The sequence below is a fragment of the Streptomyces yangpuensis genome, assembly GCF_001005295.1.
Lineage (GTDB): Bacteria > Actinomycetota > Actinomycetes > Streptomycetales > Streptomycetaceae > Streptomyces > Streptomyces yangpuensis.
The window spans coordinates 414413-526535 of record NZ_LBMK01000003.1; the positions used below are offsets into that span (position 1 = coordinate 414413).

General features: G+C 71.6%; 104 protein-coding genes, 1 tRNA gene, 9 pseudogenes and 1 riboswitch (1 of these 115 only partly in view). Of the genes and pseudogenes, 63 read left to right on the top strand and 51 right to left on the bottom strand.

The window, feature by feature from the left end:
• The 10 genes from AAT21_RS17190 to AAT21_RS17235 all read right to left on the bottom strand — a co-directional run.
• Positions 1 to 2539 (bottom strand): ABC transporter permease (locus AAT21_RS17190; RefSeq protein WP_046778416.1); only part of this gene is annotated, 2539 nt, incomplete at its 3' end.
• Positions 2540 to 2633: 94 nt separating this feature from the next.
• Entirely contained in the window at positions 2634 to 3410 is a 777-nt protein-coding gene (locus AAT21_RS17195; RefSeq protein WP_046777748.1) for an ABC transporter ATP-binding protein, read from the bottom strand.
• 288 nt (positions 3411 to 3698) lie between these two features.
• Complete coding sequence (locus AAT21_RS17200; protein WP_046777749.1) at positions 3699 to 4373, bottom strand: response regulator; 675 nt, start codon at positions 4371 to 4373, stop codon at positions 3699 to 3701.
• Complete coding sequence (locus tag AAT21_RS17205; protein WP_235438900.1) at positions 4370 to 6109, bottom strand: sensor histidine kinase; 1740 nt, start codon at positions 6107 to 6109, stop codon at positions 4370 to 4372. The genes AAT21_RS17200 and AAT21_RS17205 overlap by 4 nt, the downstream gene beginning before the upstream one ends.
• A 120-nt stretch (positions 6110 to 6229) precedes the next feature.
• Positions 6230 to 6976 (bottom strand): VOC family protein, encoded by a 747-nt coding sequence (locus AAT21_RS17210; RefSeq protein ID WP_046777750.1) that lies wholly within the window; start codon positions 6974 to 6976, stop codon positions 6230 to 6232.
• A 537-nt stretch (positions 6977 to 7513) separates the two neighbouring features.
• A complete protein-coding gene (locus AAT21_RS17215; protein ID WP_046777751.1) occupies positions 7514 to 8074 on the bottom strand; it encodes a DUF7676 family protein in 561 nt (186 codons plus the stop codon).
• Positions 8071 to 8793: a (2Fe-2S)-binding protein gene (locus AAT21_RS17220; protein WP_046777752.1), complete on the bottom strand. Its 723-nt coding sequence runs from the start codon at positions 8791 to 8793 to the stop codon at positions 8071 to 8073. The genes AAT21_RS17215 and AAT21_RS17220 overlap by 4 nt, the downstream gene beginning before the upstream one ends.
• Positions 8787 to 9857: an ABC transporter ATP-binding protein gene (locus AAT21_RS17225; protein ID WP_046777753.1), complete on the bottom strand. Its 1071-nt coding sequence runs from the start codon at positions 9855 to 9857 to the stop codon at positions 8787 to 8789. The genes AAT21_RS17220 and AAT21_RS17225 overlap by 7 nt, the downstream gene beginning before the upstream one ends.
• Entirely contained in the window at positions 9854 to 10963 is a 1110-nt protein-coding gene (locus tag AAT21_RS17230) for a FecCD family ABC transporter permease (protein WP_079025847.1), read from the bottom strand. The genes AAT21_RS17225 and AAT21_RS17230 overlap by 4 nt, the downstream gene beginning before the upstream one ends.
• A gap of 8 nt (positions 10964 to 10971) precedes the next feature.
• Positions 10972 to 12207, bottom strand: coding sequence for an ABC transporter substrate-binding protein (locus tag AAT21_RS17235; RefSeq protein ID WP_235438901.1), 1236 nt, complete (start codon positions 12205 to 12207; stop codon positions 10972 to 10974).
• A gap of 230 nt (positions 12208 to 12437) precedes the next feature.
• A riboswitch (cobalamin riboswitch) is annotated at positions 12438 to 12625 on the bottom strand.
• A gap of 224 nt (positions 12626 to 12849) precedes the next feature.
• Here AAT21_RS17235 and AAT21_RS17240 point away from each other — a divergent pair.
• The 3 genes and pseudogenes from AAT21_RS17240 to AAT21_RS17245 all read left to right on the top strand — a co-directional run bounded on the left by AAT21_RS17240 (position 12850) and on the right by AAT21_RS17245 (position 14290).
• On the top strand, positions 12850 to 13326 hold the full coding sequence (locus AAT21_RS17240) for a cupin domain-containing protein (RefSeq protein WP_046777755.1): 477 nt from the start codon (positions 12850 to 12852) through the stop codon (positions 13324 to 13326).
• A 214-nt stretch (positions 13327 to 13540) separates the two neighbouring features.
• A pseudogene (locus tag AAT21_RS35745) lies at positions 13541 to 13760 on the top strand (NUDIX hydrolase).
• An 86-nt stretch (positions 13761 to 13846) separates the two neighbouring features.
• Positions 13847 to 14290: an NUDIX hydrolase gene (locus tag AAT21_RS17245; RefSeq protein WP_046777756.1), complete on the top strand. Its 444-nt coding sequence runs from the start codon at positions 13847 to 13849 to the stop codon at positions 14288 to 14290.
• Between the two features lie 737 nt (positions 14291 to 15027).
• Here AAT21_RS17245 and AAT21_RS17250 read toward each other — a convergent pair.
• Positions 15028 to 16227 carry a PP2C family protein-serine/threonine phosphatase gene (locus AAT21_RS17250; protein WP_046777757.1) on the bottom strand — a complete coding sequence of 400 codons (1200 nt, stop codon included), beginning with the start codon at positions 16225 to 16227 and terminating at the stop codon, positions 15028 to 15030.
• Between the two features lie 160 nt (positions 16228 to 16387).
• Between AAT21_RS17250 and AAT21_RS17255 the strand changes: the two genes are divergently transcribed.
• The 4 genes and pseudogenes from AAT21_RS17255 (at position 16388) to AAT21_RS37615 (ending at position 19204) form a co-directional block, all read left to right on the top strand.
• Positions 16388 to 17656 (top strand): ATP-binding protein, encoded by a 1269-nt coding sequence (locus tag AAT21_RS17255; RefSeq protein WP_046777758.1) that lies wholly within the window; start codon positions 16388 to 16390, stop codon positions 17654 to 17656.
• Between the two features lie 281 nt (positions 17657 to 17937).
• Positions 17938 to 18144 (top strand): annotated as a pseudogene (locus AAT21_RS17260) (DUF5994 family protein); the annotation flags it as partial.
• A 153-nt stretch (positions 18145 to 18297) separates the two neighbouring features.
• Positions 18298 to 18801 (top strand): DUF5994 family protein, encoded by a 504-nt coding sequence (locus AAT21_RS17265; RefSeq protein ID WP_046777759.1) that lies wholly within the window; start codon positions 18298 to 18300, stop codon positions 18799 to 18801.
• A 73-nt stretch (positions 18802 to 18874) separates the two neighbouring features.
• Positions 18875 to 19204 carry a hypothetical protein gene (locus AAT21_RS37615; protein ID WP_046777760.1) on the top strand — a complete coding sequence of 110 codons (330 nt, stop codon included), beginning with the start codon at positions 18875 to 18877 and terminating at the stop codon, positions 19202 to 19204.
• Positions 19205 to 19448: 244 nt separating this feature from the next.
• Here the strand turns inward: AAT21_RS37615 and AAT21_RS36850 are convergent.
• The 5 genes and pseudogenes from AAT21_RS36850 to AAT21_RS17290 all read right to left on the bottom strand — a co-directional run.
• Positions 19449 to 19634 (bottom strand): annotated as a pseudogene (locus AAT21_RS36850) (serine/threonine-protein phosphatase); the annotation flags it as partial.
• A 41-nt stretch (positions 19635 to 19675) separates the two neighbouring features.
• Complete coding sequence (locus AAT21_RS17275) at positions 19676 to 19957, bottom strand: hypothetical protein (protein WP_046777761.1); 282 nt, start codon at positions 19955 to 19957, stop codon at positions 19676 to 19678.
• A gap of 43 nt (positions 19958 to 20000) precedes the next feature.
• Complete coding sequence (locus AAT21_RS17280; protein ID WP_046777762.1) at positions 20001 to 20267, bottom strand: hypothetical protein; 267 nt, start codon at positions 20265 to 20267, stop codon at positions 20001 to 20003.
• A gap of 103 nt (positions 20268 to 20370) precedes the next feature.
• Positions 20371 to 20580, bottom strand: coding sequence for a hypothetical protein (locus tag AAT21_RS17285; RefSeq protein ID WP_046777763.1), 210 nt, complete (start codon positions 20578 to 20580; stop codon positions 20371 to 20373).
• A complete protein-coding gene (locus tag AAT21_RS17290) occupies positions 20568 to 21185 on the bottom strand; it encodes a DUF5994 family protein (protein ID WP_046777764.1) in 618 nt (205 codons plus the stop codon). Before AAT21_RS17290 ends, AAT21_RS17285 begins: the two co-directional genes overlap by 13 nt.
• 306 nt (positions 21186 to 21491) lie before the next feature.
• On the opposite strand from AAT21_RS17290, the gene AAT21_RS17295 reads away from it, so the two are divergent.
• The 11 genes and pseudogenes from AAT21_RS17295 to AAT21_RS17330 all read left to right on the top strand — a co-directional run bounded on the left by AAT21_RS17295 (position 21492) and on the right by AAT21_RS17330 (position 29322).
• Positions 21492 to 21983: a DUF5994 family protein gene (locus AAT21_RS17295; protein ID WP_046777765.1), complete on the top strand. Its 492-nt coding sequence runs from the start codon at positions 21492 to 21494 to the stop codon at positions 21981 to 21983.
• A pseudogene (locus AAT21_RS17300) lies at positions 21980 to 22335 on the top strand (PRC-barrel domain-containing protein). Before AAT21_RS17295 ends, AAT21_RS17300 begins: the two are co-directional and overlap by 4 nt.
• 28 nt (positions 22336 to 22363) lie before the next feature.
• On the top strand, positions 22364 to 22534 hold the full coding sequence (locus tag AAT21_RS38085; protein ID WP_167350597.1) for a hypothetical protein: 171 nt from the start codon (positions 22364 to 22366) through the stop codon (positions 22532 to 22534).
• 361 nt (positions 22535 to 22895) lie between these two features.
• Positions 22896 to 24212, top strand: a complete 1317-nt coding sequence (gene nhaA / locus AAT21_RS17305) for a Na+/H+ antiporter NhaA (RefSeq protein WP_046777766.1) — start codon at positions 22896 to 22898, stop codon at positions 24210 to 24212.
• Between the two features lie 12 nt (positions 24213 to 24224).
• On the top strand, positions 24225 to 24383 hold the full coding sequence (locus AAT21_RS39870; RefSeq protein ID WP_157879731.1) for a hypothetical protein: 159 nt from the start codon (positions 24225 to 24227) through the stop codon (positions 24381 to 24383).
• A gap of 922 nt (positions 24384 to 25305) precedes the next feature.
• Positions 25306 to 26946 carry a LuxR C-terminal-related transcriptional regulator gene (locus tag AAT21_RS39875; RefSeq protein ID WP_046777767.1) on the top strand — a complete coding sequence of 547 codons (1641 nt, stop codon included), beginning with the start codon at positions 25306 to 25308 and terminating at the stop codon, positions 26944 to 26946.
• Positions 26947 to 26961: 15 nt separating this feature from the next.
• Positions 26962 to 27372 carry a hypothetical protein gene (locus AAT21_RS17315; RefSeq protein WP_157879732.1) on the top strand — a complete coding sequence of 137 codons (411 nt, stop codon included), beginning with the start codon at positions 26962 to 26964 and terminating at the stop codon, positions 27370 to 27372.
• 183 nt (positions 27373 to 27555) lie between these two features.
• Positions 27556 to 27663: pseudogene (locus tag AAT21_RS40015) on the top strand (transposase); the annotation flags it as partial.
• Between the two features lie 48 nt (positions 27664 to 27711).
• A pseudogene (locus AAT21_RS40020) lies at positions 27712 to 28004 on the top strand (hypothetical protein); the annotation flags it as partial.
• A gap of 181 nt (positions 28005 to 28185) precedes the next feature.
• A complete protein-coding gene (locus tag AAT21_RS17325; RefSeq protein ID WP_046777769.1) occupies positions 28186 to 28635 on the top strand; it encodes a helix-turn-helix domain-containing protein in 450 nt (149 codons plus the stop codon).
• Positions 28636 to 28677: 42 nt separating this feature from the next.
• Positions 28678 to 29322, top strand: coding sequence for a PIN domain-containing protein (locus AAT21_RS17330; RefSeq protein WP_063838114.1), 645 nt, complete (start codon positions 28678 to 28680; stop codon positions 29320 to 29322).
• Positions 29323 to 29711: 389 nt separating this feature from the next.
• On the opposite strand, the gene AAT21_RS17335 is transcribed toward AAT21_RS17330, so the two are convergent.
• The gene (locus tag AAT21_RS17335; RefSeq protein WP_046777770.1) at positions 29712 to 30032 is read right to left on the bottom strand and encodes a putative quinol monooxygenase; all 321 of its coding nucleotides are present in this window, start codon (positions 30030 to 30032) and stop codon (positions 29712 to 29714) included.
• A 111-nt stretch (positions 30033 to 30143) separates the two neighbouring features.
• Here AAT21_RS17335 and AAT21_RS17340 point away from each other — a divergent pair, with 111 nt between their 5' ends.
• Entirely contained in the window at positions 30144 to 31124 is a 981-nt protein-coding gene (locus AAT21_RS17340; protein WP_052757843.1) for a GlxA family transcriptional regulator, read from the top strand.
• 1728 nt (positions 31125 to 32852) lie between these two features.
• Here AAT21_RS17340 and AAT21_RS17350 read toward each other — a convergent pair.
• The 7 genes and pseudogenes from AAT21_RS17350 to AAT21_RS17380 form a co-directional block, all read right to left on the bottom strand.
• Positions 32853 to 33248: an Imm50 family immunity protein gene (locus AAT21_RS17350; protein WP_046777773.1), complete on the bottom strand. Its 396-nt coding sequence runs from the start codon at positions 33246 to 33248 to the stop codon at positions 32853 to 32855.
• A 1-nt stretch (position 33249) separates the two neighbouring features.
• Positions 33250 to 33735, bottom strand: a complete 486-nt coding sequence (locus tag AAT21_RS17355) for an Imm50 family immunity protein (RefSeq protein WP_046777774.1) — start codon at positions 33733 to 33735, stop codon at positions 33250 to 33252.
• A complete protein-coding gene (locus tag AAT21_RS40140; RefSeq protein ID WP_063838115.1) occupies positions 33722 to 34063 on the bottom strand; it encodes an HNH/endonuclease VII fold putative polymorphic toxin in 342 nt (113 codons plus the stop codon). The genes AAT21_RS17355 and AAT21_RS40140 overlap by 14 nt, the downstream gene beginning before the upstream one ends.
• 33 nt (positions 34064 to 34096) lie before the next feature.
• Positions 34097 to 34222 (bottom strand): annotated as a pseudogene (locus AAT21_RS40145) (RHS repeat-associated core domain-containing protein); the annotation flags it as partial.
• A gap of 6 nt (positions 34223 to 34228) precedes the next feature.
• The gene (locus tag AAT21_RS17365) at positions 34229 to 38347 is read right to left on the bottom strand and encodes a putative T7SS-secreted protein (protein ID WP_052757844.1); all 4119 of its coding nucleotides are present in this window, start codon (positions 38345 to 38347) and stop codon (positions 34229 to 34231) included.
• A 639-nt stretch (positions 38348 to 38986) separates the two neighbouring features.
• A complete protein-coding gene (locus tag AAT21_RS17375) occupies positions 38987 to 39394 on the bottom strand; it encodes a hypothetical protein (protein WP_046777775.1) in 408 nt (135 codons plus the stop codon).
• Between the two features lie 572 nt (positions 39395 to 39966).
• Positions 39967 to 41541: a carboxylesterase/lipase family protein gene (locus tag AAT21_RS17380; protein WP_157879733.1), complete on the bottom strand. Its 1575-nt coding sequence runs from the start codon at positions 41539 to 41541 to the stop codon at positions 39967 to 39969.
• Between the two features lie 97 nt (positions 41542 to 41638).
• Here AAT21_RS17380 and AAT21_RS17385 point away from each other — a divergent pair, with 97 nt between their 5' ends.
• Positions 41639 to 42211 carry a TetR/AcrR family transcriptional regulator gene (locus tag AAT21_RS17385; protein ID WP_046777776.1) on the top strand — a complete coding sequence of 191 codons (573 nt, stop codon included), beginning with the start codon at positions 41639 to 41641 and terminating at the stop codon, positions 42209 to 42211.
• Between the two features lie 50 nt (positions 42212 to 42261).
• On the opposite strand, the gene AAT21_RS17390 is transcribed toward AAT21_RS17385, so the two are convergent.
• A tRNA-Gly gene (locus AAT21_RS17390) sits at positions 42262 to 42332 on the bottom strand.
• Between the two features lie 179 nt (positions 42333 to 42511).
• Between AAT21_RS17390 and AAT21_RS39880 the strand changes: the two genes are divergently transcribed.
• From AAT21_RS39880 to AAT21_RS17400, 3 genes are all read left to right on the top strand, one after another.
• Positions 42512 to 42724, top strand: coding sequence for a hypothetical protein (locus AAT21_RS39880; protein WP_079025764.1), 213 nt, complete (start codon positions 42512 to 42514; stop codon positions 42722 to 42724).
• 82 nt (positions 42725 to 42806) lie between these two features.
• Positions 42807 to 43394, top strand: coding sequence for a dCTP deaminase (gene dcd / locus AAT21_RS17395; protein WP_030956554.1), 588 nt, complete (start codon positions 42807 to 42809; stop codon positions 43392 to 43394).
• Complete coding sequence (locus AAT21_RS17400; protein ID WP_030647900.1) at positions 43391 to 43891, top strand: phosphoribosyltransferase; 501 nt, start codon at positions 43391 to 43393, stop codon at positions 43889 to 43891. Before dcd ends, AAT21_RS17400 begins: the two co-directional genes overlap by 4 nt.
• Positions 43892 to 43978: 87 nt before the next feature.
• Here the strand turns inward: AAT21_RS17400 and AAT21_RS17405 are convergent.
• The coding region (locus AAT21_RS17405; RefSeq protein ID WP_235438903.1) for a Yip1 family protein at positions 43979 to 44830 on the bottom strand (852 nt) is incomplete at its 5' end.
• 1 nt (position 44831) lies between these two features.
• A pseudogene (locus AAT21_RS39080) lies at positions 44832 to 45008 on the bottom strand (YIP1 family protein); the annotation flags it as partial.
• 138 nt (positions 45009 to 45146) lie between these two features.
• On the opposite strand from AAT21_RS39080, the gene AAT21_RS17410 reads away from it, so the two are divergent.
• Entirely contained in the window at positions 45147 to 45620 is a 474-nt protein-coding gene (locus tag AAT21_RS17410) for a hypothetical protein (protein ID WP_046777777.1), read from the top strand.
• Positions 45621 to 46094: 474 nt separating this feature from the next.
• Here AAT21_RS17410 and AAT21_RS17420 read toward each other — a convergent pair.
• A pseudogene (locus AAT21_RS17420) lies at positions 46095 to 48317 on the bottom strand ((Fe-S)-binding protein); the annotation flags it as partial.
• 110 nt (positions 48318 to 48427) lie between these two features.
• On the bottom strand, positions 48428 to 48964 hold the full coding sequence (locus AAT21_RS17425) for a sugar transferase (RefSeq protein WP_046777778.1): 537 nt from the start codon (positions 48962 to 48964) through the stop codon (positions 48428 to 48430).
• A gap of 206 nt (positions 48965 to 49170) precedes the next feature.
• Here AAT21_RS17425 and dnaK point away from each other — a divergent pair, with 206 nt between their 5' ends.
• The 4 genes from dnaK to AAT21_RS17445 are packed head-to-tail and all read left to right on the top strand — an operon-like array spanning position 49171 to position 53373.
• Positions 49171 to 51018 carry a molecular chaperone DnaK gene (gene dnaK / locus AAT21_RS17430; protein WP_046777779.1) on the top strand — a complete coding sequence of 616 codons (1848 nt, stop codon included), beginning with the start codon at positions 49171 to 49173 and terminating at the stop codon, positions 51016 to 51018.
• A complete protein-coding gene (gene grpE / locus AAT21_RS17435) occupies positions 51018 to 51677 on the top strand; it encodes a nucleotide exchange factor GrpE (RefSeq protein ID WP_030647929.1) in 660 nt (219 codons plus the stop codon). Before dnaK ends, grpE begins: the two co-directional genes overlap by 1 nt.
• A gap of 39 nt (positions 51678 to 51716) precedes the next feature.
• Complete coding sequence (gene dnaJ / locus AAT21_RS17440; RefSeq protein ID WP_046777780.1) at positions 51717 to 52898, top strand: molecular chaperone DnaJ; 1182 nt, start codon at positions 51717 to 51719, stop codon at positions 52896 to 52898.
• A 1-nt stretch (position 52899) separates the two neighbouring features.
• Positions 52900 to 53373, top strand: coding sequence for a heat shock protein transcriptional repressor HspR (locus AAT21_RS17445; protein ID WP_046777781.1), 474 nt, complete (start codon positions 52900 to 52902; stop codon positions 53371 to 53373).
• A gap of 142 nt (positions 53374 to 53515) precedes the next feature.
• Here the strand turns inward: AAT21_RS17445 and AAT21_RS17450 are convergent, their stop codons facing one another.
• On the bottom strand, positions 53516 to 54589 hold the full coding sequence (locus AAT21_RS17450; protein ID WP_046777782.1) for a hypothetical protein: 1074 nt from the start codon (positions 54587 to 54589) through the stop codon (positions 53516 to 53518).
• Positions 54590 to 54673: 84 nt separating this feature from the next.
• Between AAT21_RS17450 and AAT21_RS17455 the strand changes: the two genes are divergently transcribed.
• Positions 54674 to 54949: a hypothetical protein gene (locus AAT21_RS17455; protein WP_030026719.1), complete on the top strand. Its 276-nt coding sequence runs from the start codon at positions 54674 to 54676 to the stop codon at positions 54947 to 54949.
• On the top strand, positions 54946 to 55260 hold the full coding sequence (locus AAT21_RS17460) for a Rieske (2Fe-2S) protein (protein ID WP_030026718.1): 315 nt from the start codon (positions 54946 to 54948) through the stop codon (positions 55258 to 55260). The genes AAT21_RS17455 and AAT21_RS17460 overlap by 4 nt, the downstream gene beginning before the upstream one ends.
• 161 nt (positions 55261 to 55421) lie before the next feature.
• Here AAT21_RS17460 and AAT21_RS17465 read toward each other — a convergent pair whose 3' ends face one another.
• The gene (locus AAT21_RS17465) at positions 55422 to 55835 is read right to left on the bottom strand and encodes a pyridoxamine 5'-phosphate oxidase family protein (protein WP_046777783.1); all 414 of its coding nucleotides are present in this window, start codon (positions 55833 to 55835) and stop codon (positions 55422 to 55424) included.
• 118 nt (positions 55836 to 55953) lie between these two features.
• Between AAT21_RS17465 and clpB the strand changes: the two genes are divergently transcribed.
• Complete coding sequence (clpB, locus tag AAT21_RS17470; RefSeq protein WP_046777784.1) at positions 55954 to 58554, top strand: ATP-dependent chaperone ClpB; 2601 nt, start codon at positions 55954 to 55956, stop codon at positions 58552 to 58554.
• A gap of 157 nt (positions 58555 to 58711) precedes the next feature.
• Positions 58712 to 59251 (top strand): YbjN domain-containing protein, encoded by a 540-nt coding sequence (locus AAT21_RS17475; protein ID WP_030647953.1) that lies wholly within the window; start codon positions 58712 to 58714, stop codon positions 59249 to 59251.
• 16 nt (positions 59252 to 59267) lie between these two features.
• Here the strand turns inward: AAT21_RS17475 and AAT21_RS17480 are convergent, their stop codons facing one another.
• Entirely contained in the window at positions 59268 to 60443 is a 1176-nt protein-coding gene (locus AAT21_RS17480) for a glycosyltransferase family 39 protein (RefSeq protein WP_046777785.1), read from the bottom strand.
• Between the two features lie 185 nt (positions 60444 to 60628).
• Complete coding sequence (locus AAT21_RS17485; protein ID WP_412180323.1) at positions 60629 to 61825, bottom strand: pyridoxal phosphate-dependent aminotransferase; 1197 nt, start codon at positions 61823 to 61825, stop codon at positions 60629 to 60631.
• Positions 61826 to 62519: 694 nt separating this feature from the next.
• On the opposite strand from AAT21_RS17485, the gene AAT21_RS17490 reads away from it, so the two are divergent.
• The 11 genes from AAT21_RS17490 (at position 62520) to AAT21_RS34520 (ending at position 74447) form a co-directional block, all read left to right on the top strand.
• Positions 62520 to 63065 (top strand): DUF2617 family protein, encoded by a 546-nt coding sequence (locus AAT21_RS17490; protein ID WP_046777787.1) that lies wholly within the window; start codon positions 62520 to 62522, stop codon positions 63063 to 63065.
• A 155-nt stretch (positions 63066 to 63220) separates the two neighbouring features.
• Entirely contained in the window at positions 63221 to 64864 is a 1644-nt protein-coding gene (locus AAT21_RS17495) for a polyamine aminopropyltransferase (RefSeq protein ID WP_046777788.1), read from the top strand.
• Positions 64865 to 64896: 32 nt separating this feature from the next.
• Positions 64897 to 65760, top strand: a complete 864-nt coding sequence (locus AAT21_RS17500) for a CoxG family protein (protein WP_046777789.1) — start codon at positions 64897 to 64899, stop codon at positions 65758 to 65760.
• A 51-nt stretch (positions 65761 to 65811) separates the two neighbouring features.
• Positions 65812 to 66594, top strand: a complete 783-nt coding sequence (locus AAT21_RS17505; RefSeq protein ID WP_046777790.1) for an aldose epimerase family protein — start codon at positions 65812 to 65814, stop codon at positions 66592 to 66594.
• A gap of 21 nt (positions 66595 to 66615) precedes the next feature.
• Positions 66616 to 67179 (top strand): orotate phosphoribosyltransferase, encoded by a 564-nt coding sequence (gene pyrE / locus AAT21_RS17510; protein WP_046777791.1) that lies wholly within the window; start codon positions 66616 to 66618, stop codon positions 67177 to 67179.
• A 238-nt stretch (positions 67180 to 67417) separates the two neighbouring features.
• On the top strand, positions 67418 to 68440 hold the full coding sequence (gene fbaA, locus AAT21_RS17515) for a class II fructose-bisphosphate aldolase (RefSeq protein WP_046777792.1): 1023 nt from the start codon (positions 67418 to 67420) through the stop codon (positions 68438 to 68440).
• A gap of 381 nt (positions 68441 to 68821) precedes the next feature.
• Positions 68822 to 69235, top strand: a complete 414-nt coding sequence (locus tag AAT21_RS17520) for a DUF3151 domain-containing protein (RefSeq protein WP_046777793.1) — start codon at positions 68822 to 68824, stop codon at positions 69233 to 69235.
• A gap of 166 nt (positions 69236 to 69401) precedes the next feature.
• Positions 69402 to 70247, top strand: coding sequence for a tryptophan 2,3-dioxygenase family protein (locus AAT21_RS17525; protein WP_046777794.1), 846 nt, complete (start codon positions 69402 to 69404; stop codon positions 70245 to 70247).
• Positions 70240 to 71451 carry a kynureninase gene (gene kynU, locus AAT21_RS17530; RefSeq protein WP_046777795.1) on the top strand — a complete coding sequence of 404 codons (1212 nt, stop codon included), beginning with the start codon at positions 70240 to 70242 and terminating at the stop codon, positions 71449 to 71451. The genes AAT21_RS17525 and kynU overlap by 8 nt, the downstream gene beginning before the upstream one ends.
• 171 nt (positions 71452 to 71622) lie before the next feature.
• The gene (locus AAT21_RS17535) at positions 71623 to 72501 is read left to right on the top strand and encodes an alpha/beta hydrolase family protein (RefSeq protein WP_046777796.1); all 879 of its coding nucleotides are present in this window, start codon (positions 71623 to 71625) and stop codon (positions 72499 to 72501) included.
• A gap of 275 nt (positions 72502 to 72776) precedes the next feature.
• Positions 72777 to 74447, top strand: coding sequence for a PKD domain-containing protein (locus tag AAT21_RS34520; RefSeq protein ID WP_157879734.1), 1671 nt, complete (start codon positions 72777 to 72779; stop codon positions 74445 to 74447).
• Positions 74448 to 74494: 47 nt separating this feature from the next.
• Here the strand turns inward: AAT21_RS34520 and AAT21_RS17545 are convergent, their stop codons facing one another.
• Together AAT21_RS17545 and AAT21_RS17550 are read right to left on the bottom strand one after the other, a co-directional pair.
• Positions 74495 to 75451 (bottom strand): MASE1 domain-containing protein, encoded by a 957-nt coding sequence (locus tag AAT21_RS17545; protein ID WP_046777797.1) that lies wholly within the window; start codon positions 75449 to 75451, stop codon positions 74495 to 74497.
• A gap of 102 nt (positions 75452 to 75553) precedes the next feature.
• Complete coding sequence (locus AAT21_RS17550) at positions 75554 to 76405, bottom strand: PP2C family protein-serine/threonine phosphatase (RefSeq protein ID WP_046777798.1); 852 nt, start codon at positions 76403 to 76405, stop codon at positions 75554 to 75556.
• A gap of 332 nt (positions 76406 to 76737) precedes the next feature.
• Here AAT21_RS17550 and AAT21_RS17555 point away from each other — a divergent pair, with 332 nt between their 5' ends.
• Positions 76738 to 78366: a hypothetical protein gene (locus tag AAT21_RS17555; RefSeq protein ID WP_046777799.1), complete on the top strand. Its 1629-nt coding sequence runs from the start codon at positions 76738 to 76740 to the stop codon at positions 78364 to 78366.
• 98 nt (positions 78367 to 78464) lie between these two features.
• On the opposite strand, the gene AAT21_RS17560 is transcribed toward AAT21_RS17555, so the two are convergent.
• Positions 78465 to 79748: an adenylosuccinate synthase gene (locus AAT21_RS17560; protein ID WP_046777800.1), complete on the bottom strand. Its 1284-nt coding sequence runs from the start codon at positions 79746 to 79748 to the stop codon at positions 78465 to 78467.
• Positions 79749 to 79930: 182 nt separating this feature from the next.
• Here AAT21_RS17560 and AAT21_RS17565 point away from each other — a divergent pair, with 182 nt between their 5' ends.
• Both AAT21_RS17565 and AAT21_RS17570 read left to right on the top strand, forming a co-directional pair.
• Complete coding sequence (locus AAT21_RS17565) at positions 79931 to 80773, top strand: diacylglycerol kinase family protein (protein WP_046778426.1); 843 nt, start codon at positions 79931 to 79933, stop codon at positions 80771 to 80773.
• Positions 80749 to 81351: a hypothetical protein gene (locus tag AAT21_RS17570; RefSeq protein WP_046777801.1), complete on the top strand. Its 603-nt coding sequence runs from the start codon at positions 80749 to 80751 to the stop codon at positions 81349 to 81351. The genes AAT21_RS17565 and AAT21_RS17570 overlap by 25 nt, the downstream gene beginning before the upstream one ends.
• A gap of 34 nt (positions 81352 to 81385) precedes the next feature.
• Here the strand turns inward: AAT21_RS17570 and AAT21_RS17575 are convergent, their stop codons facing one another.
• Positions 81386 to 81901 (bottom strand): GbsR/MarR family transcriptional regulator, encoded by a 516-nt coding sequence (locus AAT21_RS17575; protein WP_046778427.1) that lies wholly within the window; start codon positions 81899 to 81901, stop codon positions 81386 to 81388.
• Between the two features lie 84 nt (positions 81902 to 81985).
• Between AAT21_RS17575 and AAT21_RS17580 the strand changes: the two genes are divergently transcribed.
• Together AAT21_RS17580 and AAT21_RS17585 are read left to right on the top strand one after the other, a co-directional pair.
• Positions 81986 to 82924, top strand: coding sequence for an ABC transporter ATP-binding protein (locus AAT21_RS17580; protein ID WP_046777802.1), 939 nt, complete (start codon positions 81986 to 81988; stop codon positions 82922 to 82924).
• On the top strand, positions 82921 to 84504 hold the full coding sequence (locus AAT21_RS17585; RefSeq protein ID WP_046777803.1) for an ABC transporter permease: 1584 nt from the start codon (positions 82921 to 82923) through the stop codon (positions 84502 to 84504). The genes AAT21_RS17580 and AAT21_RS17585 overlap by 4 nt, the downstream gene beginning before the upstream one ends.
• A gap of 11 nt (positions 84505 to 84515) precedes the next feature.
• Here AAT21_RS17585 and AAT21_RS17590 read toward each other — a convergent pair whose 3' ends face one another.
• The 7 genes from AAT21_RS17590 to AAT21_RS17620 form a co-directional block, all read right to left on the bottom strand.
• A complete protein-coding gene (locus AAT21_RS17590; RefSeq protein WP_046777804.1) occupies positions 84516 to 85724 on the bottom strand; it encodes a cytochrome P450 in 1209 nt (402 codons plus the stop codon).
• Between the two features lie 38 nt (positions 85725 to 85762).
• Positions 85763 to 86422, bottom strand: a complete 660-nt coding sequence (locus AAT21_RS17595; protein WP_046777805.1) for a response regulator — start codon at positions 86420 to 86422, stop codon at positions 85763 to 85765.
• Positions 86419 to 87756, bottom strand: a complete 1338-nt coding sequence (locus AAT21_RS17600) for a sensor histidine kinase (protein ID WP_046777806.1) — start codon at positions 87754 to 87756, stop codon at positions 86419 to 86421. The genes AAT21_RS17595 and AAT21_RS17600 overlap by 4 nt, the downstream gene beginning before the upstream one ends.
• 88 nt (positions 87757 to 87844) lie before the next feature.
• Entirely contained in the window at positions 87845 to 88516 is a 672-nt protein-coding gene (locus AAT21_RS17605; protein WP_046777807.1) for a response regulator, read from the bottom strand.
• Positions 88513 to 89877 (bottom strand): sensor histidine kinase, encoded by a 1365-nt coding sequence (locus AAT21_RS17610; protein WP_046777808.1) that lies wholly within the window; start codon positions 89875 to 89877, stop codon positions 88513 to 88515. The genes AAT21_RS17605 and AAT21_RS17610 overlap by 4 nt, the downstream gene beginning before the upstream one ends.
• Entirely contained in the window at positions 89870 to 91057 is a 1188-nt protein-coding gene (locus tag AAT21_RS17615) for an acyltransferase family protein (protein ID WP_046777809.1), read from the bottom strand. Before AAT21_RS17615 ends, AAT21_RS17610 begins: the two co-directional genes overlap by 8 nt.
• Positions 91050 to 92156 carry an alpha/beta hydrolase gene (locus AAT21_RS17620; protein ID WP_079025766.1) on the bottom strand — a complete coding sequence of 369 codons (1107 nt, stop codon included), beginning with the start codon at positions 92154 to 92156 and terminating at the stop codon, positions 91050 to 91052. The genes AAT21_RS17615 and AAT21_RS17620 overlap by 8 nt, the downstream gene beginning before the upstream one ends.
• A 214-nt stretch (positions 92157 to 92370) precedes the next feature.
• Between AAT21_RS17620 and AAT21_RS17625 the strand changes: the two genes are divergently transcribed.
• The gene (locus AAT21_RS17625) at positions 92371 to 92865 is read left to right on the top strand and encodes an HIT family protein (RefSeq protein WP_046777810.1); all 495 of its coding nucleotides are present in this window, start codon (positions 92371 to 92373) and stop codon (positions 92863 to 92865) included.
• A 101-nt stretch (positions 92866 to 92966) separates the two neighbouring features.
• Here the strand turns inward: AAT21_RS17625 and AAT21_RS17630 are convergent, their stop codons facing one another.
• From AAT21_RS17630 to AAT21_RS17645, 4 genes are all read right to left on the bottom strand, one after another.
• A complete protein-coding gene (locus AAT21_RS17630) occupies positions 92967 to 93356 on the bottom strand; it encodes a nuclear transport factor 2 family protein (RefSeq protein WP_046777811.1) in 390 nt (129 codons plus the stop codon).
• Between the two features lie 81 nt (positions 93357 to 93437).
• Complete coding sequence (locus AAT21_RS17635) at positions 93438 to 95087, bottom strand: serine/threonine-protein kinase (RefSeq protein ID WP_046777812.1); 1650 nt, start codon at positions 95085 to 95087, stop codon at positions 93438 to 93440.
• Between the two features lie 176 nt (positions 95088 to 95263).
• Complete coding sequence (locus tag AAT21_RS17640) at positions 95264 to 95833, bottom strand: MarR family winged helix-turn-helix transcriptional regulator (protein ID WP_079025767.1); 570 nt, start codon at positions 95831 to 95833, stop codon at positions 95264 to 95266.
• Positions 95826 to 96455: a DJ-1/PfpI family protein gene (locus AAT21_RS17645; protein ID WP_046777813.1), complete on the bottom strand. Its 630-nt coding sequence runs from the start codon at positions 96453 to 96455 to the stop codon at positions 95826 to 95828. Before AAT21_RS17645 ends, AAT21_RS17640 begins: the two co-directional genes overlap by 8 nt.
• Before the next feature lie 289 nt (positions 96456 to 96744).
• On the opposite strand from AAT21_RS17645, the gene AAT21_RS17650 reads away from it, so the two are divergent.
• From AAT21_RS17650 to AAT21_RS17660, 3 genes are all read left to right on the top strand, one after another.
• The gene (locus tag AAT21_RS17650) at positions 96745 to 98103 is read left to right on the top strand and encodes an aspartate aminotransferase family protein (protein ID WP_046777814.1); all 1359 of its coding nucleotides are present in this window, start codon (positions 96745 to 96747) and stop codon (positions 98101 to 98103) included.
• 116 nt (positions 98104 to 98219) lie between these two features.
• Positions 98220 to 98885 carry a GntR family transcriptional regulator gene (locus AAT21_RS17655; protein ID WP_046777815.1) on the top strand — a complete coding sequence of 222 codons (666 nt, stop codon included), beginning with the start codon at positions 98220 to 98222 and terminating at the stop codon, positions 98883 to 98885.
• Positions 98886 to 99064: 179 nt separating this feature from the next.
• Positions 99065 to 99715, top strand: a complete 651-nt coding sequence (locus tag AAT21_RS17660) for a hypothetical protein (protein ID WP_046777816.1) — start codon at positions 99065 to 99067, stop codon at positions 99713 to 99715.
• 185 nt (positions 99716 to 99900) lie between these two features.
• Here the strand turns inward: AAT21_RS17660 and AAT21_RS17665 are convergent, their stop codons facing one another.
• Positions 99901 to 100650, bottom strand: coding sequence for an SLATT domain-containing protein (locus AAT21_RS17665; protein WP_200904413.1), 750 nt, complete (start codon positions 100648 to 100650; stop codon positions 99901 to 99903).
• A gap of 289 nt (positions 100651 to 100939) precedes the next feature.
• On the opposite strand from AAT21_RS17665, the gene AAT21_RS17670 reads away from it, so the two are divergent.
• From AAT21_RS17670 to AAT21_RS17700, 7 genes are all read left to right on the top strand, one after another.
• Positions 100940 to 101284: a YbaB/EbfC family nucleoid-associated protein gene (locus tag AAT21_RS17670; RefSeq protein ID WP_075970649.1), complete on the top strand. Its 345-nt coding sequence runs from the start codon at positions 100940 to 100942 to the stop codon at positions 101282 to 101284.
• 58 nt (positions 101285 to 101342) lie between these two features.
• Positions 101343 to 101942 (top strand): recombination mediator RecR, encoded by a 600-nt coding sequence (recR, locus tag AAT21_RS17675; protein ID WP_046777817.1) that lies wholly within the window; start codon positions 101343 to 101345, stop codon positions 101940 to 101942.
• On the top strand, positions 101935 to 102582 hold the full coding sequence (locus AAT21_RS17680; RefSeq protein WP_046777818.1) for a DUF5063 domain-containing protein: 648 nt from the start codon (positions 101935 to 101937) through the stop codon (positions 102580 to 102582). Before recR ends, AAT21_RS17680 begins: the two co-directional genes overlap by 8 nt.
• A gap of 176 nt (positions 102583 to 102758) precedes the next feature.
• Positions 102759 to 104033 carry an aspartate kinase gene (locus AAT21_RS17685; protein WP_046777819.1) on the top strand — a complete coding sequence of 425 codons (1275 nt, stop codon included), beginning with the start codon at positions 102759 to 102761 and terminating at the stop codon, positions 104031 to 104033.
• Positions 104030 to 105106 (top strand): aspartate-semialdehyde dehydrogenase, encoded by a 1077-nt coding sequence (locus tag AAT21_RS17690; RefSeq protein ID WP_046777820.1) that lies wholly within the window; start codon positions 104030 to 104032, stop codon positions 105104 to 105106. Before AAT21_RS17685 ends, AAT21_RS17690 begins: the two co-directional genes overlap by 4 nt.
• A gap of 430 nt (positions 105107 to 105536) precedes the next feature.
• Positions 105537 to 106076: a SigE family RNA polymerase sigma factor gene (locus AAT21_RS17695; protein ID WP_030957861.1), complete on the top strand. Its 540-nt coding sequence runs from the start codon at positions 105537 to 105539 to the stop codon at positions 106074 to 106076.
• Positions 106073 to 107167, top strand: coding sequence for a hypothetical protein (locus AAT21_RS17700; RefSeq protein ID WP_046777821.1), 1095 nt, complete (start codon positions 106073 to 106075; stop codon positions 107165 to 107167). Before AAT21_RS17695 ends, AAT21_RS17700 begins: the two co-directional genes overlap by 4 nt.
• Here AAT21_RS17700 and AAT21_RS17705 read toward each other — a convergent pair.
• A complete protein-coding gene (locus AAT21_RS17705; protein ID WP_046777822.1) occupies positions 107134 to 107976 on the bottom strand; it encodes an SURF1 family protein in 843 nt (280 codons plus the stop codon). The genes AAT21_RS17700 and AAT21_RS17705 overlap by 34 nt on opposite strands.
• 37 nt (positions 107977 to 108013) lie before the next feature.
• Positions 108014 to 109825, bottom strand: a complete 1812-nt coding sequence (locus tag AAT21_RS17710) for a S9 family peptidase (RefSeq protein ID WP_046777823.1) — start codon at positions 109823 to 109825, stop codon at positions 108014 to 108016.
• An 87-nt stretch (positions 109826 to 109912) separates the two neighbouring features.
• On the opposite strand from AAT21_RS17710, the gene AAT21_RS37625 reads away from it, so the two are divergent.
• The 4 genes in view from AAT21_RS37625 to AAT21_RS17725 are tightly spaced (at most 59 nt apart) and all read left to right on the top strand, a layout consistent with a single transcriptional unit that may run on beyond the window.
• On the top strand, positions 109913 to 110080 hold the full coding sequence (locus AAT21_RS37625) for a hypothetical protein (RefSeq protein ID WP_157879735.1): 168 nt from the start codon (positions 109913 to 109915) through the stop codon (positions 110078 to 110080).
• A gap of 25 nt (positions 110081 to 110105) precedes the next feature.
• A complete protein-coding gene (codA, locus tag AAT21_RS17715) occupies positions 110106 to 111425 on the top strand; it encodes a cytosine deaminase (protein ID WP_327152745.1) in 1320 nt (439 codons plus the stop codon).
• Between the two features lie 6 nt (positions 111426 to 111431).
• A complete protein-coding gene (locus tag AAT21_RS17720; protein WP_046777824.1) occupies positions 111432 to 112016 on the top strand; it encodes an HD domain-containing protein in 585 nt (194 codons plus the stop codon).
• 59 nt (positions 112017 to 112075) lie between these two features.
• Positions 112076 to 112123 carry the beginning of a DUF5956 family protein gene (locus tag AAT21_RS17725; RefSeq protein ID WP_046777825.1) on the top strand. The gene runs 447 nt beyond the window's last position, so 48 of the gene's 495 nt are visible here — the first part of the coding sequence; the start codon lies at positions 112076 to 112078; its stop codon lies off the right edge, out of view.

Genomic DNA, 112123 nt, shown 5'->3' on the forward strand with positions numbered 1-112123 from the left:
GGCTCAGCGCCGCCGCCCGGCGGGCGGGGACGACCGCCGCGGCCGCGCCGGTCACCAGCGACAGCAGGCACACCAGCAGCAGGGTCCCCCACGGGAGCACGAGCGCGTACTGCGCCATCGCGCCGTTCGCCAGCGAGCCGACCGCCCAGGCGCTGAACACCCCGCCCGCCAGCCCCAGCAGGGTGCCGAAGGCGGCGACGATCACCGCCTCCAGCCGGATCATCCGCCGGACTCCGGCCCGGTCCATCCCGATGGCGCGCAGCACGCCGATCTCCCGGGTCCGTTCCGAGACCGACATGGCCAGGGTGTTCACGATGCCGAGCGCGCTGATCACCACGCCGGTCGCGAGCAGTCCGTACATCAGGGTCAGCAACTCGCCGACGCTGCCCGCGGCCTCGTGGACGAGGGCCGCCCGGTCCTGGACCTTCAGCAGCGGGTTGTCGCCCACGGCGGCGCGCAGCCGCTTGCGCATGGCGTCGGAGGCACCGCCGTCCTCGGTGCGTACGAGGATCCGCTGGGCGGAGCCGGGCAGGAAGCCGGCGCTGCGCACCTCGCCGAGGTCGCCGAGCGCGTCGCCGGCGACGGGGTTGTCGCGGTACACGCCGACGACCGTGTACGGGCGCGGGTCCCGGCCGCGTCCGATGTGCGCGTCGAGGCGGTCACCGGCGCCGACGCCCTGCTCGCGGGCGAGGGCCGAGGAGACGGCGATCCGGCCCGGCCCCAGCTCCTTCGCGGAACCGTCGGTGAAGTCGAGCCTCATGACCGCGTCCACGGCGGCCGGGTCCACGCCGGCGATCTGCCGGACCCCGCCGCCGGTGAACAGCGACACGTCCGCGATGGCCGCCGCGGTCCGCACCCCGGTGGTGGCGGCGACCCGCTCGACGGCGGCCGGGTCGATGCCCGTGGTGGGGGTGCGGGTGCCGATCACGTAGTCGGCGCCGAGTCCCGCGGCGGCCTGGCGGTCCAGGGCCTGCGCGGTGGAGTTCCCGACGACGGCGAGCCCGGCGACCAGCGCCGTACTGATCATCAGGGCGGAGGCGGTGGCCGCGGTGCGCCGCGGGTCGCGCAGCGCGTTCTCCCGGGCGAGGTGGCCGACGGCCCCGAAGCGGCCGGTCAGCCGTCCCGCCAGCCGGATCACCGGTGCGGCCAGCAGCGGCGCGAGCACGATCAGGGCGACGACGAGGACGCCGCAGGCGAGCATCGCGTCCTGGAGGTTCTGCGCCGAGGCGTCCTTCGCCCCGCTCAGCGACACCAGCAGCCCCGCGCCGAGGAGGAGCAGGCTCAGCCCCGCGGCGGCACGGATCCGCGAGCGCGCGGCGGAGGGCGGCTGCTGGACCGAGCGCATCGCCTCGACCGGCGCGACCTTCGCCGCCCTGCGGGACGGCAGCCACGCGGCGAGCACCGTGACGCCCACGCCGACGCCGAGCGCCGCCACGACGGGCCGCGGGCCGATCACCAACGGCCCCTCGGGCAGGGCGTCCTGCGCGGTGCCGAGCAGCCCGGGCAGCACGGCGGCGACGCCGAGCCCGAGCAGGAAGCCGGCGGCGGAGGCGACGAGACCGAGGAGCGCCGCCTCGGCGAGCACGGAGCCGGCCACCTGGCGGCGGGAGGCGCCGATCGCCCGTAGCAGGGCGATCTCGCGGGTGCGCCGGGTCACGAGCATCGTGAAGGTGTTGACGATGAGGAAGGAGCCGATGAACAGCGAGACCCCGGCGAAGACCAGCGGCAGTTTGGTGTGGCCCCGCGTCACGGTGTCGACGTACAGGGCCTGTTGTGCGGCCTGGGCGGCGCCGGTGGTGGCCTCGGCCCGGCCGGCGGGGAGCACGGCGGCGACCCGGGCGGAGAGTTCCGCCTGGCCGGTGCCGGGCGCGGCGGTCAGGTCGATCCCGGTGTACCGGCCCGGGGCGGCGAACAGCTGCTGGGCGGTGGCCCGGTCGAACAGGGCCAGGGTGCCGCCCGCGGTCACCCGGGTGTCCTCGGTGGCGACGATGCCCACGAGCCGCTTGGTCATGACCGGCCCGTCGGTGGCCAGCCTGACCGGGTCGCCGAGGCGGAGGCGGCCGGCGGCGGCGGTGCCGCTGTCGACGGCGATCTCCTCGCCGCTGCGCGGAGCGCGGCCCTCGGCCAGCGGATACCGCCCGTCCTCGCCGTTCCCGTCCGGTACGTGGGCGGCGCCGAGGTTCGCCCGGGCCCGGCCCGCCCGCAGCGGGGTGCCGTCCGCGGCGGACAGCGTGGCCGAGCCGTCGGCGGCGGGCCGTACGGAGGCGACACCCGGTACGGCGGCCAGCTTGCGTACGAGCGCGTCGTCCAGGACGCCCGCGGGGTCCTCGCCGGGTGGCGCGTCCGGGGAGTGCCTCGGGGTCACGGAGACCGCGATGCCGGCGAAGCTCTTCGACGCGGCGGCGCGGTGGGCGGCGGCGGAGGAGTCGGCGAAGACGAGGGTGCCGGAGACGAACGCGACACCGAGACAGACCGCCAGGACGGTCATGGCCAGACGGGCCTTGTGCGCGAGGACGTTGCGCAGGGCTGTTCGCAGCATGGGGAGCTTTCGGGGTGCGGGGTGCAGGGGTGCAGGGGTGCGGGATGCGCGGTGTGCGGTGTGCGGTGGGTGAGTACGGGCGGGTACGGAGGGGTCAGCGGGTGTGGCGGCCCGCGCCGCGGCTCCCGCTCTCGAACGCGGGCATCCGGTCGAGCACGGCCGCGGAGGACGGCTCGTGCAGTTCGTCGACGACATGGCCGTCGGCGAGGAACAGGACCCGGTCCGCGTACGAGGCGGCCGCCGGGTCATGGGTGACCATCACCACCGACTGCCCCAACTCCCGTACGCAGTCGCTCAGGAAGCCGAGGATCTCGGCGCCGGAGCGGGAGTCGAGGTTCCCGGTCGGCTCGTCGGCGAAGACGATCTCGGGCCGGGAGATCAGCGCCCGCGCCACGGCGACCCGCTGCTGCTGTCCGCCGGAGAGCTCGGCCGGGCGGTGGCCCAGCCGGCCGGCCAGCCCGACGGTGGCGACGACGGCGTCCAGCCAGGCGGCGTCGGGCCGGCGTCCGGCGAGCCGCAGCGGAAGCGTGATGTTCTCCAGCGCGGTCAGGGTGGGCATCAGGTTGAAGGCCTGGAACACGAAACCCACCTTGTTCCGGCGCAGGGCGGTCAGCTGCCTCTCGGTCAGCGACGACAGCTCGGTGCCGCCGATGCGGGCGGAGCCGGAACTGACCGTGTCCAGCCCGGCCAGGCAGTGCATCAGCGTGGATTTGCCGGAGCCGGAAGGGCCCATGACGGCCGTGAACCTGCCGCGGGCGAAGTCGACCGTCACCGCGTCGAGGGCGGTCACCCGGGTCTCCCCCTTTCCGTACACCTTGGTCAGGGCGGTGGCGCGGGCGGCCGGTTCGGGGCAGGGAGAGGGCTGCGACATAGGGGACTCCGCCTCGGGTGCGAGCTGCTTCGGTCCGCGCCCCAAAGGGCGGGCGGACCGGGGACGCATCCATGCTCACGGCCCTGACCTGCGTAAACATCCTGCTGGAGGCTGGAGTCGAGCTCTGTCGGAGGGAGGGGGCCGGGCCCGTCCCCTCTGTCTTCGGGCACAGCCGCGGAGGCGCCGCCTCCGTCTTCGGGCAGAGGGTGGAGGGTGGAGGGCCGAGGCGGAGGGCGGAGGCGGAGGCGGAGGTCCGGGGTCAGGCGGACGTCCTGGGCCGGGCGGCCGTCAGGAGGCCAGGCCCGTGCGGTGGGCGAGGAGGGCCGCCTGCACCCGGCCGGCCGAGCCGGTCTTCTCCAGGATCGCGCCCACGTGTGTCTTCACCGTGCCGATCCCGATGCCGAGCCGGTCGGCGATCTCCTGGTTCGCCAGCCCCTCCCCGAGCATCGCGAGGACCTCCCGCTCCCGTACGGTGAGCCGCGCGATCCGCTCGTCCCCGGGCCCCGGTCCGGAGCCGTCCCGGTCGCCGCGCAGCATCCGGGCGATCACCGAACCGGTCACGCCCGGGGAGAGGACGGAGTCGCCGGCGGCCGCCGCCCGCACCGCGCCGATCAGCTCCTGCGGTCCCTCGTCCTTCAGGAGGAAGCCCGCGGCGCCCTCCCGCAGCGCCCTCAGGACGTTGTCCTCGTCGCCGAACGTCGTCAGCATCACCACACGCGGCGCCGGATCGAGGGCGAGCAGCGGTGCGATCGCGGCCAGGCCGTCGCACACCGGCATCCGGATGTCGACCAGTGCCACGTCGGGCCGGTGGGCGGCCGCGAGCTCGACGGCCTGCCGTCCGTCGGCGGCCTCGGCGACGACGTCGATGTCGCCCGCGTGCCGGAGGATCAGGCGGACACCGTGCCGGATCATCGTCTCGTCGTCGGCGAGCAGGACGCGGAGGGGACGGTCGGGCGCGGTCACGGGATCTCCCAGGGTGTGGCGTCGCGGACCGACGGGACGTCGAACCGGTCGATGGCGATCAGCCGCTGGGCGGCGTCGAAGCAGTAGCGGGCGATGAGCAGGCCGCCGGGGCGCCGCTCGGTGGCGCCGTTGAACGGGTAGACGCAGCCGGCCGTACCGGCCGGGCGCGGCGGTTCGTGGCCGGTGGCCGCGGCCCGCACCGCGCCGTTGTCCTGCACGCCGAGCCCCGCCACCTCCCCGTACGTCATGCCGACGCGCGGCAGCGGGGCCGGGCCGGAGCGGCCGGACGGCTGGGCGGCGTACACGAAGGCGGTCCCGACGACCATGAGCGCGGACAGTGCCGCCAGCCCGAAGCCGAGCGTCAGCACCTCGGCGGTCCGCCGCCCGTCGGGGCCCACGCCGCCGGGGGCCGTTCCGTACGGGTCGGGGCCGGCCGGGGCCGTTTCGTAGGGGTCGGGGCCGGCCGGGCCGCCGCCGCGGGGGGAGCGGCCGGGGGTGAGGTCGCCGGCCGGCTCGGCCGACTCGGCCGGCTCGGCCCGCTCGGTGGGCTCGGTCGGCACGGCAGCGTCCACCCGGAACCCGCCGGACGCCGGCGCGGCCGCCGCCTCGAACGTCCCGCCGAGCAGTTCCACCCGCTCGCGCAGTCCGGTCAGGCCGCGTCCGGTGCCCAGCTCCTCCACCGGCGTCGGCGGCCCGGGCCGCGCCCCGTTGCGCACGGTGACCCGTACCTGTGCGCCGGCGTGCACGACCGTCACGGTGACGTGCGCGTCCGCCGCGTACCGGTGCACATTGGTCAGGGCCTCCCGTACGACGCGGTGCACCGCCCGGCGGACCGGCGCGGGGCGGGCGTCGAGGTCCGGGCCCGTCCAGTCGAGGCGTACCGCGATGCCCCCGTCGCGGGACTGCGCGACCAGGGCCTCGATGTCGGCCCGGGTGCCGGTCGCGTCGGTCAGCGCGTCGGGCCCGGTGTCGCGGGCGAGCGGCCCGAGCACACCGAGCGCCTGGCGCAGCTCGCGCATGGCGTCGCGGGTGGTGCGCCGCACCAGGACGGCTTCCTCGCGCAGTTCCGGGGCAGCCCGTTCCAGGGCCAGTTCCAGCCCGCCGGCGTGCAGCGACACCAGGCTGAGCCGGTGGCCCACCAGATCGTGCATCTCGGCGGCGATGCGGGACCGCTCGTGGGTGCGGGCCTCGCTGTCGGCCAGCCGGCGGGCCCGCTCCGCCGCGTCACCGCGCTCGCGCAGCGCCCGCAGCAGCCGGCCCTGCTGCCCCTGCGCCGTGCCGACCAGACCGGGGACGATCACGGCGGCCGGCGCGAGCACGAGGCCGAGGGCCAGCCCGTACGCCGCCGACCCGGGGCCCAGCCGCGGGCCGGCCACCGTCGCGCAGACCACGAGGAGGCCCCCGGCGGCGGCGAGCAGCCGGGCCCGCCGGCGCGGCTCGGCCGTCCGGCGGGCCACGGAGTAGGCGGCGGCCGCCGTGACGGGACCGACGGCCGGTACGAGTCCGGTCAGCGCGGCGAGCGTCAGGAGCACGGCCCGCGGCCACCGGCGGCGCAGCGCGAACAGCCCGGTGCCCGCGGTGAGGACGACGAGCTGCGGGAGCGGGTACGGCAGGAACCCGAGGTGGCCGACGGCCCCGTACACGCCCAGGCCGACGAGGCCGACGAGGCCGATGACGGCCGGCTCCGCGACCGGGCGGACGCGGGCGGGGCGGGGAGAAGGGCTGGTGGGGACCACGCCGACCAGTATCGATGCCGGATTCCGCGTCGGCATGGACCCTGCGGCTGATCCGTGTCTCTGCTGAAAGACAGAGGGCGGGGACGGGGGACGGCCGCACCCACGTGGAGGGGACGCGGATCAGTAGGGCACGGAGTCGTCCGGCCCGACGATGCCGAAGAGCGCGCCTTCGGGGTCCCGCAGGGTGATTTCGTGGGGGCCGGGCCCGGAGTCCGCCACGGACACGGTGCTGCCGCCCAGCCCGGTCGCGGCCTTCACCGCGGTCTCCAGGTCGGGCACCCGGAAGTGGACCTGCCAGCGCGGCCGCAGTCCCGGGTCGGGGGCCTGCGCGAGCGTACCGCCGTGCAGGCGGGCCACCGTACGGCCCCCATGACGGAGCAGGATGCGGTTGTCCTCTTCCACATAGGCGACCTCGCAGCACCCGGCCTGGGCACAGGCCCATTCCAGGACCTCGCCGTAGAAGATGGCGGCGTCGAAGGCGTTCCTGGTACGCAGTTCGAGCCAGGCCGGCGCGGCCTCGCCGCCCATACCCCAGTCGGGGATGGCGTCGCCCTGCCAGATCCCGAAGACCGCGCCGTCGAGGTCGGAGGCGAGCGCCGCCCGTCCGGTACCGAAGGCGAGGGGGCCGACGGCGACGGTCCCGCTGCGCTCCAGGATGCGTGAGGCGGTGGCGTCGGCGTCGTCGACGGCGAAGTACGGGGTCCAGGCGACGGGGACGGTGACACCGTCGGGCACGGCACCGAGGCCCGCCACCGGGATCCCGTCGCTGAAGCCCACGGCGAAGCCCCCGCCGAGCCGGTCGCCGCCGAAGCGCCAGCCGAGGACCGCGCTGTAGAAGGCCTGGGCGGCACCGACGTCGCGGGCCATGAGACTCACCCAGCAGGGTGCGCCGAATGTTTCGTGACTCGATGTCGACACGCCTGTCATCCCCATCCGCCGGTGCGGCCCGGATGCCCCTCCCACGGTACTCGCGGCAGCTCCCGGGCAACGTCCGCCACATCCTCGTGGCGCCACAGCCCACCCCCACGCCGACACGCTGACGCGGCCGCGCGCCGGCGGAACGCGCCGGACCCGGCAGGCCACGCCGGACCATGCCGGAGACTGTCGGCGAGCCGGTGGCAGCGCACCAGCACGGGTTTTCCGCCGAGCCGGGCCGAGGTTCTCGGCGCGCGAATTCCCCGTCGGTGTGCTGCCGCTCCCCTGACGACAACCGGACCCGCGGGCCCGCCGGTCACGCTCCGTATGTTCGGCGGGGCGATCGGATACCAAGCCCCTGTGCGCCGCGCTCGTCGTCCTGGCCCGTCCCCTCGCCGTCAGCAGTCTGCGGGGCAGGGCGGCGGCACACACAGGGTGGCATCGACGTGGAGAGCAGCATGTTCAGCTCCTCCCATGGCTGCCGCTGCTTCATCCGCTGTGCCGGAAGCCCTTGCCGGTGCGGTCGAGGGGGTCGGGTGAGAGGCCCAGGAAGCGGTCGCGGAGGGCGTCCCAGGCGGCGAGGCGGGTGAAGTCGGGGGTGTCGAGGATGTCCTGGCGGTCGGTGAGGAACGGATTGGGCAGCAGGACGGTCATCATCTGCTCGTCGCGGCCGTTGAACAGGCGGGCTCCCCAGCTGACGGGGGCGCCGTCGGAGCCGACGCTGCGGTAGAGCTCGGCGCGGGAGCAGCGGCGGATGCGGCCGAGTTCGGGGCCGGAGGCGGTGTGCTCGCCGATGCACAGGTGGAAGTGCCAGGCGCCGAAGTCGATGGTGGCGTAGCCGTCGTTCATGGTGATGGCTGTGGGGGCGCAGGGGGCGCCGACCTCCCAGGCGGCGCCTTCGATGAGGGGCCCGAAGTGGATGTGCTGCCAGTGGTCGGTGAAGACGGTGGTGACGAGGTCGAGGAGGGTGGCCTCGTCGACCGGCAGGGGCCAGACGTGCTGGGTGCCGCCGCCGGGGGTCTCGATGACGGTCGGCTCGGTGGTGGTCATGGGGTCTTCTCCTTGGGGTTGAGGACGCAGTCGCCGCAGGTGCCCGCGCCCGGTACGCGGTAGTACAGGCAGCAGCTGCGGCGCCGGAAGGCGAGCGGCCCGTCGGGGGTGGTGGTGCGGCAGGTGCCGGCGCCCGCCAGCGGCGGGCGGTCCAGCAGCCCCCGGACGAGGGGCACTACGGGGTACGGGGCGTGCGGCTCCCTGGAGAGCAGGGCGCGGTGGGCTCCGATCAGCGCGGATGCGGCGTTGCCGCGCAGGGTGTGCGGGGAGACGCCGGACACTCGCCGTACGGCCTCGGCCCAGGGGGCCAGGTTCTGGACGGCGACGGTGTGGTGCAGGGCCGGGAGCGGCTCCTGGTCCACCTCCCGCGGGTCGGGCAGCCACAGGTCGAGGGGGCCGGAGGCGGGCAGGCGCCACCACAGCCGGTCGGGACCCAGGTCGGGTACGCGGCCGGTGAGTGCGGCGCAGGCCAGGGCGATCGACCAGAGCCGGGAGGCGGTGCCCAGGTGCAGGGTGGACGCGGCCACCCGCGGCTGGTCGGTGCCCAGCCGCTCGGCGACGACCCGTAGGCACGCAGCCAGCGCGTCCGAGTCGCCGTACAGCTCCGCCAGCCGCCGGAAACCGCCGCCCACAGGGCGGGCCCCGGTGGCCACCGCGAAGTACGGTCCGATGCCGGAGACCCGCGCCAGGGCGGCGGGGGCGATGACGGCGCTCACCATGTCCGTACCGTTCGTGTCAGCTCGTGGAAGCTGCGGGTGTGGACGACCTGCCCGTCCGGTCCGGTGAGGGTGAGGCAGTCGTTTTCGTCGCAGGTCACCCGTGTGGGCACGTCTTGGGCGCCCGGGTCCGTGACGGCCAGTCCTTCCCGGGCCAGGGCCCGTTCGAGGAGCGGCAGCACATCGGGTGCCGCGTCCACCGCTACGGAAGCCCGCGCGGTGCGGCGCAGTCCGAAGCTCCCGGAGACCGGGTCGAAGGCGAGGTGGTCGGCGTCGAAGGCGGCAGCGACGGCACCGCTGCGGATCAGGTCCTCGGGCGCTCCCGCGTGGACGCGGGAGCCGCGGTCGACGAGCCAGACGGCGTCGGCCACGCGCAGGGCCAGCTCCAGGTCGTGGGTGCTGACCACGACGGTGAGGCCCTTGTCCCGGGCGAGGTCGCGCAGCAGCACGGTGAGGGCCACGCGCGAAGGCACGTCGAGGAAGGCGGTCGGCTCGTCGAGGAGCACCACCTCGGGCTCCTGGGCGAGGGCGCGTGCGGTCAGGACGCGTTGGCGTTCGCCGTCGGAGAGTTCGGCGGCCGGCCGGTCCGCCAGATGTTCCGCGCCCACCGCCTTCAGCGACCACTCGACGGCCGCGTGGTCCGCGGCCGTGAGGCGGCCGGTGAACCCGGTGTGGGGGTGGCGGCCGAGCCCGGCCAGTTCCCGTACGGACAGCAGCCCGGGGTCGACGCGGTCGGTCAGTACGACGGCCAGCCGTCGGGCGAGAGCGGCCGGCGGCTGGTCTGCAAGGTCGGCCCCGCCGATGCGTATCCGGCCGTCGAGCGGCGGCAGGAGCCCGCACAGGGTCCGTAGCAGCGTGGACTTGCCCGCGCCGTTGGGCCCGAGCAGTACGGTCAGTTCACCGGCCCGTGCCTCCAGGCCGAGCCCGGACAGCACGGCCCGGCCGGCTCCCCGTCGGCGCGGTGACCGGGTGCGGTAGCCGACGGCGAGCCCCTGGGTGGCCAGGCCACCGGGGTGGTCCGGTCCGCCGGTCGTGTCCTTGACGGGTTCGGTCATGGTGTCGGTCACGAGGCCACTCCTTGTACGCCGCGACGGCTGCGGATCAGGAACGCGATGACGACGGGGGCGCCGAACAGTGAGGTGATGGCGTTGAGAGGCAGGACGGAGTCCGTGCCGGGCGGCTGGCTCAGCAGCGCGCATGCCAGCGCGAGAAACGCTCCCGCGAGCATCGACGCGGGGATGAGCGCCCGGTGGTCCGAGGTCCCCAGCGCCACCCGGGTCAGGTGCGGGACAGCCAGGCCCAGGAAGGCGACGGGTCCGCAGAACGCGGTCGCGGCGCCGGCGAGCAGCGAGGTGCCGAGCAGCGCCAGATCCCGGCTTCGGCGGACGTTCAGCCCCATGGTGCGGGCGTAGTCCTCGCCGAGCAGCAGGGCGTTGAGGCGTTTGGCCGACAGCAGCGCGGTCAGCAGGCCCGCGCCGATGACGGGCAGCATGACGTGGAGGTCGGGCCAGGTCGTGGCGCTGAAGCTGCCCAGGCCCCACATGACGAACTGCTGGGCGCGCTCGGGCCGGGCGTAGACGAGCATCACTCCGACCACCGCGGTGGCCGCCGAGCCGATCATGACGCCGATGACGAGGAGGGTGACGGCCGACTGCACCCACCGCGAGAGGAGCAGGACGAGGGCCAGTACGGCGGCGGCGCCGAGCGAGGCGGCGAGGACGACGCCCAGGCGCCCCAGGCCGGCCAGGTTTCCGGTGAAGCTTCCGGCGACTCCGCCCGTGCCGACGACCACGGCGGCGACGCCCATGCTGGCGCCCGAACTCACCCCGAGGGAGAACGGATCGGCCAGCGCGTTGCGGAACAGGGTCTGCATCTGCACGCCCGCCACTGCCAGGGCGGCGCCGACGGCGGTGGCGGTCAGCGCGCGGGGCAGCCGGACCTGCTCGACGATCACCGTCCACCGGGGGTCGTCGGCGGTGCCACCGAACAGGATCCGCACCACCTCCGCGACCGGCACCCGGTGGGAGCCGGTCGCGATGGTGAGGACGAACAGCGCCGCGGTGCCGGCCGCGAGGACGAGGACGACGGCCAGGCGCCGCCGTCCCGCCCGTCCCGCCCGTCCCGCCTGCGGGGCATCGGAGGCATCCGGGGCGGCGGCCGGCGCGGTTGTCATGTGCGTCGTCACGCCTTGGGTACCTGCTGGTAGAAGGTGAAGGTGTGGTCCTTCGCCTGGTCCGGGTGCATCAGCGCGAAGAGGTCGGCGAGGACCAGGTCCGGGCGCAGCACACCGCGCTCGAAGTAGTCGTTGCCGCCGCCGGGGCCGAGCGCCTTGGTGTTCGTCCAGACCGCACCGCCGGAGAGGGCCTTCAACTCCCCGTACCGGTTGTCGGCCTTCACCGCGTCGGCGGCGGACTTCCACTTCTGGTCGGCGATCCAGACCGGGGCCTGGCCGCCCTTGGCGTACACGGCCTCGAAGTTCAGCTGCACATTGCCGGTGCCCGCCTCCCCGGCCCAGGGGTACGTGCCGCCGGCGTCCTTGATCAGCTGGGCGGCGTAGCTGCCGCCCGCCGGCATGTACCAGGTGCCCTGGTACATGGTGCCGGGCAGCACCTCGACAGGCTTCCCCTCCTTCACCGCCTGCGCGCCCTTCTCGGCGACCTTCCGGTAGTCGCCCTCGACGGTGTCGAACACCTCGCCGGCGCGCTGTTCCGCACCGGTGAGCGCTGCCATCGCCTTGACCCATTCGGCGCGGCCGAGCGGACTGGCCTCCAGCCACTCGGCGTTGGCGATCACGGCGATGCCCGCCTGGCGCAGCTTCGGGTACTGCGGGTCGTCGGTGCCCTGGGTCATCAGCACGTCCGGCCTGGCACCGATCACCGTCTCGGCGTTGAGGGTCCGGTCCTTCGCGTACTCGGTGACCTTCCCTGCCTTCACCCGCTCGATCACCTGCGCGGAGGAGATGTTCGCGGTGCTCGCCACCCCCGTCAGGACGTCCAGCGTGCCGGTCTCGGTGAGCAGCGGGAGGTGGGTGGTGGAGGCGGAGTACAGGCTCTTCACGGGCACGGTGACGGTGTGCGCGGACGCCAGCTCCCCGTCCAGCTTCGGCTTCGGCGCACCGCACTTGACCAGCACGTACGACTCGGGCTTGCCCTTGGGGAAAGGCTCGTTGACGGTGAGGACCTGGTAGCTCTTCTCGTACCGGAGCGTGAAGTTCTTGGCGTGCCTCACCGTCGACTTGACCGGGAAATAGTCCTTGGCCGGGTCGAAGTCCTTGATGCAGTCCTCCCCGGCGGCCCGGTCCCTGGCGTCTGCGGGTGGGCCGGCGTCGCTGCCGCACGCGGTGAGGGTGAGAGCGACAGCGAGGAATGCCGCCGCGGCGGCCTGACGCCGCCCGGGCGTGACGGATCGTACGGACAAGGTGACTCCTGGTGGCATGCGTGGACAGCGCGCACCGGCACTCCGGGGCGCGTGATGCGGCGTACGGGAAGGGACCCGCTGAGGAAGGAGGTCGTCAGAACCCGAGGGAACGGGCCCGTGCGTCAAGCCGGGCAGGTCGGCCCCGACGGGCCACGGGCAGCGCAGAGCTGCCGCCATACGTACGCAGGCACACGAGTGCCACCGCCTCTCCTGGGGAAATCCGCCCCGTACATCGAGGTGCGACGGCGTGAGTCTCCTGACTCGGGATCAACGCTTCTCCGGCCTTCCCACCCCAGGATGGGGCGGTGGCCATGGCGGAGTTACTCCCCCTACACAGTGGCGGTACCGTGCCGGAATCTCACCGGCTTCCTCGTTCCGCCGTCGCTTGACGGACGGAAGCATCGCAGAACCGGCCACGGCCGCGCCAGACCCACAACTGTGCGACCAGCCACAGGAGGTGTCGCCCAGAGGTGCCCCGCGGCGACGGGATGCGGCGTCCATCCGCGTGCCGGCGTCACTCGTGTGCGGTAGCGGCTCGTGTACTGGTGGCCGGAAGGGCCCGGGGCTCTGAGAATGTTGGCGCGGGCGGGCGCAGGACCGCCACCGCGTACCGCCACCGCCTTCGTCGACCGGGAGAGACGGATGACCATCAAGGACATCGGGCCGGAACCTCAGAGCTTCGACCTGGAGAAGGCGACGCTCGAGAACACGAACTACCGCGCGGTCGCCTGGTCCGGGAAGTACCTTCAGCTGACCCTCATGTCGATCCCGGTGGGTGAGGACATCGGCTTGGAGGCGCACCCGGAGACCGACCAGTTCCTACGGCTCGACGCGGGCCGGGGCCGCGTCCAGATGGGCCGTACGAAGGATCGACTCGACTTCGACCGGGAGGTCGAGGACGGCTGGGCCGTCTTCGTACCGGCCGGCACGTGGCACAACGTCACCAACATCGGTGACGAGACCCTGCAGCTCTACGCCGTGTACGCGCCGGTCCACCACGCGGCGGGCAGGATTCATGCGACAGCCGCCGAAGCGGAGCACGACGAGGACTCGGGCGACGACGAGCCGGCAACCTGGTCGGTCCAGCCCGCCCAGCAGCCGCCGGACGAGCACGCCTGACCGGCGAACCTCCGGCTCATGGCATGCGAGCCCTGACAGGTCAGGACAACGCACCAGCCCCAGGTCGCTGACCTGGGGCTTTGCTCTGGAGCGGATGACGGGAACCGAACCCGCGCTACAAGCTTGGCAAGCACCCGGCACTTGATCTCATGCCTGGCCCCTGACCTGCGAAAACGTTCTCTGAGGCGAAGCTGGTCGCTGGCTCTGCGGCACCGTGCCGACCGCCGTTCACCTCTGGCAGTTCCCGGCCGACGAGGCCGAGCCCGGCGAAAGCCAGGAGGATGCAGCCGTGCGCGAGACCCAGGAAGAAACGGGCCTGAGCATCAAGTCGGTGCAGCTGCTGGGCGAGCGGATCCACCCAGATCCCGCAGTACGTCCCGTACGGTCTGTTCGAGCCGGTACAAGAGCACCTTGACGCGGCTCTGAACCGATGACGTCGGTCGTCGAGGCGAGCCGTGTTCTCTCCATCGCTGAACGGGGTGTACCCGGCTCAGCGACCAGCGCCAGGAGGCAGAGCGAAGTGATCGAACGAGTCCGCGCCGTCCTTGTCACCGCCGACGACACGATGCTGGTCATCCGGCGCACCAAGCCCGGCGTCCCCGAGTACTGGGTGCTCCCGGGCGGCGGCGTCGAGCCGAGCGACGCATCCCGCGAGGCCGCCCTCCACCGGGAGATCCACGAGGAGATCGCCGGGAAGGCCGACATCGTCCGCCTCCTCCACACCATGGAGTCCGACGACGAACGCCAGCTCTTCTACCTCGCCCGCATCGCGACCTGGTCCTTCGAGGACCGCACCGGCCCTGAGTTCAGCGCCCAAGGCCGAGGCGAGTACGCGCTGGAGGAGGTCCCGCTGACCGTCGAGGGCCTCGACGGCATCGACCTCAAGCTCAAGCCCGAGGAGATCGCCCACGTGCTGCGAGGGGCCTTGGAGGCCGGAGCTCTCGGAGACGGGGCCGCGGTGTAGTCGCCCCCTGCGCGAGCATGCCACCGGGGCCGGCCCGAAGAGTGCCGGCCCCGGGTGGTGTCGCCTGTCAGGGGTGCCGACCAGTGGGTGCGACGCTCACCAAGGTCTGGACAACCAACAAGCCCCAGGCCTGTGACCTGGGGCTTTGCTTGGAGCGGATGACGGGAATCGAACCCGCGCTCTAAGCTTGGGAATCTACGGCACGCAGGGCGCTCATATGGCTTCTGACCCGCTGTTTCCTGCCCCGGTGGCCTCCACCCGGACCGCCTCGGAGTACCGGTTCTGACCGCTGTTCCCCGTCCCGTAGGGCACGGCTGGGGCACGCCCTCACGAGGGGCCCGGATCGGCGGTCGACGCCCCGTGCAGCTCGGCACGCATGGGGCACGTGCTCGGCGTGGAACAAGGATGCGAAGGACAGGGGGACGCCTGAGCCGTGGCAGCGGGGTTGCGAGAGACGGCAACCGAGGCCATCCGCGCCGTCCTCGCCCAAGTCGCCCCGCAGCTGCTCGCCGACTTCGATCGCGATCGCGCGGCCAGCACCGGCCGCGCGCGCCGAGGTGTCCGCCGTTCCCCTCCGAACCTTCACGGAGGCATGGGCAGTCGAGGTGGCCGTTGCGCGGCACCTGGAGTCCGCCGCCCGGCTCCGCGCGCCTGAGGCCCGCGCCGGAGAGGTCACCGGCCTCGGCATCGACCCGGCCGAGCTCGGCGATCCCAGGACCTTGTGGCACGGCCTTCCGTCATCCGCGCCACTCGAGCAGGACGAGCGTCGCGTCGTCCGAGGTGGTTTCGCCGCGTGCCCTCTTGAGGGTGTGGGACAGGTCCCGGGCCACCGTGCGGATCCCGTGGTCGGCCTGTTCCAGCTGGTTCACCCAGTCGATCAGCCGCTCCTCGCCGAACTGTTCCTGCCCGCTTTTGTGTTCTTCGATCAGGCCGTCGGTGAAGCAGAGGACGCGGTCGCCCGGCTCCAGCGCCACCGTGCTGACCTGCGGCTGGTCCCCTCCGAAGCCGACGGGGAGGGTCGTGGGGCTGTCCAGACGGCGTACGACGCGGTGCGCGCGGATCAGCATCGGCGCGGGATGTCCCGCGTTGACCCACTGGAGGCGCCCCGTGTCCGTGTCCAGGCGCATCATCTGGGCGGTCACGAAGTGGTCCGGGTCGAACTGCTCGGCGACGGCCCGGTCCATGAAGAGGTAGATCTCGGACAGCTCGATGCTGATCCGGCGGGCGTGCCGGTATGCGCCGATGGCGACGGTGGCCATGGTGGCCGCGTCCAGGCCGTGCCCCATGGCGTCGATCATGGCGAGGTGGAGGGTGTCTCCGTTCAGGGCGTAGTCGAAGCTGTCGCCGGCCACGTCGTAGGCGGGTTCCAGGACTCCGGCGACCGCGACGTGCGGCATCACCATCGACAGCGGGGGCAGCAGGGACCACTGGATCTCCGCGGCGACGCTCATCGGTTCCGCGCGGCGGGTGCGGAAGAAGAGGTCGGTGTAGCCGTTCTTGGTCTGCAGCAGGTCGGCTGCCAGGCCCGCGATCCTGCGCAGGAGGCGGCGGGCGTCGTCGTCGATCGCGTCCAGGGTGACCGTGAGGACCCCCACCTGGTCGCCGCCGTCCAGCAGGGGCAGGTGGACCCGTACGCCGTCGGGTCTCGGGACTTCGACGGGGCGTGACTCCAGGAAGCACCGGCCGGCTTCGGACCGGTCGATGGGCTGCGCATCACCGGCGGCCACGCCGTCATCGTGCAGGGGGACCAGCTGTTGCTGTCCGTAGTCCTGGAGCAGGATCTGCGGTTCGCGGCCCCCCATCCGGGCCACCGTCTCGGCGACGAGCGGGCCGACCATGTGCGGGGGAAGCTCGTGCGCCCCGTCCAGGAGCAGCCCGAGCAGTTCCTCCCCGAAGCTCTCCGAGCGAGCCGGGTCCGCGCGGCCTCTGACGGTCATCCTGTTGCCTCCAACCGGGCGGCGGGCCGGCGTCCGGGCTGCACGGGCGGCGTGGCTTCCAGGATGCTCCCCGGCGACCGGGCACGCCACGCGGCCTCCGTGCGCGCCCCGGCTCGCATCGGCTGATGATGGGGGTACGGCCGAACACGCGGAGCTGAGCATGACGGGTTGGCGTGTCAGGGACTACACCCCGGACGATCTCGAAGCGGTGCTCCGGGTCGACGCGGAGAGCGGCACGACGGAAGAGCCGGCGCTCTTTCCGCTCTCGGACGCCGTGGCGGCCCTCCAGGCCCTCCACCCGGCGGTGGTGGCCACCGCGGACGACGTGGTGGTCGGCGCCGCAGTGAGCAGGGTGGACGGTGACCGGTCGTGGATCCTGCGCATCTGCATGGCGCCCGCCTGGCGGCACCAGGGGCTGGGCAGCGACCTGATCACGGCCCTGGAGCACCGGCTGTTCGCCGGTGGCGTCCGGACCGTGCACGCCGTCCTGCCCGACGGTGAGACCGGCGCCACCGCCCTGCACAACTGCGGCTTCGACGCCCGTCCGGGTCTGGTCTTCTTCGAGAAGCGCGGGCGGGTGACCCCGCAGGCGGTCAGCATGCTCGCGTCGCTGGGAGCGGAGCTGCCACCCGGGGGACTGTGGCAGAAGGTCGCGGGCATGCAGAGGGAGAAGGAGCTCATCGAGCGGCGCCTGGTCCTGCCACTGGCCCATCCCGAAATGGCCGCCCGGCACGGAGTGGAGCTGCCGCGGGCCGTGATGCTCTTCGGGCCGCCCGGGACGGGGAAGAGCACGTTCGCGCACGCCATCGCCAGCCGCCTGCAATGGCCTTTCCTCGAACTGTTCCCCGCCCGCCTGGCCGCCGAGTACGGACTGGCCAGCGGCCTGAACCGGCGCTTCGACGAGATCGCCGCGCTCGACCACGTCCTGGTCTTCATCGACGAGGTCGAGGAGATCGCGGGGACCCGGAGCGGCGCGGACGCGACCGCGGTCGGTGTTGTCAACGAACTGCTCAAGGCGATCGTCCGGTTCCGGGGCCAGGACGGACGGCTGCTCGTCTGCGCCACGAACGACGTGACCACCCTCGACTCCGCGTTCCTGCGGCACGGCCGGTTCGACTACGTCCTGCCGATCGGCCCGCCTGACGACCGCGCGAGGACCGCGCTGTGGGAGAGCTACCTGACCAGAGCGGGCGCGCAGGCCGACAGCACGGAGCTGGCGACCGCCAGCGAGGGGTTCACCCCCGCCGACATCGCCCATGTGGCGCGCACCGTCTCCCAGATCCAGTTCGAGCACACCTTCGACACCGGGACCCGGGCCCACCCCACCACCGAGGACTACCTGCGCACGATCGGCGAAACCAGGCCCACGGTCAGCGCCGCCATGGCCCAGGAGTTCGCCCACCAGACAGAGGAGTTCGCCCGCATCTAGGACGTCGCTTCCTCTTGGGCCTCCAGGTGCCGGATCCCTTCATGGGTGAGCGTGGCCATGACCGCGTCCTTTCGCGTGCGGGGCGGGGCGTGAGGTGGGTTCCGGGGGCGGTCGGGGCTTCTCAGATCTCGTCGGAGTGTGCTCCGGTGCCGGCGGGGTCCTCCTGGAGGCCGGCCAGGAGCGGGCGGGGGCGGTGGGGCTTGCCGTGTCCACGGTGAGGTGGAGGCGGGTGTCGCCGTCGAGGTGACGGTGTAGGAGATCAGGATCAGCTTGTCGGGGTCCTGTTCGGTGAACCAGCCCACGTGCAGCGTGAGACCACGCTCGCCGGCCAGCTGGACGGGGCCTGGTGGCCCCACTCCCGCGACCTCGAAGCCGAGCTCCCACCGCTCGCCGCCGCTCTGGAGGACCCCTGGGGGCGCGTCACCCACGTCACCGTGAACCCCACCCGCTGGTTCCTCGTACCGCACACGGTTGCCGTGAACGGGCGCCTGTGGCCGCCGTGACCAGGCATTTTCCGGCGGGCGGTGGAGCGGGCGGCGGAGTACCGTGAAAGTGCGGCCCGCGCACGCCGCCCGACCGGCACCGGCACGGTGCCGACCTGCGGTGCAGTACGGTCGCACCCCGTAGACGGGCGGACCCACATGGCTGACTCCGACACCCCCCACACGCCCCCACTGCTCCTGCCGAGTGCGATCCACCAGGCGATCCAGCCGGGAACCGCCCTGCTGCGGCTGGAGACCACGCAGTCGCGCGAGGGGCTCCTGGACGGCGCGTGGTGGCCGCGCACCCGTGACATCGAAACCGAGCTGCCTGCGCTGATCAGCGCGTTGGCCGGGCATCTCGGGCCGATCAGCCGCGTGGGCGTGGACGCCTCCGCCTGGAACGGAGTCCCCACCCGTCTGGTCATCGACGACCAGGTCGTTCACCTCGACTCCGACCCGGTCGGCGACGACACCGTCCTCGTCACGCGCGGCCACAACGACCACTTCGCCCTGTTGGTGGTTCCCCCGGACACCACCGCCGACGCCGCCCGCGAAGCGATGGCCCGTGCCGTCCGCGCCGACAACATCGCCCAGGCCTCTCAGATCCTCATCGCCACCACACCCGGACCGGCAGACGCTGCCGCCGCCGACCCGGATGCCTGACCCCTCAGCGGCCGAGGTACCGCTCGACGGCTGCGGCGACGGCTTCCGGGGACCCTCCGGTGCGTAGTGCCCCGTGTCCGGAAGCACCTCCAGCTGGGCGTTCGGGTACCACTGCATCCAGCTGGCCTGCATGGCCCCCGGCCCCAGCGCGGGGTCGTTCGCACCGGCGAGGACGAGGACCGGCGCCGGGCTGTCCTTCACCCGCTCGTGGAAGTCGACGCGCGCCCAGGAGTCCAGGCACGCGCGGAAGGCCGTTGCCGAGGAACGCCCCACCGAGCGGGTCACCATCATGTCCAGCCAGGCGTCGTCGCGCAGCCCGCCGGTGGTGTTGTCGATGATCGCCCTGCGGTTGCCGGGGTTCTTCGCGGCCCCGGCGAACAGCTCCCGCATTTCCCCTTCGTGACGCGTACGGCCGGCGGTCACCGGCGATCTGTCCCCGTGGGATCACGCTCACACGCACGGCGACGGTTCGCATCGGATGACGGGAATCGAACCCGCGCTACAAGCATGGGAATCACCCGGCACTTGGGCCGAAAGTGGCTTTCCTGCGGAAACGTTGGCCTGGCGCCGCTTCTTCGCCGCCTCCTCGGCTCCCTTGTTGTCCGCTGCTGACCGCCCCTACTGGCACGTTGTGGCACGGCGGCAGATCAGCCGCGCCACTCGACCAGGACGAGAGTGGCGTCGTCCGACGTGGCTTCGCCGCGTGCTCGCCTGAGCGTGTGGGCGAGGTCCCGTGCCACCGCGCGCACGCCTCGGTCCCTCTTCTCCAGCTGGTTCACCCAGTTGATGAGCTGGTCCTCGCCGAACTGCTCCTGCCCGCTCTCGTGCTCCTCGGGTCCCTTTCGAGCCCGCCGGATCCGGAGGCGAACCCGGTTCAGTCGCCCTCTTCCTCCTGCTCCTCCTCCGCTTCCATGAGGCGGATGCCCTGGTGGGTGAGCGAGACCATCCCAGGTGTGTTTCCCGGCTCCCAGTCGACGGTGACCAGTCCCTCGCCCGCGAGGTAGGAGCAGGCGGCGGCGAGGTCCTGTTCCGGGATGCGCAGGTCGTGGTTGAGCACGGCTCCGGTGACGCCGAGCAGGCGGTTGCCTTCGGCGGCCGTGTAGAGGGCATGGAGGATCTGTCGGCGGTACCGCTGCCGCTCGTGGAGTGTCGCCATGGCCGCGTGGTCCTGTCATCGTGCGGTGGTCGTTCGTGGCCGGTCAGGGTTCCTCGGTGTGGGTGCCGGTGCCGGTGGGCTGTCTGCTGGTGGCGAGCCAGGTGCGGGCGGGGCCGGCGGCGGTCTCGGTGTCGACGGTGAGGTGGAGCCGTGTGCCGCCGCCCGGCCCGGGGTAGCTGCGCTGCTCCGCGCCGCCGAAGCACCGGCGGATCACTTCGGCAACCGCGCGGGCGGCCTCGGGGGCGGCGGCGATGATACGGATCTCGGCGTGTCCCCCCTGCGGCAGGGGCTCGTTCTCGGTGGGGTGCAAGACGGCGTGCTCCGTTCGGGGCAAAGTCAAGAGGCCGGCGGGTGCGTCGTCCCTGAGGTCGGGTGCCCCGCCCACGGCCTCCGGACGGAGGAGTGGTCTGAGGTCAGGGCCAGGTGCCCGTAGGCCGGCGATCGGCGATTCGCTCGGGCGGCCCGGGGTGGCTGTGGCCGGGGGGACGGCTGACGGAGGGGTAGGGGTCGCCGAAGTGGTGGGCCACTATGCGTGCGTCGTGCTGGGCGTTGAGCCGGTGGATCAGGCCTGTGCCGAGCGCGATCAGGAGTGCGGCTGCCACGAGCGTGATCACGGTCTCCATGTCGTCACCCGCATGTACCCCGGCAGGGGGATCATCCGCGCGCCGACGACGGGGTGCGCCGCTGGGTGCGCCGTTGGGTACGGCTGGGGCGGCGGGCCGGCCCCACCCTCGCTTTCCCAGGTGTCTTCGCTGCTCCGTGCCTCCCGCATACGGCGGCTGGTCGCGGCCTCGCCGGACATCAGCGAGCCCGCCGTGAGGATGCTGCCGGGGAGTGCGGCGGCGGTCATCAACCGGGCCGCGGAGGCGGGTTCGGTCTCGGGCGGAATCACGAGCAGGTCACAGCGGCCGGTCGTGTAGGACAGCAGGATGACCTTGTCCGGGTCCTGCTCGGTGAACCAGCCCACGTGCAGGACATGGCCGGTGACGGCGACCTTGTGCGGGACGACGGGCCAGTGGCCGGGGTTCACCAGCACACGGGTAATGCGTCCCCAGCGTCCTTCGAGGGCGTCGGCCAGCGCCGGCAGCTCGGCTGCCAGGTCGCGTGATCGGGGCCACCAGGCGCCGTCGAGCCGACCGGCAAGGGTGGTCTTCGGAGTGAGCGACAAGCGGGCCCGAAGTCCTGGGGAGAGGGCGCGGTTCGCTGTCCTGTCGAGGGTGGTGGTCATGGCGAACCTGCCCCCGGGCTGCCCGTCGGCAGCCCGGATTTCGTGTTCCCCGGAAATGACACCTGCGTGGAAGCTGGTGCTCGAAGTACTTCCGGTACTTCCAGGGTACGTCTGATGAGTCCGTTCTCGGTCTGATGCGGGGAGGTGCTTCCGGTCCGTACGGACGAGTGTGCGGCGACGGGCGGACACGCGGGAGCCGGGGTTACGGTGAAATGACGGCACAGTCGCCCCGAGGGGCGACCTGTCGCCCCTCGGCCGCGGCCGTGACGGGCCGCGGCACCTCACTCGTAGACGAGGGGATCCACCATGGCCGACTCCGACATCCCGCCCCCGTTGCTCCTGCCGGACGAGATCCACCAGGCGGTACGGCCCGGTACGGCGCTGCTCCGGCTGGAGACGACGCACTCCCGGCAGGGCGTCCTCGACGGAGCATGGTGGCCGCGCACCCGCGACGTGGAGCAGGAGCTCCCCGCGCTGGTGTCCGTGCTCGCCGAACACCTCGGACCCATCACCCGGGTCGGCCTGGACGCCACCGCCTGGGACGAGATTCCGACCCGGCTGATCATCGACGACCGGGTCGTCCACCTCGACTCCTTCCCCGTCGGTGACGACACCGTCCTGATCACCCGCGGCGACAAGGACCACTTCGCACTGATGGTGGTTCCGCCGGACACGGAGCCCGATGCCGCCCGCACGGCCATGGCCCGCGCGGTCCACGCCGACAACATCACGCAGGCCACCGAGCTCCTCGTCGCCCCGCTTCCCCCACCGGCGACCGAACAGGGAGGAGAGACATGAGCCAGACGGCGGACATCCGCGAGTGGCGCAACCAGGTCGTGATGGACCCCGACGGCCACAAGATCGGCGAACTGGAATCCGTCTACGTCGACACCAGCACCGACGAACCGGCCATGGCGACGGTCCGCGTCGGCCTGCCCACCCGGCACCGCCTGGTGTTCGTCCCCCTGAAAGGGGCGATGGTGGGGCCGGGGTACGTGCGGGCCGCCCACGCAGGAAAATGGTGAAACAGAGCCCCTCCATCGGCACGGACGATGTCCTGCCCTTCGAGGACGAGGAAGCCGTCTTCCGCCACTACGGCCTCGCTTACGAACCCGGTGCGAACGGCGAACGGCAACTCGCCCGACGCTGAGCCCCCGACCGCCGGGGAGGCGGCCCCCATGACACTCATCCTCGCCTTGATCATCGTCGCGATCATCCGGGGCCTCATCGGCGGCGTCGCCGGCGGACTCCTCTTCCTGCTCTTCATCGGCATCGCGGTACTCGTGGCAGACCTCCTCTACACGGCCCTGCGCACCCACCGCTCCGCCCGCCACCGCCTGCTCCGGTGATGTGGGACCCTGCCGAGCCCGTATCGACCCTGCACCGGCTCCGCCACAGCGCCCCCGGCCCACGACGCCGAGGACGGGCCCCTCCACCGCCATGCTGCCGGCGCGCTCCCGGCACGCTTCCGTCCGTTCCGTGGAGCGGTACGCGCGTCCAGGCGCCGACGCGGTGGCCCGGCACATCGCCGAGCGCGACCCTGCCGCCCGCCGCCGAGGCTGAACAGCATCCCCGAGGGTGCTCGTCCCGCCCTGGCAGGTAGGGACCGATAGTGTGTAAAGAACACGTCAAGAGATGCGGGGTGTACCGGGAAGCCTGGTCAGCGAACAAGGGCGCGTGTGCCATTTACCGATGCCCCGGAGGACCCGTATGCCTGCTGCCCCGCGTGAGCGTTCCGTCTTCCTCGCTCTGCTGCCGTGGCCGGAGCGTGTACGGGTGGCGCGGGCCCTGCGCACCGAGACGGTCGGCGGGCTGGTGCTGCTGGCGGCGGCCGTGGTGGCGCTCGCGTGGGCGAACACCCCCATCAGCGGAACGTACGAGCAGATACGCGACGCCCACTTCGGCGTACCCGCGCTCGGCCTGGACCTCTCGGTGGAGCACTGGACCGCCGACGGTCTGCTGGCCATCTTCTTCCTCGTCGCCGGGATCGAGCTGAAACGCGAGCTGGTGGTGGGCGAGCTGCGCACCCCGGCCACCGCGGCCCTGCCGGTGGTCGCCGCACTGTGCGGCATGGCCGTCCCTGCCGCCATCTACCTGGCCACCACCGGGCTCGGCGGGGGAAGAGCGCAGGGCTGGGCGGTGCCGATGGCCACGGACATCGCCTTCGCGCTCGCAGTCCTCGCGGTGCTCTCCACCCACCTGCCCTCCGCCCTGAGGGCCTTCCTGCTGACCCTGGCCGTGGTCGACGACCTGGGCGCGATCCTGGTCATCGCCGTCTTCTTCACCGCCGACCTCAACCCGGCCGCGCTCGGCGGTGCGGTGGGCGGGCTGGTCCTCTTCTACCTGCTCCAGCGCTACCGGGTCCGCGGCTGGTGGTGGTACGTGCCCCTCGGACTGGCGATCTGGGCGCTGATGTACAACGGCGGGGTGCACGCCACCGTGGCCGGCGTGGCGATGGGCCTGATCCTGCGCACCACCCGCGACCAGGGCGAGAAGGCATCGCCCGGGGAGCGGACCGAGCACCTCACGCGGCCGGTCTCGGCCGGTGTGGCCGTGCCGCTGTTCGCCCTGTTCGCCGCCGGGGTGGCCATCTCGGCCGCTTCACTGGGCGAGGTGTTCACACGCCCGGAGCCGCTGGGCGTGGTCCTCGGCCTGGTCGTGGGCAAGACCGTGGGAATCTTCGCCGGCACCTACCTGGCGGCCCGGTTCACACGGGCCCGCCTCAACCCGGACCTGGCGTGGGCGGACGTGCTCGCCGTGGCGGTGCTGGCCGGGATCGGCTTCACCGTGGCCCTGCTGATCGGCGAGCTCGCCTTCCCCGACCCGGCCGATGCCGAGCACATCAAGGCCGCCGTCCTGATCGGCTCGCTGATCGCCGCAGCCGTGGCCGCGCTGCTGGTCAAGCGCCGCAACGGGATCTACCGCCGCCTGTGGGAGGCCGAGACTCTCGATGAAGACGCCGATGGCCTTCCGGACATCTACCAGCAGACCGACCGCCGAAACCGCGGCACCGCCGGCGACAGCTAGAGGAGGAAGGTCGTGCGCGCACGGGATCCCGCCGAGCCCTCCCCCTTCGTGACCACCGACGACATCCCCGCCGCACTGCCCGCCCTGACCTACCTGGGTGGCCGCCCAGTTGGCGGCGAATCCCGTCAGCGCGACGCCAGTGATGGACAGGATCCCCGACGATCCATGTGACCGCTCCTGGCCAGATCAGCGAAAACCTTCACAGTGCCGGCCGGAGTCCACGGAGCCGCCAGGGCCGTCGACTCCCACGCCGGCAGCCACCGCGGCCAGGGCACCGAGCGTACGTGGTCCTCGGGGACGTCTAGGACCTAGCAGGTCGGCGAGCACCCGTTGCGCGTCCGCGTCGGGTACCTGTTCCTGCTCCCACTTCCAGACCGTCGTCCGGTTGGTGGCCAGTGGCAGGCCCATCTCCGCACCGCGTTCGCGCATGCGCCGGGCTTGACTCGGCCTTGCCCCAGCTCTTGCCCTCTCGCACGTAGGTCAGCGGGTGCAAGGCCAACGGGTCAGACATCCCACCCTCCCCTCAGGTCGGAGGACGTTGATCACCGCACGGTGGACGAGTTCCCGCTGTCCTGGCACCCGGTGAGCCCCCTCTTGCGGGCGCTCGCCTCCATACCCCTCTCAACGAGCCCTACGCAGCGCAGCTTCGCCCACCGCTGAGAGATCTACAGTCCCTTCACTCCTTGTCCGTGCCGCTGTGACTCGGGCCCTTCGCGGAGGCGCCGCATGAGGTCGCGTATGGCACGTGAATGACACGCGGCCCCGAGAGGTCTAGACAACGACGAAGGCCCGGGTCTCTGACCTGGGCCTTCGCATCTGAGCGGATGACGGGAATCGAACCCGCGCTATAAGCTTGGGAATCACCCTGCACTTGGACATGTGCACTGTGTCTGACCTGCGAGAACGGCTATCGATGACCTCGTGTGGGCCGACTTCGGCGAAGCCGCTGTTGACCGCTGTTCACCGCCTCTACTGGCACGTTGTGGCACGACCCTCGTCAGGGTGACGGGGTGGAGGCCCTGCCACTCGCGTGATCAAGGAGGCGCTGGAGCGCCTTAGTCGTTGTCGTGCGCGGCGAGTCGATAATCCCTCCATGGACGCCAACACCGATCTCGCCCGGGGTCGCGCGTGCTACGCCGGCGAGGCCTGGTCCGAGGCCTTCGAGAGCCTGAGTGCCGCCGACGGAGCCGCAGCCCTGGGCCCTGACGACTTGGAGCTCCTGGCCAGGTCCGCCTACATGCTCGGGCGCGACGAGGAGTACGTGGCCGGGCTGGAGCGCTCACATGCGATGTGGCTGGATGCCGGCGATGTACCCCACGCCGTCCGCTGTGCGTTCTGGATCGGCCACAGCATGCTGTTCCGGGGCCACCACGTCCGGGCGAGCGGCTGGTTCTCCGTCGGTGAGCGCCTCCTGAAGGCCGAGGGGCTGGACTGCGTCGAACGCGGGTACCTGCTCATCCCCTTGTGGCTGAGCCAGATGGGCGGTGGCGACTGGCAGTCGGGCCACGCGACGGCAGCCGAGGCCGCGGAGATCGGCGAGCGGTTCGGCGACGCGGACCTGGTGTGGCTGGCACGCGACGAGCAGGGCCGGGCCCTTGTGAACCTGGGCCGCGTGCACGAGGGCCTGCGCCTGGTGGACGAGACGCTCGTGATCGTCGAGTCCGGTGCACTTTCGCCGATCGTCAGCGGCATCGTCTACTGCAACACCATCGTCTTCTGCCGCGATCTGTACGCCCTGGGTCACGAGCGTGAGTGGACGGACGCTTTGACCCGGTGGTGCGACCGTCAGCCGCAGATGGTCGCGCACAAGGGTCTGTGCCTGGTGCATCGGGCCGAAGTGCTGCAGTACGGCGGCGCCTGGCCCGCCGCACTCGATGAGGCCCGCCGAGCATCCGAACGCTTCACCCAGGGTGTGCTGAACCAGATCGCCTGCGGACAGGCGTTCTACCGGCAAGGCGAGATCCACCGACTGCGGGGCCGTCCGGCCGAGGCAGAGAACGCCTACACGGAAGCCAATCGCTGTGGCTTCGAGCCTCAGCCCGGGTTCGCGCTGCTGCGGCTGGCGCAGGGCAACGACGAGGCAGCGGCGGCGACGATCCGTCGTGCCGTGGCCGAGCGCACCCGGGAGCTGGAGCGAGCGGCCCTCCTTGCCGCGTACGTCGAGATCATGCTTGCCGCGGGCGACGTCGACGACGCGGCTACGGCTGCCGGTCAGCTTTCGGCCATCGCGGAGCACCAGGACAGCGACGTGCTTCGCGCGACGGCGGCGTACAGTCTCGGCTCCGTGGCGTTGGCCAAGGGCGGCGCCACCGCCGGTCTCACCGCTGGGCGGCGGTCCTGGCACGGGTGGCAGGATCTCGAAGTGCCATACGAAGCCGCCCGGGCGCGTGTCCTCGTCGCCCTCGCCTGCCGCTCGCTCGGTGACGAGGACACGGCTGCCCTGGAGCTCCATGCAGCTCGCGAGGTGTTCGCGGAGCTTGAGGCCGGGCCCGACCTCGCTCGCGTCGATTCCCTCGCTCCTGGCGGGCCGGGCATGGAAACCTACGGTCTTTCGGAACGCGAGCTGGAGGTGCTCCGCCAGGTGGTCGGCGGCGCGAGTAACCGGCAGATCGCCGCCGCCCTGCTGATCAGTGAGCACACCGTCGCCCGGCACCTGCAGAACATCTTCGGCAAACTGGGTGTCTCCTCGCGGACGGCAGCGAGCACCTTCGCGCTGGAGCACGGCCTCGCCTGAGCTGCCTGGTCAGGAATGACCATCGCGGTCCACGACGCATTGGTGAATGTGCGCGATGCGGCCTTCTCCTCTGCGCGCCTAGCGTCGAATCGTCCGAACGACACGGCACCGAACGAGGAGGACGCCATGTACGTCGTGGCCCAGCACAAGATCGTGAACCCGGAGACCGCGTTTTCCCGCGGCCAGGCCCTGATGGAGGGCACCGGCGCGCCCGATGGCACCCGGGTGCTGCAGTTCTACCCGCACGTCGATGGATCCGTCGTGACGTGCCTCTGGGAGACGAAGTCCGTCGGGGATGTCCAGCGCTTCGTCGACAGCACTCTCGGGGATTCGAGCGTCAACGACTGCTACGAGGTCGACTCGGAAAACGCATTCGCCGACCGCCCCCTCGGCCTCAAGCAATCGCCGGCACCTGTCACCTACTAGGGCCTGTTCTGAGTTGAGATCACGGGATCGGTCATTCCCGCTTCAGGAGGGTGCTGGCTGCGGTAGACCGGTCGCATGACTCGTGGTGATCTGACTGATGCCGAGTGGGAGTTGATCGAGCCGCACCTGCCACTGGGGGCGTTCGGGCCGATCCCTGACCTGCGCAGCTAATTCAACGCGGTGATGTGGAGGTTCCGGACCGGCAGCCCCTGGCGGGATGTGCCGGAGAGCTACGGCTCCTGGTCGACGATCTACGACCGGTTTCGGGTGTGGGCGCGTGACGAGGTCTTCCAGACCCTCATGGACGCGATGATCGCCGAGGCGGCGGCCCGCGACGACGTCGACCTCAGCCTGGTCAGTGTGGACTCCACCGTCGCCCGCGCGCATCACCATGCAGCAGGAATGGTGGTCGACCCTGAGCTCCTCGAAGACCTGGAGAAGGCCGTGGCGGAGGAAAAGGGGCTGCGGCAAAGGGGCAAAACGACCCCGTAGGCGAGGGGCCCGAGGACAGGGATGACCCCGAGCGGGAACAGCGCCGCGCCGTGCGCCGGCGCCGCAGGGCCCGACTGCGGGCCGCCGAACTGGGCCGCTCCCGGGGCGGGCTGACCAGCAAGGTCCACCTCTCCGTCGAGCGCGGCGCCGTTTGCCACCCGCTCCGAGGCCTCGCCGGACCGGCGGTCGCAAGGCCGGGGGGCGGGGCGGATCCTCCTGTGCGGGCATGGCGAGGCGCGTCTGCCCAACGGTTGCCTCTGTCGGAGCACCTGGTTACAGTTATTTCAGATGCATTCTCGCCGGCAGTGATTGGAGGCGGCCATGGCTCGTTCCAGCGTTCTTGCCCGTGCTGGGAAGGTCGAACCGAACCCCTCGCACCAGGGCGCGCTCGCTGCTGCCGCTCGGATGACACCGGACTCGGTTGAGCTCTTGGTGCGCACCCCGGACGGCGGCGAACTGACACTGCCGAGGGAGCTGGTCAGCGTCCTTCTGGCCTCGGCCGGTGAGCTGGCGCGCGGGCATGCGGTGACGGTCCTGGCGTCCGAGGTGCAGTTGTCGCCTGCTGAGGCGGCAGAGCTTCTGGGTCTGTCTCGGCCGTTTGTCACCCGTTTGCTGGACGCCGGCGACATCCCCTCCATGAACCTGCCGGGCAGCAGCCACCGTGTGGTCCGCCTTGCGGACGTGCTGGCGTTCCAGCAGCAGCGTGAGCGCCGCAGGGAGGGGCGGCGTCAGATCGCTGACGCCTTGGAGGGCTCCGACCTGCCGTACTGACGAGGGTGCCACCGGCAGTTGTGAAGGAGGAAGAGGAGGAGCGTGGCGGCGCGGGTCTTTGTGGACACCAACGTCTTGTTTCCGTTTTCGGTGATGGACGTGATGCTGGCCCTCACGGAGGACTCCGTCCACGAAATCGTGTGGTCCGAACGACTGCTCGCGGAGTGGGAGCGGGTCATCGTCCGGGAGGGAGGGCGCTCGGCGGAGTCGGCTGCTGCAGTTACCCGGGCCGTTCGACGCTTCTTCGCCGACTGTGAGATCCCGGCGGCGGCCTATGAGCACCTCGTGGATGAAATGCCGGGCGATGGCCCCGACGATCGGCACCATGCGGCGGCAGCGGTGGCCGTACGGGCGGACGCGCTGATCACGTGGAACCTCGCCGACTTCCCTGCCGGTGACTTGGCTGAGCGCGGAGTGCGGGTGATCGACCCGGATTCGTATCTGTGCGGGCTGTACGGCGAGTTGCCGCACGAGGTGGCGGAGACGGTGGTCAGGCTCGCCGGAGGGAAGCGCAATCCGCCCGTCACGATCGCTGATGCCGTCGCCCGACTCGCGAAAGTCGGCCTGCCGCGCTTCGCGGACCTCCTGACGCATCACCTCTCACTAGGTGATGCGGGCGCAGATGGTGCGCAGGTGGTGCGCGACGCCGAGAAAGGTCTAGACAATGACGAAGGCCCAGGTCGCTGACCTGGGCCTTCGCAGCTGAGCGAAGGACGGGAATCGAACCCGCGGAATGGCCTCGCGCCAAGCACATCTGCCGCCCGCCGTGGCGCCCCAGGCCGAACAAGGGGGAGTCCGGCCCAGGGCGCTCGGTGTGCCGGGAGTGCCGGCCGTGCCGGCCCCGGCGGATCAGCGGAACGCAAAGGAACTGGTCGCGTTATCGATGGCCGTGATACGGGTCTCCGTGTCCTCGTAGTCTCGGTGCTCGAGGAATCCGGCTGTGGGTCCTTCGGCGGTGACGGCGGGCCGGGTGGGCTGAGCGGATGCGGTGAGCTGCGCTGCCGATCCCGCACCATCCGTGCCGCTCACGGACTCGGGCAGCGGAGAGGATCAGCAACCGACTTCGCCGTGACCGCTCAGAACTTGGCGGCCAGGACGTCGATGGGGAGGATCTCGGGAGCCGCGGCGAGCAGCGTGGGGGCGCTCTCCATGAGCGCGGCCGCGATCTTGCCCTGGAGGTGGGCGGTGCGGTCCGCGTCGTTGCCGAAGGCGTCGAAGATGCCGAACGTGGTCGGGCCGAGCTTCAGCGCGAACCAGACCGTGGTGCCGGTCTCCGCCTCGGCCAGGGTGAGTGCGCCGGTGAGGAGTCCCTCGACGTCGGCGGCATGCTCCGGCTTGGCCTCGATCCGGGCGAGCAGGCCGACGCGGGTGGTCTCGGGGACAAAGGCGCTGGTCATGGGGGTTCTCCTTCTGCGGTGCCGTACCGCGCTGTGCGGTACGACCACGGTAGGAGCGGGCCCCTTCCCGCCCTCAGTGGCGGATCCGCCGGATGCTTTACCGTTTCCGCCATGCGGATATCGGTGCTGGTCATGGACGGTCTCTTCGACTCAGGTCTGGCCACGGTCCTCGACGTGATCCAGATGGCCAACGAGCTACGGGGGGAACTCCCTCATCCGCCTCCGCGCTGGGAGCTGACCCGGGTCGGCACAGCCGGTGCCGTGCGTACTGCTTCCGGGCACGTGATCGAGGCGGTCGCCGCCCGGGACGCCCCGCGGCCGGACCTCCTCGTGGTTCCCGGCGCCGGCCCCAAGCAGCCCGAGCTGCTGCTGGACTGGGTGGCGTCCGCGGAACGCGGGCCGGAGCGAGAGGCCCTGCGGCAGGCCCGGGCGGACGGCATCCCCCTGGCCGCGGCCTGCACCAGCACGTTCCTTCTCGCCGAGGCCGGAATCCTGGACGGGCTGCGCGCCACCACCAGCTGGTGGCTGGCGCCGGCCTTCCGGCAGGCCTACCCCGAAGTGGCCCTGGACGAGAGCAACATGCTGGCCCACGCCGAGGGCGTGACCACCGCCGGCGCCGCCATGGCCCACCTCGACCTTGCACTCGCCCTGGTACGTCAGGCAAGCCCTGTCCTTGCGGAACTCACCGCCCGCTACCTGGTGGTCGACGACCGCCCCACCCAGGCCGGTTACGCGATCCCCAGCCACCTCGCCCGCACCGATCCCACCGTCAGCGCCTTCGAACGCTGGGTGCGGCAGCACATCGACCAGCCCCTGCGCATGGCCGACGCCGCCCGTGCCGTCGGAGCGAGCGAACGCACCCTGCAACGGGCCGTGGACAAGGTGCTGGGGGTGTCACCCCTGCGATTCGCCCAGACCATACGCCTCGAACAGGCCGCCCACCTGCTGCGCACCACGGACCTCCCCACGGACACCGTCGCCCGCCGGGTCGGCTACGAGAACGCCTCCACCCTCACCACCCTGCTCCGCCAGCGTCTCGGCACCACCCCGGGCCGTCTGCGCGGCGGAACCCCCCTCGGTGGCAGGGACTAGACAATGACAGGGCTCGCCCTGGCACCCGACGTTGACCGCTGTTCGCCGCCTGCCTGGCACGCGTCTGGCACGGCCGACCTTCTGATCCGTAGCTCTAGCCGGATTGGTCAGCAACGGTCATACCGGCTGCTACGAGGGCTTGGAAGGGTGCTGCCGGACTGGGATGATCGCTGTGGTTGCGGTACTGCGCTGCTGTACTCCCACCGTGTCGGACCGCTGCCACTCGCGACTGTTGGTGTCAGAAGCTGATGCCAGCTGGCCGCCCTTCAGTCTTTGTCTGGCGCGCTGGCGGCGCACCTGTTCATGTCGTCGCAGTAGCGTGGCCAGTTGCTGCTCAGATTCCTGACGCACGCGGAGGAGCCGGAGACTCTCTTCGTCTACTGCTGTCGCAGTGTGCTCATGCTGGGCTACCCTCGCGCAGCTGGTGCTTCCACGTTTGCTTCTCCCTGCGCCGACTCGGCCAGTGGGCACGCCGAGCGGGCGCGAGCACCGTGAGGAGACCACTCCACAGAGCCCTGATCCCCAGCCACAGCAGCTGAGGGATGCACAGAATGAATACCCCGAGAGCAATGAGGAAGAGCGCTACAAACTCTCGGATGGGGGCGGTCAAGATCCCCACTATGAAATCAAGCACAGGCGGATGCTTAAGCCCATTACGTCTGAACATGTCCGCGCGATCGGCTGCGCAGTCCTGGGCGGCTTCCTCCCTGGTTTGGGGTCGAGCATGGACCAAGTCCGACGGGCTACCGGAAGACGACTGAACGACATGCTCATCGGTCACGACGAGACCGGTACCGACGCGGAGCGACCACACCGACCGCCGCCACATCGCGGCAGCAGCTTGCTCCCGGCCCGCCCATTCCCGGTGGTGCGTTCGCTCGCTCATGTCATCCGTGACGGCGGGGGTACGGCGCCCGGCCCAACTCAAGCCCTGTAGTCGGCCGCGCCGGCCAGTCGTCGGAGAAAATCGCGTTGATCTGCCAACACTCTGATCACGAGCGGCAGAAGGAGGTGGCCGGCGGGCTGGACGGGATGGTGCGCGCCGCGCGGCAGAAGGCTGCCGAACGGGCCTCGCAGGGGTCAAGTGGTGCGCAAGTGGTGCGGGACTCCTGACCCGGTCGCCTCGTCCGAAAGGAAAGACCTTGCGTCGAGGGCGACACCAAGTCCAGCGGCTGGTGTGTGGGTGAGTGGGCGACCTGCCGGCCATCCTCTCCGTCGAGGTCGAGCGGCACCTTGAGTGGCTCGCGGAGTAGGGGTGCCGGTGGCACGCGAAGGCGCTGTGGGCAGGATATTCCTGCGAGTTGGGGCGCGCGCATGGCACGCGAGCTCGGATAGGTCTAGACAACAAACAAGCCCCAGGTCTGTGACCTGGGGCTTTGTCGTGGAGCGGATGACGGGAATCGAACCCGCGCTATAAACTTGGGAATCTATGGCGCATGAGCGCCCTGCATGGCGTCTGACCTGCGGGTTCCTGTCTGTCCGACTCTTGGTGCGACTGCCCCTGGGCACCGGTTCTGACCGCTGTTCACCGCCCCGAAGGGCATGGCTGGGGCACGCAAGGCTGGTGACCTTGTGAGCTGGGCACACGCGGGGGGTGTGCCGTCGCCCGCGACGACATCTGGTGTCCCGTTCCGCGAATGGCCCCGGCCAACCGCTCCTGGTGCCCGCGCAGGGCACTGTCCAGGGCTGCGTGTTCGCTCGAAGCCATGGTGGTGTCCAGGATGCCGGTCAGAGCGAGCCCTGGAGGTACACGCGGCTGTGGACGACGGCGGAGGCGGCGGCCGAGAAGGCGATGGAGCGGTTGTCGCTCGTCACCGATACCTGCTGCCGCCCGGTGTCACTCACGATGACACGTACCGTGCGGTCGCGGCGGTCCGGATGCTCCGCCGCGATGCCTGTGATGCGCAGCTCGTCCACGTTGGCGAACACGACGAAGAAGCGGAGGGTGTTGTACCGCTTCTCCGCCCACTCCGGCCTGGGGTGGTCCGGTAGCTGCGGGGTCTCGAAGCCGAAAGTGACTGCGGCGTCCCGCTCGTCCACGTGGACGTAGTTCAGCGGGCAGGAGGAGAGGTCCGGCGGGGTCTCGTAGAGCGCCGCCAGCTCGGGCCAGAGAGGAAGGTCCATCTCAGAGGTGCTCATAGAAGGTGTTCACATGTGTCTCGGGGACGGTTGGGAAGAGCTTGCGTTCCAGGATGGTCGTGAATTGGTGCGGGCCGGCGTCCTCGCCGCCCGGGCCCAGGGTGAAGACGCTCAGCCGCCCTGCCAGTACGTCCGAGTTGGACGTGTACGACAGAGCGAGACCCGGCGCCGTCACCCGTACGTCCAGACGGTACTGGGGCATGGGCGTGAGCGTGACGTCAGCGGTCACCGGCGGCCGCCAGCCCGTCATCTCGAAGTCCTGCACGTGCGAGAACGCGAGGTGGCACTGCAGGGTGTCGCCCGGTCCCCGGTCCCAGCGGTCCGGGAACCTCGGAAGGTCCATGCGCAGCGTTACCTCCGAGCCCCAGGCATCGAGGTGCACCGACCGCAGCCGTACCCCCGACAGCTCGGGAACCTCGTCGTAGTACGGCGCGAAGACATTCCGGTTGGGGACGAGATCAGTCCAGGTCATAGTAGTAATGCTCCTCTGCACCGTCGATCTGTCCATTCCGGGTGTTGTGCCACGGCCGGACGTGGACGTGCGGCGGCTGGTAGCCAGGCTCGCCCGGCTTCTGATGGCCGAACCAGTGGTCCTGGAAGACCACCATGTCGCCGTTGGGCAGCTCGTACCACTCCTCGAGGTAGTAGATCGGGCCGTTCGGGCCCATCAACTGACCGCCGCCCTGGTACTCCGGCTTGGTCGCTTTCGTGTACGGATAGCTGTTGGTGGGCTCCAGGCCCTCCGGCACACCGGCGTCGCGGAGCGCGTCCGCCTTCGCCGTGGCCAGGTCCCTCCCCACCTTCGGCGGACAGTCGGGTGCCAGCCCCAGCGGGTCCGACCAGGTCAGCGGGTTGGGGACGTAGGTGGCCGGATTGGGCGCAGGGCCGAGGCCGAGCGGGTCGACCGAGAGGTACCGGGCCGTCTCTGGGTCGTAGTGGCGGAAGCGGTTGTAGTGCAGCCCTGATTAGGGATCGAAGTACTGGCCGGGGAAGCGCAGCGGGGTGTACGCGTCGGCGTTCTTGTTCCACTCGGTCGTGCCCCACACCGTGGAACGGGCCCGCCAGGCGATCCCGCCGTCTTCACCGATCAGCTCCTGCGGAGTGCCCACCAGGTCGGTGACGATCGAGAAGAAGCGGCTCTCGATCAGCTGCTGGTCCGCCCCGACGAGCCGTTCGGCCTGTGCGAGCGGCTCGAAGCCCTCGTGCTCCCAGGTCAGCGTGACTGCGTACGGTGTTCCGGCGGTGACGGTCGTCTGCTCGCAGAGGGTGTTCCCGTCCCAGGTGAAGGTCACCTCCTCCACGACCGTCAGGCCGTCGTCCGCCAGCCGCCGCTTGGCGATCCGGCGGCCCAGCGGGTCGTATGCATATGTCCAGCGCGTTCCGTCCGGGGTGGTGAGGGCCATCAGCCGGTCCTCGGCGTCCCACTCGTAGCGCCAGGTGTCAGGCTTGCGGGAGAGACGGACCCGTTGCCGCAGGACGATCCGGCCGGCCGCGTCGTACTCGTAGCGGATGCTGCCCGCGCGTATCAGCCGGGCGCCCTCATAAACACGTGCTCCCGTGGCGGCCGGACCACCCGGACCCGAGGCGGGCCACGAGGCCTCCGTCTGGTTTCCCGCCTGGTCGTAGGTGTAGCGCTCGGTCCAGCCTGCGGCACTCACGGAGGTGACGCGGCCGCCCGCGTCCAGGGAGAAGAGGCGGTCCCCGGCGAGCCGGTCTTCGATGGCGAGCACATAACCGTCGGCCCGGTAGGCGTACCCGCGTCGCTGCAGCGTGTGGCCCTCGGCACCCTGCACGTGCTGCTCCCGGACCCGGCCGAGCTCGTCGCGGGCCAGGTCCAGAACGGCCGCGGAGCCTAGGCTGCGGCCGGTCTCGCGGCCCGTGGCGTCCCGTTCGAAGGTGATGCGGCGGCCATCGAGGGTCAGCTCTGCTTCCCGGCCCGCTGCGTCGTACGCCCACGTACTGATCGCTCCCGACGGGGTCGTACGGGAGACCACCCGGCTGAGCGTGTCGTAGCTGCGGGTGAGATCGCGGCCGTTGACCGTCTCCACGCGGATGCGGCCCGCCGCGTCCCGGACGTAGCCGAGTTCTGCGCCAGGGGCGGAGATGGCCGCCAGCCGGTCGGAGTAGTCGTACTCGTACCGGGTGACCACGCCCCCGGAGTCTTTGAGTGTGCGATTGTCCAACGCGTCGTACTCGTACCGGATGAGTTGTCCGGCCGCGTTCTCTCGCGAGAGGACCCGGCCCGCCGCATCGTGCACGTAGCGGATGGTCCTGCCGTCGAAGTCCGTCTCGGCGACGGTCCGGCCGGCCGCGTCGTGCTCGTACGTCCACTCCAGGCCACGGGGGTCGGTGACCGACAGCAACCGCAGCTCGGTGTCGTAGCCGAACACGTGCCGCGCGCCGTCCGGACCGGTCTGGGCAGTCAGCATGTCGAAATGGGAATACTCGTAGGTCGTGAAACCGCCGAGCGGGTCCCTGTAGTGGACGCAGTTTCCCTCTCCGTCGTACGTCCACGCCTGCTCGGCGCCGTCCGGCTCGACCCGGCGGGCCAGCCTGCCCTCGGTCGTCCACTCCAGCCGGGTCGCGTGGCCAAGCGCGTCGGTGATCCGCACGGCCCGCCCGAATCCGTCCCGTTCGTAGCGGGTGACGGCGCCGAGTGGATCGGTGATCTCCACCGGTAGCCCGGCCCGGTCGCAGCGGATCCTCGTGATACCGCCGAGGCAGTCCGTGACCTCGGTCAGGTGCCCGCGGTCGTCGAATGCGAAGTGGGTGGTGGCTCCGACCGGATTGGTGAGCGAGGTTCGGTTGCCCCGTTCATCGTAGGTCTGGCGCCATCCCGTGCGGTCGCCGCGCCGCTGCCGGACCGGGCGGCCGTGCTCGTCGTAGTCGGTGCTCAGCTCCTTGCCGTCCGGGCGGACAACTGTGACCAGTCTCCCCGCGTCGTCGCGCCCGAAGTACGTGGCGCGGCCGATGGGATCGGTGAACGTGACGAGCCGGCCGTTCCGGTCGTGGACGAAGCGGGTCACCCCGCCGAGTTCGTCGACACGGGCCTTGACCCGGTGGCGGTCGTCGACCAGATAGCGGCGGGTGTGGCCAGCGCCGGTGGTCGCGGTGGTGACCCGCAAACCCGTCTCCGTGTCGACTGTGTCGTAGGAGAGGGTCAGGGCCATGTGGCCCTCGGTGCCCCCCTCACGGATGCAGCGGTCCTGGTTGTCGTACGCGTAGTCGTACCGGCGGGCGTTGGTGTCGGTCCAGGAGGTGATGCGGCCGCGCTCGTCGTAGGTGAAGCACAGCGGCAGGCCTGAGGAGTTGACGACCTCGGTCAGGTTCCCGTCGGTGTAGCCGTAGGCGAGGATGCGCGGGCCACCGCTGAGGTGAAGGGCGATGACGCGGCCCCCCTCGACATCGAAGCGCAGGTGGTATCCGGCGCTGTGGGAAATGCCCAGAGGTGTGCCGTCGGCCGCGTACTCGAAGAGGATGACGTTGCCGTTGCGGTCCTCCAGCTGGGCGATCGGCGCGATGCCGTCCTCGGTACCTTGGGCGGGTGGGCTGAAGCGCCGTACGTGGCCGCTCACCGGATCGGTCAGCGTCCAGTCGCCGTCCGGCGTGCGGGCCAGAGGCATGCGCGGGCCGGACGATGGCAGCACCGGTTCTCCGGGGGCCGGATGCGGATAGGCCAACACCAGGCCGTCCTCGCTTACCAGGACCACGCCCTCGGCGTCGATCTCCAGGTGCTGGTCGATTGTGGACGCCCAGGTGGGGCCGAACCAGCGCCCGCTCTTGTAACCCGCCTCCGCCCGCCGGGTGAAGGCCATCGGAAGGGTACCGGGCAGCACGATGTCTGTCTGAGGGAGAAACATCCGGCCGGTGGCCAGGTCGACGGGGTCGGTGCCGTCGCACTTCTTGTCGCAGTCCGGGGTGTTGGACTGGTTCGGGCCGTTTTCGTCCAGACCTCGGCGGCCGGGGCCTGGGACGTCGTCGGCGGCCTTGGCGGCCGTCGCCGCCCTCCTTCCGGCGCCCATGCCCTTGGTACCGGCGAGTTCCGGGAGGAACTTGCCGACGCCTTCGGTGGGGTCCCTCATGAAGTCGTCGAGCATCTGCTTGCCCGTGCCTATGGGGTCGTTGACCGCCACGAGCAGGCCGGCGACCGTCGAGTTGAGGTTGGTCCGGTACTCGGCGGGGTGGGTCAGGTTGTACGGGTCGATCGGGGTGACCGCACGGACGAAGTTGACCAGGCCCGCCGTTCCCTTGAGGACGCCCCCGGCCAGGTGGGTCTCCGCGATCTCCAGGTAGTCCATGCCGTCATTGAACTGTTCGGCGTACGAGGGCTTGGGCGGCGCCGCGTCGCGGGCCGCAGAGACCGCCGTGGTGGCCGTTTCCGCGACCTCGTTGCGCTGCTTGCGCGCGGTGTTGAGCTTGTCCTCAGCCGCCTTGAACAGCGGATCGGCGGGGTCGGTGAAGTCGTCGGCCGGCCGCGGGGGCAGTGTGTCCTTCTTCGCCTCGACCGCTGCCTTGTAGTCGGTGATCGACTTGTTGTAGGCGGTGCGGGCGTCCTGCGAGACCTTCTTGGCGTGGTTGTAGTCCGCCAGGGCTTCCTTGGCCTGGCCCTGCGCCCACTCGACGGTCTCCGCGAAGCGGCCCATCGCGTCGGAGGCCTTGCCGAAGGCCTCCGCCGCCTCGAACCAGCGCGGCGGCTCCTTGGCCATCGCCTCCCGGAACGCGTCCGCCGACGCGCCCTTGAGACCGTCGCCCTCCAGCCCCTTCAGACCGTTGCCGACCATGGTGAAGGAGGACTTGAAATCGTTCAGGTGCGAGACCTGGGCGCGGATCTTCGGCACGCTGCCGTAGACCAGCTTGTTCGGGTCCTCGGTCTGTCCGAGCTCCAGCTCCTTGACATCCGCGCCGAGCTGGTTGGCGGCCGAGCGGCTCTTGTCGCGGACCCAGTCGCCCGCCTTGTCGAGACCGACCTCCTCTGCCACGTGGGCGAGCTTGTCGCCGCCCGACTCGATCACATCGCCGAGGTCCTCGGCCAGATCCTCGGCCCCGTCCTCCCACGAGTCCGGTACGAAGTCCCTCCAGCCCATCAGTTACGGCCCCCGCCAGCCTGGTCCAGCAGATCCTTGATCGAGCCGATGTACCCGTTGGAGGTCAGCTTGTCGCCCGTCTCCGACCAGGTCTGCTTGATGTCCGCGTCGCTCTTGTCGAAGGACTCGTCGCTGTAGTCGGGCTTGTAGACGTCCGCCCGCCAGATGTCGTCCCAGCTCTTCTGCTCGATCTCGTCCTCGCTCGCGTGCGGATTGCCGTACGCGNCTTGTAGACGTCCGCCCGCCAGATGTCGTCCCAGCTCTTCTGCTCGATCTCGTCCTCGCTCGCGTGCGGATTGCCGTACGCGGCGTTGGCGACGACCTTGTACGCGCCCTGCAGGTACTGCTCTTCCTCCCACACCGTCCCCGCCGCGATCCCCAGGTTCCCGGCGAGAGCGCTGGCGTTCTGCACGAGACTGCGCACGCCCCACTCCCAGCGCTCGCAGAAGTCCTCGAAGACGGTGGCCAGACCCGGGTGTCCGGCCTCCATCCCCGTCATCGACAGATCGCTGAACCCCGAACCCATGGAGGCACCGGCCGCATCTCCGGACTCACGCAGCTCGGCGATGGCCTTGCGTAGACCGTCCTGGATGTTCTTGACCGCAGCCGCCGAGACCTCAAGGTCCGCATCGCCCGCCATCAGACGGCTTCCGCACGGTCTGGCTCGGCATCCACCGCGCACGCGTCGGGAACGATGCCCACGACCGGCGGGAACAGCATTGAACCGTCCTTGTCCGCCACATCTACGGCCACACCCGTCGGACCTTCAACCGTGGGGATCACCGCGTCGACGAGACGGGCACCCAGGATCGAGAGGTACTCCCACTCACGGGCACCGGCACCGCGCGCTTCCGCGAAACGGGCCAGGGCCGCCTCATCCGTGAACGCGTAGATCCAGCGGACACCGCCCTGCCAGCCCGTCATCAGACCGCCGCCATCACCCTCCGAGAGCGGCACCAGCAGTGCCGTGCGGCGAAATTCGCCCAGCAAACGGCCTGAACGCCCTGATCCACCGCGCACGGCGGATATCTCCTCGGCCAGTCCCATGAAGTGCCCCGTTCCCCGAGGGCGCCCGGTACGGCAGCCCTCAATGCGCCTACGTTACGCAGGCGATCAGCACCCAAGTATCGCTACGCCGTTCCGTACCGCCGACGGCTCGTGCCTCTCCCGGATTGCCTGCCGGACGCTGCTTTTTGGATCACGTTCGGAGCCAGCTGATGGCGGCTGCGAGGGTGACGGTGCCGAGATGGCTCGGCGCTCGGTGGTCGCGAGTGATGATTCGGCGCCCATCTGACGCTCCGATACGGCACTTCTGGCACGCGAATGGCAGGCGGGCCTCGGTAGGTCTAGACAACAAACAAGCCCCAGGCCTGTGACCTGGGGCTTTGTCGTGGAGCGGATGACGGGAATTGAACCCGCGCTATAGGCTTGGGAATCACCCGGGACTCGGGTGCCTGAACCCTTGGTGACTAGCGAAAACGTCCGCTACGGAGCCTAGATCCGGGGCCCGCGGAACCCCCGTCTTGACCGCTGTTTACCGCCCTGACTGGCACGTAGTGGCACGAGTCGTGCGCTGCCCGGCGTCCCAGGCACCTCGGTCGGCGGGACGACGCTTGGCGTCAGCGGAGGTTCTCCCAGAACTCATGGTTGTGGTCCTTGGTGAACTCCGTGCGCTTCCACGGCCCCGTGGCCAGCGACTGCACGTAGCCGCCGCTGCGGAAGCTCGGCCAGTCCGTCTTCCCGGACTCGGCGAAGTCCACCCAAGTGTCCGTCATTCGCTTGCCGAGGCATTCCTGCTTCTCAGTCAGCTTCTCGAACAGGGGCAGCTTGAGGTCGAAGAGGTAGGGCAACTCCGACATGTGCGAGGCGCGGAGCTCGAAGCTGAGCTTCGGGTCGCCGGCCCATGAGGGCGTCTCTCGCTCGCTGAACTCGAACATCCGTGTCGGAGCCCACTGTGACAGCAGCCGGGCGGTGTCCAGCGTCGGAATCGACCAGGTGCGGTCGGTCTGGACCGTTGCCAGGGCCTCGCCGGCGGAGCTGAAGCGGCTCAGCGGGTAGCGGGCCAGTACCGCGTCGGCCTGGGCGCCGAACTCCTTGCGGATTTCGGGCTCGTACGCCTCGGGCGGCATGGGATCGCCCGTCAGCTCCTGGCCGAGGATCCGGCCGCGCTCCTCGTCGTGGTTGACCCCGATGAGGACCGGGACGCGGTTGAACTTGCCCGTGCGCAGCGCCTCGGCCGGGGCCAGTGGCATGAGGTCCGTACCGGCGATCGGGCGGGGCTCGTTCCAGGTCCCGTACGCCTTCATGAGCGTGGCCGCGTCCGTGCCGCGCAGGCAGGATTCCGCATCATCGCAGTCCTTGCCCTCCTTGGGCTTCAGCTCCTTGAGCTTGGTGAGCGTGGCCCTGGCCTCGGCCTCGGCTTCCTCCCGGGTGCGGGAGCCCCCCGTGGCGCAGGGCGCGCTCTGTATGACGGCGCGGTGGAACAGCCCGGCCGACTTCGGTGAGGCGAGGTGGCCGCAGACGCTGTAGCCGCCGCCGGACTCACCCATGATCGTCACGTTGCGGGGATCGCCCCCGAAGGCGCCCGCGTTGGCGCGGACCCAGCGTAGTGCGGCCTGTTGGTCCTCCAGGCCGAGGCCGCCGGAGGTTTTGAGCGCAGGATCGGACAGGAAGCCCATGGCACCGAGCCGATAGTTGACCGACACGACGACGGCGCCCTCGGCGGCCAGCCGCTCGGGGCCGTAAAGGTCGCCGCTGCCGAACATCAGTCTGCCGCCGTGGATCCACACGATCACCGGCCGCTTGCCGGCCTGCTGTGCGGGGGCGGTGACGTTCAAGTACAGGCAGTCCTCGGCCTCGCTGGGGACTCCGATGGGCAGTCCCTTCGGCTGCGCGCAGGGGGATCCCGGCGCAGTCGCCTCACGCACCCCGGTCCAGGCGGCGGCGGGCTGCGGCGAGGCCCAGCGCAGGTCGCCCACCGGCGGGGCGGCATATGGGATGCCCTGGAAGCTGCGCAGGCCGCCGGTGCCGGCGGTGCCACGCACGGCGCCGCCGGTGGTGCCGACGACCGTGCCGACGGTGCTGCCGGCTGCTGCTCGCGCGGGGGTGGCCGGCCCAACGCCCATGCCCAGCCCCATGCCTAGCGTGAGGGCGGTAGCGACGAACCCCTTGAAGATGTACCTGGCGTGCCTCATGGCCCGAACGTTACGCAGGCTTGCACGATCGTGCGATACGTTTGTGTGACTCGATTGCATGAGGCGTTCGTGTCACGCGAGCGCTAGGCTCGTGAGTATGGGAAACCGCGAAGACCTGCTCATCGGCGCCAAAGCCTGCCTGCGGGAAAAGGGATACGACCGCACCTCTGTGCGTGACATCGCCACCACTGCCGGAGTGAGCACGGCCGCCGTCGGCTACCACTACGGCTCACGCGAGGCACTGCTCAACCAGGCCCTGTTCGAGATCCTCAACGAGTGGGGCGACGCGATGGGCCGGGCGCTGGTCCCCGACGTCGAAGGCTCCTCCAGGGCGCACTTCGAGCGCATCTGGGAGAGTTTGATCGAGGACTTCGGCGCGCACCCCGACCTCTGGCTCGCCTCGGTGGAACTGTTCATGCAGGCCCAGCGGCGGCAGGAGCTGCGCGCCGCTCTGGCCGGGGGCATCGCTCAGGGGCGGCGTGGCATGGCGGCCATCCTGGACGGCGTCCGCGAGGAGGAGGTGTCTGACGCCTCCGTCCGCACCCTCGGCGCCGTGCAGTTGGCGCTCGTGTCGGGTGTGATGCTCCAGTGCCTCAGCGACCCCTCCAGTGCCCCCACCGCGGCCGAGGTGCTCGAAGGTGTCCGGGCCCTGGCCGAGCTGGCGCGCTGACCGTGACATACAACGAAGGCCCAGGTCTCTGACCTGGGCCTTCGTTCAAGAGCGGATGACGGGAATCGAACCCGCGCTATAAGCTTGGGAAGCTCATGTTCTACCATTAAACTACATCCGCGTAGCGGGCCAGTTGCCTGGAGCCCTACCGTTGCACACTCTACCCCATGATCGACCCCCGGTGCGTTCGCCGCGGGGTCGTTGTTGTCTGTCGTGTGCACCGAGGCGTGTGGGGGCGGGAGTTGGGGCGTACCGTGGGGTGGCGGAGCGGCGGCTGGAGCGGGTGCCGATCATCCCCTAATGTGGCGATTCGTCTCAGTACGGCTCGTTGGGGAAAGGGACTCGATGGAGCACACCGTCGTCCGTTGTGCCGAAGGGCACGTTTTCAGTACCGCCTCCTTCCCGCTGCAGCACCTCGGTGCGGGCCGGATCGGGCCCGGGCGGCTGCTGCGGTGTCCGCGGTGCGCGCGCCTGCGCCAGGCGGTGCCCGTCGGTGGTGCGGTCAAGCGCTAGACACTCTCAGACGTACGGCCGGGCGCGCGGGCGGTTCCCTCTCGATTGGGGGAGGCCCGCGCGCTCTGCGTATCCTCGGGACGTGCTTCTCTCTGACAAAGACATCCGGGCCGAGATCGACAGCGGACGGGTTCGCATCGACCCGTTCGACGAGGCGATGGTGCAGCCCTCCAGCATCGATGTGCGTCTCGACCGGTACTTCCGGGTGTTCGAGAATCACCGCTACGCCCACATCGATCCCGCGGTCGAGCAGCCGGACCTGACCCGGATGGTCGAGCCGGAGGGGGACGAGGCGTTCATCCTGCACCCCGGTGAGTTCGTCCTGGCGTCGACCTACGAGGTCATCACGCTGCCCGACGACATCGCCTCCCGGCTGGAGGGGAAGTCCAGCCTGGGCCGCCTCGGCCTCGTGACGCACTCGACCGCCGGGTTCATCGACCCCGGGTTCTCGGGTCACGTGACCCTTGAGCTGTCCAACCTGGCCACGCTGCCGATCAAGCTCTGGCCGGGCATGAAGATCGGGCAGCTGTGCATGTTCCGGCTCAGCTCGCCCGCGGAGTTCCCGTACGGCAGCGAACGGTACGGCTCCAGGTACCAGGGGCAGCGCGGGCCGACCGCCTCGCGCTCCTTCCAGAACTTCCACCGCACCCAGGTGAGGCACGAGGCATGAGCGACGCAGTACGCGAGAACCTGACCTACGAGGGCTTCGGCGCCGCCGTCCGCGAGCTGGCGCAGACCATCGCCGACGACGGCTACGAGCCCGACATCATCCTGAGCATCGCCCGCGGCGGCGTGTTCGTCGCCGGCGGTCTGGCCTACGCCCTGGACTGCAAGAACATCCACCTGGTGAACGTGGAGTTCTACACCGGCGTCGGCACCACGCTGGAGATGCCGGTCATGCTGGCGCCCGTGCCCGAGGCGATCGACTTCACCGACAAGAAGGTCCTCATCGCCGACGACGTCGCCGACACCGGCAAGACGCTGAAGCTGGTGCACGACTTCTGCCTGGGCCACGTCGCCGAGGTGCGTTCCGCGGTCATCTACGAGAAGTCCCACTCCCTCGTGAAGTGCGAGTACGTGTGGAAGAAGACCGACGAGTGGATCAACTTCCCCTGGTCGGTCGAGCCGCCGGTCGTCAAGCGCGAGGGCCAGGTCCTCGACGCCTGACCGTCCGTGACCAGATGCGCGAGAGGGGCCCCCGGCCGTGGCCGGGGGCCCCTCTCGTATGCGCGTGCCTGCGCTGGCGAGGCCGCGCTAGATGGTGCCGAGCTTGATGATCGACAGCAGGGCGATCAGCTGGATCGCGGAGGCGCCCAGCGCCTTCGGCCACGGCAGGTCGTGCGACCTGCTGATCAGCGAGGTGAAGAGCGCGCCCGCGGCGACCCAGGTGGCCCAGCCCAGTACCTGCACGATCATGTTGTCGCCGCCGAGGAACACGGCGAAGAGCAGACGCGGGGCGTCCGTGATGGACATGACCAGCATCGACAGGCCCACGGTGGGCTGCCAGCTGCCGTCACCGCCCATCTGACGGGCCAGGGTGTGCGTGACCGCGCCCAGGAGCAGACCGCAGACGACGAAGGCCACACCGGCGGACAGCACGATCGGGACGGCCTTCGACAGGGTCGCGTTGATCGCGTCGTCGCGGGCTTCGTCGAGGCCGAAGACCGCGAGGAGGCCGTAGAGGAAGGTCACGGTCAGCGCCGGACCCCAGACGGGGTAGTCGCGCATCTGGAGGAAGGTCTGGCCGGGCCGCGTCACGATCCCGCGGAGCAGATCCTTCCACGGCAGCCGCGGACCGGACGGCGCCGCGGCGACGGCGCCCGCCTGGTACGTGCCCCCCTGGCTGTACGGGTCCTCGCCGACGGCGAAGACCTGCGTGTGCCCCGGGTTGTCGTTCGAGTAGTGCCCGCCGCCTCCGTGGCCGTACGGGGGCTGCTGCGCGGGCGGGTGCTGCTGCCCGTACGGGTCGAAGTACTCCGGCTCGCCGTGGCCCCCGGCGTTCGGCTGCGGCCACTGCTGCTGCGGTGGGGGGCCGCCGACGGGAGGGTACGGCGGCCCGCCGTACGGCGGCGGTTGCTGCTGACCGTACGACTGCTGCTGCTGCGGNGGGAGGGTACGGCGGCCCGCCGTACGGCGGCGGTTGCTGCTGACCGTACGACTGCTGCTGCTGCGGGGGTTGTTGACCGCGGTTGTCGTCCCGGCCGCGTCCGATCCTGAATCCAGCCACGTGATCGAACGTACCTGGTCCGGAGCGCCCCGGTGGCCGGGCGGGGGTAACAAGCACCCTTTGCGGCTGACCTGTGACATCCCCTAGGGGATCCCCGGGGGGTTGTCCCCACCTCCGGACTGCCCCTGCCGTGTGTCCGGTTTACGTGCTTGCGTTGCGTTCTGCTGCTGTTCGTAGAACAACGGCCTGCACCTCGTGCTCCAGCCGAACGGCACCGTGACGTCGTGGATGGACGGGGCGCCGCAGCGGAAGCCCGAGCCGGTGCCGCAGGCCGATGGGCGCGTCGGGGTGGAGAGCTCGGTGCGGGTCGGGGTGCCGGACGGGCGGATCGCCAAGCTGGTGGACGGCCCGCGCGGCAAGTACGCGGTGATCTCCATGCCGAACGGACACGTCCTCGGCGCCATCGACCTGAAGCGTCCGAGCACGCAGAACGACGGCTGGACGTACGAGCTCGTCCGCGACGGCAAGCGCGTGAGGTTCGTCGTCATCGACGGCAAGGGCGGCGGGAACAGCTGGGTGTACGACGTCGACGGCCGGCTGATCGAGAAGTACACGGTCGAGGCACCGAAGCCGGCGAAGAGTCACGCCCGGGTCGTCGCGAGCGGTGGCGGCGCGGCCTCGGCCGGTGCGGCGGGGCTCGGCTTCGCCGTCGTGCCGGCCCGGGGCTGACCGGGGCCGGCCGGAAACGCCGGAACGGCCGGCCCCCGGGTGGGACCGGCCGTTCAGGTGCGTCGTGCAGGGGCCTGCCTACTTGGCGTCCTCGGCCTTCGCCTGGTCCGCCGCGTCCGTCTTGGCCCCGGCGTCCGCCGCTGCCTCCGGCTCGGCGTCGGCGTCGGCGTCGGCCTTGGGCTCGGTCTCCGGCTGGGCTTCCGCCTCCGTCACGGGCTCGGCCTCAGCCTCGGCCTCCGGGGCGGCCTCAGCCTCTGCCTTCGCCTCGGCCTCCTCAGCTTCCGCCTTGGCCTTGGCTTCCGCCTCGGCCTCCGCCTTGGCCTTCGCCTCAGCCTCCGCCTTGGCCTTGGCTTCCGCCTCCGCCTTGGCCTTCGCCTCTTCGGCCGCCTTCGCCTTGGCCGCGGCTTCCGCCTCCGCCGCGGCGGCTGCCGCAGCGGCCTCCGCCTCGGCCTCGGCCGCCAGGGCGGCCAGTTCCTCCTCCGTCGGGCCCGGGGCCTTGACCGACTCCAGCAGCAGCTGGGCCACGTCCACGACCTGCACGGACTCCTTGGCCTGGCCCTCGTTCTTCTTGCCGTTGACCGAGTCGGTCAGCATGACCAGGCAGAACGGGCAGGCGGTGGAGACGATGTCGGGGTTCAGGGACAGGGCCTCGTCGACGCGCTCGTTGTTGATGCGCTTGCCGATCCGCTCCTCCATCCACATCCGCGCGCCACCGGCGCCACAGCAGAAGCCCCGCTCCTTGTGGCGGTGCATCTCCTGCTGGCGCAGGCCCGGCACGGCCGACATGATCTCGCGCGGCGGCGTGTAGACCTTGTTGTGGCGGCCCAGGTAGCACGGGTCGTGGTACGTGATCAGCCCGTCGACCGGCGTCACCGGCGTCAGCCGGCCCTCGTCGATCAGGTGCTGGAGCAGCTGCGTGTGGTGGATGACCTCGTACTCGCCGCCCAGCTGCGGGTACTCGTTCGCGATGGTGTTGAAGCAGTGCGGGCAGGTCGAGACGATCCGCTTCGCCGACTTCGGCTTCTTCGTCGACGGGTCGTCGTCGTCCTCGCCGAACGCCATGTTCAGCATGGCCACGTTCTCCTGGCCCAGCTGCTGGAACAGCGGCTCGTTGCCCAGGCGGCGCGGCGAGTCACCGGTGCACTTCTCGTCGCCGCCCATGATCGCGAACTTGACGCCCGCGATGTTCAGGAGCTCCGCGAAGGCCTTCGTGGTCTTCTTGGCCCGGTCCTCCAGGGCGCCGGCGCAGCCGACCCAGTAGAGGTAGTCGAACTCCGAGAGGTCCTCCGCGTCCTTGCCGATGATCGGGACCTCGAAGTCGACCTCCTTCGTCCACTCGACGCGCTGCTTCTTCGCCAGGCCCCAGGGGTTGCCCTTCTTCTCCAGGTTCTTGAGCATCGTGCCCGCCTCGGACGGGAAGGCGCTCTCGATCATCACCTGGTAGCGGCGCATGTCGACGATGTGGTCGATGTGCTCGATGTCGACCGGGCACTGCTCCACGCACGCACCGCAGGTCGTGCAGGACCACAGCACGTCCGGGTCGATGACGCCGTTCTCTTCGACCGTGCCGATCAGCGGGCGCTCGGCCTCGGCCAGCGCGGCCGCCGGCACACCGGCGAGCTGCTCCTCGGACGCCTTCTCCTCGCCCTCCATCGTCTTGCCGCCGCCGGCCAGCAGGTACGGGGCCTTGGCGTGCGCGTGGTCGCGCAGCGACATGATGAGGAGCTTCGGGGACAGCGGCTTGCCGGTGTTCCAGGCGGGGCACTGCGACTGGCAGCGGCCGCACTCGGTGCACGTGGAGAAGTCGAGGATGCCCTTCCAGGAGAACTGCTCGACCTGCGAGACGCCGAAGACGTCGTCCTCGCCCGGGTCCTCGAAGTCGATCTCCTTGCCGCCGCTGGTCATCGGCTGGAGCGCGCCCAGCGCGCTCGCGCCGTCGGCGTTGCGCTTGAACCAGATGTTCGGGAAGCCGAGGAAGCGGTGCCAGGCGACACCCATGTTGGTGTTCAGGGAGACCACGATCATCCAGATCAGCGAGGTGCCGATCTTGATCATCGCGGTGAAGTAGATGGCGTTCTGCAGGGCGCTCGCCGAGAGCCCGTCGAAGGCCATCACCAGCGGGTACGAGATGAAGTACGCCGGCTCCCAGCTGTCCACGTGGTGGATCGCGCCCTCAAGGCCGCGCAGGCACAGGATCGCGAGGCCGATGGTGAGGATGATGTACTCGACGAAGTACGCCTGCCAGGCCTTCGAGCCCGCGAAGCGCGACTTGCGGCCGGCCCGCGAGGGCAGGCTGAGCAGGCGGATCGCGATCAGGACCAGGATGCCGAGCACCGTCATCAGGCCGATGAACTCGATGTACAGCTCGAACGGCAGGAAGCCGCCGAGGACCGGCAGCGTCCAGTCGGCCTGGAAGAGCTGGCCGTAGGCCTGCGCCAGGGTCGGCGGGAGCGTCAGGAAGCCGATCGCGACGAACCAGTGCGCGAAGCCGACGATGCCCCAGCGGTTCATGCGGCTGTGGCCGAGGAACTCCCGGACGAGGGTGAACGTTCGGGCCTTCGGGTCGTCCGTGCGGCTGCCGGCCGGCACGGGCTGGCCGATCTTCACGAAGCGGTAGATCTGCGCCACGGCTCGTGCGAGCAGCGCGACGCCGACCACGGTCAGGACCAGCGACACGATGATCGCGGCGAGTTGCATGGGAGGGCTCCTCGGGCGGCACTTACTAAGCGGTAACTTATGAAGTCAAGGCTTGAGGTTACCCATTCCCGACGCCGCAATGTAGCTGAGCGTGCGGTGATCTGTGTCGCTCAGGCGAGCCTTTGTCGGTAGGCCGCCCGCGGGGTCTGAGCAAGGATCGCGAGGTCCATCCCGAGCCAGTGGTTCTCCACATAATGCCGGTCGAGCAGAGCCATCTCCTCCCAGGGGAGGTCGGAGCGCGCGCTCACCTGCCACAACCCGGTCATTCCGGGACGTACGAGGAGCCGGTCGGGGCGGTCCGTACGGGCCTCGGGGCGCGGGCCGACCAGCGACATCTCCCCGCGGACCACATTGAGCAGCTGGGGGAGCCCGTCGACGGCGCAGCGCTCCAGGAGTGCGCCCGTCCGCCCCGCCCCGGCCGTGTCGAAGCGCCAGGTCCGGAAGGGCCGCCCGGCGAGGCCGGCCGCGGGCTCCCGTACGCAGGGGCGGCCGCCCCGGACCGCGCACAGCAGTGCGGTGACGGCCGCGAGCGGGAGGGCGAGTGCGGCGATCAGGGCCATCGCCCCGACGAGGTCGAGCACCCGCTTCGCCGGCGGGGCCGCGGGTACCCGTACCCGGAGCCGGGGGGCGGTGAGTGTGAGCGGCATGCCAGCACGCTGCCGCACGGGCGCCCGGACCCCGGCGTGCCGCGCGGCGCGGGTCCCTCGTCCGGCCGTCCCGCCGCCGGTAAAACCCAAGGTTGCGCGTAAGGGGCAGCTAAAGGTTGAGTCGACTCGACTCAGTTCTGTTGACGCAAGCGCGGCGATGCGGCATGGTTGAGTCCGTTCCACTCAAGTCAGCTGGAGGAATTGAAATGGCACGTGCGGTCGGCATCGACCTGGGCACCACTAACTCCGTCGTCAGCGTTCTGGAAGGCGGCGAGCCCACCGTCATCACCAACGCCGAGGGCGCCAGGACCACGCCGTCCGTCGTCGCCTTCGCCAAGAACGGCGAGGTCCTCGTCGGCGAGGTGGCCAAGCGCCAGGCGGTCACGAACGTGGACCGGACCATCCGCTCCGTCAAGCGCCACATGGGCACTGACTGGAAGATCAACCTGGATGGCAAGGACTTCAACCCGCAGCAGATGAGCGCCTTCATCCTGCAGAAGCTGAAGCGCGACGCCGAGGCCTACCTGGGTGAGAAGGTCACGGACGCGGTCATCACCGTCCCGGCCTACTTCAACGACTCCGAGCGTCAGGCGACGAAGGAGGCCGGCGAGATCGCGGGCCTGAACGTCCTGCGCATCGTCAACGAGCCGACGGCCGCCGCCCTGGCCTACGGTCTCGACAAGGACGACCAGACCATCCTCGTCTTCGACCTCGGTGGCGGCACCTTCGACGTGTCGCTCCTGGAGATCGGCGACGGTGTCGTCGAGGTCAAGGCCACCAACGGTGACAACCACCTCGGTGGTGACGACTGGGACCAGCGCGTCGTCGACTACCTGGTGAAGCAGTTCGCCAACGGCCACGGCGTCGACCTGTCCAAGGACAAGATGGCGCTCCAGCGTCTGCGCGAGGCCGCCGAGAAGGCGAAGATCGAGCTGTCCTCCTCCACGGAGACCTCGATCAACCTGCCGTACATCACGGCGTCCGCCGAGGGCCCGCTGCACCTTGACGAGAAGCTCACGCGCGCCCAGTTCCAGCAGCTGACCGCCGACCTGCTCGACCGCTGCAAGACCCCGTTCCACAACGTCATCAAGGACGCCGGCATCCAGCTGTCCGAGATCGACCACGTGGTCCTGGTCGGCGGCTCCACCCGCATGCCGGCCGTCGCCGAGCTCGTCAAGGAGCTGACCGGCGGTCAGGACGCCAACAAGGGCGTCAACCCGGACGAGGTCGTCGCCATCGGCGCCACCCTCCAGGCCGGTGTCCTCAAGGGTGAGGTCAAGGACGTCCTGCTCCTCGACGTGACCCCGCTGTCCCTCGGTATCGAGACCAAGGGCGGCATCATGACCAAGCTCATCGAGCGCAACACCACGATCCCGACCAAGCGGTCCGAGATCTTCACGACGGCCGAGGACAACCAGCCGTCCGTGCAGATCCAGGTCTACCAGGGCGAGCGCGAGATCGCGGCCTACAACAAGAAGCTCGGCATGTTCGAGCTGACCGGCCTGCCGCCGGCCCCGCGTGGCGTCCCGCAGATCGAGGTCTCCTTCGACATCGACGCGAACGGCATCATGCACGTGACCGCGAAGGACCTCGGCACGGGCAAGGAGCAGAAGATGACCGTCACCGGCGGCTCTTCGCTCGGCAAGGACGAGGTCGACCGCATGCGCCAGGAGGCGGAGCAGTACGCGGACGAGGACCTGCGCCGCAAGGAGGCCGCCGAGTCCCGCAACCAGGGCGAGCAGCTCGTCTACCAGACGGAGAAGTTCGTCAAGGACAACGAGGACAAGGTCCCGGCCGAGGTCAAGACCGAGGTCGAGTCGGCCGTCGCCGAGCTGAAGGAGAAGCTCAAGGGCGAGGACACCGGCGAGATCCGCACCGCGACCGAGAAGCTCGCCGCGGTGAGCCAGAAGCTCGGCCAGGCGATCTACGCCGACGCGCAGGCCGCCCAGGGCGCCGCCGGCGGCGCCGGTGACGCGGGCCAGGCCAAGGCCGACGACGACGTCGTCGACGCCGAGATCGTCGACGACGAGAAGCCGAAGGGTGGCGCTGCCTGATGTCGGAGGAGACCCCGGGCTTCGACGAGAAGCCCGAAGTCCCCGCCGACGCCGCTCAGGACGACGCCGAGCCGAAGGCCGCCGACTCCGCCGACACGGCGGAGGGGGCGGCCCCGGCCGGGGACAGCGCACAGGATGTGGCCCTGCTGGCGCAGCTGGACCAGGCCCGTACCGCGCTCGGAGAGCGCACCGCGGACCTCCAGCGGCTCCAGGCGGAGTACCAGAACTACCGCCGCCGGGTGGAGCGGGACCGGATCACCGTCAAGGAGATCGCGGTCGCGTCCCTCCTGACGGAGCTCCTGCCGACGCTCGACGACATCGGCCGGGCGCGGGAGCACGGCGAGCTGGTCGGCGGCTTCAAGTCGGTGGCCGAATCGCTGGAGACGGTCGCCGCCAAGATGGGCCTTCAGCAGTTCGGCAAGGAGGGCGAGCCCTTCGACCCGACGGTCCACGAGGCCCTGATGCACTCGTACGCGCCGGACGTCACCGAGACGACCTGCGTGGCGATCCTGCAGCCCGGGTACCGGATCGGCGAGCGTACGATCCGTCCCGCACGGGTCGCGGTGGCCGAGCCCCAGCCGGGCGCGGCCCCCAAGTCCGAGTCCGCGGAGGGCGACAAGCCGTCCGGCGAGGACGCGGATGCAGCCGACAAGGGCTGACGCAGGACACGTAGCGGCACGGGAGGAGGGACACCGGGGATGAGCACGAAGGACTTCGTCGAGAAGGACTACTACAAGGTCCTCGGTGTCCCGAAGGACGCCACCGAGGCCGAGATCAAGAAGGCGTACCGCAAGCTCGCGCGCGAGTTCCACCCGGACGCCAACAAGGGCGACGCCGCCGCCGAGGAGCGCTTCAAGGAGATCTCCGAGGCGAACGACATCCTCGGGGACGCCAAGAAGCGCAAGGAGTACGACGAGGCGCGCGCCCTGTTCGGCAACGGCGGCTTCCGCCCCGGGCCGGGCGGCGGAGGCGGATCGTTCAACTTCGACCTGGGCGACCTCTTCGGGGGCACCCAGCAGGGCGGTCAGGCCGGCGGCTTCGGCGGCGGCCTGGGCGACGTCTTCGGCGGCCTCTTCAACCGCGGCGCCGGCCCGGGTGCGGGCACCCGCACCCAGCCGCGCCGCGGCCAGGACATCGAGTCGGAGGTCACCCTCTCCTTCACGGAGGCGGTGGACGGGGCCACGGTCCCGCTCCGGATGTCCTCGCAGGCGCCCTGCAAGGCCTGCTCGGGCACCGGCGACAAGAACGGCACGCCCAGGGTGTGCCCGACCTGCGTCGGCACCGGCCAGGTCTCGCGCGGCAGCGGCGGCGGCTTCTCGCTGACCGACCCCTGCGCGGACTGCAAGGGCCGCGGCCTGATCGCGGAGAACCCCTGCGAGGTCTGCAAGGGCAGCGGCCGGGCCCGCAGCTCCCGCACCATGCAGGTCCGCATCCCTGCGGGCGTCTTTGACGGCCAGCGGATCCGGCTGCGCGGCAAGGGCGCCCCGGGCGAGCGCGGCGGTCCCGCCGGTGACCTCTACGTGGTGGTGCATGTCGGGACGCACCCGGTGTTCGGCCGCAAGGACGACAACCTGACGGTGACCGTCCCGGTGACGTTCGCGGAGGCTGCACTGGGCGCCGACATCAAGGTCCCGACCTTGAACGGACCGTCCGTGACGCTGAAACTTCCCCCGGGCACCCCGAACGGGCGTACGATGCGGGCCCGCGGCAAGGGTGCGGTCCGCAAGGACGGCACCCGCGGGGACCTGCTGGTTACCGTGGAAGTGGCGGTTCCGACCGAGCTGTCCGACAAGGCACGCGAGGCATTGGAGATGTACCGCGAGGCGACGGAGTCGCAGGACCCGCGCTCCGCGCTGTTCGAGTCCGCGAAGGGAGCATGACATGGACGGCCGCCGACGACAGTCATCCCGTCTGGGGAGCGGTGCCTACCCACTCACCGACGAGACCCCGGTCTACGTGATCTCGGTGGCCGCCCAGCTCTCGGGCCTGCACCCGCAGACCCTCCGCCAGTACGACCGCCTCGGCCTGGTCTCCCCGGACCGCACGGCCGGCCGCGGCCGGCGCTATTCGGCCCGGGACATCGAACTGCTCCGCACGGTGCAGACGCTGTCCCAGGACGAGGGCATCAACCTGGCCGGCATCAAGCGGATCATCGAACTGGAGAACCAGGTGGCCGCGCTCCAGCAGCGCGTCGCCGAGCTCTCCGCCGCGGTGGACGGCGCGGCGGCCACCCTGCGGGCCCGCGAGGCCCAGGTGCACGCCTCCTACCGCCGCGACCTGGTCCCGTACCAGCCGCCGCAGCCGGGCAGCGCCCTGGTCGTCTGGCGGCCGAGCCCCAAGCGCCCGATGGACTGACCGGCAGGGTCGTCCCTGCCCCGGATACACACCCTCCGGCCCCGCCCCTCCCAGGGCGGGGCCGGAGGGCTTTGTCCGTGGGCGTCCTGCCGGTCAGGCTGCAGCAGGGCCCGCGAGCCCGGCATGACCGCCAAGACACCCCCTAAAGGCCTTCCGGGCCGTGCCCCGGCTCCCGGCCGGCGGCGCGGTCCTCGCACTCCTGCGCGGCGGAGGGGCGGCCCAGGATCCCGGACTGGGCGATGAGGTAGCCGAGCTGGGCCCGGCTGCCGCTGCCGAGGGTGGTGGCGAGCTTGGCGATGTGGGCGCGGCAGGTGCGTACGTTCATCCCCAGGCGCCGGGCGATGGCCTCGTCCACGTGCCCCTCGATGAGGAGCTGGGCGATGGTGCGCTGCACGCCGGTGACGCCGCCGGGAGTGCTGCGGTACGTCACCTCCTCCGTCAGCGGCACGGCCCGGTGCCACAGCTGCTCGAACACCTTGATGAGGTAGTCGACGAGGCCGGGGTGGCGCAGTTCCAGCGCCACCCGGCGGTCGTCGCTGACCGGGATGAAGGCGACCGTGCGGTCGAAGATGATGAGGCGCTCTATCAGCTCTTCGAGGGTGCGGATCTCGACCTTGCCGGCGGAGATGCGGTCCACGTAGGCGAGGGTGCCCTGGCTGTGCCGTGCGGTGTGCTGGTAGAGGGTCCGTATGCTGACCCCGCGGTCGATCAGTGGCTGGTCGCGCTCCAGGGCCTGTGTGAGAGCCTCGGAGGGCCGCGCTCCGCCCGGCTGGACCGTCAGCACCTCGGTGTGACATTCGGCCGTCGCGAGGTTCAGCGCGGCGTTGATCCTTTCGAAACCCTCCAGCACCGTGATGGCATGGGTGTCGGCCGGACTCTGTGCGCTGATGGCCAGGAAAGGCTCGAAAGTGTCGGTGAGATCTACAGCGCTGCGTCGGCGGTCCTGGATCTCGCGTTCAATCGGATGGAGCCGTTGAGCCAAAGCCACGGACGGGGGAACCGGGCGGAGTTGGTTCGCGTCATCCGGGTCGGGCTGCAGAAGGGCGAGTTCCAGCAGGCAGGGGGCGTTCTGGATCTCTCCCCGGGCGATCCGGCCGGTGCTCAGGGCAGCCGCGTAGAGCCGGGTCCCCTCGGCGCACATGGACGTGACGGGGTGGGGATGTGTCGCCATTGTCGGTTTTTGCGTCAAATCTCCACCCCCCAGGGTCCTGAACATGCAAGAACATGATGCATCGTCCCTGTGGCATTGACGTGCCTGAATGAGCCATCGTCTGACACGCGGGGGAGAGGATTCCATCAAGTGAGGACGAAGCCGACCATGTACAAGAGAATGCTTCGCTCGGTGCTTGCCATAGGTTTCTCCGCCGTTGCGGTTTTTGGGGCAGTCAGCGCCGTCGAAAGTGACGCGGGGAGCGCTAGGGACGGTCAGGGTACGAGCCTGACGAGCACGGAGTTCGACACCGGCTGGACCACGGCGCCCGTGGGCAAGTACGCGGACACCGGCTGGACCGCCGCAGAGCTGGGCGGTAAGGACGACACGGGCTGGACCGAGGCTCCTGCGACGGTGTCCGCATGACCCCCGACGACCGCGGCTTCCGCCGCGAGATGGCGTCGGCGTACCGCTCGGGCTGGCAGTTCATCGACCTCGCCACCGCCATCCCCCACCCCGGCGACTCGTTGATGGTCACCCTGTTCGGCCAGCCGATCGTCATCGTGCGCGAGGAGGACGAGGACGTACGTGCCTACCGGTGCCTGCGCCGCCCGCGCGGCGCGCCGCAGCCCGTCCGCTGCGAGGTGCGCTACGGAATGGTCTTCGTCAATCTCGACCAGCGGGACCACCAGCTCTTCGAGCCCGACATCACCACCGCCACCCCCCGCAGTGCCTGACGCGATTCCCCCGTCGTTCCAGATCGCTCAGGCGCTACCCCCACACAACGGCGCCATCGTGGACCTGACCACGATGGCGCCGTTGTGATGCCTGCGTCCAGTGCGTGATCCGGACAAGATGAAGGATCAACGAGAGCCGGGGACCGGCGGGGGCCGGCGGCTCACGCGCGCCCCATCGCCCGGTCCAGGGTGATCTCCACGACCACGCGGTCGGGATTGGGCGACGGCGTCCGCCCGTACCGCTGCGCGTAGCGCGCCACCGCGTCGGCGACCGACGCCTCGTCCGTACGGATCACCGCACGGCCCTCCAGCGTGGCCCAGCGGCGCCCCTCCATCTGGCAGACCGCCACCCGCGCCCCGCCGTCCTGCGCGGCCTGCGCCGCCAGGACGTTGCGGACCTTCTTGCTGTGCTTGTTGCTGATCACCCGGGCCAGGCCGGCCTCCGGGTCGTACGTCACGCCCACCGGCACCACGTGCGGGGTCCCGTCGGGGCGCGGGGTGGTCAGCGTGCAGACGTGCCGCTCCCGCCAGAAGGCGAGGTACTCGGGCGTCGGGTTGAGTACGTCATGGGACATGGCCCGAAGGGTACGGGCAAGGCGTCCCCTCAACTGCCTTGAGTGGAATAGACTCAACTTTGCATACGCTGACTCTGTCAGACCCAGTTGTGCATCCCTCGGAGAGGAGACGAACGCAGTGGACGCCGAGCTGACCAACAAGAGCCGGGACGCGCTGAACGCGGCCACCAGCAGGGCCGTCAAGGAAGGCCACGCGGATCTGACCCCCGCGCACCTGCTGCTGGCCCTGCTCGCCGGCGAGGACAACGAGAACGTGATCGACCTGCTGATCGCGACGGACGCCGACCAGGCCGCCGTGCGCAGCGGCGCCGAACGCCTCCTCGCCGCACTGCCCAGCGTCACCGGTTCCACGGTGGCGCCCCCGCAGCCCACCCGCGAGCTGCTCGCCGTACTGGCCGAGGCCGACAGCGAGGCCGGCAAGCTCGGCGACGAGTACCTCTCCACCGAACACCTGCTCATCGCCGTCGCCGCCGAGGGCGGCGCGGCCGGTGAGGTCCTTTCCGCCCAGGGCGCGACGGCCAAGAAGCTGCTCGAAGCCTTCCAGAACGCACGAGGAGCACGGCGGGTGACCACCCCCGACCCCGAGGGCCAGTACAAGGCCCTGGAGAAGTTCGGCACCGACTTCACGGCCGCCGCCCGAGACGGCAAGCTCGACCCGGTCATCGGCCGCGACCACGAGATCCGGCGTGTCGTCCAGGTGCTCTCGCGCCGCACCAAGAACAACCCGGTGCTCATCGGCGAGCCCGGCGTCGGCAAGACGGCCGTCGTCGAGGGCCTGGCCCAGCGCATCGTCAAGGGCGACGTACCCGAGTCCCTGAAGAACAAGCGGCTCGTCTCCCTCGACCTCGGCGCCATGGTCGCCGGCGCCAAGTACCGCGGTGAGTTCGAGGAGCGGCTCAAGACCGTCCTCGCGGAGATCAAGTCCAGCGAGGGCCAGATCATCACCTTCATCGACGAGCTGCACACGGTCGTCGGCGCGGGCGCCGGCGGCGACTCCGCCATGGACGCCGGCAACATGCTCAAGCCCATGCTGGCCCGCGGCGAGCTCCGCATGGTCGGCGCGACCACCCTCGACGAGTACCGCGAGCGCATCGAGAAGGACCCGGCGCTGGAGCGGCGCTTCCAGCAGGTGCTGGTCGCCGAGCCGTCCGTCGAGGACACCATCGCGATCCTGCGCGGGCTCAAGGGCCGCTACGAGGCCCACCACAAGGTGGTCATCAACGACAGCGCGCTGGTCGCCGCCGCGACCCTCTCCGACCGGTACATCACCTCCCGCTTCCTGCCCGACAAGGCCATCGACCTCGTCGACGAGGCCGCGTCCCGGCTGCGCATGGAGATCGACTCCTCGCCCGTCGAGATCGACGAGCTCCAGCGCTCGGTGGACCGTCTGCGGATGGAGGAGCTGGCGCTGAACAACGAGTCCGACCCGGCCTCGCGCGAGCGCCTCGACAAGATCCGCAAGGACCTCGCCGACCGGGAGGAGGAGCTGCGCGGCCTGACCGCCCGCTGGGAGAAGGAGAAGCAGTCCCTCAACCGGGTCGGCGAGCTCAAGGAACGCCTGGACGACCTGCGCGGCCAGGCCGAGCGGGCCCAGCGCGACGGCGACTTCGACGCCGCCTCCAAGCTGCTCTACGGGGAGATCCCGGCCCTGGAGCGCGAGCTGGCCGAGGCCACCGAGGAGGAGGCCGAGGCCTCCAAGGCCGGCGCCTCGAAGAACACGATGGTCAAGGACGAGGTCGGCCCGGACGACATCGCCGACGTGGTGGGCGCCTGGACCGGCATCCCCGCGGGCCGCCTGCTGGAGGGCGAGACCCAGAAGCTGCTCCGCATGGAGGACGAGCTGGGCCGCCGCCTGATCGGCCAGACGGAGGCCGTGACCGCCGTCTCCGACGCCGTGCGCCGCACCCGTGCCGGCATCGCCGACCCGGACCGGCCGACCGGCTCCTTCCTCTTCCTCGGGCCGACGGGTGTGGGCAAGACGGAGCTGGCCAAGGCGCTCGCCGACTTCCTCTTCGACGACGAGCGGGCCATGGTCCGCATCGACATGTCGGAGTACTCCGAGAAGCACAGCGTGGCCCGGCTCGTCGGCGCCCCGCCCGGCTACGTCGGCTACGAGGAGGGCGGCCAGCTCACCGAGGCCGTCCGCCGCCGCCCGTACAGCGTGGTGCTCCTCGACGAGGTGGAGAAGGCCCACCCGGAGGTCTTCGACATCCTGCTCCAGGTCCTGGACGACGGCCGGCTCACGGACGGCCAGGGCCGCACCGTCGACTTCCGCAACACCATCCTGATCCTGACCTCGAACCTGGGCAGCCAGTTCCTGATGGACCCGGCCACCCCCGCCGACCGGAAGAAGCAGCAGGTCCTGGACGTGGTCCGGGCGAGCTTCAAGCCGGAGTTCCTCAACCGCCTGGACGACCTGGTGGTCTTCTCCGCGCTGAGCCGGGACGAGCTGGCGCACATCGCCGAACTCCAGATCCGCCGCCTCGCGGCGCGCCTGGCCGACCGGCGGCTCACCCTGGACGTCACCCCCGAGGCCCTGGCCTGGGTGGCGGACAAGGGCAACGACCCGGCGTACGGCGCCCGGCCGCTGCGCCGCCTGATCCAGACGGCGATCGGCGACCGCCTGGCGAAGGAGATCCTCTCCGGCGAGGTGCGCGACGGCGACACCGTACGGGTCGAAGTGGCCGGCGAGGACCTGCTGGTCGGCAAGGCACTCTGACCGCTCCGACCGCCGTGCACCCGCCGTGCACCCCGCGTACAGGAACGTGCGCGGGGTGCACTCCTGTCCGCCCGCAGCGGATCCGTGACCGTCGGGCTGGACATGGGGTGGGCGGGATGGGGGAGGATGCAAGTATCCGCACGAAGGGAAGTACACGGTGAGCATCGACCCGGCCTCGATTCCGAACTTCGGAGGGCAGCAGCCCGATCCGCAGGCCACAGGACCGGCGGGCCCCGTCGTCCCCGACCAGGATCTGGTCAAGCAGCTGCTGGAGCAGATGGAGCTCAAGTACGTCGTCGACGACGAGGGTGACCTCGCGGCGCCGTGGGAGGAGTTCCGTACGTACTTCATGTTCCGCGGCGAAGCGGAGCAGCAGGTCTTCTCGGTGCGGACCTTCTACGACCGTCCGCACAAGATCGACGAGAAGCCGCAGCTCCTCGAGTCGATCGACGACTGGAACCGTCGCACCCTGTGGCCGAAGGTCTACAGCCACACGCACGACGACGGCTCCGTCCGCCTGATCGGCGAGGCGCAGATGCTGATCGGCACCGGCGTCAACCTGGAGCACTTCGTGTCCTCCACGGTCAGCTGGGTCCGCGCGTCCATCGAGTTCGACAAGTGGCTCACGGAGCAGCTCGGACTGGAGAAGGACATCGACTCCGCCGACGGCGAGGACGAGGACGGCGGGGACAACTGATCCCGCGGTCCCGGTCTCACAGGGGCATCTTGGCGAACACCAGGAGGTAGACCCCGTAGCCGTACCCGAGCCCGGCCAGCCCCGCGGTCACCACGACCGCGGAGCGCGGCCGGGCTCGTGCCATGACGGTGGCCAGCGGCAGCAGCAGCGGGAACGCCGGCACCAGGAAGCGCGGCTTCGACTCGAAGTACCCCGCCCCGCCCACGGCGATCACCAGCAGCACCGCGGTGTAGACGAGGAGCGGCAGCGGCGGCCGGCCGGCCAGCAGCAGGACCGCCAGCAGGAGGGCGGTGCCGAGCAGCACCGCGGTGACGGCGGTGGCGAGCGCCACGGGCTCGCCGCTCAGCACCCGCCAGGTCATGGACAGCGCGTACCCGCCCCCGTCGAAGCGGGATCCCCACTGCCGCTGCACGGTGAAGTACCCGGCCGGGTCCCCCCTGTGCACGCCGACGGCCACCACGTACGCCAGCCAGCCCGCCGGGGCCAGCAGCCCGGCCGCCCACACCTCGGGCGCGCGGGATCTGCGGGATCCACCCGGTTCGCGGGATCTGCGGACGAGCAGCGCGTGCAGGGCCGTGACGGACACGGCCGCCGCCACGGCGATCCCGGTCGGCCGGGTCAGCCCCGCGACCAGCGCCAGCGACGCGGCGAGCAGCCAGCGCTCGCGCAGCAGCGCGTAGAGCGACCAGGCGGCGAGCGCGACCAGCAGCGGCTCGGTGTAGGCGAGGGTGAGCACCACCGCGTGCGGCACCGCCGCCCACAGCGCGACCAGCAGCAGCGCGACGCGCCGCCCGGCCACCAGCTCCCCGACCCGGTACACACCGACCGCGGCCACCGCGGCCGCGGTCCACGAGACCAGCAGCCCGCCCCACTCGCCGCCGCCGGCCAGGCGCACCAGCGCCGGGTAGAGCGGGAAGAAGGCGTGGTCGCTCTGCACCAGCCCGGTGACCGGCCAGATCTGGGTGCGGCCGTAGCCGTGCCGGGCGATGGCGAGGTACCAGACGGAGTCCCAGGAGTGCCCCAGCACCCGTACGGGGCTGCGCCCGGCCCACCATGCGGCGAGGGCCAGCACGGCGGCCCCGCCCACGCGGACGGCGGCGAACAGGCCGAGCGCGAGCGCGGCCGTGGGCACACCGGCGGCCCTGACGTCCCGCGGCCGCACGAAAACAGACGTACTGCCCGTCGCCGTCATCTACCCCGACTTCCTGCGCGCGTGCGTGAGGACGCCCATCCGGACCAGGAGGAGCCTCGGGCACCTTAAGCGTCCCCGCGTCCCACCGTGGGCGAATGGCCCGGAAGCCCGCGTGACATCGGGCACCCCCGGCCCGCGGCCCCGCCGGCCCCCGCCCCGGCCGCCCACGTCCATCTGGGTCGTGCTCAGCGAGCCAGCCGACCGAGGCGCTCAACCGCCTCTTCCAATACAACCGTCCTCTTGCAGAACGCCCAGCGGACCTGCGTGGCGCCGGCGGACTTGTCGTCGTAGAAGACGGAGTTGGGGATGGCGACGACCCCGCAGCGCTCGGGCAGGGCGCGGCAGAAGGCGAGGCCGTCCTTCTCGCCGAGGGGGGTGATGTCGGTGGTGATGAAGTAGGTGCCCTGCGGGCGGAAGACCTGGAAGCCGGCCGACGCGAGGCCGTCGGCGAGGATGTCGCGCTTGGCGGCGAGGTCGGCGCGGAAGGCGTCGTAGTAGGCGTCCGGCAGCTGCAGGGCCTCCGCGACGGCGTACTGGAAGGGGCCCGAGGAGACGTAGGTGAGGAACTGCTTCGCCGAGCGGACCGCGGAGACGAGCGCCGGCTGGGCGGTGACCCAGCCGACCTTCCATCCGGTGAACGAGAACGTCTTGCCCGCGCTGCCGATGGTGACCGTCCGCTCGCGCATGCCGGGGAAGCCCGCCAGGGGGAGGTGGGAGCCCTCGAAGACCAGGTGCTCGTACACCTCGTCCGTGACGACCAGCAGATCGCGCTCGACGGCCAGCGCGGCGATCGCCGTGAGCTCGTCCGCGGTCAGGACGGTGCCCGTCGGGTTGTGCGGGGTGTTCAGCAGGAGCAGCCGGGTGCGCGGGGTGACGGCGGCGCGCAGCTCGTCCAGGTCGAGGACGAAGCCGCCGTCGTGGGGGCGCAGGGTGACGGGGACGCGGGTGGCGCCGGCCATCGCGATGCACGCCGCGTAGGAGTCGTAGTACGGCTCCAGGGCGATGACCTCGTCACCCGGCTCCAGGAGCGCGAGGAGGGAGGCGGCGATGGCCTCCGTGGCGCCCGCGGTGACGAGGACCTCGGTGTCGGGGTCGTGGCCGAGGCCGTAGAAGCGCTGCTGGTGCGCGGCGATCGCGGTGCGCAGCTCCGGGACGCCGGGCCCGGGAGGGTACTGGTTGCCGAGGCCCGTGAGGACCGCGCGGGAGGCGGCCTCGGCGATCTGCGCCGGGCCGTCGGTGTCGGGGAAGCCCTGGCCGAGGTTGATCGACCCGGTGCGGGCGGCCAGTGCCGACATCTCGGCGAAGATCGTGGTTGTGAAGGCCGCCAGCCGACGGTTCAGGAAGGGGCGGTCGCTGCTCACGGGTGCGCTCATGGGCGCCATCCTGCGGGCAACCTCTGGACTTGCTCAAGTGTGCTTTGGGCCGTGCGGGCCGGGGGCATTCCCCCTTCACGCGGGACGCGGGGATCCCGCTCCCCGGGAGGACCGGGGCGTGAGAGAGGGGCGGACATGGAGTTCGTCTTGGTAGTGCTCGTGCTGTGTCTGGGGATCGCCTTCCTCTGGAGCCGGCTGGTCCGGCCCCGGTCCGTGCACGCTTCGCGTGCGAGCCGGCCGCGCCGCAGCAGGCGCAGCAGCAGGCGCAGCTGGTGGGCGGGGGACAGCGGCTCGGGGGGCTGCGGGTCGTCGTCCTCCTCCTGCAGCTCGTCCTCCTGCGGGGGTGGGGGGTGCGGCGGTGGCAGCTGACGCGGTGCGTGGCACAGGGCGGCCGGCGCCGTCCTGACGCGGCGTCCGACGGTCCGTTTCCCGTCGGGCGCCCCGTGCGTCGTCCATGCATACCGACGCGCGGGACGCAACGTGTTGAACACGTGAACTGCCGAGCCCCCGGGGGGATGTAAACCCCTTCAACTTGGGTAAAAACGCTGTGAGTGCCGTGCCTTTCATGATTCCCTCGGTTGAGTAGACCAGTCCTCGGACCTTCCGGGACTTCCTGTGGACCCGTGCCGGTTTCCCCCCACCCGTGCTTGCTACCGCTGGCGGGCCCCGGCCCATCTCCCTCGCGCGTTTGCGGAGCCGACTCATGCTCACGACCCTCCAGACCTCATACACCGACACGCGTGCCGCCGATCTCGCCTGGGCCCTGGGTCGGGACCGGCTGCCCGCCCTGGCCGTACTGAACCTCGAACTTTCGGGTGCCAAGGTCGAGTTGCGCCTGCTCGGGGCCTCCCATCAGGTTCTGCTGGAGGAGCGGGACGTGCTCTGTTCGGAGACGGTCGCCTGCATGCCCGGCAGCAGTACGCCGCTGCCCCTGGGCGTCGCGAAGCGGGTGGGCGACTGGGAGTACGAGTTCGCGGCGCGGGTCGAGACCCTGTCCCGGGGATCCTTCGCGGGACGGGCGCAGGAGCTGCTCGCACTGGTCGCAGATCACCCGAACGGACTGGCGGGGACGTTCCCGGGAAGCCCGCACGCCTTCACCGCCATGCTCGCCCAGCGGTACGAGGGCCAGGTGCGGTGGCGCACCTGGCACGCGTACCCGCAGGAAGGGCAGTTGGTGGCCACCCGGACCCGGGTCGGGCTCCCGATGGGCGCCGCGACGCCGCCTCTGGAATCGCCCGCACTGCTTTAGGCCATGCGAGGGACAGGGCGACGGGTGTACGTGGCCGATCGGTGTTCCGTGGTGCGGGTTGCGCGATGTGGTTACGCCAACTGGCCGAATCAGTGCGCCACTTGCACCCATGTGGGTGACCGGATGCGAGTGTGCGGTGACGTACGGTTCGCTTCATGATCGACCGTTCCGTCCCGCGCCGGGTCCTCCCGGCTCCGGAGCCGGGAGGCGCCGCGGCCGTCCCGGCCGCCCTGCCCGTACGGCCCCGGACCGGCCGACTCCTCGTCCTGGCCACCGTGTTCGTCTGCGCCGCCTGCGGGCTCGTGTACGAGCTGGAGCTCCTCGCCCTGGGCACCTACCTCATCGGCGACTCCGTCACCCAGGCGTCGATCGTGCTGTCCGTCATGGTCTTCGCCATGGGCGTCGGCTCCCTGCTCGCCAAACGCCTGCGGCACCGGCCCGCCCTCGGCTTCGCCGTCATCGAGGCCGGGCTCGCCCTCCTCGGAGGCCTCTCCGCCATGGCGCTGTACGCGAGTTTCGCCTGGCTGGGCGAGTCCCGTCCCGCGCTCGTCGCGTTCTCCTTCGCCATCGGCATGCTCATCGGGGCGGAGATCCCGCTGCTGATGGTCCTCATCCAGCGCATCCGCAGACAGGACGCGGGCGGCGCGGTCGCCGACCTGTTCGCCGCCGACTACGTGGGCGCCCTCGTCGGCGGCCTCGCCTTCCCCTTCCTGCTGCTGCCGATGCTCGGCCAGCTCACCGGCGCCATGGTCACCGGCACCGTCAACGCCGTCGTCGGCGGCGGGCTGGTCCTGTGGCTCTTCCGCCACGACCTGAGCAGGCGCTGTCGCTGGCTGCTCGTCGCCGTGAACCTCGCCGTCCTCGTCGTGCTGGCCTCCGCGACCGTCCTCGCCGACGACTTCGAACGGGTCGCCCGGCGCGCCGTCTACGGTTCCGAGGTGCGCGTCGCCGTCCAGACCGGGGTGCAGGAACTGGTGCTCACCGGCCCCGCGACCGGCTCCCCGCGCTCCCTCGACCTGTACCTCGACGGCCGCCTGCGGGTCAGCGGCTACGACGAGCACCGCTACCACGAGGCCCTGGTCCACCCCGCGATGACCGGCCCGCACGCCCGGGTCCTGGTCCTCGGCGGCGGTGACGGGCTCGCCGCCCGCGAGGTGCTCCGCTACCGGGACGTCGCCTCCGTCACCGTCGTCGAGGTCGACCCCGGCGTGGCCCGCCTCGCCCGCACCGATCCCATGCTCTCCGCGCTCAACGCCGGCGTGTACGCCGATCCGCGCCTGGCCGTCGTCCACCAGGACGCCTTCCGCTGGCTGCGCGGGCCCGCCGCGAACGACCGCTTCGACGTGATCGTCTCCGACCTCCCCGACCCCGGCATCACCCCCAGCACGAAGCTGTACTCGCAGGAGTTCTACGGGCTGGCCGCGCGGGCCCTGGCCCCCGGCGGCCGGATGGCCGTGCACGCCGGACCGCTGGCCACGCGCCCCCGTACGTACTGGACCGTCGACTCCACGCTGCGCGCGGCCGGGCTGCGCACCGCCCCCTACAGCGCGGGCGGCCGCCTCACGGGCTTCGCCGCCGGACCCGACCGCACCCCCCTCGGGGGGACCGGCGAGCCGCCCCGGGACTGGGGCTTCGTCCTCGCCGCCCGCGACCAGGAACCCCGGCTGCGCGTGGACCATGCGACGCCCGCGCTGCGCTCACTGACGACCGGCTCCCTCCAGGACGCGGCGCGCGACGCCGAACGCTTCCGGATGAACGGACTTCCGCCGTCGACGCTGCCGCATCCGCGGTATTCGTGACCCGGTGCGGTCCAGGCCGTAGGCTCGACCGCATGGAGCATCAGGTGTTCGTCCCGGTACCGGCAGACGACCTCCGCGCCGTGCTGCGCGACCCCGCACGGGTGGCCCGGTGCGTGCCGGGACTCCAGCAGGACGCGGACACGGGCGTCGGCCCGCTCTCCGGGCGGCTCAAGGTGCGGGCCGGCGGGAGCACGGTGACCTACCGGGGTTCCGCGGCCGTCATCGAGCAGGACCCCGGCCACTTCACCATTGAGGGTGAGGGCACGGAGGTACGCGGCAGCGGCACCGTGAAGTTCTCGCTCGACCTGCGTCTGACCCCGGCCCCGGACGGGACCCGGCTGGACGTCACCGCCCACGCCACCGCCGACGGGCGAGCCGCCGCCTTCGCCCCCGAGGCCGCGGCCACCGCCCTGCGCAGGCTGCTCGACCGGGCCGCGGGCCGGCTGGCCGCCGGGTCCGCGATCGGCGACCCCGTCGCCGAGGCCGAGGACGCGGCGGAGAACGAGGAGTCCCAGGCCGAGGACGCCGGCGGCCCGGCGGGGCCGGACGACGACGTCACCGAGGTCAGTGCCACGGTCTTCGAGACCGAGGTACCGCCCCCGTCCCTGGACCCGTCCCTGGACCCCTCCCTGGACCCGTTCCTGGCCGGCGGTTTCGAGGACCTCGACGCGGCCGGAGCCGCACGGCCTCCGGCCGAGGCCGCCCACGCCCGCCGCACCATGATCGGCCGCAGCGCCGAGGAGGTGGACCACGCGCCCCCGCGCGGCCGGTACGCCCCGGTACCCGCGCCGACCGCGACCGCCACCGGCGACAGCATGCGCTGGATCGCCCCGGCCGCGGCGCTCGCGATCGCCTCGGCCGTCGTCATCGGCCGGGCCCTGCGCCGCCGCCGCTGACCTGCGCCCTCGGCCCCCTCGATCGACAAGACACCCCCTAGTGTCGACCGCATGAGTACGCAACTGAGTGCCGGCGGCACCGAGGTGACTGTCGACCAGGAGAACGGCTGCCGGATCGGCAGTCTGCGCATCGACGGGACCGAGCTGCTGCGCCAGGGGCCGCGGTACGGATCGTTCCCGATGGTGCCGTGGTGCGGCCGGATGAAGGACGGCCGCTTCCACAACGGTGCGACCGTGCACCAGATGCCCCTCGACCACCCGCCGCACGCCCTCCACGGCTTCGGCCGTGACGCGCGGTGGCGGCCGGCCGGCGCCACCGCCACCGAGGCCGCCTTCACCTACGACCTTGTCGACCCGTGGCCGACCCCCGGCCGGGTCACGCAGGTCGTCACGCTCACCGAGGACTCGCTGACCCTCACCATGGGCGTCGAGACGTACGGGGACTCCTTCCCGGCCCAGGCAGGCTGGCACCCCTGGTTCCTGCGCAACCTCGGCGGCCAGGACGTGGAGATCTCCTTCGACCCCGCCTGGCAGGAGGAGCGCGGCGCCGACCACCTCCCCACCGGCCACCGCATCGACCCGAAGCCCGGCCCCTGGGACGACTGCTTCGGCATGCCCGACGGGGTCGACGTCACCCTCACCTGGCCCGGCGCCCTGGAACTGCGCATCACCAGCAGGTCCGAATGGGTGGTCGTCTACGACCAGGAGGACGAGGCCGTCTGCGTCGAGCCGCAGTCGGGCCCGCCGAACGGGATCAACACCGCTCCGCGCCTGGTCACCCCCGTCGACCCGCTGGAGGTCTCCACGACCTGGACCTGGCGGCGGCTCGCCTAGCCCGCAACTAAGCTCGTCGGCATGAGTGACGTCAACGAAGTACCGCCGTCAGGCACACGCGATGCGCTTCTGCAGCAGATCAAGGACAAGGCCGTCGTGCACGGCAAGGTGATCCTGTCCTCCGGCCGGGAGGCCGACTACTACATCGACCTCCGCCGGATCACCCTCGACGGCGAGGCGGCCCCGCTGGTCGGCCAGGTCATGCTCGACCTCACCGCCGAGCTCGACTTCGACTGCGTCGGCGGCCTGACCCTCGGCGCCGACCCGGTCGCCACCTCGATGCTGCACGCCTCCGCCGCGCGCGGTCAGCGCCTGGACGCCTTCGTCGTCCGCAAGGCGCAGAAGGCGCACGGCATGCAGCGCCGCATCGAGGGCACCGACGTGAAGGGCAAGCGCTGCCTGGTGGTAGAGGACACCTCGACCACCGGCGGTTCCCCGCTGACCGCCGTGGAGGCCGTCCGCGAGGCCGGCGGCGAGGTCGTCGCCGTCGCCACGATCGTCGACCGTGGTGCGGCCGACGCGATTGCCGAGGCGGGCCTGCAGTACCTCACCGGCTACCGCCTCGAGGACCTCGGCCTGTCCTGACCGGCCACTGCGACATCTGGTGACATAGGTCCTCGGTCGCCGGTGAGGTGGCCCTGACCTGGCCTTTCCCTGCGGCCCGGGATGTTTCACGTGAAACATCCCGGGCCGTTCGCCCACCACGTGAGACCGGCGGGCTGGACCCTTGCGCGGAGTCTGGAAAGATAAGCGCGACGATGACGTCGCCCCCAGGTCAGGGCCCGTAATAAGCACACTCCCCGCACATCCAAGGAGCGGACAGATGCCCATCGCAACCCCCGAGGTCTACAACGAGATGCTCGACCGGGCGAAGGCAGGCAAGTTCGCCTACCCGGCCATCAACGTGACCTCGTCCCAGACCCTGCACGCCGCGCTGCGGGGCTTCGCGGAGGCCGAGAGCGACGGCATCATCCAGATCTCCACCGGTGGTGCGGAGTTCCTGGGTGGCCAGCACAACAAGGACATGGTCACCGGCGCGGTCGCCCTGGCGGAGTTCGCGCACATCGTCGCCGCCAAGTACGACATCACCGTCGCCCTGCACACGGACCACTGCCCCAAGGACAAGCTGGACGGCTACGTACGTCCGCTCCTGGACATCTCCGCCGAGCGCGTCGCCCGCGGTCTGAACCCGCTCTTCCAGTCGCACATGTGGGACGGCTCCGCCGAGACCCTGGCCGACAACCTGGCCATCGGCCAGGAGCTGCTCGCCAAGGCCGTCGCGGCGAAGATCATCCTTGAGGTCGAGATCACCCCGACCGGCGGCGAGGAGGACGGCGTCAGCCACGAGATCAACGACGAGCTCTACACCACGGTCGAGGACGCGATCCGTACCGCCGAGGCGCTGGGCCTGGGCGAGAAGGGCCGCTACCTGCTGGCCGCCTCCTTCGGCAACGTCCACGGCGTCTACAAGCCGGGCAACGTCGTCCTGCGCCCCGAGCTCCTCAAGGACCTCCAGGCCGGCGTGGCGGAGAAGTTCGGCAAGGCCTCGCCGTTCGACTTCGTCTTCCACGGCGGTTCGGGCTCCACGGCCGAGGAGATCGCCACTGCGCTGGAGAACGGCGTCGTGAAGATGAACCTGGACACCGACACCCAGTACGCCTTCACCCGCCCGGTCGTGGACCACATGTTCACCAACTACGCGGGTGTCCTGAAGGTGGACGGCGAGGTCGGCACCAAGTCGAAGTACGACCCGCGCACCTGGGGCAAGGCCGCCGAGGCCGGCATGGCCGCGCGTGTCGTCGAGGCGTGCGCGAACCTGCGCTCCGCCGGCACCCGTATCAAGTAGTCGGCCGCCGCGGTCGCGGCAGCAGACGCACAGGAGGGCCCGGCCCCCGTCCCACGACGGAGGCCGGGCCCTCCGGCATTCACCGAAGCCGCTGGACGCCGGCCGCCCGTTCCCGCCGCCGGGCCGGTGCCCGGCTGGTCGACCAGTGACACCAGGGCGGCGCGGGCGTCGGTACCGGCGGCGGGATCACCGCGTCCGGCGGTGCCGGGGCCGGCCGGGCCGGGAGCCGGCCCGACCGCGGCCGACCCGGACCGCGACAGGGTGCCGACCGGTCCGGGGTATCCCCCGGACCGGGGCCGCCCCGGCCGGGGCCGACCCGGCCGGGGCGGCCAGGGGGAGACGGCGGGTTTTGCGGATCACCGCACCCGGCAGACTGGGGGCATGTCCATTCACCAGAACCTTCTCGGGGGCCCCGCCCCCACCCACCTCCCGGACGAGCCCGGCCGCGAGGCCATCGCCGCCGGCACCCCGGCCGTCGAGGTGGCCGCCGCGCACCCCACCTCCTCCCTCGCCTGGGCGGTCCTCGCCGACGAGGCCTTCGCCGCCGGCAGCACGGTGGAGTCGTACGCCTACGCCCGTACGGGCTACCACCGCGGTCTCGACGCGCTGCGCCGCGCCGGGTGGAAGGGCCACGGCCCGGTCCCGTGGGAGCACGAGCCGAACCGCGGTTTCCTGCGCGCCCTGCACGCCCTGGCCCGCGCGGCCGAGGCCATCGGCGAGAAGGAGGAGTACGAGCGCTGCACGACCTTCCTGCGCGACTCCTCCCCGACGGCCGCGGACACGCTGAGCACCTGAGGCCGTACAGCGGGGAGTGACGCGCGGACATGTCATGTGGTCTGCGTCACTCCCTGCTGGAGCGCCGGCGCGACGGGGTCCTATGATGCGGGCAGGGGACCGGGGCTCCACTCACCTCACGGAAGGAGCGGACCGCTACCCGGAAGCACGTGTCGAGGAGACAGCGATGTCGAACACCCTTGATGCCTCCGGAGTCGGCGGGGACACCCCGAACCTCGACTTCGACGGCACGACCCCGTACGAGGACTACGTCCAGGCGGACGTCCTCACCCACCTCCAGCACCTCCGCTCGGACGACCCCGGCGAGATGGTCTTCCTGGTCACGACCCAGGTCATGGAGCTGTGGTTCACGGTCATCGTCCACGAGTGGGAAACCGCCGCGAACGCGCTGCGCGAGGACCGCATCCCGGTCGCGATGGACGCGCTGAAACGTTCCCTTCGTGAGCTGGAGGCCCTCAACGCCTCCTGGCGCCCGCTCGCCCAGCTCACCCCGGCGCAGTTCAACGCCTACCGCGGCGCCCTCGGTGAGGGTTCCGGTTTCCAGTCGGCGATGTACCGCCGGATGGAGTTCCTGCTCGGTGAGAAGTCCGCCTCCATGCTGGTGCCGCACCGCGGCGCACCGCGCGTCCACGCGGAGCTGGAGAAGGCTCTCCAGGAGCCGAGCCTCTACGACGAGGTGCTGCGCCTGCTGGCCCGCCGCGGCCTGCCGGTCCCGGAGTCCGTCCTGGACCGCGACCTCTCGCAGCGCTACGAGGCCTCGGCCGAGGTCGAGGCCGTCTGGACCGGCCTGTACGCCGCCCCCGACGAGCACCTGGACCTCCACCGGCTCGGCGAGGTCCTCACCGACGTCGCCGAACTCGTCTGGCGCTGGCGCAACGACCACCTGGTGGCCACCCGCCGCGCGATGGGCGCGAAGACCGGCACGGGCGGTTCGGCCGGTGTGACATGGCTGGAGAAGCGCGCGACGAAGAACGTCTTCCCGGAGCTCTGGACGGCGCGCAGCCATGTCTGAGACCTTCACGGACCCCGGGACCGACCTGCGCGACCGCGCGGCGGCCCTGGACGCCGCCGACGAGCTCGCGAAGCTGCGCGAGCGCTTCACGCTCCCCGACGGCGTCGTCTACCTGGACGGCAACTCGCTCGGTGCGCTCCCGGCGGGCGTGGCCGCGACCACCGCCGACGTCGTCGCCCGGCAGTGGGGCGAGCTCCTCATCCGCTCCTGGGAGGAGAGCGGCTGGTGGACCGCGCCCGAGCGGATAGGCGACAAGATCGCCCCGCTGGTCGGCGCTGCCCCCGGCCAGGTCGTCGTCGGCGACTCCACCAGCGTCAACCTCTTCAAGGCCCTGGTCGGCGGCGCCCGCCTCGCGGCTCCCGGCCGGACGAAGCTGCTGGTCGACTCCGCCACCTTCCCCACCGACGGCTACATCGCCCGGTCGGCGGCGCGGCTGGCGGGCCTGACCGTCGTCCCGGTCGACCCCTCGCGGGCGGCGGAGGCGATGGACGCGGACACCGCCGTGGTGCTCCTCAACCACGTCGACTACCGCAGCGGCCGGCTCCACGACCTGCCGGCCCTCACGGCGGCGGCCCGCGCCGCCGGCGCGGTCGTCGTCTGGGATCTCTGCCACTCCGCGGGCGCCCTGCCCGTCGGGCTCGACGAGCACGACGTCGACCTGGCGGTGGGCTGCACGTACAAGTACCTCAACGGGGGCCCCGGCGCCCCCGCGTACCTGTACATCGCCGCCCGTCACCAGGACGCCTTCGACTCCCCCCTCCCCGGCTGGAACGGTCACGCGGATCCCTTCGCGATGACACCGGACTACGAGGCGGCGCGGGGTGCGACCCGCGGCCGCGTAGGCACCCCGGACATCCTGTCCATGCTCGCGCTGGAGTCGGCGCTCGACGCCTGGGACGGCGTCGCCGTCGAGGCGGTGCGCGCCAAGTCCCTCGCCCTGACCGATTTCTTCCTTCAATGTGTGGCGGCGTACGTCCCGCAGGGCCTGGTGGAGTCGGTCACCCCGGCCGAGCACGAGCACCGTGGCAGCCAGGTCTCGCTGCGGTGTGAGAACGCCCGCGAGGTCATGGGTGAGCTCATCGCCCGGGGTGTCATCGGGGACTTCCGCGCACCCGACGTCCTGCGCTTCGGCTTCACCCCGCTCTACGTCGGTTTCGCCGACGCGGAGCGCGCAGCGCGCACCCTGGGTCACATTTTCGGGTGACGGGGTAGCGAAACGTCACATCGCTGGGCGGGCGGGGCTACGGCTCCGTCCGCCCGGTCATATTCCGGGCCCCGCACGGAACCTGCTGTTCCAGACTGATACGGTCCCGCTCTGCCGGAACACCGGAACATCTGTCCCCGCTGTCCCACGCGTTACCGAGAGGTTGAGCCGATGACGGACCCCGCCGCCGTGGAACGGGACGCCGCCGAGGCCGCCTCGGCCTTCGCCCATCCGGCGGTCGCGCCGGACGTGACGGCCGCGTACGGCGAACACCCGGACCACGTCGTCGACTTCTACGCCCCGCGCGGCGAGACCGGGGGCCCCGTGCCGCTGGTGGTGGTCCTGCACGGCGGCGCGTGGCGGGCCCCCTACGACAGGCAGCACATCACGCCCTTCGCGGACTTCCTGGCCCGGCGAGGTTTCGCCGTCGCCAACGTCGAGTACCGGCGCGGGAGTTCCCTGCCGCACCAGGACGCCGAGGGGCCGGTCGCCGGGCGCTGGCCGGAGACCTTCGACGACGTCGCCGCGGCGATGGACGCCCTGCCGGGCCTCGTCGGGACTGCCCTGCCGCAGGCGGACGTCCGGCGCGTGGTCGTCACCGGCCACTCGGCGGGCGGCCACCTCGCGCTGTGGGCCGCGGCCCGGCACGTGCTCCCGTACGGCTCCCCGTGGCGGCTGCCGGACCCGCCGATGCTGCGCGGGGTGGTGGCGCTGGCGCCGATCGCGGACTTCGCGGTGGCGGAGGAGCTGGGCGTGTGCGGCGGGGCGAGCGCGCAACTGCTGGGTGGCGCGGATCACTGGGACGAGCGGCTGCCGTCGGCCGACCCGGCGTCGCTGCTGCCGACCGGCATCGCCACGACGGTGGTCCACGGCCGGGACGACATCGTGGTCCCGCAGCAGGTGGCCGAGGCGTACGTGGCGGCGGCGGCCAAGGCGGGGGAGATGGTGGGGCTGACCCTCCTCGACGGGGTCGGGCACTTCCCGCTGATCGATCCGGCGGCGGACGCCTGTGCGGTGGTCGCGGAGGAGATCTCCCAGCTGGCCTGGTAGCGGACTCCTGGTGCAGGCAGGCAGGCAGCGGCGAGCACGGCATCGTCCGCTTCTGGAACCAGGGCTGGAAGGACGCCGACCTGATCGTCGACTGCTACGGCATCTACGAGACCGACTGATCCGCCGGTCCTCGCCCGTTCTTCCTGGACATAGGGATCGGTTCGGGACAGAAACGAGCCAACTCCCCTTGCTCGCACATGTTTTCGCGATCTCGCGGGTGAAGATCTGTGTACCCTGAAGCCCAGACCTGAGCACGTTCAAAAATGGGGGGATCGGTGCGCAGTCGCCGTCTCGTAATTTCCGTCGCCGTCATAGCGGCCACCATCGGTCTCGCGCCGGGCATCGCCCACGCCGCGGAGCCGGTCGCGCAGGAGCCGGTCGCGCAAGGGGTGGGCGCGCCCGCCGTGGACCTGGCCAAGGCCGCGGCGCCGAACCTGAGCACCTTCAAGAGCCCGGCGGAACGTTCCGTCCGCAAGGCCCTGCCCGGCTCCAAGGGCGGGGTCTCCGCCCAGCAGGCGGCCGGCAACCCGGACCTGGCCCTCGTCCTGAACGCCGCGGCCACCACCGCGCACGCGTTCGACCTGGAAACCACCGTCATCAGTGCCGACTCCACCCTGAAGGTCACCGTCGACTGGGGCGACGGCAGCACCCCCGACGGCATGGACGCGTACGGCTCGACCGTGCTGAAGAGCAGTCACACCTACGCGCAGCTCGGTCAGTACACCGTCCGGGTCACCGTGACCGACCCGGCCAACCAGGCCGAGGTCGTCAACGACTTCCAGGTCATGACCGCCGGTTCGGACTTCGTCGCGCACACCCCGACCCGTCTGCTGGACACCCGCGACGGGACCGGCGCGGTCCGGGGCAAGGTCCCGGCGTACGGCTCGACCCGCGTGAAGGTCGGCGGCAACGGGGCGATTCCGGAGGGGGTCACCGCCGTCGCCCTCAACGTGACCGTCACGAACACCACCAGCGGCGGCCACATCACGGCCTTCGCGGAGGACACCGAGCGGCCGACGACCTCGAACGTGAACTTCGAGGCGCGCCAGTCCGTCCCGAACCTGGTCATCGTGCCCGTCGGCAAGAACGGCTACGTCGAGCTCGCCAACCGCGGCTCGGAGTCCGTCGACCTGATCGCGGACGTGACCGGCTACTTCACGCGCACCGACGCCGCCGGCTACACGCCGATGACGCCGGTCCGGTTCGTCGACACCCGTGAGGGCCTCGGCGCCACCCGGGGCCAGGTGGCCGGGCAGAAGACCTTCGGTACGAGGATCAGCGGCCTGCGCGGAGTGCCGGAGGGCATCACGGCCGTGGCGCTGAACGTGACGGTGACCAACCCGAGGGAGGCCGGGCACCTGTCCGTCTTCCCCGGCGGCGGGAACGTCCCGATCACCTCCAACCTGAACTTCACCGCGGGCCAGACGGTCGCGAACGCGGTGATCGTGCCGGTCGGCCCCGACGGCACCATCAACGTGCGCAACGGCGCCTGGGCCGGTACGGACGTGATCGTCGACGTCGTCGGCTACTACAGCACCGACAGCAAGGCCGCCTACATGCCGATCAAGTCGGTCCGGCTGCTCGACACCCGCGACCCGCGCTGGACTCACGGTCCGATGCTGGGCCGCGGCTACATCTGGCAGGCGCTGTCCGTGGACGAACCCGGCATCGCCGGCTACGTACTCAACACCACGGTCACCAACACCGCCGGCGCGGGCTTCCTGTCGGTCGCCCCGGACCCGAACACGCGCGAGCAGTACCGCCAGGGCCGCCAGGTCTTCCCGGAGCGCCCCACCGCCTCGACCCTGAACTGGACGGCCGGCAAGACCGTCCCGAACCTGGTCCAGGCAGGCTCCGGGAAGAACGGCATCGTCGACTTCTGGAACCAGGGCTGGGACAAGACCGATCTCGTCGTCGACATCTTCGGCTACTACGAGAGCAACTGATCCACCGCCGGGCGCCCCGGGGGACGGCCTCGGCCTCCCCGGGGCGTTCAGCGTTCGGGCGGTCTGCCGCCCGGGGCCAGGTGCTCCACCAGTTCGGCCAGGTCCTCGCAGACCTGCTCGATCCGCAGCCGTACGTTGTTCTGCTCGGTGACCAGCGCGGACAGCAGCAGCCCCGTGAGCGCGGCCGCTCCGTTGAGGGCCTGCAGGTTGACCATCAGCTCCAGCAGGCTGTACTCGGTGAACGGTCCGGCGTGATCGTGCGCCGCCGAGATCGCCAGGACCGAGATCAACAGGGTGCACGGCGCGCTCCCGGCGAACTGGAAGCGTACGGCCGCCCAGATCAGCAGCGGGAAGACGAGGAAGAGCACGGACAGGTGGCTCCGGGTGGCCACGAGGGTGACGATCACGGATGTGACCGCCAGGGCCGACACCTCGGCCAGCCGGTAGTCGTCCCGGGGCAGCCGGGCCCGGCGCAGGACCAGCAGCAGCGGGGTCACCACGAGCACCCCCATGGCGTCGCCGACCCACCAGGCCGCCCACACCGGCCAGAATTCGCTCCGGGGCAGATCGCCGTGGAGGACGAGGGTCCAGGTCCCGGCGGTCGCGCTGAGCAGCATCGGCAGCAGACCGCCCAGGAAGACGAGCGCCAGCGCGTCCCGCAGCCGGTCCATCTGTGGGCGGAAGTCCACCCGGCGCAGCATCAGGTACGCGCACACCGGCGCGAGGGTGTTCCCGGCGAGGATGCCGAGGTCGCTGAAGTCGAATGTGCTGATGCGTTCGATGGCGAAGTAGGTGCCGAGGGAGATCCCCGGCCAGACCCGCAGGCCCAGCCAGAACAGAGCGGCCAGCGCGATGCCGGTGGGCAGCCACAGCGGGGTGACCTCGGCGCCGTCGACGGTCACGCTCTGGCGCAGGCCGATCCGCCCGCCGATGTAGTAGGCGACGGCGACAGCGAGGATCAGCAGGAGCAGTTCGGCCGGACGTCGCCATCCCTCGGTGCGCACCGCATCATCAGACAACAGCCCACGCACGGGGCGGGGCGTGACACGCGCTAGTGCTGTGGCCGGAAAGGTTTGCCGACCCGGTGAACCCTGCCGGTCACAGCACTAGGTGAGGTCGGTGTCATCCGGTGCCGGGGCGGGTGCCGCCGCGTCGTGGCTGAGGACGAGCACCGCGGCGTCGTCGGCGTGTCCCGTCGAATCGGCCACCTTCATCACCTCGGCGGCGAGCTCGGCCGGGTCGGTGCCGGCCGCCTCCCGGACGACCCTGACCACGCGCTCCAGCCCCACTTCGAGCGGGAACCGCGGGCCCTCGACCACGCCGTCGGTGAGCAGGACGATCGATCCCGCCTGCGTCAGCCGTCGCCGGGTCACGGTGTACGGCGATCCGGGTACCAGGTTCAGCGGCAGCCCTCCGTGGTCCTCGGCTATGCCGTACCGGCCGTCGACGGTGGCCCAGACGGCCGGGACGTGACCGGCCCGGGCGCTCTCCAGCTCCCAGGTGTCCGGGTCGAAGCGGAGCAGGCTGCAGGTCGCGAAGAGGTCGCGGTTCATCGAGAGCAGCACCTCATTGGCCCGGCTCAGCACCTCGCCGGGGTCGACGACCACGGCGGCCACGGCGCGCAGGCAGATCCTGACCTGCCCCATGAAGGCGGCGGCGTCGACGTCGTGCCCCTGGACGTCGCCGATGCAGAAGGCGAGGGCGCCCTCCGGCAGCCGGAAGCCGTCGTACCAGTCGCCGCCGATGTCCAGGCCGTGCCGGGCGGGCGAGTACCGGGCCGCCGTGCGCAGCCCCGGCAGACACGGCAGCGCGGTGGGCAGCATCTCGCGCTGCAGGGCCTCGGCCAGTTCCACGCGGGCCTGCTGGAGCTCCACGCCCTGCCGCGCCTGCGCGGTCAGCTTGCCGAGCATGCTCAGCAGGTCGGCGCTGGCCACCCGCGGGGGACGGCGCCGGCTCATGGATGGCTCCGACGATGGTGCATCCGTCCCTGCTTCCGCCGTGGAAAGGACCCGCCCATCATATTTCCGCCCACCCCGACCGCGCCCCCCGAGACGGCTTCGACGGGCGATCTTGCAACCGGACCGGGCTCGCACTCGTGTTCAAGGGGGACCGTGTTCGACCGTTGAAGAAGTAAATGGGGGGATCGGTGCGCAATCGCCGACTCGTGGTTTCCGCTGCCCTGCTGGCGGCAGGTGCAGGGCTCATACCCGGGATCGCCCAGGCGGCGCCCGGCGCGCCGGCGGGGCCCGCTGGACAGGGGGTGGCCGCGTCCACGCCTGTACCCGCACCCGTGTCCGGGGCCGCCGGGCCGGACGCGGCGCAGAAATCCGGGGGCCGGACGTTCAGCAGCCCCGCCGACCGGACGGTCGTCACCTCGCGGTCCGGCGCGCAGACCGGGGGGAACGCGCGGGTCAAGGCCACTCCGGGTGCTGAGCAGGGGGCGCAGGGCGCGCAGGCGGTGCAGGATTCGCCCACTTCGATCTACCTGACCGCCCATACCGACGGCGCGCGCTCGATCGACCTGCGGTCCCACGTCATCGACTACGACGCCCCGGCCCTCGACATCGTCGTCGCCTGGGGCGACGGTACGACGGACACCTACTCCCTGCCCGCCGGCGGCGGCTCCGACGCGCGGGACCTCACGCACAAGTACACCGTGCTCGGCACCTACGATGTCAAGGTCACGGCCAAGGACACCGTCAACGGCACCGAGGCGGTGAACCAGCTCAGGTTCACGACCATTGGCGCCGAATTCACCGCACACGAGCCGACCCGGCTGCTCGACACCCGTACGGGCGTCGGCGCCGCGAAGGCCAAGGTCGGCCCGCGCAGCTCGGTGGCCCTGAAGGTCGCGGGCGCGGCGAAGGTCCCCGCCGGGGCCACCGGGGTCGCCCTCAACGTCACCGTCACCAACACCACGGGCGCGGGCCACATCTCGGTGCAGTCCACGAAGGCCGGCGCCGAGGCCGCCGTGACGTCGAACGTGAACTTCGCCTCCGGCCAGACCGTCCCGAACCTGGTGATCGACGCGATCGGCGAGGACGGGTACGTCCACCTGTTCAATGCGGGCTGGGAGCCGGTCGACCTGATCGCGGACGTCACCGGCTACTTCGCGCCGGCGGCCGCCAACGGCTGGGGCGCGCTGGCCCCGACCCGGGTCGTGGACACCCGCGAGGGCCTCGGTACGGCCAAGGGGCAGGTCCCCGGTCAGGGCAGCTTCGGCGTCGAGATCGCCGGGCGGGGCGGTGTGCCGAAGACGGCCACCGCGGTGGCGGTCAACCTGACCGCGACCAATCCGCGGTCGGCCGGTCACCTGACCGCCTATCCGAGCGGGAAGGAGGCTCCGACGACCTCGAACGTGAACTTCGCCGCCGGGCAGACCGTCGCCAACTCGGCGGTGGTGCCGATCGGGCCCGACGGGAGGATCAACGTGCGCAACGGCGGCTGGGACCCGGCCGACGTGGTGGTCGACGTCGTCGGCTACTACACCCCCGAGAGCCGGTCCGCCCTGGTGGCCTACGGGATCCCGTACCGGCTCCTGGACACCCGCAAGGACAGCTGGGGCGGCCGGAAGGCCGGCCCGCTGAAGGCCCGTACGCACTACCCGATGCAGTTCGAGGGCGACACGACGAAGCCCGACGTCGACGGCTGGGTGCTCAACACCACGGTCACCAACACCCGCGGGAACGGCTTCCTGTCCGTGACCCCGGACCCGAACTTCTGGTCCGACTACGTGAACGGCACCGCGGTGACGCCGCCGCGGCCCGTCTCCTCGGCCCTGAACTGGACGAAGGGCGCGACTGTCGCCAACGTCGCGCAGACGCCCGGGGGCAAGGGCGGCATGATCGACTTCTGGAACCAGGGCTGGGAGGACACCGACCTGCTCGTCGACCTGCTCGCCGTCTACAAGACGGACTGACGGTCCGAGCGGGACGGGGGACCGAGGGCCGGGAGACCGATACGCCGCAGGGGCGGGACGCCGTGTGCGTCCCGCCCCTGCGGTCATGACCCGCCTGCTTACAGGAAGGAGTTGATCTCGATCGTCTCGGTGCGGCCGGGGCCGACGCCGATTGCGGAGATCGGGGCGCCCGACATCTCCTCCAGGGCCTTGACGTAGGCCTGGGCGTTCGCCGGCAGGTCCGCGAAGGTCTTGGCCTTGGTGATGTCCTCGGACCAGCCGGGGAGGTATTCGTAGATCGGCTTCGCGTGATGGAAGTCGGTCTGCGAGTAGGGGAGCTCCTCGACGCGCTTGCCGTCGATCTCGTACGCGACGCAGACCGGGATCTGCTCCCAGCCGGTCAGCACGTCCAGCTTGGTGAGGAAGAAGTCCGTGAGACCGTTCACCCGGGTGGCGTAACGTGCGATCGGCGCGTCGAACCAGCCGCAGCGACGGTCACGGCCGGTGGTCACGCCGCGCTCGCCGCCGATGCGGCGCAGGTCCTCGCCGTCCTGGTCGAACAGCTCGGTCGGGAACGGGCCCGCGCCGACGCGGGTGGTGTAGGCCTTGAGGATGCCGATGACACGGCTGATCTTCGTCGGGCCGACGCCCGTGCCGGTGCAGGCGCCGCCGGCGGTCGGGTTCGACGAGGTGACGAAGGGGTAGGTGCCGTGGTCGACGTCGAGCAGGGTGCCCTGGCCGCCCTCGAAGAGCACGACCTTGTCCTCGTCCAGCGCGTTGTTGAGGATCAGGGTGGTGTCGGCGACGTACGGCTTGATCTGCTCCGCGTACTGGAGCATCTCCTCGACGATCTGGCCGGCCTCGATCGCGCGGCGGTTGTAGAGCTTCGCGAGGAGCTGGTTCTTGCCCTCCAGCGCCGCTTCGACCTTCTGCGTGAGGATCGACTCGTCGTAGAGGTCCTGGACCCGGATGCCGACGCGGTTGATCTTGTCCGCGTAGGTCGGGCCGATGCCGCGACCGGTGGTGCCGATCTTGCGCTTGCCGAGGAAGCGCTCGCCGACCTTGTCGAGGGTGACGTTGTACGGCGTGATCAGGTGCGCGTTGCCGCTGATGAGCAGCTTGGAGGTGTCGATGCCGCGCTCGTTGAGACCGCGCAGCTCGGAGAGCAGGACGGCCGGGTCGACCACGACGCCGTTACCGATGACCGGGGTGCATCCGGGGGAGAGGATGCCGGAAGGGAGAAGGTGCAGCGCGTACTTCTGGTCGCCGACGACGACCGTGTGGCCGGCGTTGTTGCCGCCCTGGTAGCGCACTACATAGTCAACGGATCCACCGAGCAGGTCGGTGGCCTTTCCCTTGCCCTCGTCACCCCACTGAGCTCCGAGCAGCACAAGAGCGGGCACAGGCGTACACCTCTTCCGGATGGGGCATGTCCAAGGTCAGGGGGCGTACGACGATGTACGCGGGCTGAGCCGTTGGACGGGTTGCCCCGGAATAGACGAAGGCCCTGGCGCAATAGCGCAAGGGCCTCTTGCACAAAGATGCTACCCGAGGAAGGACCGAGGTGTCGGCTCCAGAGCCCACCATGAGCGAAGCGGGCGCGCCGGTAGGCGGTCTGCTGGTGCTCGTCGACCCGGTCGCCCGCCGTCTTGACGGCGAGTCCGTGCGGATCGCGAAAGATGTGTTGTCAGCGGGCGCGGCGGCGAAGATCTGCCTCCCGGATTCGCAGGAGGAGTTTGCGCGGGCGCTCGCCCGCCGGGGTCATCGGCAGCCGGTGATCGTGGGCGACGACCGGGCGCTGGTGCGCACCGTGGCGCTGCTGCACCGGGAGCGGGGGCTGGCTGAAAGCGCTCTGGCGCTGGTTCCGGTGGGGCCGGTGGGGTCCCTGGCGCTGGCGAGGTCCCTGGGCGTGCCCGAGTCCGCCGTGGCGGCGGCCCGGGCGGTGCTCGACGGGTCGGTGCGGGTGTGCGACCTGCTGGTCGACGACAGCGACGGGGTGGTGCTGGGCGAGCTGCGGATCCCGCCGCTGCGGGGGCCGGAGCGGGGGGTCCCGCGGCCGGCCGGGCCGTCGGTGTGGAGCGCGTACCGCTCGCTGGTGCGCACGCTGGTCCGCCCGGTGGCGGCGGCGGGCGGGGCGGGCGGCGGGCACCACCGGCTGCGGGTGGAGGCCGACGGGGCCGTGCTGGCCGATGTGGACCAGCCCGTGGCGGACGTCTCGGTGCGCACGCGGGGCGACGGGGAACCGGCGGAGGTGTCGGTGCGGACGGGCGGCGGTTTCGGCGGCTCGACGGTGACGGCCCGGGCGAAGACGGTGACGGTGTCGGGGGCGGACTTCCGCTACCGCGCCGACGGCGCGATGACCGGCCCGGTCCGCCGCCGTACGTGGACGCTGCGCCCCGGGGCATGGACGCTGACCCTGCCCCGCTGACGCAGGCCGCGGCCGTGACCGGGGCCGGTGACGGTGACGGTCACGGGGCCGTGGCCGGTGCCGCGATCGGGGCCGGTGAGGGGTACGGGCCCGCCGGGGCTGAGGCGGTGCGGGAGGCGCTGGGCGACTGGCGGCGGGACGCGCTGCTGCTGTGCCTGCTGCCGGTGTTCTGCTGGCCCGCGGTGGTCGCGGCGGTGCTCACGCGCCCGGTGATGCTGGTGGTACTGCTGGGCCCGGTGGTGCTCGGGGTGCGTGAGCTGCGCGCGGTCCGGCGGGTCCGCCGCGTACTGCGGGACCCGGCGGTGCGCTGGGTCGCGTACGAGGCCGCAGTGGTCCGTCCGCGGTGGCGGCCGCCGGTGGTGGTGCTGGGGGAGGGGCGGCACACGCTGACCCTGGGGGTGCTGGGCCGGCGGGCGTTGCCGCCGCGGCCGTGGCCCCGTAGGGAGCCCGCCCCGGCGGTGCGGGCGGTGCGGCTGGCGGGGGATCCGGCACGGGGCGGGGTGCTGTGGATCCCGGACGCCCGCCGGCTCGGCCTCGCCCGGCCCCGTCGAGGCCACTCGCAGAGGCGGCTGCTCTAGTGCTGTGACCGGAAAGGTTCACCGGGGCACGGCACTAGCCGAGGTCAAGCGTCGCCCGGTGGGCACGCCAGCGGTCCATCAGGCCCAGCATCTCGCCCTGCATGAACTCGAAGAACGCGGCCGTCTCCGCGACCCGCGCCCCGGCCGGCGAGTGCGCGCCGAGGCCGGCCGCGCCCTCGCGCAGGGTCTTCCCCCACTGGGTCAGGACCTGGTCGCGCCGGGTGAAGGTCTCGTACCAGAGCTCGTTGTGCAGGACGTAACGGTCCCGCCGCGAGCCAGGCTCGCGTTCGCGGCTGACCATGTGGACCTGCGTCAGGTAGGACACCGCCCCCGAGACCGCCGCCGGGCTGATCCGGAGCGCCTCGCCCAGCTCCGCCGAGGTCATCGCGCCCCCGTCGCTGGCCAGCAGCTGTGCGAAGACGCGTGCGGCCATCCGCTGCATTCCGGCGTCGGTCAGCTGCGCGGCGAACCGCTCCACGAACCGGGAGACCGCTCCCTCGTCGCGCCGGGAGGCCGCGTCCGCGGGCCCGTCCCCATCCGTCTTCAGCATGTCGTTCACCACCCTCCTGACTTTACGCGATTCGCGAGATTCTCAAGCTTCACAAATTTGTGAAACCGCCGTAGGTTCGGAGCCATGACGAAGGCAATCAGCGTCGTCGGCCTCCACAAGGCCTTCGGCCGCACCCGCGCGCTGGACGGACTCGACCTCTCGGTCACCGCCGGCGAGGTCCACGGCTTCCTCGGCCCCAACGGCGCCGGCAAGTCCACGGCCATCCGGATCCTGCTCGGCCTGCTGCGCGCCGACTCCGGTGTCGCCGAACTCCTCGGCGGCGACCCGTGGGCCGACGCCGTCCCACTCCACCGCCGCGTCGCGTACGTCCCCGGAGACGTCACCCTGTGGCGCAACCTCTCCGGCGGCGAGGTCATCGACCTGTACGGACGGCTGCGCGGCGGCTTCGACCGGGCGCGGCGCGCCGAGCTCATCGAGCGGTTCGAGCTGGACCCCGCCAAGAAGGGGCGTACGTATTCCAAGGGCAACCGGCAGAAGGTCGCCCTCGTCGCCGCCTTCGCCTCCGACGCCGAACTGCTCATCCTCGACGAACCCACCTCCGGCCTCGACCCGCTGATGGAGGGCGTCTTCCAGAGCTGCGTCGCCGAGGCCCGCGCAGCCGGGCGCACCGTCCTGCTCAGCTCGCACATCCTCAGCGAGGTCGAGTCGCTCTGCGACCGCGTCAGCATCATCCGCCGGGGCCGCACCGTGGAGACCGGCACCCTCGCCGAACTCCGCCACCTCACCCGTACGTCGATCAGCGCCGAGCTCGCCGGTCCGCCGAACGGCATGGCCCACCTGCCGGGCGTGCACGACGTGGAGGTGCGGGGGCTGAAGGTCCGGCTCCAGGCCGACACCGACAAGCTGGACGCCGTCCTGCGGTCCCTCGCCGCGTCGGGGGTGCGCTCGCTGATCGCGACCCCGCCCACCCTCGAAGAACTCTTCCTGCGCCACTACACCGACGAGGCCGACGCCGACGCCACCGACAACAGCGACAGCGACAGCGAGGCGAGCGTGCGATGAAGCGACCACCGACCGGCCTCGCGGGCACCGGCGCGCTGCTCCGGCTGGCCCTGCGCCGCGACCGGGTGATGATGCCGGTCTGGATCCTGGTCACGGCGCTCGTGGTGGTGAGCATGCCCGGCGCGCTCGGCAGCGTGTACGCCACCGCCGCCGAACGCGCCCTGGCCGCCGCCTCGATGAACGCCAACAGCTCCGTGCGCGCGCTGTACGGCCCGGTCTTCAGCGACTCCCTCGGAGGCCTCACCGCCTGGCGCGCCGGAGTCTTCGGTGCGGTCCTCGCGGCTGTCATGAGCCTGATTATCGTGGTCCGGCACACCCGCGAGGAGGAGGAGACGGGACGTCAGGAGCTGCTCTCCGCCGCGATGGTGGGCCGCCGTGCCCCGCTCACCGCAGCCCTGCTCGCCGCCCTCGTGGCCAACACCTGCCTCGGCCTGCTCGTCGTCGGCGGACTCGCCGGGCAGGGGGCGCCGGGCGCGGCCGCGCTCGCGCTGGCCCTCGCCGGTACCGGCATGCTCTTCGCCGGCGCGGCCGCCGTCGCCGCCCAGCTGACCGAGAGCGCCCGGACCGCCAAGGGGCTCACGGCCGCGCTGCTCGGCGTGGCCTTCGTCCTGAAGGCCGCCGGCGACGCCGGTACGGCCGGCGGCAGGTCCGCCCTGACCTGGGTCTCCCCGCTCGGCTGGGTGGAGAACGTACGGGCCTTCGCCGACGAGCGCTGGTGGGTGCTCCTGCTGCTCGCCGCCGCCGTCACCGCGCAGGTGGGCGCCGGGTACCTGCTGGCCGGGCGCCGTGACCTGGGGATGAGCTTTCTTCCGTCCCGTCCGGGGCCGGCCGAGGGGCGGCTGGGCACGGCGGGCGCGCTGGCCTGGCGGCTGCAGCGCGGCACCCTGGCGGGCTGGAGTGCCGGCTTCCTGACGGCCGGTGCGGTCTTCGGCGGGATGGCGGACGGCACCGCCGACCTGGTCGGCGGCAACGACAGGGCGCGCGAGATCATCGAGCGGATGGGCGGGCAGGGCGGGCTCACCGACGCCTTCCTCGCCACGATGGCCGGCCTGTTCGGCATGGTCGCCGCCCTGTACGCCGTATCGGCGGTCCTGCGCCTGAGCGCCGAGGAGTCGGGACAGCGGGCCGAACCGCTGCTCGCGAACGCGGTCGGCCGGCTCCGCTGGGCCGGCGGCCACCTGGCGGTGGCCTACGGCGGGTCGGCGCTGATGCTCCTGCTGGCGGGGCTGGGCCTGGGCATCGGGCACGGCGGCGAGGTGGGTGCGACGGTCGCGGCGACCCTCGCCCAGCTGCCCGCGGTGTGGGTGATCGGGGCCCTGGCGGCGCTGCTCCACGGTGCGGTCCCCGCGTACGCGGCGGCCGCATGGGCGGTGGCCGGGAGCGCCCTGACCCTGGGCTGGCTCGGCCCGGCGCTGAACCTCCCGCAGGCCGCCCTGGACCTCTCGCCCTTCGCACACCTGCCCAGGCTCCCGGGGACGGAGTCCGTGTCATGGGCCCCGCTGCTGGCCCTGACCGCCCTGGCGGCGGCCCTGACGGCGGCCGGTCTCGCCGCCCTGCGCCGCCGCGACATCACTGCCTGAGTCCCGAACGCTCAGAACTCCACGAGCAGGCGTTCCAGCCCGCGGATGACGTACCCGTCCTGCCACCGCGGCTCCTCGACGAGCCGCATCGGCGGGACGCCGTCCGCCAGCAGCGCCCCGAACGAGGCCTCCAGTTCCCGCCGCGCCAGCGGCGCCCCCAGGCAGTAGTGGATCCCGGCCCCGAAGGTCAGGTGGGGATTGTCGGCCCGTTCCAGGTCCAGGGTGTCGGGGTCCTCGAAGCGTGCGGGATCCCGGTTGGCGGATCCGAAGAGCAGCGCGACCTCGGCCCCGCGGGGGATGTCGGTGTCGCCGACCCGGATGTCGTCGAGCACCCAGCGTTCGAACATCTGGAGCGGAGTGTCGTACCGCATGAGTTCATCCACAGCTGTGGACAACTTTTCGGGATCGTGGCCGGCGCGGAGCGCGGCGAGCCGCTCGGGGTTGCGGAACAGCGCCCACCACCCGTTGACCGTGGTGTTGACGGTGGCCTCGTGCCCGGCGTTCAGCAGCAGGACACAGGTGGAGATCATCTCCTGTTCGCTGAGCCGCCCCTCGTCGTCATGGGCGGCGATCAGCCCGGAGATCAGATCCTCGCCGGGGCGCGCCCGCCGCTCCGCGATCAGCTCCCGCAGGTACGCGCTGAACTCGACGCTCGCCCGCACGGCGCGCCGCGCCGTCTCCTCGTCCGGCCGGAGCTCGAACATCCCGCAGATGTCCGCCGACCAGGGCCGCAGCAGCCCCCGGTCCCCCTCCGGCACCCCAAGCAACTCCGCGATCACCGCCACCGGCAGCGGCTCGGCGACGGTCGTGAGCAGGTCCCCGCCCCCGTCCGCGAGCAGCCGCCCCACCAGTTCCCCGGCCATCCGTTGCACGGCCGGCACCAGCCGCTCCACCGTCCGTGGGGTGAAAGCCTTCGCCACCAGTCTGCGCACCCGCGCGTGCGCGGGATCCTCCAGGTCCAGCAGGCCGTTGCCGTTGAGCACGTGGAAGGGCTCGTGCTCCGGCGGCGGCGCCTGCCGCCCGAACTCCTCGTGCGTGAACCGGTGGAGGTAGGTCCGCCCCAGCCGCCGGTCCCGCAGCAGCGCGCTTACATCGGCGTAGTGCGGCACGAGCCACTGCCCGGTGGCCTCCCACCAGATGGCCCGCCCCCGCTCCCTCAACTCCCGGTAGGCCGGGTACGGATCGGCGACGAACGCGGCATCCCACGGATCAAAGCCCATCCCCGCAGACTAGTGCTGTGGCCGGGGTGTCCGGCGGATCAGGCCGGTGTCACCAGGCGGGTCTCATAGGCGAACACCGCCGCCTGCGTCCGGTCGCGCAGGCCCAGCTTCACCAGGATCCGGCTCACATGGGTCTTGATCGTGGACTCCGCGACGATCAGCCGGTCGGCTATCTCGGCGTTGGACAGCCCTTGTGCGATCAGGATCAGCACCTCCGTCTCCCGCTCCGTCAGCTCGCCCACCCCCTCCGGATCCGCGAGCTTGCGCGCCTCGGAGATCTTCGAGAACTCCGCGATCAGCCGCTTGGTCACCGAGGGCGCCAGCAGCGCCTCGCCGGCGGCCACCACCCGCACCCCGTCCGCCAGCTGACGGGCCGACGCGTCCTTCAGCAGGAACCCGGACGCGCCCGCCCGCAGTGCCTGGTACACGTACTCGTCGAGGTCGAAGGTCGTCAGGACCAGCACCTTCGCGTCCGTGTCCGCGGCGACGATCTCCCGTGTCGCCTCCAGGCCGTTCATCTGCGGCATCCGGATGTCCATCAGCACCACGTCCGGCCGCAGCACGGCCACCTGCGCGATGGCCTCCCGGCCGTCGACCGCCTCGCCGACCACCTCGATGCCGTCCATGGCGTTCAGCAGAACGGAGAACCCCTCGCGGACCATCATCTGGTCGTCGACGATCAGCACTCTGATCGTCATACCGTCCCCTCCCGGGGCTCGGGCACCGGCTCGGGACGGTTGGGGACCGGAATGAACACCGCGACCTCGTACCCGCCCGACTCCGTCCGCGCGGCCGTCATCTCCCCCTCCAGCATGGCCACCCGCTCCCGCATCCCGGTGATCCCGTGGCCGGCCCCGGCGGAGGGCGGCGCGTCCCCGGTCGGCGCCTCGTTGACGACGCGTATCCCCAGGCCGCCCAGCACATACGAGACCTCCACCCCGGCCGCCGCGCCCGGCGCGTGCCGCAGGGTGTTGCTCAGGGCCTCCTGGATGATCCGGAACGCCGACAGCTCCACGCCCTGCGGCAGCTCCCGCACCGCACCCGTGACCGTCTTCTCCACGCTCAGCCCGGCCTCGCGCACATTGGCGATCAGCCCGTCCAGCGAGGCCAGCGTCGGCTGCGGGGCCTCCGGCGCCTCGTAGTCCGCGGAACGCACCACACCCAGCACCCGCCGCAGCTCCGTCAGGGCCGCCACCGCGTTCTCCCGGATGGTGGCGAACGCCGCCTCCAGCTCCGGCGGCGGGTTCTTCACCCGGTACGGAGCGGCCTCCGCCTGGATCGCCACCACCGACATGTGGTGCGCCACCACGTCGTGCAGCTCCCGCGCGATCGTGGTCCGCTCCTCCAGCAGCGTCCGCTTGTCCCGCTCGACGGCCGTGACCTCCTGCTGCGCGCTCACCTCCGCCTTCGCGTGCCGGCGTATCTGGAAACTGCCGGCGACCACCAGGGCGAAGGCCGAGGTCACCGCCATCTCCGGCGCGTTCGACCCCCACTCGCCGTTGAAGACCACGGAGAGCGCGGCGCCCAGCGCGACGGTCAGCGCCCACATCCAGGCCGCCACCCGGGGGCCGGTCCGCAGCGTGACGAGGACCATGACCACGATGTAGGAGAAGAAGGCACCAGGTGTCCAGGGCCAGCTCCCGCTCCCGCCCAGGGTGGCCAGGACCACCGTCATCGCAACGGCCGCCCACCACGCCCCGATCGGCCGCACCAGCGTCATCACGACGGGAACCGCGGCTGTCAGCCCCATGACGAGCTGCCCCAGATCACCGAGATAGCTCGACTGCCCCTCCATCGTGAAGAGCACGGCGATGAAGGCCAGCAGCCCCACCGCCACGTGCCGCCGCCACGGCGCGTACTGGCGTATCGCCCCGGGGAGCCGTCGCGCGAAGCGCCCCGGGCCCCCCGCCAGGGGCAGCGGCCGGTAGACGAAGGCATCGGTGAGGAGGTCCTGGCGCAGGGTCGCGATCACCTCCGATGCCAGTCGGAATTCAGGCGTCCGGGCTGTCCCCCCGGTGGTCGTCTCGGTCATACGCACCACCGTAGGTCTGTACCGCCTTCGTCCGCGTCGCCGCCGATGGGGATTTCCCCGGGTCCCTCTCAAGTACTACACGGGCCTGTCAGTAGCCCGTCGGACGGACCAGACCGGTCTCGTACGCGAACACCGCCGCCTGCGTCCGGTCCCGCAGACCGAGCTTCACCAGGATCCGGCTCACATGCGTCTTCACCGTCTGCTCGGCCAGGACCAGGTGCTCGGAGATCTCCGCGTTCGACAGGCCCTGCGCGATGAGCGACAGCACCTCGGTCTCCCGCTCGGTCAGCGCGTCGATCCGGGCCCGCGACGGCGCGCGCGGCGCCCCCAGCCGGGAGAACTCCGTGATCAGCCGCTTGGTGATGTTCGGTGAGAGCAGCGCCTCACCCGCGGCCACCACCCGCACCGCCTCGGCGAGCTGATCGGCGGAAGCGTCCTTCAGCAGGAACCCGGAAGCCCCGGCCCGCAGCGCCTCGTACACGTACTCGTCGAGGTCGAAGGTGGTCAGCACCAGCACCTTCACCGCGGCGCCGGGGACGCGGGTGATCACGGACGTGGCCTCGATGCCGCCCATGCCCGGCATGCGGATGTCCATCAGCACCACGTCCGGGGCCAGCTCGGCGACCTTCGCGACGGCGTCCGCCCCGTCCACCGCCTGCCCCACGACCTCTATGTCGGGCTGGGCGTTGAGCAGCACGGTGAAGCCCTGCCGCACCATCATCTGGTCGTCGGCGATCATGACCTTGATCGGGGTGCTCATGGGGCCTTCTTCGTCTCGTGGCCGGTACCGGCGGCCGGGTTCTGCGGATCCATCGGAAGCACGGCGCTGACCTCGTACCCGCCGTCGGGACGTGGGCCCGCGGCCAGTTCACCACCCAGCATGCCCGCCCGCTCCCGCATCCCCAGCAGCCCGTGCCCCGCTCCCTGCGACGGCGAGGCCGGCCGCGTCGGCGCACTGTTGGCGATGCACAGGTGCAGCTCGCGCGGTCCGTAGGCGACGCCCACCTCCACCCGCGAACCGGGCGCATGGCGAAGACAGTTGCTCAGCGCCTCCTGCACGATCCGGTACGCGGTGAGCTCCACGCCGGGGGCCAGCGGGCGGCGGATGCCCGCGACCTCGGTGGTGACGTCCAGCCCCACCCCCCGCACGTTGTCCACGAGGCCGTCCAGCTCGGCGAGGGTCGGCTGCGGATGCTGCGGATGCTGCGGGGCCGCGGGATCACCGGGCTGCTCCGAGCGCAGCACCCCCAGCACCCGGCGCAGCTCCGTGAGGGCCTCCAGCGCGTTCTCCCGGATGCCCGCCAGGTTCTCCCTGAGCTCCTCCGACGGGTTCTCCACGAGGTGCGGGGCGACCTGCGCCTGGATGGAGATCACCGACATGTGGTGCGCGACGACGTCGTGCAGCTCGCGGGCGATGCGGCTGCGCTCCTCCAGCAGGGTGCGCCGGGCTCGTTCCTCCGCGGTGAGGGTCTCCTGCTCGACCAGCTCGCCACGGGCCAGCCGCAGGGCGCGCAGCGCGTACCCGAGGAGCCCGACGAAGCCGAAGAGGACGGAGGCCGCCGGTGAGGAGATCTGGCTTCCGTCCGGATGGAAGGTCAGCTCGGCCGCGCCGGTGAGGGCGACGGAGATGCCGACGGCCCATATGGTCACCCGCGGCGGCACCCGGAGGGCGACCAGCAGCAGTACGGGAGCCAACGCGAACATCCCGCCCGGCGTCCAGGGCCAGGACTGGCCCCGCCCGACGTTGTCGTGGATCATCCAGGCGGACCAGCCCGCGGCGAGCAGTCCCAGCCACCAGGCCGCGATCGGACGGAACATCGCCAGCCAGATGGACAGCGCCGTCAGCAGCGCGACGGCCAGCGGCGGTCCGCCCTTGATGTGGTAGTGGTCCATGAGCTGCTCGGTGGTGAGGAACCCGAAGAACACTGCCGCATACCCGACGAACACGTGCGGCAGCCGGGCCAGCCATTTGGGCCGTCCCAATCCGGGAAGGGGATCGCGCCGCATGGTGAACAGTTCCAGGGCCAACGCCATGCGCGGTCCCACGCCTTGAGTGGGCACGGCGGGCTTCGGCTCGGCCGGGGACAGGCGCTGCTCCTTCACGTCGGTCAGCCTAGGCATGGGTGATCTCCTTGGCGGAAGGCCCCGGGACACGGCGGGCGCCGGTGACCGCGCCCGCCCGGGAACGGTCCTGTTCGTGTATGCGGAACGCCGCCCAGCAGAGCCCCAGCCCGGCCGCGAACACCGGCAGCCACAGCACCCGGACCGCTATCCAGCCCACCGAGTCGGGCGCGGTGTGCAGCCCGGGCAGGCGGGCCGGAAGCAGCAGCCCGACGGCGGTGACGGCCATCATGGCGGTCTGGTGCCACAGGAAGATCGTCATGGCGGAGCGGTTCACCCACGCCACTCTCGCCCAGGCGGCGGGCCTGCGCATGAGCCGGGCCAGTCGGTCGCGGGCCAGCAGGGCCAGCCCGCACTGGGCCAGTCCGAACGCGACCACGGCAAGGGTCGGCGGGTCCAGGTTCGAGACGGCCGACCCCGGCACGCCCACCATGGACGCCGGATACCCGCCCCACAGCACCAGCGCGCCGGCGGCCGCAGCGGCCGCCGCGACGAGGAGCAGGAGCCGGCCGCGCCGGGCGAGGGCCCCGCGCGACCACGCGGCGCCCAGCGTGAAGGGGACCAGCCAGCCCGCGGCCACGTTGACCCAGCCGATCCACTCGGGCCCGCCCGGCCCGAAGCGCCACAGGTCGACGCCCGCCACCGCGGCGGCCGGCCACAGCGGGTGGAGCCGGGCCACGAGCGGAGTCGCGGCGGTGAGCGCGGCGAACACCAGCAGGAACCACAGCGGCGACAGGACCAGCCGGACCAGCGTCCGTACGGTGTCGAACTCCGCCCCGCCGAGGAGCATCCCGCCCGCCACGACCGTCCAGAGGACGAGCACCGCGGCGACCGGCCGGAACAGCCGGCCCAGCCGATGCCCGACCCAGGCCCCGTACGAGACGCCCCGCCCGCGCGCCGAGGCGTACCCACGGGCGGCGACACGGCCGCCGACCAGGAAGAAGACGGCCAGCGTCTGGAACACCCAGGACACCGGGGCCAGCCAGGGCATGTGCAGCAGCGGGCTGGTGCCGCGCAGGCCGCCGTCGGCGGCGGTCAGGGAGGTGACCAGCCAGTGGCCGAGGACGACCCCGAGAATCGCCAGGGCCCGGAGCGCGTCCACGGCCCGGTCCCGGCCGGGCGGCGTGGCCGCCTCGGTATCCGCCGCCAGAGCGGACCAGCGCGCGCGGAGCTCACGCACGGCCGGCCTCTTCGACGGGAGCAGTGCCGAGGACGATGGCTGCCAGGGCGTCGAGGGACCGGGTGCCCGGCTTGAGGTAGTCGCTGTGCCCGCCGGCTCCGGCGTCGAAGGCCCGCGCACCGAAGGCGGGGTCGACGGGGTCGGTGCCGAAACCCAGCCCGCCGAGCCGGACGTGCGGCACGCCGGCTATCCAGTCGGCACCGCCGCGGCCGGCCCAGGTCCGGGCCGTGGTGGGCAGCTCCCGGGCGGACCCGGCCCCCGTGCCGGGGCTGCCAAACAGGACCATGTCTTTGACGGCCGGGCCCGTCGCGGTCCGCGCGCAGACCACGGAACCGTAGGAGTGGCAGAGCAGCGAGAGCCGGGCGCCGGGCGCCGCCATGCCCGCCAACCGGTCGAGGAACGGCCCCAGTTCGGCCGCGGCGTCGTCGGCCCGGCCGGCGGTGAGCACGGTCGTGCTGACCGTGCCCGGGGTGTCGTACCCGAGCCAGGCGACCACGGCGGAGCGCGGCTGCCCCGCCTGGAGGCGCTGCTGGAGGGCGACCGCCCCGGACCGGAACCTCTCGTACGTGTCGAGGGTGGTGTCGGAGCCGGGCACCAGGACGGCGACCCGCTCGGCGGTCCCCAGGTCACCGAACACCTCCACGGCCCGGCCCCTGCCGCGGCCGTCGAAGGCGAGGAACTGCGCCGTGCCGGCCGCCGCCATGGCCCGCAGCCGGTCGGCCCGTCCGACGCGGTCGGCGTCCTCGGCCATACGGACCGCCTCGGCGAGGTTGGCCCGATGAGCGGCATACCGGCTCTTGGGCGAGGCGTCCTCGGCGAACACGGCGGGCGCCGGGGCCGGCGCCTGCGCGGAGGCGGCGGCGGATACCGGGACGACCACGGCGGCCGCGACCAGCGAGGCCAGCAGCGTACGACGCAGTCGCCCCCCACGGACCCCCGCCCGCCGGGAGCCGAACGCGGCTGCACCCGCGCCGACTTCCCCCGCCCCCGCCAACCCTGCCGCCGCCCCCGCCAACCCTGCCGCCGCCGTCGTCGCCTTCCGTGCCGTGCCCGCGGTCCCGGCGGTGCCCGCCGTCCGTACCGCCGCCCCCGTCGCCATGGTGTGTCCCTTCGGTGTCCCGGAAGAGCCGTCAGCGCCCTTCTCCGCTACCGAAGTTAGAAATCCCCACCCCTCGTCGGCGTCCCGCCACGGAGCCGTGTCCGTACGTAGCTCTTAGGTATGACAGCAGATACTCCAGAGCCACGGCGTACCCGGCGGCGCGCCCCGACGAGCAGCCGACATCCAGCATCACAAGACCACGTGGAGCACGGCGATGACCGAGGAAGACTGGCATCACGACCGCATCGGCAGCGCACACCGCGGGACGAACCCGACCGTCCTGCGCCGCCTCGACGCCGGCTTCGCGGTCATCGGGGACCGGCAGTTCCTCCCCGGCTATTCGGTCCTGCTGACCGACGACCCGGCCGCGACCCGGCTCTCGGACCTGCCCCGGACCCGCAGGGCCGCGTACCTCTCGGACACGGAACGCCTGGCCGAGGCCGTCGAGCGGGCCTGTGCGCGGCTCGATCCGGCCTTCCGCCGGGTGAACATCGAGATCCTCGGCAACACCGACCCGTACCTCCACGCCCACATCTGGCCCCGCTACGACTGGGAGCCGGCCGACCGCGTCCGGCGACCCGTGTGGCTGTACGACGAAGAGCAGTGCTGGCGCGGCGAGCGGCACGCGCTGGCTCCGCGCCACGACGCCCTGCGGGCGGCGATCGGCGAGGAACTCGACCGGCTCGGGGCAGCCGGTCCGTCGGCCTGACCGGCGGCGGCCTGTCCACCGCGGCCCGGCCACGGTCAGACACCCCAGGTCAGCAGGTCCGACAGCGATCCCGGCGACCGGCCGCAGTCCGTCGCCGCGGTTCAGTCTGCCGCCATGGGTTCCACGTATCCCGCCCGCCAGCGCGGGGCAGGGTCCTGGCCGGGGCTCGTCCAGTACTCTCTCGCCCCCACGATCTCCCCGTCGCGCACCGTCCACAGGGAGACGGCCCGGTAGACGACGTGGTCCTGGGGTATCTCGACCTCGGTGACGACGTCGTCCCCGTCGGCCAGGATCCGCAGCACTCTCACGGGCTTCTCGTCCGAGTAGCCGTCGTCCCTGTTCACCGCGATGAAGTTGGCGCGCCCGACGATGCGCTCACCGCTCACGGGCCACTCGATGACGGCGTCCTCGGCGATGAGCCCGGCCACGCCGTCCCAGTCACGTGCCTCGATCCGCTCCCACAGTCGTGCCACAACCCTCAACGGCTCCATGTGCCGCAGTGTCCGACAGCGCCTTCGTGCGCAACAAGCTTTGCCTGCAGGCTTATTGCCCTCGACACAAACGGGTCCGGGTCACTGCCTGCGGTAGTCGAGCGGGGGACTGTCGCTGCCCGCGAGCTCTCTGCGCAGGGTGTCGCCGGGCAGCAGCAGGAGGCGGCTCCGGCCGCCCGCCGCGCAGGTCGGCGGGGCGCCGGAGGTGACGGTGGAGGCATCCAGCTCCACGGGGTCGTGGGCGCTGCGCAAGGACGCGGTCCAGGCACAGTCGAATCCGGGGTCCTGGACGGACAGCGCCATCACCGGCTCGCCGACTCCGCCGCGCGTGAGGGTGAGCCGCCAGGTCTGGCTGCCGCGTACGGCCTGCCAGGTGCCGACGTAGGCCTCGGGCAGGCTGCCGGACACCGGGGCCACGGAAGCCACCGGGGCCGGCGCGGCACCCAGGGCCGAAGCGGAAGCCGAAGCGGAGCCCACACCCGACGTCGAGCCCGTCCCGGACGCCGATCCGGACGCCGACCCGGACCCCGACTCCGGCCCCGCACCCGCGATCGAGCCCGCGCCGGTCGTCGCCGGCGCACTGGGGGCCGTGACGGGCGGTCGCGGATCGTCGGCCCCGCTCATCACCGCGTACACCGTGCCGGCCGAGAGGCCCGCGACGACCGCGGCGACGACGAGGAGCAGGGCGGTGGACGCTGTCCAGGGCCTGGCCGGAGGTTCCGGTTCCAGCGGCGGGCACGCGGAGTAGGAGGGCGGCAGCGGAGGCGGCGTCGGCACCGCGCGGTCCGGCCCGGCGTCCTCGCGGTCCAGCAGCTGTACGGCGTGCCTCCCGAGCCGGGCCACCAGCGGGGCCGGCAACCAGGGCTCCAGGGCTCTCCCGTCGGCCACGGTGTCGTCGGCGCCGACCCGGGCCAGTACCTCGGCGGGTCCGGGCCGCACGCCGGGATCCCGGTGCAGACAGTCCCGTACGAGGTCCAGCAGTTCGCCCGGTACGCCGGCCAGGTCGGGTTCCGTTTCGGTGCTGCGCAGCAGGAGCGCCGCCAGGCCGCCGGGCTGCGCCGCGTCACTGAGCTGCTCCGCGTCACCGAAGGGAAGGCGCCCGGTGGCTGCGTACGCCAGGACCGCCCCGAGGCAGAAGACGTCGCAGGCGGCGGTCACCGGCTCGCCGCGGATCTGCTCGGGAGCCATGAACCCGGGGGAGCCGATGATCTCGCCGGCCCGGGTCAGGCCCGCGTCGTACCCGGCGGGCGCGCGGGCGATTCCGAAGTCGATGACGCGCGGGCCGTCCAGGGTGATCAGGACGTTCGAGGGCTTCAGATCGCGGTGGACGATCCCGGCGCGGTGGATGTCCAGGAGGGCGTGCGCGAGGCCCGCGGCCAGGATCGGTAACGAACGGCCCGGCAGCGGGCCCATGTCGTGGGCGACGACGCGGCGCAGGCTCGGTCCGGCGACGTAGCCGGTGGCGAACCAGGGGGTCGCGGCCTCGGTGTCGGCGTCGAGGACCGGGGCGGTCCATTCGCCGCCGACCCGGCGGGCCGCCGCGACCTCCTGGCGGAAGCGGATGCGGAACTCCTCGTGCGCGGCGAGCTCGTGGTGGACCAGCTTGACCGCGACGGTGCGGCCGCGGTCGGAGCGGGCGAGGTAGACCTGGCCCATGCCGCCGGCGCCGAGCCGGGACAGCAGGCGGTAGGGGCCGATGCGGTGCGGGTCGTACGGCTGCAGTTGTTCCATGGCCGGGTGGTCCTCCCCCTGCTGGCCGAACAGCTCCGCCGGGAAAGACGGCCGGGGGCGCCCGCCGGTTGCCTCCGGTCACCCTCGCGGGGGCCCGAATCCTTGCGCGAACCGGAACGCGGGCCCGGAAAGGGTGGCGACCCGCAGACCCCTGATCGACGCGTCGGATCGGCGGCTCAGGCAGGATCACCCGAACCGGAGGGATCTGCCGGACCAGCCGCATCGGCCGGATCGTGCGCCGCGGGCAGGGTGTCCAGTGCCGCGGCGAGGCGCTCCAGGACACCCACCGTCTCCGCGAAGGCCGCGTCGCCCAGCTCCGCCGCGAGGCGGGCGGCCATGGCCGAGTGGCCCGGGCCGATCCGGTCCACGGCCGCGCGGCCCTCCTCCGTCGGTCGCAGCAGCTTCGCCCGCCGGTGGGCGGGGTTCGGCGCGTACTCCGCGAGGCCCTTGGCGACGAGCAGGTCCGCGATGCGCTGGACGCTCTGCCGGGTGATCCCCATGTTCCGGGCGATCCCCGCGACGGGCAGGGGCTCCCGCAGCACCGCTCCCAGCACCTGCCACCACGCGGCGGTCAGTCCGGCCGGCCGCGCCAGCTCCTCGGAGAGGGAGAGGAATTGGCCGTTCAGCCGGAACACCCCGAGTGCGGTGCGGCTCAGCAGGTCCTGCCGAGCCCGGGCGGACCCGGTGGGCGACGGCTCAAGCGTCGGCGACGGCTCACGTATCGGCGACGGCGAAGGCTCAAGCATCGCCCGCCTCCGACGCCGCCATCAGGACCGGGTAGGCGTTCTCGTCCGAGTGGTGGAAGAGCCCGTACCAGGCGTCCAGGACGTCCGGCTTGTAGACGTCCAGGCGGGCGAAGACCTCGCGGGCGAAGGCGACCGGCTCCGTCGGGCCCGCCGTGATCAGGTTCCCGTCGGTCACCGCGTCGACCTCGACGTAGTGCTCGGCGCCCTCGTAGCCGGGCTGTTCGGCCAGATAGAGGGACATCGCGCTGGTGTGGGTGCGCTCGTCCAGCAGGCCTTCGCGGGCGAGGCCCGCGGTGGCCCCGCAGATCGCGGCGACCGGCACACCGGCGTCCAGGAACTCCCGCGCCTTCGCCGCGAAGGGCGCCAGCTCGTCACCCGCGTCCCACAGGGCGGCCCCGGTGAGGATCAGCAGCGAGGAGTCCTCCGGTCGCAGTTCCGCCAGGGCCAGGTCAGGCTGGATCCGGACGCCGCCCATGGTGGTGACCGGGGCTTCGGCCGCGAAGCCGACCGTCTGCACGGCGTGGCCGCGTTGGGTGAGGTGCGCGGTGGTGTGGCCGGTCTCCCAGTCCGCGTACGTGTCGTAGACCGCGAGGTGGACGGGCTTGTGTGCGGTCTCGCTCATGGTGGTTCGCCTCCAGCGTCGGGTGGTGCCAGGTGCCTGCGGTGCTCTTAGTGCCTTGTGGCGCTTGCGGTGCTCGTGGTGTCTGTGTTGCCTGCGGTGGGTGTCGCACGGGCCGTCCCTACCGGCCTTCCACGAAAAGCGCCTATGACAAGAGACTGTCATAACGACAGGATGCTGTCAATGCTTCCTCGGGTGATCGGGTGGCGCAGACAGACTGCCGAGACCTGCCCGCCACCCCCATACAGTCCGCCGATATCCCTCCCCACCTGCGCACTTCTAGCGTGACGCCATGACCCCTCATGCCACCCCGCACACCCTTGCCGCCGTGAAGGACGCAGATCGGAAGCACGTCTTCCATTCCTGGTCCGCCCAGGCCCTGATCGACCCGCTCGCCGTCGCGGGGGCCGAGGGCTCCTACTTCTGGGACTACGAGGGCAAGCGCTACCTCGACTTCTCCTCCCAGCTGGTCAACACCAACATCGGCCACCAGCACCCCAAGGTCGTCGCCGCGATCCAGGAGCAGGCCGCCCGGCTCTGCACCCTCGCGCCGGGCTTCGCCGTCGATGTGCGCTCCGAGGCCGCACGCCTCATCGCCGAGCGCACCCCCGGCGACCTCGACAAGATCTTCTTCACCAACGGCGGCGCCGAGGCCGTCGAGAACGCCGTCCGCATGGCCCGTCTGCACACGGGCCGCGCCAAGGTGCTCTCCACCTACCGCTCGTACCACGGGGCCACCGCCGCCGCGATCAACCTGACCGGCGACCCGCGCCGCTGGCCGTCCGACACGGCCGCCGCCGGCGTCGTGCATTTCTGGGGCCCGTACCTCTACCGTTCCGCCTTCCATGCGACCACCGAGGCCGAGGAGTGCGAGCGCGCCCTCGCCCACCTCGCCGACACCATCGCCTTCGAGGGCCCGCAGTCGATCGCGGCGATCATCCTCGAGACCGTGCCCGGAACCGCGGGCATCATGGTCCCGCCGGCCGGCTACCTCGCGGGCGTCCGCGAGCTCTGCGACCGCTACGGCATCGTCTTCATCCTCGACGAGGTCATGGCCGGCTTCGGCCGGACTGGTACGTGGTTCGCCGCCGAACACTGGGGCGTCACCCCCGACCTGATCACCTTCGCCAAGGGCGTCAACAGCGGCTACGTGCCGCTCGGCGGCGTGGCCATCTCGGCCGCCATCGCCGAGACCTTCGCGACCCGCCCCTACCCGGGCGGACTGACGTACTCCGGCCACCCGCTGGCCTGCGCCGCCGCCGTCGCGACGATCAACGCGATGGAGGAGGAGGGCGTCGTCGGGCACGCCGCCCACCTCGGCGAGAACGTGCTCGGCCCGGCGCTCGCGGAGCTCGCGGAGCGCCACCCCTCGGTCGGCGAGGTCCGCGGCCTCGGCGCCTTCTGGGCCCTGGAACTCGTACGGGACAAGGAGACGCGCGAGCCGCTCGTGCCGTACAACGCGGCCGGCGCGGACAACGCCCCGATGGCCGAGTTCGCGGCGGCCTGCAAGGCGTCCGGCCTGTGGCCCTTCGTCAATATGAACCGGACTCACGTCGTCCCCGCGTGCACCATCACGGAGGCGGAGGCGAAGGAGGGGCTGGCCCTGCTGGACGAGGCGCTGACGGTCGCCGACCGCCACACCACGGCCTGAACGCGGCTCTCGTCCGCATAACGGTCCTGACCTCCACATAACGATCACAAACCGCTCGGTTTCAGCCTCGCTGTCTGGCCTATGGTGTCCGAAGCTCGACGACAGGACGGACCCCTATGCCAGGCAGCGCGGCTGTCACCCGCAACACACTTCGCCAGCAGATCGCGGACGCGCTGCGTGACGAGGTGCTCGCGGGACGTCTGCCTCCGGGGACCGAGTTCACCGTGAAGCAGATCGCCGAGCAGTACGAGGTCTCCGCGACCCCGGTGCGCGAGGCGCTCGTGGACCTCTCGGCCCAGGGGCTGCTGGAACTGGTCCAGCACCGGGGATTCCGCGTGCGGATCCTCACGGTCGACGACTTCCGCGGCATGATCGAGGCCCGTTCGCTGGTCGTGGACGGGATATTCCGCCGGCTCGCCGAGCAGGGCGCCGCCCCCGGCTCCGGCGAGATGCTGGTGTCGGTACGCCGCCGGGGCGAGGAGGCACGCAGGGCCGCCCAGAGCGGCTCCCTGGAGGTGCTGATCGGCTACGACCTGCGCTTCTGGCGGGAACTGAGCGGGCTGGTGGCCAACACCTACATCACCGAGTTCCTGCACCGGATCCGTGTGCAGTGCTGGGTCTTCGCCGTTCCCCACCTCCAGCGCGAGCCGCGGCTGCGGGAGGCCCTCTGGGACGGGCACGGCGATCTGGTGGACGCCGTGACGCTGGCGGACGCCGACGAGGTACGCCGCATCGTGCAGGGCTACAACGAGCACGCGCTGGCCTGGGCCGCCCGGCTCTGAGCCCTGTCGTTCCCGGCGGGCCCAGCCCTTCCCGTTCCGGGTCGGTCCCGGTCCGTTCCGGTCGGTCCCGGTGAGCCCGGGTGAGCCGCCGCGGCCCCCAGTTCTGCGCATCCCTTCGCGGAGGGTGTTCGGCGCACTACGCTGGCCGGATCGGCGACAACGACTGATCGGAGGCCGTGTTGGCCTGTGACCTGTGGCTGGTCCCCCTTGTCGACGTGCTGTGCCACAGCCCCGACAACCCCTTCGCGGAAGAGATCGCCTCGTACGACAAGGCGCTGGGTGAGGCCGGACTCCCGTCCGTGCCCGTGTTCGCGTACATGCCGGGTCTGAGCGGGGACGTCGCCCCGGTCGCCGGTTTCGACTACGACGCCCTGCATTTCCTGAGACGGGCCTACCTGCTCCAGCTGTGCGGCCTGCCGGTGACCCCGGTGGACGAACTGGGCGGGGACTACGAACAGCTGCTGGAGATGTTCGAGCCCACCGCGCAGCAGTCGCACCTGGTGTGGCACTACGACCACGCGGGCGCCTACGTGCCCGTCGACTTCGCGGCTCCGCTGGCGAACGAGGAACTGCTGGCCGGAGGCGGTCCGCTGGGGTCCGCCCAGGGCCTCCTGCGGGAGCTGCTGTTCGTCGCGCCTGCCATCGGGATAGACCCCGGGAACCCGCCCGCGGCTCCGGCGCCGCCCGGGCGGCCGACTTCGCTGGAGGAGCCGGCGGGACCGATCCCGTACGACGGCAGCCCCTTCGCCCGCGAGCGGCACGTCTGGCTGGGACTGCACGCGGCGGCCACCCGCAGTCTCGGCCAGGGCTCAATGATCATCTTCAGCTGAACAGGCTGAACAGGCTGAACAGGCTGAACAGGCTGAACAGGCCGAACAGGCCGAACAGGCTGAACAGGCCGAACAGGCCGAACAGGCCGAACAGGCTGAAACGGCTCAACGTAGGCCCGGTACCGAGCCGGCGGGGGGGGGGGGNAGCCGGCGGGCGGGGCGGCACCGCCCCGCCCCTCCCCATCTCAGCGTGGCTGCTCCGGGGGCCGCTGCCGCGGCATGTTCGGGCGGGTGCCCGGCGGCAGCGGGAAGCGGGCCGGCGGGATGTACGCATCCGCGCCGCGCGCCCCGGAGGCCCCCAGTGACTGCATCACCAGCGGTGCGGGCCCGGCCCGGAACTCCACCATCCAGTCCGCCGTCTCCGAGCGCACCAGCTCCGTGATGTCCTCGGAGAAGCGGCGCAGCACGGTCAGGCACCGCTCGGCGGCCTCGCTGGCGGTGCCCTCGGTGGGCCCGAGCACCTCGCGGACGTTCTCCGACGCCCAGTCGAACTGGAGGGTCTGCAGCCTGCGCTGCACCGCCTGGGCCGTGGCCACGTCCCGCATCCACCCCGACGTCAGGCCGAAGAACCGGTCGCAGGCCAGCGCCGCCGCGCCCAGCAGCAGCGCCAGGTAGCCGTACGTCGATCCGCCCGGCGCCGAGCCCGTGAGTTCCAGCACCGGCATCGCGGCGCCGGTGACGGCCCCCAGGGCCGCCCCGACGCGCAGGACGCGCGCCCCGCGGCGCTTCCACGCCCGGTCGGACAGGTACCACTCGGCCGTGCGCAGCGCGTCCGCCTCGACCCGCCGGTAGAGCTCGTCGAGCCGCTCGGCGGGCTCCCCCCAGTCGCCGAGGGGGAAGGGCCGGCCGGTCAGATCGCCCGCCGCCTTCGGCCCGCCGCCTTCCTCCCGGGGATCCCGGGGTGGCCCCTCGGGCTGCATCTCCGGCTGGCTCACCCGGCACTCCCTCTGCCTGCGCTGACGTGTGGTGGTGCGCGTGTGCGCAATGATGCGCATGCTCTTCCTACCTTCGAATGACGGGCGATGGACAACGAATCCCGGGATTTCCGCTCGCAAGGAGGGCTCCATCAGGTACGCGCACGCCCCGTCCCTCACTCAAAAGAGTTGGTCCTCACGGCGTAGGGCGCTGCGCCCGGGGAGCACGTAGGCTCGGATTGACCAAGTGTTCCGAAGGTCTCGGGGCGCGAGGGTCCTGACGGTACCGACGTACGGAAGTGAGTGCCCTGTGATTCCCGGTGGTGGCCAGCCCAACATGCAGCAGCTGCTCCAGCAGGCCCAGAAGATGCAGCAGGACCTCGCCGCCGCCCAGGAGGAGCTGGCGCGGACCGAGGTCGAGGGCCAGGCCGGCGGCGGCCTGGTCAAGGCGACCGTGACCGGCTCCGGTGAGCTGCGCGCGCTGGTGATCGACCCGAAGGCCGTGGACCCGCAGGACACGGAGACGCTCGCCGACCTCGTGGTCGCGGCGGTCCAGGCCGCGGGCGAGAACGCGCAGGCGCTCCAGCAGCAGAAGCTGGGCCCGCTCGCGCAGGGCCTGGGCGGCGGCAGCGGGATCCCCGGGCTGCCGTTCTAGCAGTACCCTCCCCCGTCCCTTCCCCCTCGACGCATCCCATCCGAAAGAAGGCAGTCCGTTGTACGAAGGCGTGGTCCAGGACCTGATCGACGAACTGGGCAGGCTGCCCGGCGTCGGGCCCAAGAGCGCGCAGCGGATCGCCTTCCACATCCTGCAGGCCGAGCCCACCGACGTCCGACGCCTCGCGCACGCGCTGCTGGAGGTCAAGGACAAGGTCCGGTTCTGCGCGGTGTGCGGGAACGTGGCGCAGGAGGAGCGGTGCGGCATCTGCCGCGACCCGCGCCGGGACGCGACGGTCATCTGTGTCGTCGAGGAGCCGAAGGACGTGGTCGCGATCGAGCGGACCCGCGAGTTCCGGGGCAGGTACCACGTCCTCGGCGGCGCGATCAGCCCGATCGAGGGCGTCGGCCCCGACGACCTGCGCATCCGCGAGCTGCTGGCGCGCCTGGCGGACGGCGAGGTGACCGAGCTGATCCTCGCCACCGACCCGAACCTGGAGGGCGAGGCGACCGCCACCTACCTCGCCCGCATGATCAAGCCCATGGGCCTGAAGGTCACCCGCCTGGCCAGCGGGCTCCCCGTCGGGGGAGATCTCGAGTACGCGGACGAGGTCACGCTGGGGCGGGCCTTTGAAGGAAGGCGACTTCTCGATGTCTGACGCAACGCTGCACGCTCTCGGCCAGGATCCGGACGACTTCGCCGCCTCGATCGCGGACCAGATCGAGTCGTTCATCGTCGCGGTCACCGAGGTCGCCAAGGGCGAGGACCCGGACAGTGCGGTGCCCTTCCTCCTCCTGGAGGTGTCCCAGCTGCTGCTGGCGGGCGGCCGGCTGGGTGCGTACCAGGACGTGCTGCCCGACGAGCGCTACGAGCCCGACCTCGGCCCGGAGCCGGACGTCGACGACCTGCGCGAGCGGTTCGCGATCATGCTGGAGCCGGTCGACGTCTACTCCGAGGTCTTCGACCCGTACGAGCCGCGCAAGGCCCCGGTGGCCCACCGGATCTCCGACGACCTGGCCGACGTGGTCGCCGACCTGCGGCACGGGCTGATCCACCACCAGGCGGGCCGCATCACGGAGGCCCTGTGGTGGTGGCAGTTCTCGTACTTCACCAACTGGGGCCCGACCGCCTCGGCGACCTTGCGGGCCCTGCAGTCCCTGATCTCGCACGTGCGCCTGAACCAGCCGCTGGCGGCCCTGGACGGCCTGGACACGGACGAGGACCTGACCGAGGACGACCTCGCGGAGCAGGCCGGACAGGTCATGGCGCAGGAGCTGGGCCGCCTGGGCCGCAGGTGACCGGCCGCGCATGACCTGCCGCAGGTGACCGACCCGGATGGCCCGGCGTAGGTGATCCTCCGGCACAGGCACCCGGATTTTGATCTTTTCGTCTCATGATGCGGTACGAGGCGGTCGGATCCCGGTCGCTCGTTAGACTGCACCAGCAAATGAGACGGACTGAGCGAGGAGCGCACGTGGGCCTTGTCGTGCAGAAGTACGGAGGCTCCTCCGTAGCCGATGCCGAGGGCATCAAGCGCGTCGCCAAGCGGATCGTGGACGCCAAGAAGAACGGCCACCAAGTGGTCGTCGTGGTGTCTGCGATGGGCGACACGACGGACGAGCTGATCGATCTCGCCGAGCAGGTTTCCCCGATGCCTGCCGGGCGTGAATTCGACATGCTGCTGACCGCCGGAGAGCGGATCTCCATGGCCCTGCTGGCCATGGCGATCAAAAACCTGGGCCACGAGGCCCAGTCGTTCACCGGTAGCCAGGCAGGCGTCATCACCGACTCGGTCCACAACAAAGCGCGCATCATCGATGTCACGCCGGGCCGTATCCGCACCGCGCTGGACGAGGGCAACATCGCCATCGTCGCCGGCTTCCAGGGCGTGTCCGCGGACTCCAAGGACATCACCACCCTGGGCCGGGGCGGCTCGGACACCACCGCCGTGGCGCTCGCCGCGGCGCTGGACGCCGAGGTCTGCGAGATCTACACCGACGTCGACGGCGTCTTCACCGCGGATCCCCGCGTCGTGAAGAAGGCCCGGAAGATCGACTGGATCTCCTCCGAGGACATGCTGGAGCTGGCCGCCTCCGGCTCCAAGGTGCTGCTGCACCGCTGTGTCGAATACGCACGCCGATACAACATCCCGATCCACGTCCGTTCGTCCTTCTCGGGACTGCCGGGCACCTGGGTCAGCAACGAGAATCCGCAAGGGGACGCGCAGGTGGAGCACGCCATCATCTCCGGAGTCGCTCACGACGTCTCCGAAGCCAAGATCACGGTCGTCGGTGTCCCGGACAAGCCGGGCGAGGCCGCGGCGATCTTCCGCGCCATCGCGGACGCCGAGATCAACATCGACATGATCGTGCAGAACGTCTCCGCGGCCTCGACGGGCCTCACCGACATCTCCTTCACCCTCCCCAAGGCCGAGGGCCACAAGGCCATCGACGCCCTGGAGAAGGCGAAGAGCGCGATCGGCTTCGACTCCCTGCGCTACGACGACCAGATCGGCAAGATCTCCCTGGTCGGCGCCGGGATGAAGACGAACCCGGGCGTCACCGCCTCGTTCTTCCAGGCGCTGTCCGACGCGGGCGTCAACATCGAGCTGATCTCCACCTCGGAGATCCGGATCTCGGTCGTGACCCGCCAGGACGACGTCAACGAGGCCGTCCGCGCCGTGCACACCGCCTTCGGGCTCGACTCCGACAGCGACGAGGCCGTCGTCTACGGGGGCACCGGACGATGACGGCAGCCCGGTCGACCCCGGCTCCGGCACTCGCCGTCGTCGGGGCGACCGGAGCGGTCGGTTCGGTCCTGCTCCGGATGCTGTCCGAGCGGGCCGACGTCTGGGGCGACATACGCCTGATCGCCTCCGGGCGCTCGGCGGGCCGGATGCTGTCCGTCCGCGGGCAGGAGTGCGAGGTGCTCGCCCTCACCGAGGACGCCTTCGACGGACTCGGCCCGGGCGACGTCGCCCTCTTCCTCACGCCCGCCGAGGTCTCGGGCAGGTGGGCCCCCGTCGTCACCGCGCGCGGCGCGGTCGTCGTCGATCAGTCCGCCGCCTTCCGGGACGATCCCGAGGTGCCGCTCGTGGTGCCCGAGATCAACGCCCACGCGGCGCGGATCCGGCCGCGCGGGATCGTCGCCGCGCCGGACACCGTCACTGCCGCGATGATCGCCTCCCTGGGCGCGCTGCACGCCGAGTACGGTCTGACCGAGCTGGCCGTTTCCACGTACCAGGCCGCGAGCGCGGCCGGCCGGGCCGGCTCCGAGGCGCTGCGCCGCCAGCTGTCGCTGGTGGCCGGGACCTCCCTGGGCGAGCTGCCCGGCGACGTACGCCGCGCCGTGGGCGAGGACACCGGACCCTTCGCGGCCCCGCTGGCCCTCAACGTCGTGCCCTGGTGCGGTGAGCTGGACGAGGACGGCTGGTCCTCGCACGAGCTCGCCGTACGGGCGCAGACCCGCCGGATCCTCCAGCTGGAGACGCTCCCGGTGTCGGTGACCTGTGTCCGGGTGCCGGTGCTGACCGGTGACTCGCTGACGGTGCGGGCCGGCTTCGAGAACGAGGTGAAGGCCGCGCACGCCCGGGAGATCCTGGAGGCCGCGCCCGGTGTGGTGCTCGTGGACGACCCCGCGACGGGGGAGTTCCCCACTCCCGTGGACGCCGCCGGGACGGATCCGGCCTGGGTGGGGCGGGTGCGGGCCTCGCTCGACGACCCGTACGCGCTGGAGTTCTTCGTGTGCGCCGACAATCTCCGCAGGGGGGCGGCACTGAATGCCACGCAGATCGCGGAACTGATCGCAGGTGAATTTGCGTAATTCGCTTTGTAGGATCGGTGCCGATCCCTTGATCAAGGTGATGGCCCGACTGCCGTTTCGCTGGACGGGGCAATCGGGAAGAGCGGGTACGCATGAGCGCAATACGGATTTCTCCGGTGAGGCTTCCACGCGCGTACAACCCTGACGGGGGGACGCGTGTCCTACAGGCGTGGCAGAGGCACTGCTCGAAGTGGCCGTCCTACCGGCACGTGCGGGGATCGTCCCGCCGCGCCGGGATCTCCGCACGTCCGGCGGCGGTCTCCTCGTGATCGTTCCCGTCCCGCCGGGGACCCCGGAGGCGCCCGCACGGGCCGCCGTACCGGTCCCGGGCGGCCTCGTGCCCGCTCAGCGTGACAACGCAGGGACGGACGGGAACGGCAAGGACGAGACGGCGGAGCCGGCGGCGGCGGTGACGTCCGCCGCGGCGGACGTGACGGCGGGCCCGACGGCCGACGTGGCGGCGGAGGTGGTGGCCGGCACCACGGTCGACCACCTCACGGCGACCTACCAGGCGCACTACCGCTCACTCCTCGGCCTCGCCGCGCTGCTCCTCGACGACACCGCCTCGTGCGAGGACGTGGTCCAGGAGGCGTTCATCCGGGTGCACTCCGCCCGCAACCGGGTCCGCGACCGCGAGAAGACCCTGGCGTACCTGCGCCAGACCGTCGTGAACCTCTCCCGTTCCGCCCTGCGCCGGCGCATCCTCGGCCTCAAGCTGCTGTCGAAGCCCATGCCGGACATGGCGAGCGCCGAAGAGGGCGCGTACGACCAACTGGAACGCGACGACCTGATCAAGGCGATGCGGGGGCTCCAGCGCCGCCAGCGCGAAGTGCTGGTGCTGCGTTACTTCGCGGACATGACGGAGTCCCAGGTCGCCGAGACGCTCGGGATATCGCTCGGCTCGGTCAAGGCGTACGGATCGCGGGGCATTGCCGCGCTGCGGGTGGCGATGGAGGCTGCGCAGTCATGATGGACGACCACACAGCGCCGGACGGCGCGAGCGGCGAGGACGAACTGCGCATCCTCCTGCGCGGGGCCGTCGAGGGCCTCCAGCCCTCCGAGGACGCGCTGGAGCGGATCCTGCACGGCGTCCCGGCGCGACGGCGGGCCCGCAGGCGCCGGGCCGTCGTCGGCGCGGCCGCGGCCGCGCTGCTGGCGGGGACCGCGATCCCGGCCGCCCTGCACCTGGCGGGCGGCGAGGGCACGGCCACGGACCGCCATGCCATCGCCGGCCACGAGGCGCAGTCGGGCAACAAAGGGGGCGGCGCGTCCGACCCGCACCAGAACGGATACGGCGCCTACCCGAAGGCGGGGAGCTCCGCCGGCGGCGCCCCGGACGCGGGCGGCGCCACCGGACAGCCGGACCCCGCGCAGGGCGGCTCCCCGACCGGGGGGCTGACCTCTGGCCCGGCGGGTACCGGCGCCTCGGGCGGACCGGCCGGTACCGCGGCCGGTCCGGCGGCCGGCACGGGCCCGCTGCCGCCGGTGGCCGCGCCGGGCGTGCCCGGGTGCGGCGCCGAGCAGCTCGGTGTCGTCGGCTTCGTCCGCAACCCGGAGACCGACGGCCGGGTGGCCGGCGGCTTCCGGGTCACCAACGTCTCGTCCCAGGGCTGCGCCGTCGCCGGCCGGGACGCCGTGACCGCGGCCTCCGCCCCCGTCGCGACGCTGACCCCGGGCTCCGGGGTCGCCGTGGTCGGCCACACGGCGGGCGGCCCGGGCAGCGGGCTGCTGCCCGACCCGTCGGCGGAGGCGCCGGTGGTGGTGCTCCCGCCGAACAAGTCCTACGAGGTCCGCTTCGCGTGGGTGCCGCCGGGCGAGCCCTGTACGACGACCGGCTCGACCAGTGGCGGTACACCGCCGCAGACCGGGTCGGCGGGCACCTCGGGCAGCCTCGGCAGCGGCGCCGCGTCGGAGCCGCAGACCGGTACTCCCCAGGCGCCGAGCGTCGTCGAGGTGTCCCACACCCCCCAGACCAGCGGCGCACCGACGACGCGGACGTCGATCCCCGACGCCTGCGGCGGCACCGTCTACCGGACGGGCGCGATCCCGGTCGACGACTGATCCCGCGGGTCCTGGCCGGCCGGGGCGGTGGCGTCCACCGGGTCCGCCGGCGCGGCGGGGTCGAGCAGGCCCGCCTCCGCGTCGCGCAGCGTCTCCACCTCGCGGCGGTAGAGCCGGAACCACATGAAGAGCACGAAGGCGACGAAGACGAACCACTCGCCGGTGTAGCCGAGGTTCTGGAAGGCCTTCAGGTCGAGCCCGGTGTTGGCCGGCGCCTGCGCCGGCACCGGAAGCATGCCGTCCGCCGGGGTCTGCACGGTCAGCCAGGCGTTGTACAGCGGGTGCGGGACGATGTTGACCAGCGTGGCCGCCGCGATCACGCCGACCTGCCCGGCGGGCAGACCGCCCTGGGCGTGGACCCCCTTCGTGCCCGAGTTCTCCGGGGCCTGGAGGGCTCCGGTCACCTCGACCCGGCCTGTCGGCGCGGCCGGCGCCTTCGCGGGGTCCGCAGCGCCCGGCAGCCAGCCCCGTACCACCGGGACGGCCTTGCCGGAGTCGGTCCTCAGCAGCGTCAGGACGTAGAAACCGGTCGCGCCGTCGAGCCGCCGTCCGGGCACCAGCATCTGCTCGGCGTACTCCCCGGACACGGAAGCCAGCCGTCCGGAGGTCTCCGTGTCGACCGGGAGCAGCGAGTCCAGCGGGGCCGCCACCTGGTCGGCGGGCCGCTCGGCGGTCGCTTCCCGGTGGCTGTCGACACGGGCCTCGAACCGGCCGAGCTGCCACGACCCCATGAACAGGCAGAAGGGGACCGCGAGCGCGACGAAGATGTTGATCCCCCACCAGCGCGGGGTCAGGAGAAACCGGTGCACCCCACCACGGTACGGGGGGTGCACCGGCCACCGGTGCTCAGGGTCGGGCGGGCAGGTGCTTCAGCGCGAACTCCAGCTCCATCCGGACCTGCTTGATCCGCTCCTCCACGACGAGCGAGCCGTGCCCCGCGTCGTACCGGTACACCTCGTGCACCGCCCCGCGCGCCGCGAGCCGGTCCACGTAGTTGTCGATCTGCCGGATCGGACAGCGCGGGTCGTTGACGCCCGCCGCGATGTGCACGGGGGCCTTCACCGCGTCGACGTACGTCAGCGGCGAGGACGCCTCGAACCGGTCCGGGACCTCCTCCGGCGTCCCGCCGAAGAGGGTGCGGTCCAGGGCCTTCAGCGCCTCCATCTCGTCGTGGTAGGCCGTCACGTAGTCCGCGACCGGTACGGCGGCCAGGCCCACCGCCCACGCGTCGGGCCGGGTGCCCAGGCCCAGCAGCGTCAGGTACCCGCCCCAGGAACCGCCCGACAGGACCAGGCGCGCCGGGTCCGCGAGGCCGGTGGAGACCGCCCACTCCCGCACCGCCTCGATGTCCTCCAGCTCGATCAGGCCGACCCGGTGCTTGAGGGCGTCCGTCCACTCCCGGCCGTAGCCCGTCGAGCCCCGGTAGTTGACCCGGACCACCGCGAAGCCGTGGTCCAGCCAGGCCGCCGGGGCCGCGGCGAACGCGTCGCTGTCGTGCCAGGTGGGCCCGCCGTGGACCTCGAAGACCGTCGGGAAGGGGCCGTCGCCGTGGCCCGCCGGGCGCTGCACGAGCGCGTGGATGCGACCGCCCGGCCCCTCCACCCAGGCGTCCTCCACCGGCAGCGAGCCCGGCGGCCGGAAGCCCGGCGGGTCCAGGACGACACCACCCGCGGTGGACCGCACCGACGAGGGCTCGGCGGCCGAGGACCACAGGTACTCCACCGTCCCGTCGGGCCGCGCGGTGGCCCCGGACACCGACCCCCGCGGCGTGTCGACGCGTACGAGCTCCCCCGCGGCCAGGTCGTAGCGCCACAGTTCGCTGCGCGCCTCGAAGCTGTGCGCGACCAGCAGCGCGGAGCCGTCCGGATACCACTCGGCGCTGACGTCGCCCGGCAGGTCGATCGCGAGTTCCTGCTCGGCGCCGGTGGCCACGTCCCACACCAGCGGCTCCCAGCGGCCGCGCCGCTGGTGGCCGATGAGGAGCCGGGTGTCGCCCGCGACCGGGGCGAAGCCGAGCACCTCCAGGCCGAGCTCCTCCGTCCCGCCACGGGAGTCGTCCAGCTCGGCGACGGTGGACCCGTCGAGGGTGAGGACGCGCAGCGCCGAGTGCATCGCGTCGCCGTGCTCGGTGTGCTCGACGGCCAGCAGGGTCCCGTCGTACGACAGGTCGCCGACGCCCGCGGACTCCCGGTGCCGGTAGATCACCGTGGGCTCGGAGCCGTCCGGGCGGACCACGTGGATGGTCGAGCCGTCCTCGTCGGTGGAGCGCCCGACGACCGTGGTGCCGTCCCGCCCGATGGCCAGGCCCGCGGGGTACGAGGGCTCCAGGCCGGGCGTGGCCGGCTCGTCGGGGCCGCCCGCGAAGGGCTGGCGCACCCATGTGCCGAACTCGTCGCCGTCGGTGTCGGAGAACCACCAGATCCACTCGCCGTCGGGGGAGAGGGTGCCGTCGGTGGTGCCGTTGGGGCGGTCGGTGGCCTGCCGCTGCCGGCCGGTGGCGCGGTCCCAGGCGTAGATCTCGAAGGTGCCGGTCGCGTTGGAGACGAAGAGCGAACGGTCCGGGGCGTCCTCGGCCCACTCGGGCAGCCCGACGCGCGGCGCACGGAACCGCTTCTCCCAGTCAGGCATCTTGGGGGTGATCTCGCTGTCGCTGGTCATGCGCCCATTGTGGCCGCAGCGGCTTCCGGGATGCCGACTGCTCCGAACGGGCGCACAGTGGAACCCGTACGCCAAGGAGGAACGATCATGGCCAAGAAGGCCCGCACCGGCCACCACCTGCACCAGGACTCCGAACGCGCGCTGGCGAAGAACACCGCCGCCGAGGCCCGTGCGAAGGCCGCGTTCAAGGACGCCCACTCCAACGCCGCGAAGACGCGCGGTATGCAGCAGAAGGCCCAGGCCAAGCGCGGCTGAGGGCCCTCGTCCGTACGCTGGCGCCATGCGGATGATCGTCCGGGGTGCCCGGCTGCTCCACACATCAGGCCTGTCCGAGCCATCAGGCCTGTCCGACGTCGAGGTGGGGGAGGACGGCCGCATCGCGCGCGTGATCCCGTACGACGACCAGAAGGAACCGCCGGCCACCGGCATCCTCATCGAGGCGCACGGCGGCCTGCTCACCGCGCCCTTCGTCGAACCGCACATCCACCTCGACACGGCTCTGACCGCCGGCGAGCCGCGCCCCAACACCTCCGGCACCCTGTGGGAGGGCATCGCCTGCTGGAGCGAGCGCAAACGGACCCTGACCCGCGAGGACGTGATCGCACGGGCCACCGAGGTGCTGCGCTGGCAGGCCGCCCACGGCGTGCTGCACGTCCGTACGCACTGCGACGTCACCGACCCGTCCCTCACCGCCCTCGACGCGTTGCTGGAGGTGCGCGACCGGGTGCGGGACGTCATGAACCTGCAGATCGTCGCCTTCCCGCAGGAGGGCATCGTCTCCTTCCCGGACGGCGAGGCGCTGCTGCGCGAGGCCGTGGCCCGCGGGGCGGACGTCGTCGGCGCGATCCCGCACTTCGAGGACACCCGCGAGGACGGCGTCGCCTCGCTGCGGACCGCCTTCGCGCTGGCCGAGGAACACGGGCTGCGCGTGGACGCCCACTGCGACGAGATCGACGACGAACAGTCCCGCTTCGTCGAGGTGCTGGCCACCCTCGCCCTGCGCTCGGGCCTGCGTGAACGCGCCACCGCCTCCCACACCACGGCCATGGGCTCCTACAACGGCGCCTACAGTTTCAAACTCCAGCGGCTCCTGTCCCGTTCGGGCATCAACCTGGTCGCCAACCCCTTCGCCAACCTCAACCTCCAGGGCCGCTTCGACGCCTACCCCAAGCGGCGCGGCCTCACCCAGGTCCGGGAGATGCTGGCGGCCGGGGTCAACGTGGCCTTCGGCCACGACGACGTGATGGACCCGTGGAACGCCCTCGGCACCGCCAACCCCCTCCAGACCGCCCTCGTCGGCCTGTACGCCGCCCAGCTCACCGGCGCCGACGACATCCCGGTGGCCTTCTCGATGGTGACGGACCGTGCGGCGCGTGTCCTCGGTCTCGACGCCGACGAGTACGGCATCACCGCGGGCGCCCCGGCCTCCTTCGTCCTCCTGCCCGCGCCCTCGCCCGAGGAGGCGCTCCGCCGCCAGGTCCGCCCCCGGTACGTGGTCTCGCGCGGCTCCGTCCTCGCCGAGACCCCGCCCGCCCCGACCCGGCTCAGCTGGCCCGGTGAGCCCCCGTCGGACGTCGACTTCGCCCGCCGCCTACGCTGACGTGCCATGACGTGGACGCTCGACACCAACTCAGCCCGAACCGCCCTGGAGATCGCGTCGGAGTACGCCGACACGGCGCTCCTGAACCACTCCGTGCGCTCCTACGCCTTCGGCGCGCGGTACGCGGCCGACCACGGCCTGGAGTACGACCGGGAGCTCTTCTACGTGGCGGCCCTCCTGCACGACCTGGGCCTGACCGCGCCGTTCGACAGCCACACCCTGCCCTTCGAGGAGGCCGGCGGCCATGTGGCGCGCGTCCTGACGGCGGGCCTGGGCTGGCCGGCGGACCGGCGGGCCCGCGCCGAGGAGATCATCGTCCTGCACATGCGGGACGACGTGAGCGCGGCCGAGGACGCGGAGAGCCACCTCCTCCAGGTGGGCACGAGCGCCGATGTCTCCGGCCTGCGCCTCGCCGAGTTCGACCCGGCCTTCACCGCCGGCCTCCTCGCCGCGCACCCGCGGGCCGGCTTCGGCCCCGTCTTCACCGCCCTGGTCGAGGACCAGGCGCGGCGCAAGCCCGCCTGCGCGGCCGCCGCCTACGTCGCCTCCGGCGCGGCCACCCGTATCGCGGCCAACCCCCTGGACGGCTGACGGGGACGCCCACGGCCCAGGTCACGAGGATCGGGCACCCGGTCGGATAGCGTGCCCGCATGTCGTGGGACGAGGACGGAACACCGCACCCGCTCGCACAGCGCCGC

Bases quoted from the DNA above. Each gene is read 5' to 3' on its own strand.
- AAT21_RS17195 (WP_046777748.1), bottom strand. From the start codon at position 3,410: ATGTCGCAGCCCTCTCCCTGCCCCGAACCGGCCGCCCGCGCCACCGCC.
- AAT21_RS17210 (WP_046777750.1), bottom strand. From the start codon at position 6,976: ATGGCCCGCGACGTCGGTGCCGCCCAGGCCTTCTACAGCGCGGTCCTC.
- AAT21_RS17215 (WP_046777751.1), bottom strand. From the start codon at position 8,074: ATGACCACCACCGAGCCGACCGTCATCGAGACCCCCGGCGGCGGCACC.
- AAT21_RS17220 (WP_046777752.1), bottom strand. From the start codon at position 8,793: ATGGTGAGCGCCGTCATCGCCCCCGCCGCCCTGGCGCGGGTCTCCGGC.
- AAT21_RS17230 (WP_079025847.1), bottom strand. From the start codon at position 10,963: ATGACAACCGCGCCGGCCGCCGCCCCGGATGCCTCCGATGCCCCGCAG.
- AAT21_RS17240 (WP_046777755.1), top strand. From the start codon at position 12,850: ATGACCATCAAGGACATCGGGCCGGAACCTCAGAGCTTCGACCTGGAG.
- AAT21_RS17250 (WP_046777757.1), bottom strand. From the start codon at position 16,227: ATGACCGTCAGAGGCCGCGCGGACCCGGCTCGCTCGGAGAGCTTCGGG.
- AAT21_RS17255 (WP_046777758.1), top strand. From the start codon at position 16,388: ATGACGGGTTGGCGTGTCAGGGACTACACCCCGGACGATCTCGAAGCG.
- AAT21_RS17265 (WP_046777759.1), top strand. From the start codon at position 18,298: ATGGCTGACTCCGACACCCCCCACACGCCCCCACTGCTCCTGCCGAGT.
- AAT21_RS17275 (WP_046777761.1), bottom strand. From the start codon at position 19,957: ATGGCGACACTCCACGAGCGGCAGCGGTACCGCCGACAGATCCTCCAT.
- AAT21_RS17285 (WP_046777763.1), bottom strand. From the start codon at position 20,580: ATGGAGACCGTGATCACGCTCGTGGCAGCCGCACTCCTGATCGCGCTC.
- AAT21_RS17290 (WP_046777764.1), bottom strand. From the start codon at position 21,185: ATGACCACCACCCTCGACAGGACAGCGAACCGCGCCCTCTCCCCAGGA.
- AAT21_RS17295 (WP_046777765.1), top strand. From the start codon at position 21,492: ATGGCCGACTCCGACATCCCGCCCCCGTTGCTCCTGCCGGACGAGATC.
- AAT21_RS38085 (WP_167350597.1), top strand. From the start codon at position 22,364: ATGACACTCATCCTCGCCTTGATCATCGTCGCGATCATCCGGGGCCTC.
- nhaA (WP_046777766.1), top strand. From the start codon at position 22,896: ATGCCTGCTGCCCCGCGTGAGCGTTCCGTCTTCCTCGCTCTGCTGCCG.
- AAT21_RS39875 (WP_046777767.1), top strand. From the start codon at position 25,306: ATGGACGCCAACACCGATCTCGCCCGGGGTCGCGCGTGCTACGCCGGC.
- AAT21_RS17315 (WP_157879732.1), top strand. From the start codon at position 26,962: ATGACCATCGCGGTCCACGACGCATTGGTGAATGTGCGCGATGCGGCC.
- AAT21_RS17325 (WP_046777769.1), top strand. From the start codon at position 28,186: ATGGCTCGTTCCAGCGTTCTTGCCCGTGCTGGGAAGGTCGAACCGAAC.
- AAT21_RS17335 (WP_046777770.1), bottom strand. From the start codon at position 30,032: ATGACCAGCGCCTTTGTCCCCGAGACCACCCGCGTCGGCCTGCTCGCC.
- AAT21_RS17340 (WP_052757843.1), top strand. From the start codon at position 30,144: ATGCGGATATCGGTGCTGGTCATGGACGGTCTCTTCGACTCAGGTCTG.
- AAT21_RS17350 (WP_046777773.1), bottom strand. From the start codon at position 33,248: ATGGACCTTCCTCTCTGGCCCGAGCTGGCGGCGCTCTACGAGACCCCG.
- AAT21_RS17355 (WP_046777774.1), bottom strand. From the start codon at position 33,735: ATGACCTGGACTGATCTCGTCCCCAACCGGAATGTCTTCGCGCCGTAC.
- AAT21_RS17365 (WP_052757844.1), bottom strand. From the start codon at position 38,347: ATGGGCTGGAGGGACTTCGTACCGGACTCGTGGGAGGACGGGGCCGAG.
- AAT21_RS17375 (WP_046777775.1), bottom strand. From the start codon at position 39,394: ATGGGACTGGCCGAGGAGATATCCGCCGTGCGCGGTGGATCAGGGCGT.
- AAT21_RS17380 (WP_157879733.1), bottom strand. From the start codon at position 41,541: ATGAGGCACGCCAGGTACATCTTCAAGGGGTTCGTCGCTACCGCCCTC.
- AAT21_RS17385 (WP_046777776.1), top strand. From the start codon at position 41,639: ATGGGAAACCGCGAAGACCTGCTCATCGGCGCCAAAGCCTGCCTGCGG.
- AAT21_RS39880 (WP_079025764.1), top strand. From the start codon at position 42,512: ATGTGGCGATTCGTCTCAGTACGGCTCGTTGGGGAAAGGGACTCGATG.
- AAT21_RS17400 (WP_030647900.1), top strand. From the start codon at position 43,391: ATGAGCGACGCAGTACGCGAGAACCTGACCTACGAGGGCTTCGGCGCC.
- AAT21_RS17425 (WP_046777778.1), bottom strand. From the start codon at position 48,964: ATGCCGCTCACACTCACCGCCCCCCGGCTCCGGGTACGGGTACCCGCG.
- dnaK (WP_046777779.1), top strand. From the start codon at position 49,171: ATGGCACGTGCGGTCGGCATCGACCTGGGCACCACTAACTCCGTCGTC.
- grpE (WP_030647929.1), top strand. From the start codon at position 51,018: ATGTCGGAGGAGACCCCGGGCTTCGACGAGAAGCCCGAAGTCCCCGCC.
- dnaJ (WP_046777780.1), top strand. From the start codon at position 51,717: ATGAGCACGAAGGACTTCGTCGAGAAGGACTACTACAAGGTCCTCGGT.
- AAT21_RS17445 (WP_046777781.1), top strand. From the start codon at position 52,900: ATGGACGGCCGCCGACGACAGTCATCCCGTCTGGGGAGCGGTGCCTAC.
- AAT21_RS17450 (WP_046777782.1), bottom strand. From the start codon at position 54,589: ATGTTCAGGACCCTGGGGGGTGGAGATTTGACGCAAAAACCGACAATG.
- AAT21_RS17460 (WP_030026718.1), top strand. From the start codon at position 54,946: ATGACCCCCGACGACCGCGGCTTCCGCCGCGAGATGGCGTCGGCGTAC.
- AAT21_RS17465 (WP_046777783.1), bottom strand. From the start codon at position 55,835: ATGTCCCATGACGTACTCAACCCGACGCCCGAGTACCTCGCCTTCTGG.
- AAT21_RS17480 (WP_046777785.1), bottom strand. From the start codon at position 60,443: ATGACGGCGACGGGCAGTACGTCTGTTTTCGTGCGGCCGCGGGACGTC.
- AAT21_RS17485 (WP_412180323.1), bottom strand. From the start codon at position 61,825: ATGGCGCCCATGAGCGCACCCGTGAGCAGCGACCGCCCCTTCCTGAAC.
- AAT21_RS17490 (WP_046777787.1), top strand. From the start codon at position 62,520: ATGCTCACGACCCTCCAGACCTCATACACCGACACGCGTGCCGCCGAT.
- AAT21_RS17495 (WP_046777788.1), top strand. From the start codon at position 63,221: ATGATCGACCGTTCCGTCCCGCGCCGGGTCCTCCCGGCTCCGGAGCCG.
- AAT21_RS17500 (WP_046777789.1), top strand. From the start codon at position 64,897: ATGGAGCATCAGGTGTTCGTCCCGGTACCGGCAGACGACCTCCGCGCC.
- AAT21_RS17505 (WP_046777790.1), top strand. From the start codon at position 65,812: ATGAGTACGCAACTGAGTGCCGGCGGCACCGAGGTGACTGTCGACCAG.
- pyrE (WP_046777791.1), top strand. From the start codon at position 66,616: ATGAGTGACGTCAACGAAGTACCGCCGTCAGGCACACGCGATGCGCTT.
- fbaA (WP_046777792.1), top strand. From the start codon at position 67,418: ATGCCCATCGCAACCCCCGAGGTCTACAACGAGATGCTCGACCGGGCG.
- AAT21_RS17520 (WP_046777793.1), top strand. From the start codon at position 68,822: ATGTCCATTCACCAGAACCTTCTCGGGGGCCCCGCCCCCACCCACCTC.
- AAT21_RS17525 (WP_046777794.1), top strand. From the start codon at position 69,402: ATGTCGAACACCCTTGATGCCTCCGGAGTCGGCGGGGACACCCCGAAC.
- kynU (WP_046777795.1), top strand. From the start codon at position 70,240: ATGTCTGAGACCTTCACGGACCCCGGGACCGACCTGCGCGACCGCGCG.
- AAT21_RS17535 (WP_046777796.1), top strand. From the start codon at position 71,623: ATGACGGACCCCGCCGCCGTGGAACGGGACGCCGCCGAGGCCGCCTCG.
- AAT21_RS17550 (WP_046777798.1), bottom strand. From the start codon at position 76,405: ATGAGCCGGCGCCGTCCCCCGCGGGTGGCCAGCGCCGACCTGCTGAGC.
- AAT21_RS17565 (WP_046778426.1), top strand. From the start codon at position 79,931: ATGAGCGAAGCGGGCGCGCCGGTAGGCGGTCTGCTGGTGCTCGTCGAC.
- AAT21_RS17570 (WP_046777801.1), top strand. From the start codon at position 80,749: ATGGACGCTGACCCTGCCCCGCTGACGCAGGCCGCGGCCGTGACCGGG.
- AAT21_RS17575 (WP_046778427.1), bottom strand. From the start codon at position 81,901: ATGCTGAAGACGGATGGGGACGGGCCCGCGGACGCGGCCTCCCGGCGC.
- AAT21_RS17580 (WP_046777802.1), top strand. From the start codon at position 81,986: ATGACGAAGGCAATCAGCGTCGTCGGCCTCCACAAGGCCTTCGGCCGC.
- AAT21_RS17585 (WP_046777803.1), top strand. From the start codon at position 82,921: ATGAAGCGACCACCGACCGGCCTCGCGGGCACCGGCGCGCTGCTCCGG.
- AAT21_RS17590 (WP_046777804.1), bottom strand. From the start codon at position 85,724: ATGGGCTTTGATCCGTGGGATGCCGCGTTCGTCGCCGATCCGTACCCG.
- AAT21_RS17595 (WP_046777805.1), bottom strand. From the start codon at position 86,422: ATGACGATCAGAGTGCTGATCGTCGACGACCAGATGATGGTCCGCGAG.
- AAT21_RS17600 (WP_046777806.1), bottom strand. From the start codon at position 87,756: ATGACCGAGACGACCACCGGGGGGACAGCCCGGACGCCTGAATTCCGA.
- AAT21_RS17605 (WP_046777807.1), bottom strand. From the start codon at position 88,516: ATGAGCACCCCGATCAAGGTCATGATCGCCGACGACCAGATGATGGTG.
- AAT21_RS17610 (WP_046777808.1), bottom strand. From the start codon at position 89,877: ATGCCTAGGCTGACCGACGTGAAGGAGCAGCGCCTGTCCCCGGCCGAG.
- AAT21_RS17620 (WP_079025766.1), bottom strand. From the start codon at position 92,156: ATGGCGACGGGGGCGGCGGTACGGACGGCGGGCACCGCCGGGACCGCG.
- AAT21_RS17625 (WP_046777810.1), top strand. From the start codon at position 92,371: ATGACCGAGGAAGACTGGCATCACGACCGCATCGGCAGCGCACACCGC.
- AAT21_RS17630 (WP_046777811.1), bottom strand. From the start codon at position 93,356: ATGGAGCCGTTGAGGGTTGTGGCACGACTGTGGGAGCGGATCGAGGCA.
- AAT21_RS17635 (WP_046777812.1), bottom strand. From the start codon at position 95,087: ATGGAACAACTGCAGCCGTACGACCCGCACCGCATCGGCCCCTACCGC.
- AAT21_RS17640 (WP_079025767.1), bottom strand. From the start codon at position 95,833: ATGCTTGAGCCTTCGCCGTCGCCGATACGTGAGCCGTCGCCGACGCTT.
- AAT21_RS17645 (WP_046777813.1), bottom strand. From the start codon at position 96,455: ATGAGCGAGACCGCACACAAGCCCGTCCACCTCGCGGTCTACGACACG.
- AAT21_RS17650 (WP_046777814.1), top strand. From the start codon at position 96,745: ATGACCCCTCATGCCACCCCGCACACCCTTGCCGCCGTGAAGGACGCA.
- AAT21_RS17655 (WP_046777815.1), top strand. From the start codon at position 98,220: ATGCCAGGCAGCGCGGCTGTCACCCGCAACACACTTCGCCAGCAGATC.
- AAT21_RS17680 (WP_046777818.1), top strand. From the start codon at position 101,935: ATGTCTGACGCAACGCTGCACGCTCTCGGCCAGGATCCGGACGACTTC.
- AAT21_RS17690 (WP_046777820.1), top strand. From the start codon at position 104,030: ATGACGGCAGCCCGGTCGACCCCGGCTCCGGCACTCGCCGTCGTCGGG.
- AAT21_RS17700 (WP_046777821.1), top strand. From the start codon at position 106,073: ATGATGGACGACCACACAGCGCCGGACGGCGCGAGCGGCGAGGACGAA.
- AAT21_RS17710 (WP_046777823.1), bottom strand. From the start codon at position 109,825: ATGACCAGCGACAGCGAGATCACCCCCAAGATGCCTGACTGGGAGAAG.
- AAT21_RS37625 (WP_157879735.1), top strand. From the start codon at position 109,913: ATGGCCAAGAAGGCCCGCACCGGCCACCACCTGCACCAGGACTCCGAA.
- codA (WP_327152745.1), top strand. From the start codon at position 110,106: ATGCGGATGATCGTCCGGGGTGCCCGGCTGCTCCACACATCAGGCCTG.
- AAT21_RS17720 (WP_046777824.1), top strand. From the start codon at position 111,432: ATGACGTGGACGCTCGACACCAACTCAGCCCGAACCGCCCTGGAGATC.